The organism is Mycobacterium sp. NPDC050041 (assembly GCF_049541695.1).
Lineage (GTDB): Bacteria > Actinomycetota > Actinomycetes > Mycobacteriales > Mycobacteriaceae > Mycobacterium.
The window spans coordinates 1-112,359 of record NZ_JBMVDG010000013.1 but is presented as its reverse complement, the minus strand read 5'-3'; the positions used below and the strand labels follow the sequence as shown (position 1 = coordinate 112,359).

Sequence of the window (112,359 nt, the reverse complement as noted above, 5' to 3'; positions counted from 1 at the left end):
TCGCCACGCTGTACGGCCACCACATGGTGCGCTTGAACAGGTAGAGCGCCCGGATGTCGGGCGAGGTGTAAATGAGATACCGGTTGCGCCGCACGCCGCTCAGGATCCGGTCGGCGACGTGTTCCGGGGAGACCGCATGTCCGGCGAACCGGCCGGTCCAGCGGGCCACGTTCGGGTGGTCGCGGTCGACGCCGGCGATCTGCACCGTCTGCACCAGCGGCGTCTTCACCGCACCGGGCACCACCACCGACACCCCGATGCGGTGCCGGGCGAGGTCGAAGCGCAGCACCTCCGACAGGCCGCGCAGGCCGTACTTGCTGGCGCTGTAGGCGGCGTGCCACGGCAACGCGACCAGTCCGGCGGCCGAGGAGACGTTGACCAGGTGCCCGCCGCGGCGTGCCGCCACCATGGGCGGCACGAAGGTCTCGATGACGTGGATCGGGCCCATCAGGTTGATGTCGATCATCGATTTCCAGTGCTGGTGGGTGAGCCGGTCGACGGTGCCCCAGGCCGACACCCCGGCGATGTTCATCACCACGTCCATCGCCGGATGATCGGCGTGGATGTCGCGCGCGAACGCGGCGACGGCGTCGTGGTCGGAGATGTCGAGCGCCCGGTGCGCGGGCACGCGGGCGCCGAGCGCCCTGGCGTCGGCGACCGTGGTCTCCAGTCCGGCCTCGTCGCGGTCGGTGAGGAAGAGTTCGGCGCCGTCGGCCGCCAGCCGCAGTGCGGTGGCCCGGCCGATGCCGCTGGCGGCCCCGGTGATCAGACAACGCCTGCCGTCGAAACCACTGCTTCGCGCCATGGCGGTGACCCTACCGTCAGCCCAGATCGGCGGTTCCGCCCCAGAGCGCGTTGAGCCACAACCGGATCACGACGTCGACGCCGCGCGCCGGGTCGGTGCCGCGACCGACGAAGCCGCTGTCGTGCGACAGCGTCAGCGCCGTCGTGGCGGTCAGCGTGCGGACCAGCGCGGGCAGGTCGTCGGTGATGGGGCGGGCACCGCCGTCGGACTGGACGAGGCCGACGATCTTGTCGATCACGCCGTCCTCGAAGTCGTTCATGATCTCGCGGATCTGTGCGTCGGTGTTCCGCGCCAGCGTGCAGGCCCGCATGATCGGGTCGTTGCTGGAGAACACCGCGGCCGCGTAACCGACCATGCGCTTGGCGAATTCCGTGGGTGACTCCTCGGCCTCCCGGGGCGCGAAGTCGTGGGTGAGCTTGTCGAGTTCGGCCATCGCGTCGGCGACGATCACGGCCAGCACCGCGTACTTCGAGTCGAAGTAAAAGTAGAAGCCCGACCGGGCGACACCCGCCCGCTCACTGATGGTGCTGACGGACAGATCGGCGAAGGACCGCTCCTCGAGCAGTTCCCGGACGGCGACGACGATCGCGTCGCGCTGCCGGTCGCCACGGCTGCGCCGCGGCGCGGGTTCCGTTTCGGCGGTCATGTCTCTAGACCTTTGCACGCAGTAGGCCAGATCCAAACTTGACAGGCGTCAAGTGCGCCCAGCAGGATGATGATCAAGAGTGACAGCGGCCACAGTTTCTGTGCGTGAGGAGCATGACATGACGGCGACGATCAACACGACGGATTACCTGGTCGATCAGGCGAAGCGTCGATTGACACCGTCGATCAACAACTTCCCCGGCCTCGGAGCGCTCGAGCGCAGGTTGCTGAAGACCGAGTTCCCGCAGAAGCCGATGTCGACCCCGCCTCCGGGCAGCGACCTCAAGCCGGTGATCGGGGACGCCGGTCTGCCGGTGCTGGGCCACATGGTCGAGATGTTCCGCGGCGGCCCCGACTACCTGTTGCACATCTACCGCAAGTACGGCCCGCTGTACTACGCCGACTCCCCCGCTCTGCCCGCGGTCACCGCCCTGGGACCCGACGCCGCGCAGGCCGTCTACTCCAATCGCAACAAGGACTTCTCCCAGCAGGGCTGGGTGCCGGTGATCGGGCCGTTCTTCCACCGCGGCCTGATGCTGCTCGACTTCGAGGAGCACATGTTCCACCGCCGGATCATGCAGGAGGCGTTCGTGCGCACCCGCCTGGTCGGCTACACCGAACAGGTGGACCGGGTGGTGTCCCAGGTGATCGCCAAGGACTGGGTGGCCAACGACGCGCGCTTCCTGATGTATCCCGCCATGAAGGAACTCACCCTCGACATCGCCTCGATGGTGTTCATGGGTCACGAGCCGGGCACCGACCACGAACTGGTGACCAAGGTCAACAAGGCGTTCACCACCACCACGCGGGCCGGCAACGCCATCATCCGCAAGCCGGTCGCGCCGTTCACGTGGTGGCGCGGCATGCAGGCCCGCAAACTGCTGGAGAACTACTTCGAGGAGCGGGTCCGCGAGCGGCGCGGCAAGGAGGGCTCCGACCTGCTGACCGTGCTGTGTCAGACCGAGGACGAGGACGGCAACAAGTTCTCCGACGCCGACATCGTCAACCACATGATCTTCCTGATGATGGCGGCGCACGACACCTCCACCTCGACCGCCACCACGATGATCTACCACCTGGCCAAGAACCCGGAGTGGCAGCAGCGCTGCCGCGACGAGTCCGACCGGCTCGGCGACGGCCCCGTCGACATCGAGTCGCTGGACAAGCTCGAGTCGCTCGACCTGGTGATGAACGAGTCGATCCGCCTGGTCACGCCCGTCCAGTGGGCGATGCGCCAGACCGTGCGCGACACCGAGCTGCTCGGGTACTACCTGCCGAAGGGCACCAACGTCATCGCCTACCCCGGCATGAATCACCGGCTCGAGGAGCTCTATCCCGAACCGATGAAGTTCGACCCGCTGCGGTTCACCGAGCCGCGCAACGAGCACAAGAAGCACCGCTACGCGTTCAGCCCGTTCGGCGGCGGCGCGCACAAGTGCATCGGCATGACGTTCGGCCAGCTCGAGGTGAAGACGATCCTGCATCGGTTGCTGCGCAAGTACCGGCTGGAACTGCCGCACCCCGAGTACACGACGGAATGGGACTACGGCGGTATGCCGGTGCCCAAGGACGGCATGCGGATCGTCCTGCGGCCGCTGCACTAGGGCCCGTTCGGCGCGTGGGCGCTTGAACCGCCCTAAGCCCTCAGGCCGCCAGCAGCCGGTTCGCACACGCGATCACCGCGCGAAGCGCCGACTGGGTGGGGTCGTCGGAGAGTCCCATCGCCCACTCCGTGCGTGTGCCGTCGGAGCCGCGCAGGAATGTCGCGATGCCGTCGTCGGCCGGCATCTGGTGGAAGGCCACCAGTTCCACCGGGTAACCGCGGTCGTGCAGCATCGCGGTCAGCGCGGCCACCGGACCGGATGCGGCGGCGGACGACGTGTCGATCCGGTCACCGACGGCCAGGGTGGCCTGGTAGTTGCGGGCCTGCGGACCCAGCCTGGTGGCGGGCCGCTCGGCATCGGTGCAGGCCCAATGGCCCAGCCGCAACGGGCCGGAATGCGGGGCGTACTCGGCGAGGAATTCGTTCCAGGACATCGCGTCGGCCTCCTTGCGCAGGCCACGGGGAACCGGGGCGTGGACGCCGGCCGCGAACGGCGCAGCGGGGGCACCCGCCCGATTCTGCGGCGCGGCGCTGATTGCGGTGGGTATCGCAGATGAAATTGCCGAAGTGGTGATCATGAGTGCCGGTCATCTCTGATTCGAGGAAGTGACCGACGATGTAGCAACGACCCACAGCGAGGGGTCGGTCCGGATCAGACCCCGCTGCGGGTTGCTACTACGAGTCGCCTTGGCACGACCGCGACTGTAGACGTCCCCGCGCCGTCACGCAAACACTTTCGGCACAGCCACCGAAGGCCCCGGTCGGGGTGCCGAAGACCACACCGGCGATGGCGGTCCGTGGCCGCCGCGGACCCTAGTGTGGTGCCGGTGACCTGGCACGAGGGCGTCTTCCTGGTCGTGGCGGGTGTCGCAGGCGGGCTGACGGGCAGCATCGCCGGCCTTGCGTCGGTGGCGACCTACCCGGCGCTGCTCCTGGTGGGTCTGCCGCCGGTGACCGCCAACGTCACCAACACGGTCGCCGTGGTCTTCAACGGGGTCGGGTCGATCTGGGGCTCGCGCCCGGAGCTGAGGGGGCGCGGCGAGGCCATCAAGCGCATCGTGCCGGGCGCCGTCCTCGGCGGTGCGGTGGGTGCGGTGCTCCTGCTGTCCACACCGGCGGAGGGCTTCGAGAAGATCGTTCCGGCGTTGATCGGCTTCGCCGCCGTGGCGATCCTCATCCCGCGCCGCCGGGGCCGCATCACCGGCGAGGACGAGCCGCGCAGCCGCGCGGCGACGATCGCCCAGGCCGTGGCGATCTTCCTGATCTGTATCTACGGCGGATACTTCGGTGCGGCCGCCGGCGTGCTGTTGCTGGCGCTGATGCTCGCCGCCGGCGAGACGATGCCGCACGCCAGCGCGGACAAGAACGTCATCCTCGGCGCGTCCAACGCCACCGCGGCGGTGCTGTTCGTCTTCCTCGCGCCGGTGCACTGGCCCTCGGTGGTGACGCTGGGCTTCGGTTGCCTGGTGGGTTCGCGACTGGGGCCGATCGTCGTCCGCCACGCACCCGCCGGTCCGCTGCGGGTGGCCGTGGGGCTCGGCGGCATCGCCCTGGCCGTGAAGCTCGGCCTCGACGCCTACCGCTGAGACAGGTCGAACGGGTTGTCGCCGCGCGCGACCCGGCTGCCGAGGTCGACGAGATTCTGCGCCGACGCGTGCAGCCGCTCTCCCGCCTCTGAACTGGCCTGCCCCGCAAGGTAACGCGACCAGGTGCCCTCGATGACGATGCCGAGCTTGAAACACGCCATCGCCAGATACCAGTCCAGCCGCGAGGTCTGGCGGCCACCGGCGTCCAGATACGCCTCGAGCAGTTCGCGCCGGCTCGCGATCCCGCCGAGCGCGGCGAGCTGCGAACCGGCGTCGATCGGATTGGGATCCAGCGGCCAGCAGATGAGCATCCACCCGAGGTCGAGCAGCGGGTCACCGACGGTGCACATCTCCCAGTCGATGAACGCGGCGAGTTCGGGGCGGTCGCGCCGCAGCAGCACGTTGTTCAGATGGGCGTCGCCGTGCATGATCCCGGGCTCGCCGTCCGGGGGCCGGTTGTCGGTGAGCCACTGCGCCAGCGACGTGACGGCCGGGAACGACTCGGGTGCGTAGTTGTCGTGCCGATAGCTCTCGAGCAGTCGCAGGAACTGCGGAACCTGCCGCTCCAGAAACGATCCCGGGCGTTTGATGGCCGCCAGCGGACTGCCCTCCCACCCGACGTTGCCCAACCGGGCCAGGCTCGCCGCGTAGGACAGTCCCACCTGGTGGCGCATGCCCGCGTCGCGGACGTAGGCGTCGGTCATCTCGTTGCCCGGGTTGAACCCGTCGACCTCTTCCATCAGGTAGAACACCACGCCGAGGACGTCGAGATCCTCACACCCGGCGATGAATCCGGGATGCGGCACCGACGTTCCGGCCAGTGTGCGCAACACCGCGATCTCACGCAGCATCGTCTTGTCGCTCGTCGGTCGCGGATGCTGTGGTGGGCGGCGCAGCACCATGGCCCGTCCGTCGACCCGCAGGCGCACCACGATGTTCTGCGAACCACCGGTCAGCGGCTCGACGTCGGTGACGGTCGAGCCGAGACCCTCGCGAGCCAGCCACCGCGCCAGGGCGGCCTGCGCCTCGTCGCTCAGCGTGGGCATGGACAGCGCGTCGTCGGGCATGGGAGACATCGTCTCAGCCCCGTGCGACGGCGGCGCCGGCTCCCCCGACGATCAGGCCTCGTACTCCAGGCAGGGCGCGACACCGTTGATCACGCCCTCGCGGAACGCCCGCACGCGTGCGAAGCCCGCTCCCTGACGCTCGACGTCGGCGTCGCCGCGGAACACCAGCAGGGCCTTGATCGCCTCGTCGAGGTCGCCGGGTGAGATGCGGTAGGTGCTGGTGTCGGCGCGGTTGTAGAGGATGACACTCGCCGTGTACGCCCCGGCCAGGCAGTCGGCGCGCAGGGTCGAGGTCTTCTCGTCGGACTGGTCGCCCAACCGGGTCAGCGCCGCAAGGCCGTACTGGGTGGCCAGCAGCGAGGCCACCGCGTAGTCGCCGCCCTGCTGGTAGATCCGGGGCATGAAGACCTCGTTGTCCCAGCCCACGTAATCGCCTGGCACACAATAGAACAGCGCGAAACCCTCGGCTGACTGGTCGCCGCACATCGGCGGGCTGCCGGGGCTGAAGGGTTCCAGGCCGGCCAGCGGCGCCCACGCCTCGCCGGTGACCTCGGGGTAGGCCCGGCTCCAGAAGTCCTCCAGGTCGTAGGGCACGCCGTTGACGATCGAGTCGTACGGGGCGTCCCCGCCGGTCGCCTCGTCGAGGACGTCGTTGAAGGGCAGCTCCAGCACAAGGGGATCATCGTCGCGGTACACCTTGCAGCGGGACAGCCCGTTGTCGAAGCCGTCCTGGAACGCACCCACCCTGTCGAATCCGCTGCCGTGGGCGTTCGGGTCGATCTTCGACGTGCCCGGGGTGTCCCGCAATTCGAGGATGCCGGCGAGCGCGGAGTCGAGATCGGCGCTCGACACGTCGAACACGCCGTCGTCCTTGGCATGCCGGGCCCATGCGCCTGCCATGCAGTCGGCCTGCAGTTCCCGGGTCACCGTGCGCGCGGTGAAATTCGACCGCCCCTGGATCGCATGCCCCCACTCGTGCGCCATCACCACCGGGATGGCGAAGTCGCCGAACTTCTCCCGCAGTTCCGGCAGCAATCCCTCGGCGTCCCACGCCACCACATCCTCACTGGGGCAGTAGAACGCGTTGCCTGCCACCTCCTCGGGGCTGCTGGTGCACGGCGGCGCGTCGCCACCGGAGGGGTTGACCGCGTAGAACCCGCCCGCCACCGGTTCGTACTCCGCGCCGTAGAGGTCGGGGTACTGCTTGCCCCAGTACTCCTGAAGATCCGCGATGGCCTGCACGGCGATCTTGTTCGAGGGGTCGGACGGATCGCCGACGATCTCGACGTCGCTGACGTCGGGCGCCGCCGCCTTCGACGACCCGGGAACCTTCGGATCGGGACCGGCGCAGCCCGCGAGGAGCACCACCACGGCCGCCGCCGTCGACCACACTCTGATGCGCATGGGCAAACGGTAGCGGTGCCGATTGGAATTCAGTTGGAAAGCGCTAACCCGATGGTCCTCAGTCGAGGATGCGCCTCGCAACGTTCGTGGAGATCAGATCGAGCAACTCGTCAGAGCGCCCGGCGAGGATGGTGCGGATCGCATACAGGGAGAATCCTTTCGCCTGTTCGACTGTGATGGCAGGCGGAATCGACAGCTCCTGCCGGGCGGTGACGACGTCGATCACCGCCGGACCGTCGTAGGCGAAGGCGTCCGTCATGGCCTGCTCGAGATCACGCGCCGCCTCCACCCGCCTTCCGAAGACACCCATCGCCGTCGCGACCGCGGCGAAGTCGGGGTTGACCAGATCGGTGCCGAAGTTGACGATGCCCGCGGCCTTCATCTCCAGTTCGACGAAGTTCAGTGACGAGTTGTTGAAGACGATCACCTTGACGGGCAACCGATTCTGGATCAGGGTGACCAGTTCGCCGAACAGCATGGTCAGCCCGCCGTCGCCGGCCAGCGCCACCACCTGCCGGTCCCGGAACGTGGTCTGCGCGCCGATCGCGTGCGGCAGTGCACAGGCCATCGTGCCGTGGTTGAAGGAGCCGATGAGCCGCCGCCGGCCGTTCATCGTCAGGTAGCGCGCCGCCCACACCACCGGCGAGCCGACGTCGACGGTGAACACCGCATCCTCGTCGGCCAGTCGATTCGCCAGTCCGGCAACGTATTCCGGCCGGATCGGGCTGCGGTCGCGGTCGTTGACGGCCAATTCGTCGAGGTTCTTGCGGGTGCGGCGGTAGTGACGCAGCGAGCGGTCGAGGTGCTCGCGGTCCGGCCGGCGCTGCAGGTGCGGCGTCAGCGCCTCGACGGTGTCGCGCACGGTGCCCACCAGACCCAGTTCCACCGGGGTCCGCCTGCCGAGATGCCTGCCGCGGATGTCGACCTGGATCACCGTCGCGTGCTCGGGATAGAACTGCTGGTAAGGGAAGTCGGTGCCCAGCATCAGCAGCACGTCGGCTTCCTTGATCGCCTTGTAGCCCGACGCGAAGCCCAGCAGCCCGGTCATGCCGACGTCGAAGGGGTTGTCGTACTCGATGAACTCCTTGCCGCGCAGCGCATGCACGATCGGCGCGTTGAGCGTGCCGGCCAGCTCCACGACGGCGTCGTGGGCGTCCTGCACGCCGGCGCCGGCCAGGATCGTCACCCGCGGTGAGCCGTTGAGGATGGCGGCGGCGCGCAGCAGCGACTCGTCGTCGGGCCGCACCACCGATCGGGACGCCACCACCGGGCGGGCCGTCCAGGCCGATGCGTCGGCGCGCTGACTGAAGATCTCGCCGGGGACGACGACGACCGCCACGCCCTTCTCCTCCACCGCGGCGCGCATCGCCATCTCGAAGATGCGTGGCGCCATCTCCGGTGTGCTGACCAGCTCGCAGTAGACGCTGCACTCACGGAAGAGGTCCTGCGGGTGGGTCTCCTGGAAGTAGTCCGAGCCGATCTCGGTACGCGGGATGTGGGCGGCGATCGCCAGCACCGGCATCCGGCTCCGATGCGCGTCGAACAAGCCGTTGATCAGGTGCAGGTTGCCGGGCCCGCAGCTGCCGGCGCACACCGCGAGACCACCGGTGAGCGCCGCGTCTGCGGCCGCGGCGAATGCGGCGGTCTCCTCGTGCCGGACGTGCTCCCACGAGACGGCGCCAGAGCGACGGATCGCGTCGGTGAAGCCGTTGAGGCTGTCGCCGGGCAGGCCGTAGACGCGGCGCACGCCGCTCAGCGACAGGGCGGAGATGACGTGATCAGCAATGGTTGCCACTCGCGCAGCCTAGTGCGATTTCGGTGTCGCGGTTGCGGCGAGCGCAACCGACGACACCGAGATCACGAGATCACTTGGGGGCGAAGCGCTGACCGGCATCCAGTCGCAGGCACTGACCGTTGAGCATCGCGTTCTCCACGATCGCCGCGGCGAGCTTGGCGTACTCGTCGGGCCGGCCGAGGCGCTTGGGGAAGGCGGCGTCCTTGGTCAGCTGACTGGCGAACTCGTCGGGGATCCCCTCGGTCAGCCCGGTGGCGAACAGGCTCGGGGCGATGGCGAGCACCCGGATGCCGAGGCTGCCCAGGTCGCGGGCCATGGTCAGGCACATGCCGGCAATCGCGGCCTTCGACGCGGTGTAGGCGACCTGGCCGATCTGCCCCTCGAAGGCGGCGATCGAGGCGGTGTTGATGATGACGCCGCGCTCTTCCTTCTCGTCGTCGACGGGCTCGTTCTTGCTCATGTGCCACGCGGAGAGCCGGCTGATGTTGAAGGTGCCGATGAGGTTGAGGTCGACGCTGGCACGGAAGGAGTCCAGGCTGTGCGGGCCGTCCTTCTTGATGGTGCGCTCGCCGATGCCGCCGCCCGCGGTGGTCACCGCGATGTGCAGTCCGCCGAGATCGGCGACCACCTGCTCGAGCACCTTCTCGGTGCCGTCGAAGTCGGTGACGTCCACCTCGTGGAACGAACCGCCGATCGAGTCGGCCACTTCCTTGCCCTTGGACTGCGGACGGTCCAGCACGGCAACGGTCGCGCCGCGCTTGGCCAACAGCTCGGCGGTCGCCCGGCCGAAGCCGGAGGCCCCGCCGACCACGATGGCCTTCTTGCCCTCGATCTCCATCTAGCTTCCTTTCCACATCGGGGTTGGACTGTAAAGCAACCTAGCCGACGTCACGCTTCGGTAAGCGTTTCGGGTCGGACCTGGGGTTCCCCGGCAGTACCTTGGCGGACATGGCCGTACCGCCGCGAGGCCCATGGGCGCTGTGCGGGATCGCCGCCGCCGCCGTCGCGCTCGGAGTCGCCGAGCTCGTCGCCGTGCCGTTCGGTCCGGCCGCCGACGCACGCAACGCGGTCGGGTCGGCCGTCATCGACCGGACGCCGGGCCCCGTGAAGGAATGGGCCATCACCACGTTCGGCACCGCGGACAAACTCGTGCTCACCGTGCTCGTGGTGGCGGTCATCCTCGTGATCGCCGCGATCAGCGCGCGATTCGAGTCACGCCGCAGGCCGGTCGGCAGCCTCGCGATCGCCGCGGCCGGTGTGCTCGGCGCTGCGGCGGTGCTCTCGCGGCCGGGGGCGTCGGCGCTCGACGTGCTCCCGACGGTGATCGGCGCGGTGTGCGGAATCGCGGTGCTGCGGCTGCTGACGTCGGGGCGCATCAAGGACGCACCCGACGAGCGTGCCGAACTCGAGGGCACCGAACTCGACGGCACTGACGGCGACCACACCGACCGGGGCCGCAGGCTCACCCTCGTGGGCGTCGGCTTCCTGGCGGTGGGCGCGGCCAGCGGAGTGGCGGGCGCGGTGCTGTCCCGGCTGACCTCGTCGGTGTCCGGCGACCGGCTGAACTTCGCGCTGCCCCGGGTCGGGCGGACCGCACCCGAGGTGCCTGCGGCGGTGCAGCCGGCGAACGTCGACCTGCCGCCGTTCGTCACCTCGAACGCCGACTTCTACCGCATCGACACCGCCCTGTCGGTGCCGCAGCTGAGCCGGGCCGACTGGAAGTTGCGGATCCACGGCATGGTCGACCGCGAGATCACCTACACCTTCCAGGATCTGGACCGGTTCGAGGCCGTCGAGGACATCGTCACGCTGGCGTGTGTGTCCAATCCGGTGGGCGGGGACCTGATCTCCACCGCCAAGTGGACCGGCTATCGGGTGCGCGACCTGCTGGCCGAGGCGGGCGTGCATTCCGACGCCGACATGGTGCTGTCCACCTCGGTCGACGGGTTCACCGCGGGCACTCCCGTCGAGGCGCTCACCGATGACCGCGACGCGCTGCTGGCGGTCGGGATGAACGGCGAGCCGCTGCCCACCGAGCACGGCTATCCGGCGCGCCTCGTGGTGCCGGGACTGTATGGCTATGTGTCCGCGACGAAGTGGGTGGTCGACCTCGAGCTCACCCGCTTCGATCGCGCCGAGGCCTACTGGACGAAGCTGGGCTGGTCGGCGCGCGGGCCGATCAAGACGCAGTCGCGCATCGACGTGCCGCGCAGCGGCCAGGACGTCGCGATGGGGCCGGTGACCTTTGGCGGTGTCGCGTGGGCGCAGAACCGCGGGGTCCGCGGTGTCGAGGTGCGCATCGACCCGCCCGGCGGCCAGGGTGACTGGCGCCCCGCGACGCTGGGTGCGAGCTACTCCAACGAGACGTGGCGGCTCTGGAGCATCGACTGGCGGGCCGAGCAGACCGGCCTGCACACGATCGCCGTGCGCGCCACCGACAACACCGGCGCGGTGCAGACCGAGCAGCGCGCCGATCCGGTTCCCGACGGCGCATCGGGCTGGCAGTCGATCATCTTCGCGGTCAGATAACCGTCCCCGCCGGTGTCCGACCCTCGTGCCACGCTGGACACCGTGCATCTGGTCGACGTCGCCACCGCCTCCGCCGATGTGGGCGCCACGTCCGCCCGCCTGGCCAAGACCGCCCGGATCGCCGACCTGCTCGCCCGCGCCGCCGAGGAGCGCGACGCCCGACTCGTCGCGGTGGTGGTGTCGTGGCTGTCCGGTGAGCTGCCGCAACGCCAGATCGGGGTGGGCTGGGCGGCGTTGCGCTCGCTGCCCGCGCCTGCAGGGGAACCGTCGCTGACGGTCGGTGGCGTCGACGCGACGCTCTCGGAGATCGGCGCGGTGGCCGGCAAGGGATCGCAGCAGCGCCGGGCCCGGCTGCTCGCCGCCCTGTTCACCGCCGCCACCGACGTGGAACAGACCTTCCTCCGCCGGCTGCTGTCTGGCGAGCTGCGCCAGGGCGCCCTGGCCGGCGTGATGGCCGACGCCGTCGCGAAGGCGGCGAGCATGCCTGCGCCCGCGGTGCGGCGCGCCGCCATGCTGGCCGGCGACCTGCCCGCAGTGGCGGCCGCGGTGCTCACCGGCGACGAGGCGGCGCTCGACCAGTTCACGCTCACGGTCGGCCGGCCGGTGGGGCCGATGCTGGCTCAGACCGCGACCGGCGTCGTCGATGCCCTCGACCGGCTCGGCGGTGAGGCGGTGCTGGAAGCCAAGCTCGACGGCGCCCGTGTGCAGATCCACCGCGACGGCGACGACGTGTCGATCTACACCCGCAGCCTCGACGACGTCACCGACCGGCTGCCCGAGGTGGTGGCGGCCGCCCGCGCACTGCCGGTGGGCACGCTGATCGCCGACGGCGAGGCGATCGCGCTGCGTCCCGACGGACGGCCGGACCGCTTCCAGGTGACGGCGTCGCGGTTCGGCCGCCGGGGCGGTCGCGACGCCGAGGGCCAGCCCCTGTCGGTGTTCTTCTTCGACCTGCTGCACGTCGACGGTGAGGATCTGCTCGACCTGCCCACCTCGGAGCGACTCGCCCGGCTCGACGTGCTCGTGCCCGCCGCACAGCGGGTCGACCGCCTGCACACCGCCGACCCCGCGGCGGCACAGCGATTCCTCGTCGCGACGCTGGCCGCGGGCCACGAGGGCGTGATGGCGAAAGCGCCGACGGCGCCGTACGAGGCCGGCAGGCGCGGTGCGGGCTGGCTCAAGGTCAAGCCGGTGCACACCCTCGATCTGGTGGTGCTCGCCGTGGAATGGGGTTCGGGGCGGCGCACCGGCAAGCTGTCCAACATCCACCTCGGCGCCCGTGACCCGGTCACCGGCGGATTCGTGATGCTGGGCAAGACATTCAAGGGCATGACCGACGCCATGCTCGACTGGCAGACCGCGCGCTTCCTCGACCTCGCCGACGGACCGACCGACGGCTATGTGGTCAGGGTGCGGCCCGAACAGGTGGTCGAGATCGCGTTCGACGGGGTGCAGGGGTCGAGCCGCTACCCCGGCGGGATGGCACTGCGCTTCGCCCGCGTCCTGCGCTACCGCGACGACAAGGCTCCCGCCGAGGCCGACACCGTCGACACGGTGCGCACCTTCTACGAGCGCTGACGCGCACTGACGACTCGACCGGACGAATCCACCCAATAGGCCGCGCACCGGTGAAAGGATCGGCCCATGGCTTCAACCCCCGCGCCCGCGGCTCCTTCGTCGGAGCAGACGACCGACGGCCACATCACCTACGTCCGGACGGACAAGGACCTACCGCCGGTGGCCGTGATCGACCGCTCCCCCATCACCGCCAAGCACCGCATCATCTTCGGCGTCATCGCCGTGATCGGCGCCGTCGCCTGGGCGGTGATCGCGTTCCTGCGCGGTGAGACGGTCAACGCGGTCTGGTTCGTCATCGCCGCGATCTGCACCTACGTCATCGGTTTCCGGTTCTACGCCCGGCTGATCGAGACGAAGATCGTCAAGCCCAAGGACGAGATCGCCACGCCTGCCGAGGTTTTCGAGAACGGCACGGATTACATGCCGACCGACCGGCGGGTGCTGTTCGGGCACCACTTCGCCGCGATCGCCGGCGCAGGCCCGCTGGTGGGGCCGGTGCTGGCGATGCAGATGGGCTATCTGCCGGGCACCATCTGGATCATCATCGGCGCCGTCTTCGCCGGCTGTGTGCAGGACTACCTGGTGCTGTCGATCTCGGTGCGTCGCCGGGGCCGCTCGCTGGGCCAGATGGCCCGTGACGAACTCGGCACCGTGGGCGGCGTCGCCGCGATCGTCGGCGTGCTGGTCATCATGGTCATCCTGCTGGCGGTGCTCGCGCTGGTGGTGGTCGGCGCGCTGGCGGAGAGCCCGTGGGGCGTGTTCTCCATCGCGATGACCATCCCGATCGCGCTGTTCATGGGTGTCTATCTGCAGTACCTGCGTCCCGGCCGGGTGTCGGAGGTGTCGCTGATCGGCGTCGCACTGCTGCTGCTCGCCGTGGTGGCGGGCGGCTGGGTGGCCGAGACCTCTTGGGGCACGGACTGGTTCACGCTGTCGAAGGTGACGCTGTCGTGGTGCATCATCATCTACGGGCTGGCCGCCTCGGTACTGCCGGTCTGGTTGCTGCTGGCGCCGCGCGACTATCTCTCGACGTTCATGAAGGTCGGCACCATCGTCCTGCTGGCGATCGGCATCCTGCTGGCGCGCCCGATCATGGAGGCCCCGGCGATCTCGTCGTTCGCCGCCAGCGGGACCGGGCCGGTGTTCGCCGGGTCGCTGTTCCCGTTCCTGTTCATCACGATCGCCTGCGGCGCGCTGTCCGGCTTCCACTCGCTGATCTCCTCCGGCACCACACCGAAGCTGCTGGAGAAGGAAAGCCAGATGCGGCTGATCGGCTACGGCGGCATGCTGACCGAGTCGTTCGTCGCGATCATGGCGCTGATCACCGCGGCGATCCTGAACCAGCATCTGTACTTCGCGATGAACGCGCCCGCGGCGTCCACCGGTGGCACCGCCCAGACTGCGGCGGACTACGTCAACGGCCTCGGATTGTCGGGCGCTCCGATCACCGGCGCCGAACTCGACGCCGCCGCCCAGGGCGTCGGCGAGGAGTCGATCGTGTCGCGCACGGGTGGCGCGCCCACACTGGCGTTCGGTATGTCCGAAGTGCTGCACCAGGTCTTCGGCGGCGAGAGCCTCAAGGCGTTCTGGTACCACTTCGCGATCATGTTCGAGGCGCTGTTCATCCTCACCACGGTCGACGCGGGCACCCGGGTGGCGCGGTTCATGCTGTCCGACGCGCTGGGCAACCTCGGCGGGCCGCTGAAGAAGCTGCAGAATCCGAGTTGGCGCGTCGGGGCCTGGATGTGCAGCATCATCGTCGTCGCCGCGTGGGGCAGCATCCTGCTGATGGGCGTCACCGATCCGCTCGGCGGCATCAACACGCTGTTCCCGCTGTTCGGAATCGCGAACCAGTTGCTCGCGGCCATCGCGCTGACTGTCGTCACCGTGGTGATCATCAAACGTGGACTGCTGAAATGGGCGTGGATACCCGGGATCCCGCTGCTGTGGGACCTGGTGGTGACCATGACGGCGTCCTGGCAGAAGATCTTCTCCGGTGATCCGAAGGTGGGGTACTGGACACAGCACTTCCAGTACCGCGAGGCCAAGGAGGCGGGCAAGACGGCGTTCAATGCGGCCAAGGACGCCGGCCAGCTCGACGCCGTCATCCGCAACACGTTCATCCAGGGCACCCTGTCGATCGTGTTCGCGGTGCTGGTGGTCATCGTGTTCGCCGCCGGCGTGGTGGTGGCGCTGCGCGCCGTCAGGGGCACCGGCAGCCCACTGTCGGAGGACGACCCGGTGCCGTCGCGGCTGTTCGCCCCGTCGGGGATGGTCGCGACCAAGGCCGAGAAGGAGGTGGCCAAGCAATGGGACGAGCTGCCCGCCGATCTGCAGAACTCGCGCGTCAGATCCGTTGGTACTGCGCCACACTGATGGGTGACAACCACTACCGGCGGTACGTCGAACACCGCAGGCGGCTGCACCCGGGCGAGCCGGTGCCCTCGGAACGGGAGTACTGGCGCCTGCGGCACGCCGCGGCCGATGCGAATCCGGGCGCCCGCTGCTGCTGACACTCTGCACGCAGCGGCGCGCGGCAATTCCGGCGAACAGGGCCGGGCGCTCAGCGCAGCGTGTACCGGATCGGCAGGTGCTTGAGGCCGCCGACGAACACGGTCGCGACGTGCTGGGGCGGTCCGGCCGGTTCGATCGATTCGAGCCGCGGGATCAGCTGGGAGAAGAAGCTGTTGACCTCCATTCGGGCCAGCGCGGCGCCCAGGCAGAAGTGCACGCCGTAGCCGAAGGCGACGTGCTTGTTCGGGTCGCGCCCGACGTCGAAGCGGAACGGGTCGGCGAAGGCGTCCTCGTCGCGGTTGGCCGACGGGTAGGACAGCAGCAGTGACTCCCCCGCCGCGATCGGCACGCCGCGCACCTCGGTGTCCTCCTGCGCGGTACGCATGAACGCCTTCACCGGCGTCACCCACCGGATCATCTCCTCGGTGGCCGTCGGCATCAGGGCGGGATCGGCCCGCAACCGGTCGCGCTGCTCGGGATGCTTCAGCAGCGCCAGCATGCCGCCCGAGATGGTGGCGCTGGTGGTGTCGTGGCCGGCGGCGGCGATGATCGCGTAGTAGGACACGGTGTCGATGTCGGACAGCGGTTCACCGTCGATGTGCGCGTTGGCGATCGCCGAGGCGAGGTCGTCGGTCGGGTGCTCGCGGCGGGCGGCGGTGAGTGCGGTGAAGTACTGGAACATCTCCAGCAGTGCCGACATCTGCTCCTGCTGGTCGGCGCCGCGCTTGAACTCGTCGTCGTCGCTGCCGAACAGTTCCTGGGTGAGCTTGAGCATCAGCGGGAAGTCGGACTCCGGCACCCCGAGCAGCGACATGATCACGTACAGCGGGTAGTTCACCGCCACCTGCTGCACGAAGTCGCACTCCGGGCCGATGGCGGCCATCTTGTCGACGTAGGTCTTCGCCAGTTCGTCGACGCGGATCTTCAGCGCCCGCATCGCTTTCGGCCGGAACCAGTCGGCGCCGATCGCCCGCACCACCCGGTGTCGCGGATCGTCCATGTGGATCAGGGTGGAGACTCCGACACCGGCCTGCAGTTCGTCGGACTCCGCGGTCATCAGCACCGGCCGCGGCGCGTTGGTGAAGACGGTGTTGGCGCGCTCGACGGCCATCACGTCGGCGTGCTTCGTGATCGCCCAGAACGGCCGGTAGCCCGGCACGTCGACCCAGGACACCGGGGCGTTCGCCCGCAGATGCGCAAGCGCGGCATGCAGTGTCGACTCGTCGGTGTAGGACTTCGGGTCGGCGAAGAGCCTGGCGGCGTCGTCCATGATCGGTGTGCTCATCGGGCTCCTTCGTGACGCAGTTCCTCGAGGACGGCGGCGACGGTGTCGTCCGGCACGGTCGACGGGAAGCCCGGCAGCACGCGGTCGATCGCCCCCGAACACCGGAGCCGGAGCGCCGCGGCCACCTCGTCGATTGGCGCCACCACGGCGAACGCGCCGAGCACCTCGTCGTCGATCAGCCCGGCCATCGCGTCCCATTGCCCCTGTTTGGACAGCCCGTGCAGGTCGGTCTGCAGCTCACCCCAGCCGTGCAGGTCGAGCACGTTGCGATACGCCGGCGTGGAGGCGTAGAACGCGATCTGCTTGCGGGTGGCGGCGGCCGCGGCGGCGAAGTCCTCCTCGGTCTCGCCGGTCACGACGAACACCGGGCACGAGACGGCGACGTCGGCGCGGGTGCGCCCGGCCGTGGCGAGGCCGCGCCCGAGGGCGGGCAGCGTGACGTCGTCGAGGTAGCGCTTGGTGGTGAACGCGTGCGCCAGCAGGCCGTCTGCCACTTCACCGCACATCTCGGTCATCGCCTCGCCGACCGCGGCGACGAACACCGGTGGCGTGCCGTGCGGATGGGACTGCGGGGTGAACATCGGCGTCATCAGCCGGTGGGTGTAGAACTCGCCGTCGAATGCCAGCCGGGTGCCGTCGTGCCAGCAGGCCCAGATCGCCCGCAGCGCCTGGACGAATTCCCGCATGCGGGCCACCGGCCGGCTCCACGGCATGCTGAACCGCTTCTCGATGTGCGGCTTGATCTGAGTGCCGAGGCCGAGGATGAACCGGCCTTGCGAGTACGCCTGCAGATCCCACGCCACATTGGCGACGGTCATCGGGCTGCGTGCGAAGGCCACCGCGATGCTGGTGCCGATCTGCAGCCGAGTGGTGTGTTCGGCGGCGAGCAGCAGCGGCAGGAACGGGTCGTGGGAGATCTCGCCGGTCCAGCACCCGTCGAAGCCCTGCCGCTCCAACCCCTCGGCGACTCCCCGGACCCGCGTCAGGTCGCTGGGGATGCCCCGGTCGATCGCGAGACGGCCGATCGGGGGGCCGGCAGCACCGCCTCCACCCATACCCGCAGAAGCTACAGTAAGCAATTCAGTATGGTCAACGTGACCACGCCGGTGCGACGATGCCCTTTCGACGTCAGGAGCTTCTCGAATGGACCACGCGCAGGACTGGAAGGAAACGCTCGCCGACCTCGACCGTCGCCGCGAGCACGCGTTCGGCATGGGCGGTCCCGAGCGGGTGGCCAGGCATCGCGCGAAGGGCAAGCTCGACGCCAGGGCCCGGCTCGACCACCTGCTGGATGACGGCTCGTTCCAGGAGTTCGGCACGCTGGTCGGCGGTGACGTCGCCGCGGACGGGCTGATCGCGGGCGCGGGCCGGATCGACGGCGTCCCGGTGATGGTCGGCGCCGAGGACTTCACCACGCTCGCAGGCAGCATCGGACCGGGCGGCAACTCCAAGCGCTACCGCCTCGCGGAACTGGCGCTGCGCAACAAGATCCCACTGGTCATGCTGCTCGAGGGCGCCGGCTTCCGGCCCAGCGGTGAGCACTACGGCCGCACCCCCACCGACCTCATCGCCCAGGCGAAATGCTCGGGCAAGGTGCCGACCGTGTCGGCGGTGCTGGGCCCCTCCGCGGGGCACGGCGCACTGGTGGCCCCGGTGTGTGACTTCACCATCATGAGCAGCCACGGCGCCATCTTCACTGCCGGTCCGCCGGTGGTGAAAGAGTCGACGGGCGAGGACATCTCGAAGGAGGACCTCGGCGGGCCGGGCGTCGCACTGGCCAGCGGGGTGATCCACAACCACGCCGAGGACGACCAGACGGTGCTCGACGACATCCGCCGCTACCTGTCCTACTTCCCCTCCAGCGCATGGTCGTATCCGCCGACCCGGCTCGCCGACGACACCGCGGACCCGCGGCCGACGCCGGAGATCTGCGACATCGTGTCCCGGGACAACCGGCACATCTACGACATGCGGGCGGTGCTCGACGTGGTCTTCGACCGGCCGGACTGGTTCGAGGTGCAACCGACGTTCGGCCGTGCCATCATCTGCGCGCTGGCGCATCTCGGCGGGTATCCGGTCGCTGTCGTCGCGAATCAGCCGGAGGTGCTGGCCGGCTCGATCGACGCCGACGCCGCGGACAAGGCGGCGCACTTCATCGCGGTCGCCGACGCGTTCCACCTGCCGATCGTGTTCCTCGCCGACAACCCGGGGATGCTGCCGGGCAGCCGGTCCGAGCGCAGCGGCGTACTGCGCAGCGGCGCCCGGATGTTCGCCGCGCAGACCTCCGCCACCACGCTCAAACTCCATGTCACGCTGCGCAAGGCGTTCGGCTTCGGCTCGATGGTGATGTCGCTGCTCGGTTTCGACGACCAGGTGGCGACGTTCGCCTACCCGGGCGCCACGATGGGCGCGATGGGCGCCGCCGCGTTGAGCAAGGCGACGAACGCCGGCGAGGACTACACCGAGGTGCTCAAGCAGATGGAGCTCGAGGCGTCCTACCGGTCGGCGGGCCACCTGGGCTTCGACGAGCTCATCTCACCGGAGGAGACCCGCAACGCACTGCTGACGACGTTGCAGCACGGCGTCTTCAGCAGGCAGGCCGTCGCGGAGCCGGTCAGCCGCACCGTCATCACCCCCTAGCCCTCTCGCGATTTCGGCGCGCTTCCGTTCGGTCAGCGAACGTCACCGCGCCGAAATCACCGGGAGGCGCGGTACTCGGTGACGATCGGTTCGAGTTCGTCGGGCGTGGCGCCGTGCAGGATCACCGCGTCGGCGCCGTAGTCGAACTCCTTGCGCACCCGGGCGACGCACTGTTGCGCCGACCCGGTGGCCGACGGTTCGAGCCACTCGTCGGGGATCAGGCCGGCGATGTGCTCGATCTGCTCGGCGGTGGCCTTGTGGTCGATGCCGCCGGGGATCGACTGCACCACCGCGTCGTCTCGGAAGCGTTGCAGCACTGCGGGATCCCAGTTGTTCGTCTTCACCAGCAGGTCGCCGTACCCCTGCAGGTAGGTGGCCAGCCGGGCGACCGTCTTCTTCAGCCGCAGTTCCTCGGGCAGGTGATCGCCGACGGTGGCGAAGCACGACCACACCCGGACACTGTCCGGGTCGCGGCCCGCCTGCTCGGCCGCGTCCTTGACCGTCCTGACGGCCCGCTTCAGCGTCTCGGGGGTGAAGTAGGTGTGCAGGATGACGTCGTCGAACTCGCGGCCGCCGAGTGCGAGGGTCTGCGGGCCGAACGCCACGATCGCCAGCCGGATGTCCTCGCGGAAATCGGGATCGAGGAACAGCACCTGGTACTTGCCGATCGGCCCGTCGTGGTTGAACACCACCTCGCCGTGCCACAACTTGCGCATCACCTGCGCGAAGTCCTCCATCTGCGCGGTGGTCACCGCGGGTACCCCGAACGCGTTGTACATCGCCGCGATGCCCCGGCCGAGGCCGAGTGTGAACCGCCCGCCGGAGAGCCGGTGCATGGTCGTCGCCCATGATCCGGTGATCAGCGGGTGGCGGGTGTTGTGATTGGTGGCCGCGGTGGCGATCTGCATCCGGCTGGTGACCGCGAGCGCCGCGCCGGTCAGCGACGACGCCTCCTTGACGTTCCACCGCTCGGAGATGAAGCCCGTGCCGAAGCCCAATTCCTCGCCGCGTCGGGCCTCGTCCATCAGGGTGGCCGGTCCCTCACCTCCCGCACCGGCCAGCAGGTAGTAACCCAGTTCATCCAACACCCGGTCAGTCACGCCCAAACCCCTTGCTTGTAGCCGCAATTCCACACCTCGGTGATCCGGCCGTCGATCACCCGGAAGATCTCCATGCTGCCGACGGTGGTCTCGGTGCCGTCCTTCAACCTCATCGGCGACTGGTACACGATCGCCACGTGCTCGCCGTCGTCGCCGGCGACCACCAGCTCGAGCTCGAATCGGATGGTCTCGAACATCGCCCAGTGGTCGACGATGCGCGCGACGGCCTGCTCGTGGGTGAGCACCGTCGCCTCACCCACCTCGTGCCGCGTCACCGTCTCACCCATCAGTTCCTCGGCGAGGGCGAAGTCGCGCTCGTTCCACACCACCAGGTTGTAGAGCTCGACGACCTCGCGTGCGGTGCGGGTCACGCGAACACGTCCAGAGCGTCGATGGCGCCGATCGCCGCGACCGCCCGGTCGGTGAGCGTGAGGCACAGTCGGCGGGACCGCTCGGGCAACGCCTCCCAGCCGTTGAGCGTGATGACCGGCAGCAGCATCAGGTAGACAGCGGCCATCCGGTAGTGCCGCCACGCGTCGTCGAACCCGTAGTCGTCGAGACCCTGGAGGTACTCACGCAGCAGCGCCTCGTCGCGGCCCTCCCGCACACCGGCGGGCAGACCCTGGGTGACGAGGTAGGCGATGTCGGCCGCGCCGCAGCCCCGCGACGCGAACTGGAAGTCGACCACCTTCATCCGGTCGCCGTCGAAGAACAGGTTGTCGGCCCGGATGTCGCCGTGCAGCAGCGTGTCGCGTTCGGTCAGCGCAGGCAGCGCGGCGACCGCCCGCTCGGCGAACCGCTCGGCGAACGCCGCCACCGCCGCGGGCACCGTCGCCTCCGTGTGCTCACGGTAGATCCGCCAGCCCGGCGCGAAGGCAGGCAGCAGCAGATCGCGCGCGATCGGGGTGTCCAAGCTCGGGAACGGCTGCAGGACGGCGGCGTTGGCGGGTTCGGCCGACCAGGCGTGCAGGCCGGCGAGCTGGGAGATGCACAGTCGCGCCCGGTCCATCGACAGCCCGGCCAGGTGGTCGGCGTTGTCCCAGTCGGCGAGATCCTCGAGCAGCAGCACGAAGTCGACGCCGTTGTCGGCTATCCGGGCGGCGTACACGTGGGGCGTCGCCATCGGCGCGCGGCCGGCCACCGAGCGGTAGAACGCCAGCTCGCGTCGGTATCCGCCGAGCAGCTCCATCGCGCCGCGGGCCTCGGACTGTGCGGGCAGCTTGGCGATCACCGTGGCAGGCACCGCCTCGCCCGAGAGGTGCAGCCGGTAGAGCAGTGAGGAGAAGCCGCTGTCCAGAGCGATCTGTTCGACGCGGACGCTGTCGACCGGCGTGCCGAGCGCCTCACTCAGCCAGCCGGGCTGCACGCCGTCGATGCCCGACGGGATGGCCGGGGCCGCTGATGTCACGCGGGCCTCCCCGGCGAGGTAGTTGACGATGAACAACTAAGTTAGTTGTCGAGCGTCTAATATGCAAGGGTGCCCACCCCCGCCCGCGGGCTGACCCAGCCGCAGCGCGTCGAGCTGTCGAACCGTCGCCTGGTCACGGCGGCGGTCGAACTGATCACCGAAAAAGGCTGGGAGGCAACGTCGGCGGCCGAAATCGGCCGACGCGCCGGTTACAGCAGAGCGATGGTGCACGCCCGCTACGGCAGTAAGGACGCCATCCTCGAGGCGATCCTGGCCCATGCGCAGGCACAGAACATCATGCCCGCGGCCGAACCGGACTCCACCGGACTGCAGAACGCCGTCGCCCATTTCGGCCGGATCCGGCGGCTGTTCGAAGAGGACCGGGACTTCGTGCGGGCGACGTTCGTGATGACGTTCGAGGCGGTCAAGGGCACCTCACCGGTGCGCGGCCGGCTCGACGACTGGTTTCGGCGCGGCGTCGACGAGGTGGCGGCCGGCCTGCGCAACGGGGTCCGCGACGGGTCCGTGCGGCCCGACATCGACATGGACCGGGCCGTCAACGCCATCAGCGCCGCCGCATTCGGCGCGGCGTTCCAGTGGATCGTGCTCGGCGACGACTACGACCTGCCCCGCGAGCTCGACTATCTGGAGTCGCGGATCGTCGCCGAATACGGCGCGGGCGGCTGATCCGCCGAATCCCGCACTGTGCGCAGGAAGTCCTCCGTCACCCGCTGGACGCGACCGGAGAAGAGGTGCCCGACGTGGCCGCCGTCATGCCAGTGCACCTGGCCGCCCCACCGCTCGTGCAGCGCCAGCGCGGGACCCCGCATCGCCATCCGATCCTGCCAGGCCGCCACTATCAGCCGGCGGTTCGGCGGCGCGGCGGGCAGCACGGACAGCGGGTCGATCACCTTGGTCAGTTCGGCGACGACGTCGGATCCCAGTGCGGCCGCCAACTCGTCACCGCTGCGGCCCCACCGCGAGATGTGCTGTCCAATCATCGCATTGAGGCCGAGTATCGGAGTGTAGAGCGCGACCGCCGCCACCGCGTCCTCCAGATGCGACACCAGGGCGGCCACTGCGCTGCCCAGTGACAGACCGGACAGCGCGATCACGGTCGACTGCGGCTCCAGCCACCGCACCACCGCACGCACCTCGGAGACCGCGCGCATCATGCCGGCCACATTGGTCAGCGGGTCCATGTCGGGATACGGCGGCCACACGTCGCGGCGCACACCGTGGCCCGGCTGCACCGGCATCGCGAGATTGAACCCGAGCCGCTGGTGCAGCCGCCGGGCCCGCGCGAAGAGGAAGTCCGACGCCCCGCCCTGCCCGGCGCCGTGCACCCACACCAGCCACGGCCGCGGTCCGTCGCGGTGCCGGCACACGTGCGCCACCGCCGTCGCCGGGCCCCCGAGGCCGTCGGCCGTCAGTGCGGACGGCAGCATCGGGTCGTGGTCGTAGGTGATCCGTTCGTAGGCCAGGCCCGCTAACCACTGCCGCTGTATGCGCTTGATCTGCAACGGGTTCGGCGCGGCGTGCAACTGTGCGGGTGTGCGCCCGGCGAATTCCTCGGCCGCAGCGGCGCAGCTGCTGACCGGCCGGCGCAGCCCTGGCCCAGGCCCGCTCAGCGTCATCGCCGTCAACACCAATTCGTCGAGGGCGACCTCGCCGAACTGACGCAGGCCGGCGGCGGACAGGCCGTCCCACGTGGCCGAGCCCGCCAGCGCATCCGCGCTGCGCGGCAACACACCGGCGAGTTGGCGGACGACCTGTCCGGTGTGTCTCATCGTGTCAGGCTACGAGAGCTTGAATCCGGTGTAGCCGCCGGCGGCGATCTCCTCACACCGGCGGCGGTATTCCGGGAGTCCCGCGGTGTAGCCCATGTACATCCGCTTCTTCCCCGGCACGTTGCCGCCGTTGTACCAGGAGTTGCACGTCGGGTGGACCAGCACCGTCGGCGCCACCAGCGACGTGGTGTGCTCGATCCACTCGTCCTGTGCCGACGGCAGCGCCTCGATGCTCCGATACCCCTGTGCGCGCAGCGAACTGACGCAGTCACCGATCCACTCGACGTGATGCTCGAGGGCGGCGATGAAGTTGGTCGCCGCCGCCGGACTGCCCGGTCCCTGCACGGTGAACAGGTTGGGGAAGCCGGCCACCTGCAGACCCAGGTAGGACACCGGCCCCTCCTGCGCCCAGACGTCGCGCAGTGCCACCCCGTCGCGGCCGCGGATGTCGATGCGGCTCAAAGCGCCGGTCATCGCGTCGAAACCGGTGGCGTAGACGATCACGTCGACGTCGAATGCGCCCTGGTCGGTGTCGATACCCGTCGGCGTCACCGCCTTGATGCCGCCCCGGCGCAGGTCCACCAGGGTGACGTTGTCGCGGTTGAACGTCTCGTAGTAGCCCTGGTCGATGATCGGTCGCTTGCACGCGAACGGGTGACTGGGCACCAGCGCCGCGGCGGTGTCCGGATCGTCGACGATACGGGCGATCGCCTGGCCGTACAGTTCGGTCGCGATCCGGTTGGCCTCGATGTCGAAGAAGACGTCACCCCAGTTCAGTGCGCCGAGCACGCCGTGCTCTTCGACGGCGCGGCTGCGCTCCTGCGGGGTGGCCGACTTGAGCGGCGGCCGCGCGAGCATCTCGAGCAGCACCGAGAAGGCGCTCAGCCGCGCCGCGCCGACCGGGTGGGCGCGCTGGGCGGCCCGGATCTCGGCGTACCCGGCCTTGAGGCCGTCGAGCTCACCGGGCTCGAACGGCCGCACCCGCCACGGCAGTGTGAAGGCCGGTGACCGCTGGAACACCACGAGTTCGGCCGCGTCCCGTGCCACCACCGGGATGAGTTGCACGCCGGTGGATCCCGTACCGATCACCGCGACCCGCCGCCCGCGCAGGTCGACACCGTCGCGGGGCCATCGGCCGGTGAACAGCGACGTGCCGCCGAAGCTGTCCATCCCCGCGATGTCGGGTTCCAGCGGCACCGAGAGGATGCCCGACGCGGCGACGACGAACGGCGCGACGAACGTCTGCCCGCTGCGGGTCTGCACCCGCCACTGCGTGGCGGGCTCGTCGAACGTCATCGCCACCACCTCGGTGTGCAGGGCGATGTCGCCGCGCAGGTCGAGGCGGTCGGCGACGAAGTTCGCGTACGCCTCGATCTCGGGCTGTGCCGGCATCGTCTCGGTCCACACCCACTCCTGCTGGATCTCCTCGGAGAAGCTGTAGGAGTACTCGACGCTCTCGATGTCGCAGCGGGCACCGGGATACCGGTTCACCGCCCAGGTGCCACCCACTTCCCCGGCCTTCTCCAGCACCAGGGTGCGCAGGCCGAGGCCGCGCAACCGGTGCAGCGCGTAGAGGCCGGAGAACCCGGCGCCGATCACGAGCACGTCGTAGTGCGCCGGGCCGTCGGCGGTCACAGCTTCACCACGTCCTCGTCGCGGTCGCGGCGCTCGACATAGAAGCGCGCCGCCCGGCGGATGGCGTCCTCGGTCGGGCCCGGTCGCCAGTCCAGCTCTCGGGTGGCCTTGGCGTGGCTGGCAGGCGATGTCTGGACCATCAACCGGACACTCGGCAGGTTGAGCGGATAGTCGCGGCCGAGCCACCGGTTGGCGGCGCCCGCCAGCACCCCGGCGACGTACACCGGCGCCCGGGGGGCACCGAACCGGGGCGGCCGCACGCCGACCGCGTCGGCGGCGATGCGCAGCATCTCGCGCTGCGTGATGAACCGTTCGGAGATGATGTAGCGCTCGCCGTTGCGGCCCCGGTCGGCGGCGAGCAGCAGTGCCGCGGCGGCGTCGTCGATGTCGACCACCTCCGCACCGACGCCCCGCACGTAACACGGCATCTTTCCGAAGGCCGCGAGTGCGACCAGTGATCCCTGCCGGGGTTGCCAGTCGGGCGGGCCGTACGGATTGGACACGCACATCGCAACGGCGGGCAGGCCGCGCTCACGCGCATACCGCAGCACCAGTTCCTCGGCACGGCAGCGGGACTCGATGTAGGGGCCACCGCGGCCGGCCATGTTGAAGGGGGTGTCCTCGTCGACCGTGGAACCGTCACGGCCGACGGCGACCGTACCGATCGTGCTCAGGAAGACGAAGCGCTGCAGACCGGCGTGCACGGCGACGTCGAGGACGCCACGCAGGCCCTCGACGTTCGTCCGGAACAACGGCGCCGGGTCGGCGAGGTGGGCACGGGTGTCGACGACGCAGTAGTACACGACGTCCCGGTCGGCCATCGCCGCGGTGACCGCCGCGATGTCGAAGATGTCGCCGTAGTGCCGTTCGACGCGGAGGCCGTCGATCCCCCTCGTCGAACTGCTCCGGCGCAGCAGCACCCGTACGTCGTCGCCGCGAGCCACGAGGTGGCGGGTGACCGCGGCGCCCACGTTGCCGCTCGCGCCCATGACCAGCGCCCTGCGCGGCGCCGGAGGTGATTCCTGCATCGATGTCCCATCAGCCGGGGCAGCTCGGCCCGCCGGTCGGTATCCTAGAAGATACTGTAACCATTACAGTATTTCGGCCGAATCGATGGCGGATCGGCGCGCGCTGGGGACACCGGGGAAGAGACTGACATGGAGCCCGAGGCGTCGAAGGGCGGTGAGGGAGCCGCCGAGGCGGCGCCGCAGGCCCGCACCGCGTGGTCCGAAAAGCGCTTCCAGACCGTGCTGGACCTCCTGCAGGAGGGCGTCGTCATCATGGACAGCGACGGGCACTTCGAGTTCACCAACGCCGCGGCCAGGCGCATCCTCGGCGCCGATGCGCGCGATCTCGTCGGCGTGCACCACAGCGACCAGGGTGTCGACCTCCCCCTGTACGACGCGCACGGCCAGGAGATGACCTCCGAGCAGCACCCCATCCACTGGATCCAGCGCACCGGGATGACGCTCAGCGGCGAGGTGGTGGGCGTCGACCGCATCGACGGCACCCGGATCTGGGTGACCGGCCACGGCTGCCTGCTCGAGCCGGACGACCCACAGCACTCGTCGGTGCTGTTCTCCTTCACCGACATCACGGAGCACTACGACACCCGGGAACGGTTGCGCCACGACGCCACCCACGACTGGCTGACCGGCCTGCCGAACCGCGGATTCGTGTTGGAGCGCGCCGAAGCCGCGCTGTCGGCGCCGGACGACGGCCGCCTGGTGGCCGCGCTGTTCATCGACCTCGACAAGCTCAAGTCGGTCAACGACCGGCACGGCCATTCGACCGGTGACGAGGTGCTGCGCATCGCGGCCCAGCGGATGCGGTCGGTCGCCCGGCCGCAGGATCTTCTGGCCAGGCTGGGAGGCGACGAGTTCGTCGCGCTGCTGCTCGATCCCGTCGGCCCCGGCGAGGTCGACGAGGTGGCCGGGCGATTGCACCGGGCGCTGCTCGACGAGATCGCCGTCGGGTCCGTCCGGGTGCGCATCGGCGCCAGCATCGGCATCGCCACCGTGGCGCCCGGCGACGCCCGCACCCCTGCCGAGCTGCTGCGCGACGCCGACGTGGCGATGTATCAGGCCAAGGCGAAGGGCCCGGGCAACACCAGCCACTTCGGGGCCGCGGCTCGGTGAGCCGGCGCGCTACCTCGCCCGGCGGGCCAGTCGCTCGGTGTCGGTGATCCACACCGTCTTGCCCCGCATGCGCAGCCAACCGCGCTCGGTGAAATCGGTCAACGCCTTGTTCACCGACTCCCGTGAGGAACCCACCAGCCGCGCGATCTCCTCCTGAGTCAGGTCGTGGGTGACCCGCAGCTCGCCGTTGTCCGACACCCCGAATCGCTGCGCCAGCATCAGCAGTTGCTTGGCCACCCGGCCGGGGACGTCGGTGAAGATGAGGTCGGACAGGTTGTCGTTGGTCCGCCGCAGCCGCCGGGCCAGCACGCGCAACAGCTGTTCGGCGACTTCCGGCCGCTCGGTCAGCCAGGCGCGCAGCAGGTCGCGATCCATGCAGACGGTGCGCACCTCGGTCAGCGTCGTGACGCTCGACGTGCGCGGACCCGGGTCGAAGATGGCCAGCTCGCCGAACATGTCCGCCGGACCGAGCACGGCGAGCAGGTTCTCCCGGCCGTCCGGTGCGCGGCTGCCGATCTTGACCTTGCCCGCCACGATCACGTACAGCCGGTCACCCAGTTCGCCCTGGACGAACACGGTGTGCCCGCGGGGAAAGTCGATGGTCGGCAACCGCTCGCCGAGCGCCGCGACAGCGTCGGGCTCGACTCCCTGGAAGATTCCAGCCTTGGCCAAAATCTCGTACACCGTGTTTTCCAGTCCTCTCGGCCGCCGCTCATGCCCACTCTGGCAATGAACCTACCTGCTCGCGGGTTCGCGACCACCTGCCGTAAACGATACTGTAATCTCCTCCATAGTCAGTGGACGGACCCGTATCAGGAGGTCGCTTCGGCGTGAAAGTCCCATTCACCTGGAAAGTCACCGGCTGGTTCATGATCGGTTGGTCGCCGGAGTTCCCCGTTGGCGAGGTCCGTCCGATCGAGTATTTCGGCGAGGAACTGGTCGCCTACCGCGACGATTCCGGCGACCTGCACGTGCTCGAGGGCCATTGCAAACACCTCGGCGCCCACATCGGACACGGCGGGAAGGTGGTGGGCGACTGTGTCGAGTGCCCCTTCCACGGCTGGCGCTGGGGGCCCGACGGCACCAACCGCCACATCCCCTACCAGCCGGACCGGCCGAACCGCGGACTGACGCTGCGGACGTACCCGGTGCGCGAACAGTACGACTGCGTGTTCATGTGGCACCATCCCGACGGCAAGGAGCCGCAGTGGCCACTTCCCGACATCTTTCACAAGTTCCCTCAGTTCGAGACCGACGCCGGCGCGTACTACCGGCCCTATCCCGAGTTCTCCCGGCGAGCCGACGGAGAACCGGTGCATCCGCAGATCGTTGCCGAGAACGGTCCTGACAGTTCACATTTCCACTACGTGCACGGCGCCACCGTCACGCCGGTGTGCCTGGAGTGGGAAGCCGTCGCCGAAGAATGGCGGTTCCTCACCGGCTGGCCGGACGCACGCAGCGACGACCCGAGCTCGATGGCGCTGCGGATCCACAGTCACTTCTCCGGACTCGGCTTCGCGATGAGCGCCTTCGAGGGCTCGTCGAACCACCGCCTGATCTTCGCCTGCACGCCGGTCGACGACGAGGTGTCGAACCTCTTCTACTCGATCTGGTGGCCGAAGCTGCCCGGTGAGACGTCGGACGTGCCGCCCGAACAGGTGCGCACCCACGTGGAGAAGCGGTTCCTCCGCACGGTGTGGGAGGACCTCGACATCTGGCGCTACCAGCGTTACGTCGAGCACCCGCCGCTGGCCAGGATCGACGCCGAGCCGTACATGGCCATGCGCAAGTGGGCCAAGCAGTTCTACGACGTCGCCGCCCCGGTATGAGGACGCCGCTGCCCGAGCTCGTCGCCCCCGCGCACACCGCCGTCGTCACCCAGGAACTGCAGGGCGCGGTCGTCGGGCCGCACGCCGGGCTGGCGGTGCTCGCCCAGGAGGCCGCCCGGGTGGCGCTGCCCAACATCGCCCGGCTGCTGCCCGCGGCCCGCACCGCGGGCACCCAGGTGGTGCACTGCCTGGTGCACCGCCGGGCGGACGGCCGCGGGTCGAACCACAACGCACGTCTGTTCACGGGCGGCGCCCGCCAGGTCGACATCACGCCCGGTGGCGACGGTGCCACGCTGCTGCCCGAATTCGGTCCCGAGGACGCCGATCTGACACTGACCCGATGGCACGGCGTCGGTCCGATGGGCGGCACCGACCTCGACGCGGTGCTGCGCAATCTCGGGGTGACGACGATCGTGGCGGTCGGCGTCTCGCTGAACATCGCGATCCCGAATCTGGTGATGGATGCAGTGAACGCGGGCTACCGGGTGGTGCTGCCGCGCGATGCGGTCGCCGGGGTGCCTGCCGAGTACGGGGCCGCCGTCATCGACAACAGCCTCTCGCTGCTGGCGACGATCACCAGCACCGACGACCTCATCGCCGCCTGGGCGCCGTGACCGGCCCCGAGACGACCGGCCCCGAGACCCGCGGCTTCCCGGAGATCACGCCGGTCGACGCGCCGCCTGAACTGGAGCGGTTCGCCGCGGCCGTGCGGCGGTTACAGGATCTGGCGGTGTCGACCAGTCCGCCCGGCGCGACATGGACGGCCGCCTCCGAGCAGATCGAGCGCGTGTGTGCCGACTTGGAACCGCACGCGGTGCCCGACGGGCAGGCACCGGCCGGGCGCGCCACGACGCTGCCCGGTCTCGGCCATCCGCTGATGCCGCCGTGGACGTTCACCGCCGCCGACCGCGACGGCAACGTGACGATGGCGGGCCACTTCACCAGGTTTCACGTCGGCGGCAACATGGCCGTGCACGGCGGTGTCATCCCGCTGTTCTACGACTGGCATTTCGGCATGATCGTGTCGGCCGCGGGCCGGCCCATCAGCCGCACTGCCTACCTGCACGTCGACTACCGTGCCGTCACGCCGATCGATGCACCGCTGGTCAGCCGGGGCCGCATCGAGCGACTCGACGGCCGGAAGGCCTTCCTGACAGCCACCATGACCGACGCCGACGGCACGGTGCTGTCCGAGGCCAACGGCCTGATGATCAAGCTTCTCCCGCACCAGCCCTGACGAGGAGTCAGCCCCCATGGAGTTCACCGTGCCCGCCGTGCTCGACGCGATCGCCGCCGCGCTGCCCGACCGGGTCCTGCTGTGCCAGGGCGGGCGCAGGCACACCTACACCGACGTCGCTGAGCGGTCCAACCGGCTGGCGTCCTATCTGCACGCACGCGGCCTGGGTTGTCACACAGCGCGATCCGAGCTGGCAGGCCACGAGGTCGGTCAGGACCTGCTCGGCATCTACGCCCACAACGGCCACGAGTACGTCGAGGCGCTGCTCGGCTCGTTCCGGGCCCGCGTCGCGCCGTTCAACGTCAACTACCGCTACGTCGCCGACGAACTGCAGTACCTGCTCGCCGACGCCGGCGCCTCGGCCCTGGTGTTCCACGCCGCATTCGCGCCCCGGGTGGCCGAGATCCTGCCCGGCCTGCCGGGTTTGAAGGTGCTCATCCAGATCGCCGACGATTCGGGCAACGAGCTGCTCGACGGCGCCGTCGACTACGAGGCTGCGCTGGCCGCGGGCAGCCCCGAGCCCCCGGACGTTCACCCCTCACCCGACGACCTCTATGTGCTCTACACCGGCGGCACCACCGGAATGCCGAAGGGTGTGCTGTGGCGCCAGCACGACATCTTCGTCACGTCGTTCGGCGGTCGCGACCTGTTCGCCGGCACGGTGTTCGACTCCTACGCGGCCCTCGTGGAGCGCGCCGCGGCGAATCCCGGCACGAAACTGATGGTGCTCCCGCCGCTGATGCACGGCGCTGCGCAATGGGCGGTGATGACGGCGCTGACCACGGGCCAGACCGTGGTGTTCTCGACGGTCGTCGACCGGTTCGACGCCGACGAGATCGTCGCCACGGTCGAGCGTGAGCAGGTGATGGTGGCGACGGTGGTGGGCGACGCGATGGCGCGCCCGTTGGCCGCGGCCATCGAGAAGGCGGGCGACACACCGCTGGCGGTGGTGGCCAACGGCGGTGCGCTGCTGACGCCGACCACCAAACAGCGGCTGATCGACGCCAAACCCGGGATGGTGGTCGTCGACGGTGTCGGCTCATCAGAGACGGGCGCCCAACTCACCCACATGTCCGCACCGGGCGCCGTGTCGACCGGCCGGTTCAAGCCCGGACCCGACACCGTCGTGGTGTCCGAGGACCTGACCGACGTGCTGGCGCCCGGCCACGACGGCATCGGCTGGCTCGCCCAGCGCGGCTACGTGCCACTGGGTTACAAGGGCGACGCCGCCAAGACGGCGGCCACGTTCCCGGTCGTGGCGGGGGTGCGCTACGCCGTGCCCGGTGACCGCGCCCGCCATCTGGACGCCGACGTCGTCGAACTGCTCGGCCGCGATTCGGTGACCATCAACTCCGGCGGCGAGAAGATCTTCGCCGAAGAGGTGGAGACGGCCATCGCATCACATCCCGCGGTCGCCGACGTGGTGGTCGCGGCCCGGCCCAGCGAGCGGTGGGGCCAGGAGGTGGTGGCCGTGGTGGCCCTCGCCGACGGTGCCGCCGCCGACGCCGACGAGTTGATCACCCATGCCGCAACGTCGTTGGCGCGCTACAAGCTGCCGAAGGCCGTGGTGTTCCGGCCCGTTCTCGTGCGTTCGCCCGCGGGCAAGGCCGACTACCGGTGGGCGCGCGAGCAGGCGGTCAGCGGCTCGCCCTGAGCCGACGGCGGGTCCTGCTGCGGGCCCGGTGCAGCGCGAGGTCCGAGATGAGCCTCATCGACCCGGTGAACGGCAGCGCCGCTCGTCCGGTGATGCTGAACGGGAGGTCGCTGCCGACCACGGTCCGGTGATGGCTGAACGTGTCGAAGCCGGCCTTCCCGTGGTACGCCCCACTGCCGCTGCGGCCCACCCCGCCGAACGGCGCGGCCGACGGGATCATGTGGGCGGCGAAGTCGTTACGGGCCACCCCACCGCTGCGGGTGTGGCGCACGAAGTGCCGGAAGTCGTCGCCGTCGGGCCCGAACCAGTACGTCACCAGCGGCGCGGGCCGCCGATTGAGGTAGTCGACGGTCTCGGCCAGGTCGCCGTAGCCGCGCACCTCGAGCACCGGCCCGAAGACCTCCTCCTCGGCGATGAGCATGGTGTCGTCGACGTCGCGGACGATCGTCGGCGCGATCTTGCGCGATGCGGCGTCGGGCAGCGCCTCCCCGGGCGGGACGACGGAGTCGATCCGCGCGCCGCGTTCCCGCGCATCCTCGATCAACCGCACCACCCGGTCGAAGTTCGCCTGGTTGACCGACGAGCAGTAGTCGGCGTTGGCGATCACCGCCGGATACGTGCCACGCAGTGTCCGGCAGGCGGTGTCGACGAACCGCTGCACCCGGTCCTCGGGAACGAAGACGTAGTCCGGGCAGACGCACACCTGACCGCCGTTGACCATGCGGGCGTGTGCGATGCGCGTCGCGGCCCGGTCGATGTCGGCGTCGCGCGCCACCACGACGGGGTTCTTGCCGCCCAGCTCGAGGGTGACCGGCACGAGGTGGCGGGCGGCCGCCTGCTGCACCAGAGCGCCGACCGCGGGCGAGCCGGTGAAGAACAGGTGGTCGAACGGCAGCCCGGCGAACGCCGCCGCGACATCGACTCCGCCGGTGACGATCTCGAGTTCGCACGCGTCGAAGTAGCGCGGGGCGAGGGTGCACATGAGATCGGCCGTGTGCGGGGTGATCTCGGACATCTTGATCATCACGCGGTTGCCCGCGGCGAAGGCCGCGGACGCGGGCAGCACGGTGAGGTTGACCGGGAAGTTCCACGGCCCGATGACGCCGACGACTCCCAGCGGCGACGGCTGCACCTCGGCGCGAAGGCCGAACGCCCCTGCCGCGCGCATCAACCGGTTCGGGCGCATCCAGGCGCCGAGATGGGCCCTGGTGTGTTCGATGACCGAGATCATCCCGAGGATCTCGGCGAACAGCGCGGCCGAACGGGACCGCGACCCGTAGTCCGTGGCGGTCGCGTCGACGAAGTCGTCGGTGTTGTCCAGCACCATCGCCAGCAGCCGGTCGATGCGGTTGCGCCGCAGCGCGGCGTCGGCAGGCCCGTCGGCGAGGAACGACTGCCGCTGCGCGTTCAACGCCGACGTCAGGTCCGATGCCACCACCGCGGGACTCCCTTCCCACCGACCGTGCCATCGGCACTGCGGTAAGCATCACGGTAACACCGGGGCAGTCCAGCCCACCCGCATTGCCTCCCCCTACTGTAAGAATTACCGTAAGGTCGCGTAGTGAAGGCGCCGCCCCCCAACCCCTGCTGGAGTCAGCCGTGAGTCACGTCCCCGACACCGACCACCCGGTCGACCTGTTGCGCGACCCGTACCCGCTGTTCGCCCGGCATCGCCGGGAGGCCGGGGTGTTCGAGGGTTCGGTGATGGACTGGTCGAAGACGCCCGAGGGACTGCGGCCGGACAAGCTCTACGCGGCAGTGTCATTCGACGCCGTCAACACGGTGTTCCGCGACGGCAGGCTGTTCAACTCGTCGATCTACGACCACACCATCGGCCTGTTCATCGGTCCCACGATCCTGGCGATGGAGGGCAAGCCGCACCGCGAGCATCGCAATCTCGTATCGGCGGCCTTCAAGTCGAGGTCGCTGGCGCGGTGGGAACCCGAGATCGTCCGGCCCATCTGCGACGCGCTGATCGACGAGTTCGCCGAGCGCGGCACCGCCGACCTGGTGCGCGACTTCACCTTCGAGTTCCCCACCAGGGTGATCTCGACGCTGCTCGGGCTGCCCGAGGAGGACCTGCCGTGGTTCCGCGCCCGCGCCGTCGAACTGATCAGCTACACGATCAAGTACAAGCGCGCCTTCGAGGCTTCCGCCGCACTGAAAGATTACTTCCTCACCCAGATCGACCGGCGTCGCTCCCAGCCGACCGAGGACATCATCGGCGACCTGGTCACCGCTGAGATCGACGGCGAGAAGCTCAGCGACGAGGCCATCTACTCGTTCCTGCGGCTGCTGCTGCCCGCCGGCCTCGAGACCACCTACCGGTCTTCCGGGAATCTGCTGTACCTGCTGCTGAGCCACCCCGACCAGTTCGCGGCGGTACGCGCCGACAGTGACCTGATCGCGGCCGCGATGGAGGAGGGGCTGCGGTACGAAACGCCGTTGACCACCGTGCAGCGATTCTCCACCGAGGACACCGAACTCGCAGGTGTGCCGATACCCGCCGGATCGGTGATCGACGTCTGCATCGGCTCGGCCAACCGGGACGAATCCCGCTGGGAGCGGCCGGAGGAGTTCGACATCTTCCGCAAGCGGATCCCGCACATCACCTTCGCGGCCGGCGAACACACCTGCATGGGACTGCATCTCGCGCGGATGGAGACCCGGGTGGCACTGGAGTGCCTGCTGACGCGCCTCGACGACATCGCGCTGGTCACCGACGACGATCCGCACATCTGGGGTCAGCCGTTCCGGTCGCCCAGGCAGCTGCCGGTGACGTTCACCTCGAAGGGCTGAGCTACGCCCGCCGGGGAGTCCGGTGGGCGATGGTCTTGGTCTCCAGGTACTGCTCGAAACCCTCGAGCCCGCACTGGCGGCCGACACCGGAGTTCTTGTATCCGCCGAACGGGGCGTCGGCGCCGTAGTACATCCCGCCGTTGACGCCGAGGGCTCCGCTGCGGATCCGCCGCGCGATGGCCAGACCACGGTCCATGGATCCGGACATCACCGCCCCGGCCAGACCGAACGGGCTGTCGTTGGCGATCCGCACGGCGTGGTCGTCGTCGTCGAACGGCAGCACCACCAGCACCGGGCCGAAGATCTCGTCGCGGGCGATGGCCGCCGAGTTCTCGACCCCCACCACGACGGTCGGCGCCACGAAGTGCCCGCCGCGGAGGTCGTCGGACAGGTCGTCGAACGATGTTCCGCCGGTGGTGATCTCGGCACCTTCGCGACGCGCCTGCTCGCACGCTTCGAGCACCCGTCGCTTCTGCCTTGCGCTGATCAATGGACCGACCAGCGTCTGCGGCAACGCCGGATCCCCCACCGGCAGCATGGCGAACGCCGCGGTGACACCGGCGACGACGTCGTCGTAGCGCGACCGGTGCACCAGCAGCCGTGTCGTGGAGGCGCAGGCCTGGCCCGCGTGCACGCACACACCCGCCGCGGCGGGGATCACCCTCGCCGGGTCGACGTCCTCGGTGACGACGAGCGCCGACTTGCCGCCCAGCTCCAGGAACGTCCGCTTCATCGACTCCGCGCCGAGCCGGGTCAGTAGCTTGCCGACGGCGGTCGACCCGGTGAACGAGATCATGTCGACCCGCGGGTCGGTCGCCAGCAGTTCGGCCACCTCGTTCGACGGTGTCGGCACGACGTTGAGCACACCGGCGGGGATGTCGGTGCGCTCGGCGACGAGCCTGCCGAGCCGGGTGGCGTTCCACGGCGTGTGCGGGTCGGGCTTGAGCACCACCGTGTTGCCGGCCGCCAGCGCCGGACCGAGCTTGTTGAGGATCACCTCGACCGGGAAGTTCGACGGCGTGATCGCCGCGACGACGCCCACCGGTTCCTTGACCACCGTGCGCACGTTGCGGTCGCCGAACAGGCCGCCGCCGTCGAGCACCCGCTGCCACCCGAAGTCGTCGATCAGCCCGGCGGGATAGCGCAGCGCCTCGGCGAGGGGCCAGTCGAGTTGTGCTGTGGCCACGGTCATCTCCGGGCAGCCCACCTCGGCGATCAATTCCTCGCGCAACTCGTCGCGCTCGGCCGCCAGCGCCTCCTGCAACTGGGTGAGGCAGCGCTTGCGCAGCGCGCGGTTGGTCGACCAGTCGGAGTCGTCGAACGCCCGGCGGGCCGCGGCGACGGCGCGCAGCATGTCCGGCGCACCGGCGGCGGCGACGGTGCCCAACACTGCCCCCGTCGAGGGACTCTCGTTGCCGAACTCGTCACCGGATTGCGCGCCCACCAGTTCGCCGTCGATGAGCATGCGGGACTCGGCACGCTGCGCGGCACGCCTGCCGATGCCGACACTGGGGGCGGACTCCCGCGCTGCGACCTCGCTCATGCCCGTCTCCGTCTCCATTTCGACTAAGATACTGTAAGAGTTACAGTTGCGATACGCTCGGCTTCTGATCACGGAGGTGCGCATGAACGACGTCGCGATCATCGGGGTCGGCCTGCACCCCTTCGGCCGCTTCGAGGGCAAGTCCGCGATGCAGATGGGTGTCGAGGCGATCTTCGCGGCCGTCGCCGACGCGGGCGTCGAATGGCGTGACATCGGCGCCGCATCCGGCGGCAGCTGGACGGTCGCCAACCCCGACGCGATCGTCGGCATGGTCGGACTGTCGGGCATCCCGTTCACCAACGTGTTCAACGCCTGCGCCACGGCGGCGAGCGCCGCGAAGGTGTGCGCCGACGGAATCCGGCTCGGCGACCACGACATCGGTATCGCCGTCGGCCTGGACAAGCATCCCCGCGGCGCGTTCACCGAGGATCCCGCCCTGGTGGGTATGCCGGCCTGGTACGCCGAGAACGGGCAGTACCTCACGACGCAGTTCTTCGGCATGAAGGCCAATCGCTACCTGCACGACCACGACATCTCTCAGCAGAGCCTGGCGAAGGTGGCGGCCAAGAACTTCCGCAACGGCGCGCTGAACCCGAACGCGTTCCGGCGTAGACCGATGTCGGAGGAGCAGATCCTGGGCTCCGCCATGCTCAACTACCCGCTGACGCAGTACATGTTCTGCGCGCCCGACGAAGGCGCCGCCGCGGTGGTGATGTGCCGCGCCGACATCGCGCACCGCTACACGTCCAAGCCGGTGTACCTGCGCGCGGTCGAGGTGCGTACCCGAAGCTACGGCGCCTACGAGGTGAACACCACCTTTGCGCCGGTCGAGGAAGACGTCTCCCCCACCGTCTACGCGGCGCGGGCGGCGTTCGAGAAGGCCGGGGTGGCGCCCGCGGACGTCGACGTCGTCCAACTGCAGGACACCGATGCCGGCGCGGAGATCATCCACATGGCCGAATGCGGGTTCTGCGCCGACGGCGAGCAGGAGAAGCTGCTGGCCGACGGGGCCACCGAGATCACCGGCACTCTCCCGGTCAACACCGACGGCGGGCTGATCGCCAACGGCGAGCCGATCGGCGCCTCGGGTCTGCGCCAGATCCACGAGCTGGTGCGCCAACTCCGCGGCGAGGCCGGCGACCGTCAGGTGCCGGGCGAGCCGAAGGTCGGCTTCGCCCAGCTCTACGGCGCCCCCGGCACGGCAGGCGCCACTGTCCTGACCACCTGACGTTCCGCGAGCCGACGCGAGCGTGCGTGTCTGCTGCCCGACACGCCGTCGCAGGGCAGCAATCGTGCACCTTCGCGGCGTGGTGAGCGTGCGCCGTGTCGCCATGACAGCATCGGGAACCATGCGCCGACTCGACGACACCGAAGTCGCGGAGCTGCTCGACAGTGACGCCGTCGCGCGTCTGGCGACCGTCGACGCGGACGGATATCCGCACGTCACGCCGATCTGGTTCCTGTGGGCCGACGGGCTGATCCGCCTGACCAGTTACGCGGACCGGCCGCACCTCGACCGCATCCGGGCCGATCCGCGCGGCGGCCTGGTGGTCGACACCGAAGCCGCGCAGCGCTCCGACGGCGAACGGCCGAACCGTCAGGTGCGGATCATCGGTGACGCGACCGTCGCCGTCGACATCGGCGGCGAATGGACGCGACGTATCCGGCGCAAGTACCTCGGCGCGGCCGCCGAAGCGCCGCCGTCGACCGGTGAACGAGCGGTGATCACGCTCCGGCCGAGACACTTTCACGCCGTCGCCAGCGTGTGAGCGTGCGCGTTTGTTGCCTCGACACGGCTTGTCGGGCCGCAGACACGCACTCTCGCGGAGCCCAGCTACAACGAGACCAGGCCGCGGGGCAGCGGGAGGATGTCGGCGTAGGTGACGATGCCGGGCGCCGCCGCGACGACCTTCGGGATGGCGTTGATCGCCGGCATCGCCGTGAGGATCATCGGCAGCCGCATGAAGTCGCTCATGGTGGTGCCCGCGAAGTCCGGCGGTGGTGAGATGTCCACGCGCAGATCGATGTTCGGGCAGCCCTCGACTTTGATGCGGTGCCCGGTGTCGATCGGCCAGTCGGGTTCGAGCGTCTGACCCTTGCGCCACACGAACTTCAGCTCGACGATGCTGCGGCCCGCCACCTTGCCGTGCCAGCTGAACGCGATTCCCGCGACGCACCCGGCGGCGATGGTCCACGAGCCGAGGTCGACGTCGGCGGTGGTCTCGGCGTACTCGGCCTCGCAGACCACCTCGTCGAACTCCACGCCAAGGACGTCACCGAGCAGGTGCACGGCGTCGATGAACACGTCGGTGGCCTTGGCCGTCATCGCCTGCAGGCCCGGGTGGTCGATGGGATGGGAGAAGCCGACCGGGATCTCCGTCGCCGGGGAGTTGTAGCCGCTGATGTCGGCCTCCTCGATGACGGTGACCTTGTCGATCCGTTCACTGCCACCCGCGGCCACCACCGCCAGCAGATCCACGAAACCGGGGTTGATGCCCGACCCGAAGATCGATGACCCGCCGTGGGCGCAGGCCTCGACGATGCGGTCGCGGCGGTCGCCCAGTGAGTGGCCGGTGATGAACGCCGCGGTGGTGACGACGTTGCAGCCGGACTCCAGGATCCGCGCCAGCTCGTCGACGTCGATCCACATCGGGTTGTAGACCACGCAGTCCGGCTTCAGCGACAGCAGCGCGTCGACGTCGTCGGTGGCGGTGACACCGACGTCGGCCAGCCCGCAGAGCTCACCGGCGTCACGGCCGACCTTGTCCTTCGACCAGGCGAAGCAGCCGACGAGGTCGAGATCGGGGTGTGCGGCGATCGCCGCGACGGACTGCCTGCCGACGTTGCCGGTGGTCCACTGGACGACGCGGTGCTTCACGACGCCTTCTTCACCGGCGCCGAGTAGTTCGGCTTGCCCAGCCCGAGCACGTACTGGCCGATCATGTTGCGGAACACCTCGAGTGTCCCGCCGTAGATCCCGACCAGCGGTGCGAACCGGTAGACGTATTCGGCAGCACCGTCATCCGGCGCGGCGTCGGTGCCTGCGGGCAGCGCCGACGCGGTGCCGAGGATGTCCATCAGGTCGGGCGACACGTCGCGCATGCTCTGCGCCAGGGCGACCCGGCCGAAGATGTTCGGCGTGCTGATCGCCACCTCCATGCGGGCGATGCTGCGGCCGAGGCGGTAGGCGACCGAGTCGTCGTCGATGGCCCGGCGCCCGTCGGGTCCCGGCGTGCCGACCACTGCGGCGGCCCGGTCGCAGGCGGTGACCATGAAACCGCCCTGATGCATCATGATCGAAACATCTTGCAGGCCATCGGCGCTCGCCTCCACCGCACCGTGCTCGGCGTTGAGCGGCTCGCGCAACACCGTCCAGCCGCCGTTCACCTCGCCCAGGCGGTACCTGTCGTCCACCCGGACGTCGCTGTAGTACACGATGTTCGTGCGGTCGCCGTCGACGGTGCGGATGCCCTGGATCTCGATACCCGGCGTGTCCAGCGGCACCAGGAACATGGTGAGGCTCTGGTGTTTCGGGGCGGCGGGGTCGGTGTTGGTGATCAGGAAGACGTACTGGCAGTTGTGTGCGCCGGTGGTGAACATCTTGGACCCGTTGATCACCCACTGGTCGCCGTCGCGCACCGCGCGGGTCTTGCAGGTGGCGATGTCGGAGCCGCCTTCGGGCTCGGTATAGCCCAGGCACAGCCGCACGTGCCCGCTGAACACCCGCGGCAGCACCTCGGCCACTAGTTCGGCGGAGCCGAATCTGGCCACCGAGCGCGCGACCATCGACGTCGTCCCCCACGTCACCCATGGAACGTGCGACCTGCGCTTCTCGAGTTCCCAGATCCTGCGACGCACCCGGCTGAAGCCGCCTTCGTGTGCGGGCTTCCATTCGCCCTCCAGGTAGCCGGCGGCACCCAGCGCCAGATGCACGCCCTCGTCGAAGTTGTCGCCGGTCTCCCGGTCGCGGCGCAGCACCTCCTCGGTGACGTGCTCGGCGAGGAAGGCGCGGGCCTCGTCGCGGAAAAGCCGGTCGTCGTCGGACAGTTCGACGCGTGAGAAGTCCATCTCCGTTGCTCCTACCCTCGCCGTCCGGATGCGGTCTCCCGGGCGGCGACGATGCGGGCGATGCGCTTGGCGCTCGCGCCCGGATCGCCGCCTGCCAGCGCCCAGCCGCGCGCCCGCACCAGATACGCCGTGGCGGCCGCCTCCGCCGACACCCCCAGTCCGCCCTGCACGTGCACCGCCATGGTGGCGGCGCGCGGCGCTTCCTCGGCCATGAACACGAACGCCGACGGCGCCAGCTCGGGTCGTTCGTCGGGTTCGTTGTCGCCGAACCAGGCCGCCCGCCGTGCCAGACCGCGGCCGCCCTGCACGGTGATGGCCATGTTGGCCAACGGATGCGAGATCCCCTGCAGTGTCGAGATCGGGACGCCGAGGGTGTAGCGGGTCTTGGCGAACTCCGCGGCGATCGTCATGGTCTCCTCGACCAGACCCACCAGTGCGGCGGCCGTCAGCACCCGCCACTCGTCGAGCGCACGCTGATACGCCGCGAGTGCGTCCGGGCCCTCGGCGAGCACCGTGCGGCTGTCGGCGGCCGCGGGATCCACCCACGCCATCGGCAGCTTGCCGATGTTGTCGACCCGGGCGGGCCGGGTGTCGAACGTGAGCCGCACGACCGCGTCGCCGTCGCGCAGCACGATGTGGTCGGCGATCGAACCCGACGGAATCAGCCGGACACCCGGTCCGTCCTCTTCCCGCGCGTCGAGTCCGACGATGCGGGTGCCGCTGACGATCTCGGCGGAGTCGGAGCCGAGCGCGCCCAGCCGGGCGAGCAGCCGGGTGGCGCAGACGTGGTCGATCCACGGCACCGGCGCGAGCGACCGGCCGATCTCCTCGGCGACCAGCGTCAGGTCGACCAGCGTCGCGCCGTCACCGCCGGCGTCCTCGGGCACGGCCATGGTGGTGGCGCCCATCGCGCACAGCCGCTCCCACAGGCTCTTGTCGAAACCCGACGCCTCGGCCGCCCGGACGGTGTCGATCGAGCAGTGCGTCGTGAAGAAATGTCGATACGCCTCCTGGACCGCCTCGTGGTCCTCGGACAGGCTGTAGTCCTGTCTGCGCAGTTCGTACCGGTCCATCGGTCAGATCTCCTCGCGTCGGCTGCCGAAGAAGAACTCCGCGGCGTTGTGGTGGAGGTAGTTGTCGAGCACGTCGGGCGGCAGGTCCAGCGCCAGCGCCTCGGGCACCACGCGGCTCTGCCGCAACACCGGCCAGTCGGACGCGAAGATGACCTTGTCGCGCCCGCGGGTGCGCATGTAGTGCAACAGGCTGTCCGGCAACCGCTTCGGCGACCAGGCCGACGTCATCAACCGGAGGTTTCGGTACTTGATGAGCAGCCGGATGGCGACGTCCCACCACGGGTCGGCGCCGTGGATCATGCACAGCTTCAGCTCGGGGAACCGCACGCACACCCGGTCGAGGTGGATCGGGTGCTGCGCCTCCCCGGGGATGGGCGGGCCGGGTATGCCGGTGTTGACACACAGCGGCAGTTCCAGCTCCGCGCACTTCGCGTAGAGCGGGTAGTACACGGCATCGCTGGGCGGGTACATTCCGTCGCCCCAGAAGCTCGGTCCGACAACGGCGTACGCCACCGGTAGGTCGCGCTGCACGGCGGACAGCTCACGCAGAGCGGGCACCGGACGCAGCAGGTCGATTCCCCCGATCGCCAGGGCGAACCGATCCGGCCGCTCGGCCACGAACTTGCGGGCCGTCACCGAAGGCGTGCGCAGGTTGTCCATCAGGATCGCCTTGACGACGCCGTGGGCGTCCATCTCGTCGAGCAGCTGCGGCAGTTCAACCGGGTCGTAGAGCGAATCCGGCCCTTTGAAGTAGTCGTCGCGGACCTTGAGCATGAAGTCGGGCTGCTTGGCCGTCTCACCGAAGTGCACGTTGACCAGGCAGTCGATGACCTGGGGTGTGGCGGCCGAGGTCATGACGGGCTCGCCACGGCGGCGCGCTGCGCCACTTCGGTCCTGGCCCAGCGGTAGTCGGCCTTGCCGTTGCCGAGCCGGCGCACCCGCTCGACGGCGAGGAACTCCTTGGGGGCTTTGAACCGGGCCAGCTGCTCGACGCAGGCGGCGTGCAACGCCGCCGCGTCGAGGGTGCCTCCGGGCTGGGATTGGACGAGGGCGACGATCTCCTGGCCCCAGCGCTCGCTGTTCCGGCCGACCACGACCGCGTCGGCGACACCGGGCTGGATCCGCAGCACCGCCTCCACCTCCTCGACGAACACCTTCTCCCCTCCGGTGTTCACCACCAGCGAGTCGCGGCCGAACAGCCGCATCGTGCCGTCGGGTTCGAGCGCGGCGCGATCCCCCGACACCACCACCCGCTGCCCCTCGACCACCGGGAACGTCCGCCGGGTCGCCTCGGGGTCGTCGAAGTAGCCCAGCGGGATCCGGCCGGTGCGCACCACCCAGCCGACGGTGTCCTCGCCGGGTGACACGAACCGGGTGAGGTCGTCGGAGGCGATCGTGCCACCGACGCGCAGGTCGAACGTGTCCCGGCTGCTGCCCTGGCTGCTGTGGCCGAACGCCACGTTGCCCGTCTCCGAGGAGCCGTAGCCGTTGATCAGGGTGAGCTGCGGCAACAGGTCCAGCAGCGCAGCACGGTGTTTCGGGTTGGTCGCGGCGCCGCCGGTGCCGATCGCGTACAGCGCGGACAGGTCGTAGTGACGCCGCTTCAGCTCCTCGATCAGCGGTGCGGCGTAGGCGTCGCCGACCATCGTCATCAGGCCGACCTTCTCCCGCTCGGCGGTCTCCCAGACCGTCTTCGGATCGAACCTCGTCCGGTCGTCGTAGACGACGACGGTCTGACCGGCCAGCGCCCCCGAGAAGACGGTCCACAGCCCGGCGGCGTGCATCAGCGGGGATACGGCGAACCAGGGTGCCCCAGGGGTGCCGCTCACCCGCTCGTGGATCTCGGCGACCGATTCGTGGTCGGCCCCCACCATCGACGACACGTAGGAGTCGCTCTGCCGCCACAGCACGCCCTTCGGCCTGCCCGTCGTCCCACCCGTGCAGTACATGATCAGGTCGTCCGGCGACCCGCTGATGCGGCGTTCCGGATCACCCTGTGCCAGAGCCGCTTCGAGCGGTACCGCGCCTGCGAGGTCGGCCACGTCGCTGCCGTCGTCCACTGCGACGAGCAGGTCCGCGCCGACCGGGGGCAGCACGTCGGCGAACTTGGCGCCCAGTGAACGGTGGTAGACGACGGCCCTGGGCTTGACGTAGTCGAGCAGCTCCGCCACTTCGCGCGGCGTGTAGTTGTGGTTGACATTGACGGGCACTGTCCGGGACTTCAGACAACCCACCACCATCTCGGGATAGCGGTCGTTGTACATGATCAGCGCGACACGATCCTGGCCGCACTCCCAGTTGTCCAGTGCATCCCGCTCGCAGTGGGCGCCGAATCCCCTGTCGGCGAGGAAGTTCGCGAACCGCCTGCTGTTGTCCGCCAGGTCGCGGTAGGTGGTGCGGCGGTCACCGCAGACGGTCATCGTGCGCTCACCGACGGCGTCGGCGACGGCGTCGACGACGTCGCCTATCGTCCACTCGGCCATGACCGCGGTCAGGCGTTCGCTGTGACGTCGGCGCCGAGGAGGGTGAGCGCGTTGTCGCGCATCACCTTCCGGGTGTCCTCGGCGCTGAACTCGGGGAACTGCGGGATGTCGGCGGTGAAGGTCATCGGATCGGCCAGGCCCTCACCGTGCGGCCAGTCCGATCCGAACAGGATCTTGTCCACACCGATGGTCTCGGCGAGCAGCTTCACGTCGTCCTCGTAGTAGGGGGCGATCCAGACGTTGTTGCGCAGCTGCTCCACCGGGTCCTCCCTGAAATGGTGGGGCGCGGTGTTGGCGGCCTTCTTCAGTCGCTTGATCAGCCGGTGGACGAAGTACGAGCCGTTCTCGATGCTGGCGACCCGCAGGGTGGGATGCCGGGTGAAGACCTGGTGGACGACCATCGAGGCCATCGAGTCGTGGATGGCGCGGTCGTCGAGCAGCACCTGGTCGAGCGGGTCCTTCTTGCCGAAGCCCTCGAACGTCGCCTTGCCGCCCCAGAGTGCCGCGATGGCCAGGTAGCCGCTGTCGGACAGGTGGAACACCACGGGCACACCGGCTTCGGCCAGCCGCGCCCACACCGGATCGTGCGCCGGGTCGCCGAGCGAGCGCGGCTTGACCACACCGGGCACCGGGGCGGGCCGCACGCAGACGATCTTCGCGCCGCGGTGCAGGACGAACTCCACCTCCTCGACGGCCTTCTGCGGGTCGGCCAGCGAGATGATCGGCGCCGACAGGAAGCGGTGATCCGGACGGTCGAAGCCCCAGTCCTCGTCGAGCCACAGGTTGAACGCGTGCACCGAGGCCATGGTGGCGTCGATGTCGTGCTTGAGCGCCTCTTCGACGCCGCACGCGAATGTCGGCAGCATGAACACCGTCTCGAGGTTCTGCCGGTCGAGCACCGCGAGCCGCGCGTCGCGATTCTGGTACTCGGGATGGTCGGCCAGTCGGTCCACCTTCATCAGCGAGGCCGGGTCGACACCTTCGGGGATCTCGCCGCGGAAGAGCAGATCCAGACACCCCGGCTCGATGATCGGGTCGAAGGTGGGGTTCGGGATGAAGTGGTTGACGACGCCACCCATGACGGCGAAGGTGCGCTTGCCCTCGGTGAGCATCTGGACGCCACGGCGCCTGAACTCCTTGGGCAGGTGCCGGGTGAAGGAGTCGATCGGCTCGTAGTAGTGGTTGTCCACGTCGATGGCGCGGTAGTCCAACGTCATTCGGCTGAGTCCTTTCCGGTGGCTGTCGCCTCGCCCATCGGCGGGAAGTTCGGGGGCCGCTTCTCGAAGAACGCCGTGATGCCCTCGATGAAATCGGGCCGCAGCATCGACTCGTGCATGAGCCGCTCGGCCCTCGCGCTGGTGTCCACCACTGTGCTCATGGCATCCCCGTAGAGCTGCTGCTTGATCACCGCCAGCGCGCTCGGCGCACAGTTCGCCGCGATGTCCTCGGCGTAGGCCATCGCGGTCGGCATCAGCTCGTCGGCAGGCACGACGGCCTTGACCAGTCCCAGTTCGGCGGCCTCTTCGGCGTAGAACACCCGGCCGCTCAGCAGCAGGTCCATGGCCGCACCCCAGCCCACCACGCGCGGCAGGATCCACGAGATCCCGTACTCCGCAATGAGTCCGCGGCGGGCGAACGATGTGGTGAACTTCGCGCCCGCGGCGGCGAACCGCACGTCGCACATCAGTGCCTGGGTGAGTCCGATCCCGGCGCAGGCACCGTTGACCGCAGCGATGATCGGCGTGCGCAGCGACGTGACGAAGTGCGGGTGCCGCTCACCGACCAGCTTGGTGACGTCGGTGTCGCCGCCGGTGGAGGCGCCCTCGATCGACGACAGGTCGCCCATGTCGGCGCCGGCGCAGAAGGCGCGGCCACTGCCGGTCAGCACCACCACCCGGACCGCGGGATCGGCTTCGGCAGCGTCGAGCGCCGAGTAGAAGCCAGCCGCGAGGCCGCCGCCCCAGGCGTTCATCCGCTCCGGCCGGTTGAACGTCACCACCGCCACGCCGGTGTCGTGGACCTCGTAGCGGACGACGTCGTCACCGCCGCGCGGACGATCGGCCACGGCTTCCGCGATGCCCTCGGACGCACCGGCCAAGTCGACCTCCTCGGACGTGTCACCAGCTGGACGAATGGACATACTGTACACCTATCGGTAGTGCCTTCCGCAACAGCCTGGCGAGGCGCTGAGTGGCCCATTCGACCCCGTCCGCGCGACGTCGCCTGCGTTCGTCACCTCGACCTCCTTCGTCGATGTAATCCGTCTACGTGAAGTCGCTGCCACCGTCGACGTTGACGTTCGCGCCGGTCATGTAGGAGTTGCGCCGCGACGCCAGAAACGCTGCCACCGGCCCGACTTCGTCCGGCAGCCCCGCACGCGGCAGGTGGGCGGGGTGGCCGAAATGCTCGTCGATCGCGGTCATCAGGGCGTACGGGTCGGCGCCGTCGACGCCGACCGTCGACGCCCAGCCGCGCAGCGCCTCGGTCGCGATGCTGCCCGGCGAGACCACGTTGACCATGATCTCGTCCTTGGCCAGCAGCAGGGACAGATTCTTCGAAATGCTCGTCACCATCGCCTTGGCGGCGGTGTAGGCGGGCAGGATGACGGTCTGTCGTTGCGTGGAGTGCGCGGAGAAGTTGACGATCCTGGCCCACTCCGCGCGCCGCAGCAATGGCAGCGCCGACCGGACGCAGTGCACCATTCCCATCGCGCCCTGGTCGACGGCCTCCCGCCACTGCGCGTCGGTCAGTTCCTCGAACGTGCCCCGCACGGTCGGGCCGACCGCGTTGATCAGCACGTTGAGGCCGCCGCCCCACCGCTGCGCCACGGCGTCGAAGATGCGGCCGACGGCGTCGGTGTCGCAGACGTCGCCGGCCAGGGCGACCGCATCGGGGCTGCCCAGTTCGATCAGCTGCGCCACCGCGCGGTCCAGTGCGGCGGCCGTGCGGCCCACCACCGCGACTCTCGCGCCGTCGGCGGCCATGCACCGGGCGGTCGCCAGGCCCATGCCGCTGCCGCCACCGACCACCACCGCCGTCGCACCGGCGAAGCCGAGATCCACCGCCGTTCACCGCCTCCGGTCGTGCGCCGCCGGCAACGCAGGTCGCGGCGGCGGGTCCCGGCGCACGCACCGGGCACTGTGTCAAAAACCTTACTAGGGCACTTACGGTAGCGAGATTGGAACACGTTCACCCGGGTCGTGCACGAGCCGTCCGCGGGCGGCGCCTCGGCGGGCCGGCGCGCGACGGGAAGGCGACCGGTAAGGTCGACGGTTACGCTCGGACGGCGACACGCAGGCGTACTCGCAGCTCAGGCGGTGGGGGCGGGTAGATTCACGTCGACCGACCCGGTGCCGAGGGCTGCATGCGCAGCGTCGATGTGTGATGGAGGTGCCCCTCGTGGCAAAACAGGCGACGGCCGAGAAGCGTCAGCGACGTGAACGGGGTTCGATCAATCCCGAGGACATCATCAGCGGTGCTTTCGAACTCGCCGAACAGGTGTCGATCGACAACCTCAGCATGCCGCTGCTCGGCAAGCATCTGGGTGTCGGTGTCACGAGCATCTACTGGTACTTCCGGAAGAAGGACGACCTGCTCAACGCGATGACCGACCGCGCGCTGCGCCAGATCGTGTTCGAGGCGCCCTATGTCGAGGCGACCAACTGGCGTGAGTCGCTGCACAGTCACGCCCACAACATGCGCACGACGTTCCTGGCCAGTCCCATCCTCTGCGACCTGGTGCTGATCCGCGGCGCGCTGAGTCCCAAGGTGCGCAGGCTCGGCGTCCAGCAGATGGAGAAGGCCATCGCCGAACTCGTCGAGGTCGGACTGTCCGCGCAGGACGCGTTCGACACCTACTCGGCGGTGTCGGTGCACGTCCGGGGCTCGGTGGTGCTCGAACGGCTGTCGCAGAAGACCCGCGAGCTGCACGAGGGCAGCGGCGGCTTCGACGAACCGTCGGCCATCGACCCGGACACCACTCCGCTGATCGCCGAGCTGACGGCCAAGGGCCACCGGATCGGGGTGGCCGACGAGACGAACTTCGAGTACGGCCTGAACTGCATCCTCGACAACGCCGGCCGCCTGATCGAGGAGGGCCGCCGGCCCGCGCGCAAGGCGGCCAAGTCGACCGCCAAGGCCGCGACCCCGCGCCGCAAGGCACCGGCGCGGCGCGCCTGAGGGACGGCGCGGCGCGGCCTCAGACCTCGATGACGACCGCGCCACCCTGACCGCCGCCCGCGCACATCGCCGCCACGCCGATCCCGCCGCCGCGCCGCTGCAGCTCGTAGACGAGGGTGGTGACCATGCGCGCGCCCGACGCAGCGATGGGATGGCCGAGGCTGCAACCGCTTCCGGAGAAGTTCACCCTCTCCTCGTCCAGCCCGTACTCGCGGCACGCCGCGATCGGCACCGACGCGAACGCCTCGTTGATCTCCCACAGCGTCACGTCACCCGGTGACAATCCGGCCCGCTGCAACACCTTTCCGATCACCTTCACGGCGCCGAGGCCGGTGTCGCGCGGCGCGACGCCCGCAGCGGCCCATGCCCGCACCGTCGCCAGCACGGCGAGGTTCTCCGCGGCGGCGTAGTCCGCGTCGACGAGGGCCACCGCGGCGGCCGCGTCGTTGGTGCCGCTGCTGTTGCCCGCGGTGATCGAGAAGCCCTCGATCTCCGGGTGCAACACCTTGAGGCCGGCGAGCTTCTCGACCGTGGTGTCACGACGCGGGTGCTCGTCGACGTGGAAGTCGACGAACGAGCCGTCGGCCTGCGTCACCTTCAGCGAGACGATCTCGTCGAGGAACTTCCCGGCGTCCATCGCGGCGATGGCGCGCTGATGCGACCGGGCGGCCCAGGCGTCCATCTCCTCGCGGGTGATGCCGACCGCCTGTGCGGTGTTCCAGCCGACCGTGATCGACATGTCCTTGGCCGGCGCGTCGGGGGTCTCGACGTGCGTCGGCGGCATCCACCGCTCCTCGAACTTCAGCTCCGGGCCGGGGATGCGCCAGTTGGTCAGCGGCGTCATCGAGAGCGACTGCACGCCGCCGGCGACCAGCGCCCGCTCCATTCCGGATCCGATCTGGGCCGATGCATTGCCGATCGCGGTGAGGCTGCCCGCACAGTGCCGGTTCACCGACTGGCCCGGCACCTGCTCCATCCCAGTGGCGGTGGCGGCGTACCGGGCGAGATCGCCTCCGCCGTAGTGCGACTCGGCGAAGATGATGTCGTCGAACGCCGCCGGATCGACGCCGGACCGCCGCACCACCTCGGGCAGCACGGTGGTGATGAGGGTCTCGGGCGGCGTGTTGACCAGCGTGCCCTTGAACGATCGGCCGATGGCCGTGCGGGTCGCGCCGACGATGACGGGTGTGCCCATGGTGTCGAACCTCGGTGTGTCGGGCCGCCGCAGCGGCGATACTTGACACAAAAGGTATCAGGTGTAACGGGGACCGTTCTAGTCCGTGTCCGGTTCCGGGACGTGGAAGTGCTCGTCACGCAGCCGGAACGCCTCCTTCGTGCCGTGCTCGGCGCGGGTCTTCACGAAGTTGAACTCGCCGGGCGCGAACTGCAGGTTCGTGCCGTACGCGTGGAAGAGGTAGCTCGCCACCTCCTCGCCCTGATAGGCCTGGCTCTGCTCGACCAGCCGGAACGCCTCCTTGGCGATGACCACGCCGTCGGCGGGCATCTTGGCCGCCTTCTCCGCCCAGTACCGCGCCCGCGCGGTGACGGCGGTCGCCGCGCAGGTCTCGGTGAACACGCCGAGGTGCTCGACCGCACCCGCCTCGATGATGTCGCCGGTGAGCAACATCCGGCGGGCCAGCACCGGTCCGAGGCGGTGGAAGAACATGTGCAGGCTGCCCAGCGCCGGTCCCAGGAAGCGGGTGGCGGGCATCCCGATCCTGGTGTCGCGGGCGATCACCGAGATGTCGGTCATCAACGCCATCTCGAACCCGCCGCCGAGCGCGTACCCGCTGATCTCGCCGACGGTGACCTTCGGGAAGCCCATCAGGTTGTGGTAGAAGCCGAAGGATTTGCGGTCCACGGTCAGCCGCCGGCGCTGACTCGGCCTGCGTTTGGCGCGCTCGTCCGCCGGTGAGCTCGCGCCGTACCACCCGTAGGCGTTGTTCATGTCCGCGCCGGTGGAGAAGACTCCCTCCGCTCCGCGCAGCAGCACCACCGTGAGGTCGTCGTCCTCGGCCACCCGGTCCAGGCAGCGGGCGAGCGCGTCGCGCATCGTCGCGTCGTAGGAGTTCCGCTGCGCGGGATTGTTCAGCGTGATGGTGGCGATCCGCTTCTCCGGGTCGGCCTCGAAGCGCACCCGGTCGTCTCCTGCATCCGACGTCGTCATCGACCGGACTCCTCTCGTTGGCGTGTGGTCGGTCGGCGGCGGCCTGCGCCGCCGGCGTGGACGCCGAAGTGGTCGTCGGCGATCAATCTCGCCTCGATGGTCCTGTCCCTGCCGTACTCCAGCGTGGTCCGCCGGGCGGCGGCCAGGTGATTGCCTGCGAGGCGCTCCGCCCGCACGGCATCGCCGTCGACGATGGCGTCGAGCAGCCGTTGGTGATCGCGCAGCGCGGCGCGCATGGTCCGCCGCGCCACCGGTCCTTCACCGTCGTCGCTCCACACCGCCGATTCGTGCGCCGACCAGATGAGTTCAAGCGATCCGATCAGCAGGATCATCGGCTCGTTGCCGCACCGTGCGACGAGGGCTTCGTGGAACCGCCGCGCGTTGGGAACGTAGCGCGACACGTCGTCGAACTGCGCGCTCTGCCTGTCGATCTCGGCTTGCAGGTAGGGAACGACCTCGGTCAGCCGGTCGTCACGGGTGGCGCACATCCCGGCACAGATCGGCTCGAGGTGCGTGAGCGCCCCGCTGACGTCGGCGGGCGTCGCGGCTCGCGACTGCAGCACCATGCTGATCATGTGCGCGGTCCGCTCGGCGGACGGCAGATGCACCACCGCGCCGCCGACGTTGCCGCGGCGAACCGATATCAGACCGTCGGCCTCCAGCATGTGGATCGCCTCGCGCAACGCGGGCGGGCTCACCCCGAACTCACCGAAGAGCTGCTCCTGGCTCGGCAGCACGTCGCCCTCCCGCAGCCGTCCGGACAGGATGTCGTCGCGCAGCCGGGACGCCACGATTTCGGCCACCCGCGGTTGGCGTATGCGTGGCACGACCACCTGCCCACATCCCGTCCGTCGTCGGTTCCGTCGAAGCGCTTTCCTTGCTAACTTGTACAAGATACTAATGGTATTGGCTACTGTAGGGCTAACCGTAAGTTTTCGGAGAGGCGGGACGCGGTGAGTCCAGAAGGTGGCAACCCGGCCGAGGGCGCGGTCCGGGTGGAACACTGCGACGCCGTCCTGCGCATCACCATCGAGCGGCCGTCCCGGCGGAATTCGCTCAGCCACTCGATGGTGGACACCCTGGTCGACACCCTGACCCGTGCGGCGACCGACGACGCCCTGCGCGCGATACACCTCACCGGCGCAGGCGCGGACTTCTGCGCGGGCGCGGACTGGGTCGCGACGAACGAGTCCTCGACGCGACCGCGGACCGGCGACCTGGTCCGGCGTATCCCGCACACCGCGAACCGGGTGGTCGAACTCCTGCACGGCATTCATCTGCCGGTCGTGTGCGGCGTGCGGGGGTGGGCCGTCGGCCTCGGGTGCAATCTCTGCCTGGCGGCCGATTTCACCGTCGCCGCCGAGGACGCCACGTTCTGGGAACCCTTCGTCACCCGCGGCTTCTCGCCCGACTCCGGTGCCACGTGGCTGCTCCCCCGCCTCGTCGGACTGGCCAGGGCCAGGCGCATGCTGCTGCTCGGCGAGAAGGTCGGCGGCGCCGACGCGGAGCAGTGGGGCATGATCCACCAGGCCGTTCCGCCCGCGGATCTGGACGACGCCGTCGAGGACCTCCTTGCCAGGCTCACCGCGGGGCCGACGGTGGCGATCGGGCTGGCCAAGCAGGCACTGGGCGCCGCCGGATCCAGCGGGCTCGGCGACGCCATGACCCGGGAGCTCCACCACCTCGAACTCGCCTGCCGCACAGCGGACTTCAAGGAGGGGCTGGCGGCGTTCCGGGAACGACGTGACCCGGAGTTCCGCGGCCGATGACCACCACCCAGGAAGGGACACCCATGTCCGGCAGGTCCTACGACGACATCGGATACGAGGTCGACGGACACACGGCGACGATCACCCTCGACCGCCCCAAGGCACTGAACGCGTTGAGTCCGCACATGATCGCCGAACTCCGCTCGGCATACCAGGAGGCGGAGAACGACGACGAGGTGTGGCTGCTCATCGTGACGGGCACCGGACGAGGGTTTTGCACCGGCGCCGACGTCACCGAGATCCCGGAGGACGGCCGGGCGATCTACGAGCGGCCCTATCTGTCCACCTACGACCAGTGGGAGGCGCCGCAGGAGGGCACGCCGCCGTTTCGCACCATGGCCAAACCGGTGCTCGCCGCCATCAACGGATTGTGTTGCGGCGCAGGACTCGACTGGGTCACCACCGGCGACATCGTGATCGCCTCCGACCAGGCCACCTTCTTCGACCCCCACGTCAGCATCGGCCTGGTCGCCGGGCGCGAGATGGTGCGGTTGGCCCGGGTGCTGCCGCGGAACATCGCGCTGCGCGTCGCGCTGATGGGCAAGCACGAGCGGATGAGCGCCCAGCGCGCCTACGAACTCGGCATGATCAGCGAGGTCGTCGAGCACGACCGGCTCCTCGAACGCGCCCACGAGATCGCCGACATCGTGAACTCCAACGCGCCGCTGGCGGTGCGCGGCACCCGGCTGGCGATCCACAAGACGCTCGACCTGCCGCTGCACGAGGCGGAGATCCTCGCCGAGACGTTCCGTGAACGCGTGGTGCGCACCGAGGACGCCGTCGAGGGGCCGAAGGCGTTCACGGAGAAGCGGAAACCGAATTGGCAGTGCCGATGACGGGGTCGCCGGACTTCGAGACCATCCTGCTCGACGTCGATGCGGGCGACCACGTCGCCACCATCACGCTGAACCGGCCCGAGCGGCTCAACGCCTTCGACCGGACGATGTGTGAGGAGATGGCGCGCGCTTGGCGCATGGTCAAGCTCGACGATTCCGTGCACGCGGTCGTGCTGCGCGCCGCGGGCGAGCGCGCGTTCTCCGCAGGCCTGGACATCAAGAGCTCCTACGGACAACCCGACAACGTCTGGAACCACGAGGATCCCGGCGAACTGCTCAGCCCCAAGTGGCAGAAGATGTGGAAGCCGGTGGTCTGCGCGGTGCAGGGAATGTGCACCGCGGGCGCGTTCTACTTCGTCAACGAGGCCGACGTGGTGATCTGCTCGACCGAGGCCACCTTCTTCGACTCACACGTCACCGCGGGCCTGGTGTGCGCACTCGAGCCGATCGGCCTGATGCGCAAGGTGGGCCTCGGCGAGACGCTGCGCATCGCGCTGATGGGCAACGACGAACGGGTCGCCGCCCAGACCGCCCTGCGGATCGGACTGGTGACCGAGGTCGTCGACGCCGCCGACCTCTGGTCGCGCGCCCACGACATCGCCGCCACCATCGCCGCCAAGCCGCCGTCGGCGACCCAGGGCACCGTCAAGGCCATCTGGGAATCGCTCGACCGGCCCTACCGGGCGGCGATGGAACAGGGCCTGATCTACACCCGCCTCGGCAATCCGCTCGGCACCGCCGAATTGGCCGCCCGCGGCACCGTACCCACCCGTCCGCCCCGAGTTCGCTAGATGCCCCACCCGCTCAGCAGACGGATCGACGACGTGCTCGCCCTGCAGGCCGAGTCCGGCGCCGTGGAGTTCGACCGGCAGTGGGTCAGCCGGGGGCAGCTGCGCGACCTCGCCCAGGGCATCGGTGCCCTCGTCGCCGCGCACACCGCGGAGCGGCCCGCACAGGTCGGCGTGCTGTTGCGCAACCGCCCCGTGCATGTCGCCGCGCTGCTCGGCGTCCTGATGGGCGAGGCGACGGTCGTGGTGATCAACCCGTCCCGCGGCGACGAACGCACCCGCTCCGACATTGCCGCGCTCGCCCTGCCCGTCGTCATCGGCGAGGCCGCCGACCTCTCGGCACTGGTGGCGCCCGCGCCGCACACCACGCTCGTCGAGCTGACCGGCGTGGACACCGCGCCGAGGGTCACCGCGGCGGAAAGCGCCGGCGCCACCTGCGGAACGCGGCCGGGCGTCGCGGTGCGGATGCTCACCAGCGGCACCACCGGCCCGCCGAAGCGCGTCGACCTCGGCTACGACATGCTGGCGCACAGCGTGATCGGCGCGGACTTCGAGACGGCGGATGCGCCCACCGCACCGCGCAGCGGCGTCGCGATCGTCAACTCCCCCCTGGTGCACATCGGCGGCGTCTTCCGGGTGTTGTCGTGTATCGCCGAGGCCCGCCCGTTCGTACTGCTCGAGCGCTTCGAGCTGGACCGCTGGGCCGACGCCGTGCGGCGCCACCGGCCAAGGGCCGCCTCCCTGGTGCCCGCCGCGCTGCGCATGGTGCTGCACTCCGATCTGCACCGCGACGACCTGAGCAGCCTGCAGGTGGTCACCTCGGGCACCGCGCCGCTGTCGGCCGACGACGCCGACGCCTTCACCGAGCGATTCGGTGTCCCGGTGCTGACGTCCTACGCCGCCACCGAATTCGGTGGCGGAGTCGCCGGCTGGACCCTGGCCGACCACCGGCGATTCTGGGCCGCCAAGCGCGGCAGCGTCGGCCGCGCGAATCCCGGCGCGCACCTGCGAGTCGTCGGTGACGACGGCACCACCCTTGCCTCCGGTCAGCCCGGGGTCCTCGAGGTCAGACCGGCACAGCTCGGACCCCGTGCCGAGTGGGTCCGCACCACAGACCTCGCCCGGATCGACGCCGACGGGTTCCTGTGGATACTCGGGCGGGCCGACCAGGCGATCATCCGTGGCGGCTTCAAGGTGATGCCCGAGGATGTGCGCACTGCGCTGGAGAGCCATCCGGACGTCGCAGGCGCAGCCGTCGTCGGCAGGCCCGACGACCGGCTCGGCGAGATCCCGGTGGCGATGGTGGAGCTGCGCGACCGCCGCGGCACCGACGCCGCCGCGCTCACGCCGTATTTGTCGGACAGGTTGGCGCGCTACGAGATTCCCGCCGAGATCGCGGTGGTGGACTCGATCCCGCGCACACCGTCGGGCAAGGCCGACCTCGGCGCCGTCCGCCGCTTCTTCGACTCGCCCGCCGGCACCACCGGGGTCGACGATGGCGGTTGACCCGCAGACGCTGCCCGCGCTGCTGCGGCGCCAGAGCCGGGTGCGCGGGACACACCCGATGGTGGTCTGCGACGACGACCGGCTGACCTACGCCGAGGCCGCTCACCGGTCGGCCCGGCTGAGCCGCGGCCTGATCGCGCTCGGGGCAGGCAAGGGCACCCACGTCGGCGTCCTGTACCCGAACGGGCCCTCCTTCGTCGTCGCCGCGCTGGCCGCCGCCCGCATCGGTGCGACCGTGGTGCCGTTCTCCACCTTCGTCACCGCCCGCGAACTCGGCGATCAACTGCGCCACAGCGACGTCCAGATCCTGCTGTCCGCCGAGGCGTACCGGTCGCACGACTACCGCGAACGGCTGACCGCGGTGTTGACCGCCGAACCCGCCGGCTCGACTACCGATGTGTTCGACCCCGCGGTCCCCAACCTCCGGCACGCGGTCTTCGGCCTGCAGTCGCTGGACGCCTCCGCCGAGGAGGTGGACGACACGCTGCTGACGGCGATGGAGGACGACGTCGACGGAAGCGATCCGCTGGCGATCGTGTACACCTCGGGGTCGACCGGTGCCCCCAAGGGCGCCGTACACACCCACGCCGCGCTGCTCGGCCACCAGCGCAACCTCAACGCGATCCGCCGCTACACCGCCGACGACACGCTGTTCTGCAACTCGCCGTTCTTCTGGATCGGCGGCTTCGCCTTCGCCCTGCTGGCCACCATGGCGGCCGGGGCCACCCTGCTGTGCTCCAACGCCGAGGACGCCGGTGCCACCCTCGATCTCCTCGAACGCGAATCACCCACGCTGACCAACGGTTTCGCCGCCGGAGTAGCCCACCTGACCCGGCATCCGAGCTTCGGCGGCCGCGACCTCTCGGCCGTGCGCCGGGGCAACCTCTACCCGATCATGGCCCCCGAGGCCCGGCCCGCCGACCCCGAACTGCGCCACAACATGCTCGGCATGACCGAGGCCGGCGGCGTCGTGCTGCTCAGCGGCGACGACACCGACCAACCCGAACACCGCCGCGGTTCCTTCGGCAGGCCGGCGCCCGGATTCGACATCCGGGTGGTCGATGCCGACGCCGCCGCCGCCGTCGGCACCGGCCAACCCGGCGAGCTGTGGATCCGCGGGCCCTACCTGATGCAGCACTACCACCGCCGCAGCCGGGAGGACAGCTTCGAGCCCGACGGCTGGTTCCGCACCGGCGACCTGGTGCGCACAGACACCGAGAGATTCGTCTACTACCTCGGCCGTCTCGGGGCGATGATCAAGACCGCGGGTGCGAACGTCGCACCCGCGGAGGTCGAACGGGCGATCGCCAGGGTCACCGGCGTGCCCGCGCACGTGTTCGGCATTCCCGATGCCGACCGCGGCCAGCTCGTCGCCGCCGTGCTCACCCCCGATCCCGGTGTCGAGGTCGACGAGACCGGCCTCGCGCGCCGACTGACCGCCGAATTGTCCAGCTACAAGATCCCGCGTCGAATCGTGGTGCTGCCCCGCGGCGAGGTGCCGCTGCTGCCGAGCGGCAAGGTCGACATCAGCGGTCTGGCGGAACTCTTCCGATGACACAGACGATCGACCGCGTGCTGCGCCGCCACGCAGGCGAGCACCCCGACAGGCCCGCGGTGATCGACCCGACCACCCGCATCACCTACGCCGAACTCGACCATGACGCAGCCGAACTCGCACGAGTGTTCGTCCTGGCCGGTGTCACCAAGGGCACCCGCGTCGGGGTGATCATCCCCAACAGCGCGCGCTGGGTCACCCTCGCCGCGGCACTGACCCGGGTCGGAGCGGTCCTCGTACCGTTGAGCACGCTGCTGAGCGCGCCCGAACTGGTCGCCCAGCTGCGCACCGCGGCCGTACAGCTCCTCGTCGCGGTCGAGGAGTTCCGCGGCCACCGCTACCTGGACGGGCTCCGGTCGGAAGTCGGCCTGCGGGGCGACCTGCGCCGCCCGCTGCGATTGACGGAACTGCCTGCGCTGCGCAGCATCTGGACCATCGGCCGGCTCGACGAGGTCGACGCCACGGGGCGCGCGACGAGCATGGTGGCGGCCATGGCCGGTGCCGTCGAGCCGAGCGACCCGCTGGTGATCCTGTTCACCTCGGGCAGCAGCGGCGCCCCCAAGGCGGTCATTCACTCGCACGGCAACGCCATCGCCGCCGCGAGTTCCGGGCTGACCGCCAGGTGCATCGGCGCCGACACCCGGCTCTACCTGCCGATGCCGTTCTTCTGGGTGGGCGGATTCGGCAGCGGCGTCGTCTCGGCGCTGGTCGCCGGCGCCACGCTGGTGACCGAGCAGCTTCCCTCCCCCGAAACGACACTCGCCCTGCTGGAGCGCGAGCGCGTCACGCTCTTCCGCGGTTGGCCCGAGCAGGCGGAGGTGCTAGCGCGGGCCGCGGCGGTGGGACAGGCGGACCTCTCGGCATTGCAGCCAGGAAGCCTCGAGGCATTGCTGCCGCCGGAGCGGCGCGCCGAGCCGGGTGCCCGTGCCCGGCTGTTCGGCATGACCGAATCCTTCGGCCCCTTTAGCGGATACCCGGCCGACACCGACATGCCGCGGCCGCAATGGGGCAGCTGCGGGCGCCCGTTCGACGGGATGACCGTGCGCATCACCGACCCGTCGACCGGTGCGGCCGTCCCGGACGGGGTGACGGGCGTGATCCAGCTCCGTGGCCCGCATACCCTGCGGGGCATGTGCGGGCGCAGCCGCGAAGAGCTCTTCACCCCCGACGGCTACTACCCCACCGGTGATCTCGGCCACCTCGACGACGCCGGCTTCCTCTTCTACCACGGCCGCGCCGACGACATGTTCAAGGTCAGCGGCGCCACCGTCTACCCATCGGAGGTCGAACGGGCCCTGCGCGCCGTCGACGGCGTGCGGCATGCGGTGGTCACCAACGTGCTCGACCACCGGGTCGGCGCCGCCGTGGTGTGCGACCCCGCCACGACCACCGTCGCGCAACTCATCGCAGCGGTCCGGAAGTCGTTGAGCGCGTTCAAAGTACCGACCGTGTGGGTGTTACTGGACTCCGACGACGCGATACCCCGCCTGGCGTCGGGCAAGGTCGACGTGCGGGGACTACGAACGCTCCTGGAGAGTGAGGCGGCCACATGAGGACCAAGGGCGCACTGCTGTGGGATTTCCACCAGCCGTGGTCGGTCGAGCAGATCGACATCGGCGACCCCCGGGTGGGGGAGGTGAAGGTCCGGTTGGAGACCGCCGGCTTGTGCCACTCCGATCACCACCTCGTCACCGGCGACATCCCGGCGGCGGGCTTTCCGATCCTCGGCGGACACGAGGGCGCCGGCGTGGTCATCGAAACCGGCCCCGGGGTGCACGATCTCGCGGTCGGCGACCACGTGGTGATGTCGTTCATCCCGTCGTGCGGCACGTGCCCGCCGTGCCGGAGCGGACTGCGCAACCTGTGCGATCTCGGGGCCGGCCTGCTGTCGGGGGCATCGGTGTCCGACGGCACCTTCCGGATCCAGACGGGCGGGACCAACGTGACCGCGATGTCGCTGCTCGGCACGTTCGCGCCCTACGTCGTGGTGCACCGCAGCTCGGTGGTGCCGATCGACCCCGCGATCCCGTTCGAGGTGGCCTGCCTGGTCGGCTGCGGTGTGACGACGGGATACGGCTCGGCGGTCCACACCGCCGAGGTGCGGCCGGGTGAGGACGTGGCGATCATCGGCGTCGGCGGAGTGGGAACGGCGGCGCTGCAGGCCACGGTGCTGTCGGGTGCGCGCAGGATCTTCGCGGTGGACCCGGTGGAGTGGAAGCGGGATCAGGCGCGACGCTTCGGCGCCACACACACCTATCCGGATCTGGTGTCCGCGGCGGCAGGCATCGCGGAGGCGACCGAGGGGGTGATGTGCCGCAAGGTGATCGTCACGGTCGGACGCGCCGACGGCGCGGACGTCGACTCGTGGCTCGCGCTCACGGCCAAGGCCGGCACGTGCGTGGTCACCGCGATGGGCAATGTGCTGGCGAACGACGTCACGATGAACGTCGCGGGCCTGACCCTGCTGCAGAAGAGTCTGCGGGGCAGTATCTTCGGCGGAGCCAACCCCCAGCACGACATCCCTGAGGTGCTCGCCCTCTACCGCGCGGGCCGCCTGGACCTCGACGCGATGGTCACCCGCGAGTACCCGCTCGAACAGATCAACGACGGCTACCGCGACATGCTCGAGGGCCGCAACATCCGCGGCGTCATCCGGTTCACCGACGCGGACTGGTGACGCTCTACGGTGCGGCGTGCGGCACCGGCCCCAGCACACCCGGAGGGCACGGCGAGGGAAGGAACAGGCCGTAGCACCAGCCCGGCGGAATGGGCGGCGGCGGTTTGAACCCCTGGCCCGGCGGCGGTCCTGGCGGGTTCGGCCCGTCCCAGATGTTCTGCGCGACATTGCCCTGCCCGTGGTAGACGAACCAGTACTCGTGGCAGATGCTCTCGTCCCAGCGGACCGGGTTGACCCTCTTGTTCCCGGTCTCCACCGGCGGATCGCCCGGGCACCACGTATTGGGGCCGCTGGGAGGCGTCTGGGCTGCGGCGACACCGGCGGACATACCGAGGCCGGTGAGGGCAAGGGAGGCGGACATCAGTGCTCCGGCGATGAGCCGCTTCCGGTGGTGAGTGGTCATGTCCCGTTCTTTCTCGTCGTGCGCCGGTCGGTCGCGTTGAGCCGAGTCGACACGGCGCCGTGCGCTACCGATCCCAACCCACCGCTGATCTTGAGAGTGTGACACCGCTCGCACGCGTACGTCAGCGGTTTCCAAGGCTGCGCTCACCGGTGCGAGGCGGTCACACGATTTCCTGGCGCCGCAGGTCGGCGATGTCCGCAGCGCCGTAGCCGATCTCGCCGAGGATCTCGTCGGTGTGCTCGCCGAGCAGCGGTGCCCGCCGGCGGATCGTGCCGGGCGTCTCGGACATCCGGAACGGTGTGTCGAGGATCGGCACGTCACGCGGTGCGCCGGGGAACGGCACGCGCTGCAGATAACCCATCGCCCGGACGTGCGGGTCATCGAGCACGTCCTGTGTCGAGTGCAGGGGGGCCGCAGGCAGTTTCGCGGACTCGAGCAGGGCGAGCACTTCGGCCTTCGTCTTGTCCGCGCACCATGCCGACATCAGATCGTTCAGTACGTCGCCGTGTTTCCACCGCTTGTCGTCGTCGGCGAACCGCGGATCGTCGAAGAGGTCCTCCCGGCCCATCAGCCGGCACCACCGCTTGAACATCGGCTGCCCCGCCACCTGCAACAGCACCCAGCCGTCGTCGGCGGTGCGGTACAGGTCGCAGGGCGCCACCGACGCCCCCTGGTTCCCCATCCGGGGTTTGTCGGTGCCGAGCAGTTCACGCTCGATCAGGAAGGCGTTGGAGAGCATCATCGCGGTGGGCAGCAGCGCGCCCTCGACGTGTTGGCCCTGACCCGTGCGCTCGCGGTGGTACATCGCCATCATCACGCCGATGGTCAGGGTCAGCGCCGTGCCGAAGTCGGCGTAGGGCACGACGGTCCGGATGGGCAGGTCGGGCAGTCCCTGCCGGAACACCGCGCCCGACATGACCTGTCCCGCACCGTCGAATCCGATGCGATCGCTGTAGGGACCGCCCTCGCCGTAGGCGGTGGCACTGGCCAGGATGATGTCGGGCCGGACGGCGCGCAGCGTCTCGTAGTCCAGCCCGTTGGCCCGCATGCCCGCAGCGGGCATGTTCGCCACGACGATGTCGGCGCCCGCCACCAGCGTGCGGGTGATCTGTGCGCCGGCGTCGGTGGTGGTGTCCAGCGTCAGCGAGCGCTTGTTGCGGTTGCACTGCAGGAACGTGCCGCCCTCGCCGCCCTCGGTGACCGCCTGCACCCAACGGTCCTCGCCGCCTTCGCGTTTCTCGACGCGGACGACGTCGGCGCCCATGTCGGCCAGCAGTGCGCTGCACCACGGAGCGGCGATGAATCGGCCGAAGTCGAGCACCCGCACACCGTCGAGGACACCCATCACGCGGCCCTCTTCACCGGACCACTCCGCGGGTCAGCAGGTGGGCGATCAACGGTTCCGCGCCTGCCGCGAGATGCTCCGACATCACCTCGCGGGCCAGTGATTCGTCGTGCGCCGCCAGCGCGGCGAGCAGCCTGCGGTGATGGTCGGTGGACTGGGCGGGCCAACCGGCGATCGTCGGGAACACCGCCTCCGGCGCATATCTGGTGATCAGCGACATCAGCTGCGCCAGCTTCGGCGAGTCCGCGGCGACGTTGATGGCGCGGTGGAAGTCGTGGTTGAGCCGCGTCGCTGCCTCGTCGTCGTCGCGGGCATACGCAAGCTCCAGCGCCTCCTGGATGGCGGTCAGCTCGCGGACCTGCTCGTCGGTGACCGCGCCGGCCGCTCGTGCGGCGAGCTCACCGCCGACGTGGGCCTGCAGGTTCGCCACGTCGGCGATGTCACGGCTGGTGACCGGCAGCACCACGAATCCCCGGCGCGGCTGCTGGTCGAGCAGGCCTTCGGCGCGCAGCGCGAACAGTGCCTCACGCACCGGCGTGACACTGATCCCGAGCTCGACGGCGAGCTGGTCGAGGCGGATGTACTCCCCCGCCGGGTAGCTGCCGTCGAAGATGCGCCTGCGCACCAGCCGGGCGACGTCCTCCGAGAGCTGAGGGCGGACAACGAATTCCGGGACGGTCATCGGTCAGACCCGGTAGTCGGCCAGCAGGCGCTTGCTGATGATGTTCTTCTGGATCTCGCTGGTGCCCTCGCCGATGAGCAGGAACGGCGCATCGCGCATCAGCCGTTCGATCTCGTACTCCTTGGAGTAGCCGTAGCCGCCGTGTATCCGGAAACTCTGCTGGGTGACCTCCGAGCACACCTCGCTGGCGAAGTACTTGGCCATCCCCGCCGCGACGTCGTTGCGCTCCCCGGAGTCCTTGAGCCGGGCGGCGTTGACCATCATCAGATGCGCGGCTTCGACCTTCGTGGCCATCTCGGCCAGCTGAAACGCGATCGCCTGGTGCTCGGCGATCGGCTTGCCGAACGTCTGACGCTGCTGCGCGTACCGGACGGCCAGCTCGAAGGCCCGAACACCGACGCCGCACGCCCTGGCGGACACGTTGACCCGGCCCACCTCGACGCCGTCCATCATCTGGAAGAAGCCCTGCCCGGGCGCCTCCCCGAGCACGGTGTCCGCGGCGGCCCGGTAACCGTCGAAGATCAGTTCGGTGGTGTCGATTCCCTTGTACCCCAACTTGTCGAGCTTGCCGGGGATCAGCAGGCCCGGCGCGACCTCGCCGAAGCCTGCCGGCTTCTCGACGAGGAACGCGGTCAGGTTGCGGTGTGGCTTGTCGGCGCCCTCGTCGGTGCGTACCAGCGCAGCCACCAGGGTGGAACTGCCGCCGTTGGTGAGCCACATCTTCTGGCCGTCGATCGTGTAGCCGCCGTCGCCGTTGCGCCGGGCGCGGGTGCGGATGGCGGCGACGTCGGAGCCGAGTTCGGGTTCTGACATCGAGAACGCGCCGCGGGTCTCGCCGGTGGCCATCCGCGGCAGGAAGTGGCGCTTCTGTTCGTCGGTGCCGTGCTGGCGGATCATGTAGGCGACGATGAAATGGGTGTTGATGACGCCCGACACGCTCATCCACCCGCGCGCCAGCTCCTCCACACACAACGCATAGGTGAGCAGCGACTCACCGAGGCCGCCGTACTCCTCCGGGATCATCAGCCCGAACAGGCCCATCTCCCGCATCGCGTCCACGATCGCCTGCGGGTAGGTGTCGGCGTGTTCGAGTTCCTGGGCGGTCGGGATCACCTCTTTGTCGACGAACTGCCGCACGGTGGACAGGATCTCGGTCTGGACCTCGCTGAGTCCCAGTGTCTGCGCGAGTCTGGTCATGCGTCCGCCCTCTCGAACACGGCCGCCAGCCCCTGCCCGCCGCCGATGCACATCGTCTCCAGCCCGTACCGCCCGCCGCGGCGGTGCAGTTCACGCGCCAGCGTCGCCAGCATGCGACCCCCGGTCGCCCCGACCGGGTGGCCGAGCGAGATCCCCGAACCGTGCACGTTGGTGCGCTCCAGATCTCCTGCCGTGAAACCCCACTCGCGGGTGCAGGCCAGCGCCTGCGCGGCGAACGCCTCGTTCAGTTCGATGAGGTCCATGTCGGCGAGGGTGAGTCCGGCCTTCGCCAGCGCTGAGGCGGTGGCCGGGACCGGGCCGATGCCCATCTCCTCCGGCGGCACGCCGGCGACGGCCCACGACACCATCCGGACCAGCGGCGTGAGACCGAGGTCGGCGGCCCGTTCCGCGGTGGTCACCAGGCACATCGCGGCAGCGTCGTTCTGTCCGCTCGAATTCCCCGCCGTCACAGTGGCTTCCGGGTCGGTCCTACCGAGCACGGGTTTGAGTTTCGCCAGCGACTCCAGCGAGGTGTCGGCGCGGGGGTGCTCGTCGGTGTCGACCACCTCCGTCCCGCTGCGCGTGGACACCGTGACCGGGACGATCGTCTCGGCCAGCAGCCCGTCGGTCTGCGCCCCGACGGCACGCCGGTGGGACAACACGGCCAGTTCGTCCTGCTCCTCGCGCGGGATCGAGTACCTGCGGCGCAGGTTCTCGGCGGTCTCCAACATTCCGCCGGGCACCGGGTGGTGCCTTCCGCCCGCGGTCGTCCTGCCGCGCGCGAGCGCGTCGTGCACCGTGATGCCGCCGCGGGCGCCGCCCCATCGCATGTCGGTGGAGTGGAACACCACGTTGCTCATGGACTCGGCGCCACCGGCGACGACGACGTCGTTGTGGCCGCCGGCCACCTGCATGCACGCCTGGATCACCGCCTGAAGTCCGGACCCGCAGCGGCGGTCGATCTGCATGCCCGGCACCGTCACCGGCAGCCCCGCGTCCAGCGCGATCACCCGGCCGATCGCCGGCGCCTCCATGCTCGGGTAGCAGTGCCCGACGATCACGTCCTCGACCGCGTCGGGGGCGACACCGGTCCGTTCGAGCAGTCCCTGCAGTGCGGCGACGCCGAGGTCGACGGCGGTGAGCGCGGTGAGCGATCCGTGGTAACGCCCGATCGGGGTCCGCACGGGTTCGCAGATGACCGCCTCACGCATCACAGATGCCGTCCCCCGGTGACTTCGAGGACCGTGCCTGTCATGTAGGAGGACAGGTCGGAAGCCAGGAACAGGGCCACCTTGGCGACCTCCTCGGGCTCGCCGGCCCGGCCCATCGGGACCTCGGCCACTTTGGAGTCCCAGATGCGTTGCGGCATAGCCTCGGTCATCGCGGACCGGATCAGTCCCGGCTGAATCGCGTTGACCCGCACACCGAGATGGGCGAGTTCCTTCGAGGCGGCCTTCGTCATCCCGACGATGCCCGCCTTGGCCGCCGAGTAGTTGGTCTGCCCGACCATGCCGACCTTGCCCGAGATGGACGACATGTTGACGATGGCGCCGCGCTTGTTCTCGCGCATCACCGCGGCGGCTGCCCGCAGGCCGTTCCAGGTGCCCTTCAGGTGGACGGCGATGACCTGATCGAACTGGTCCTCGGTCATCTTGCGCAGGGTCGCGTCGCGGGTGATCCCGGCGTTGTTGACCATGATGTCGAACCGACCGAACCGTTCGGTCGCCGCGGCCACCAGCGCGTCGACGTCGGCGCCCGACGTCACGTCGCACCGCACCGCGACCGCGGTGGTGTCCCCGCCCAGCCGCTCGGCGGCGGCCTGGGTGGCCTCCAGGTTGAGGTCGCCGAGCACGACGCGTGCCCCCTCGGCGACGAACTGTTCGGCGATGGCCAGGCCAAGACCCTGCGCACCGCCGGTGACGACCGCCGTCTGACCACTGAGCAACGACACTGACTGCCCCTCTCCTCGACTCCGGAACCGCCCCGGTTCGGGCGATCATATTTCATATACGATGCACGAGAACCGTGGCCCGCGGAAGGAGATGCTCCATGAGTGAAGTCGGCGACGAGGATTTCCGCGAGATCCTCGACCAGACGCGGCACTTCGTGCGCACCGCCGTCGTACCGCGCGAACAGGAGATCCTGGCCGACGACCGCGTCCCCGACGATCTGCGGGACCAGGCCAAGAAGATGGGACTGTTCGGCTACGCGATCCCCCAGGAATGGGGCGGACTCGGCCTCGACCTCTCCCAGGACGTCGAGCTCGCGATGGAATTCGGTTACACCTCGCTGGCGCTGCGGTCGATGTTCGGCACCAACAACGGCATCGCCGGGCAGGTGCTCGTCGGCTTCGGCACCGATGAGCAGAAGGCGCGCTGGCTCGAGGGCATCGCTTCCGGCGCGGTCGTCGCGTCGTTCGCGCTGACCGAGCCCGGCGCCGGTTCGAACCCAGCGGGCCTGCTTACCAAGGCGGTTCGCGACGGCGAAGACTGGGTGATCACCGGGAGCAAGCAGTACATCACCAATGCGCCGACGGCGAACCTGTTCGTCACCTTCGCGCGCACCCGGCCGGCGGACTCGGACGGGCCGGGCATCGCGGTGTTCCTGGTACCCGCCGACGCCGACGGTGTCGGGGTCGGCGCCAAGGACGCGAAGATGGGCCAGGAGGGCGCCTGGACCGCGGACGTCAACTTCGACGATGTCCGGGTCGGGGCCTCGGCGCTGATCGGCGGGGCCGAGGACATCGGCTACCGCGCCGCGATGACCTCACTCGCCCGCGGACGCATCCACATCGCCGCGCTGTCGGTCGGGGCGGCCCAGCGTGCGCTCGACGAGTCGGTCGCCTACGCCGCCTCCGCCACCCAGGGCGGCACGCCTATCGGCAGCTTCCAGCTCGTCCAGGCGATGCTCGCCGACATGCAGGCGGGGGTGATGGCGGGCCGTGCGCTGGTGCGCGACGCCGCCAGGATGTGGGTGACCGGTGAGGACCGCCGGATCGCCCCGTCGACCGCGAAGCTGTTCTGCACGGAGATGGTCGGCAAGGTCGCCGACCTGGCGGTGCAGGTGCACGGCGGCAGCGGCTACATGCGTGACGTGCCCGTCGAGCGGATCTACCGCGACGTCCGGTTGCTGCGTCTCTACGAGGGCACCAGCGAGATCCAGCGGTTGATCATCGGCGGCGGACTGGTACGGGCGGCACAGCGCCGAAGCTGATCCACCTTCGATCGGCACCACACAGACGACTGAGGAGTACGAACTTGAGCGAGAGACTCACCGGCAGGGTCGCTTTCGTGACCGGCGCAGCACGCGGACAGGGGCGTGCACACGCCGTCCGGCTGGCCTCCGAGGGCGCCGACATCATCGCGGTGGACGTCGCGGGCAAGTTGCCGTCGTGCGTTCCCTACGATTCCGCCACGCCGGAGGATCTCGCCGAGACCGTCGATCTGGTGGAGGCGACCGGACGGCGGATCCTGTCCACCGTGGTCGACACCCGCGATCACGACGGGCTCCGCGAGGCGGTCGATGCGGGGGTCGCCGAGCTGGGCCGGCTCGACGTCGTCGTCGCCAACGCGGGAATCACCGCACCGCAGGCGTGGAACACCATCACGCCCGAGGACTTCCGCGACGTGACCGACGTCAACATCACCGGCACCTGGAACACGGTGATGGCAGCCGCGCAGCATCTCATCGACGGTGGCCGCGGCGGGTCGGTGATCCTGATCAGTTCGGCCGCAGGGTTGAAGATGCAGCCGTTCATGGTGCACTACACCGCCAGCAAGCACGCCGTGACGGGCATGGCGCGGGCGTTCGCCGCCGAACTGGGCAAGCACCGGATCCGGGTCAACAGCGTGCATCCCGGAGCGGTCAACACGCCGATGGGCACCGGCGACATGGTGGAGGGACTGGTGCGCGCCGACGCGACGAACCCGGGCCTGATGAACATGGTCACCCCGTTCATCCCCGACATCGCCCAGCCCGAGGACATCGCCGACGCGGTGGCCTGGCTGGCCAGTGACGAGTCACGTTTCGTCACCGCCGCCGCGATCGCCGTCGACTGCGGCTCTACCCAGTTCTGACCGGCGGGGCCTGCTGCGCGAGCGCGCGCCGCAGGAAGCCGATCTGGTGTCCGGCGGCGGTCATGAACCAGTCGTGCCCCGGCCACACGTCGAAGTGGTCGCACGGATAGTGGTGCACCTGCGCGCGGGCCTGCGCGGCGGTCCTGGCCACCGAGTCCGCAGGCACGAACCGATCGAAGTCGGCGATCTGAACCAGGACGCGGGCACGAATCTGCTTCGCCGCCTTACCGGTCCGGATCTTCATCAGTTCGAACCCGATCCCGGCGTCGATCTCGTTGCGCCACGTCGGTCCGGCGATACGGCGGTAACTCTCGTAGGCGCCGTCGAGGGCGAGCGCACCCGACTCCCCGGGCGGCGCCGCCAACGGCATCAGGGACGGACGCCGCCCCCGCGCCACCTGCACCCGGCTCTTCACACCCACCAGGGTCCATCGCAGCGCTGCGAGGAGATCCCGGTGCGCCACCGCCGCACGGCTCGCGGCCAGTCCACTGGTCAACGGGGTCATGGCGATCACCGCGGCGACCTCTGGGCACTCGGCGGCCACCCGTAGCACGTGACTGCCCGAGAACGACGAGCCCCACAGCACGACGCGGCGGCGGTCCACGCCGGGTAGGCGCTGCGCGGCGGCCACAGCGGCCCGGTAGTCCGCCAGCTGTCGGGCGACGGAAACACTCTGGCGCGGTGCACCTTCCGATGAGCCGAAGCCGCGATAGTCGAAGGCCATCACCTGCAGGCCGGCGGCGCTGAACTGATCGGCGAACGGCGCCAGTCCCGAATCCTTGGTACCGCCGAACCCGTGCGCCATCACCACCACCGGACGCCCGCCCGGTGAGTCGAAGTCCGCGCCGCGCGCCGGGAAATGCCAGGCGCTGCAGGTGACGCCCTCCGATTCGAAGGAGATCTCGTTGTAGGTCATGGCTGCTCCTGCGATCGGTCGGGGGCGGTGTTGATGCCGTAGATGGCGCCCAGCCAGACGGCGGCGGCGCCGTCCAGGAGCTGTGCCGGAGTCAGCGTCCCGCCGAGTGTCAGCCGTTCCAGCAGCCGGTCGTTGAACTCCAACAGCACGGTCGCCAGCACCTCCGCGTCGGCACCGGCCGGCGCGACACCCGCGGCGCGGTCGGCACGGATCATCGCCGCGATCGAGTCGACGAAGGCCTCCCGCGCGCTGTCCCAGATCTCGCGCACCGAGGCGCTGGACCCCCGCGCCTCGAGCATCGCCGAGAACAGGTGCCGGTGACGCTCCCAGGTGTCGAAGAGTCCGTCGAGCATCGCCCGCACCCGCGCCGGCGGTGGCTGTCGCATCGCGGTGAAAGTGTCGTTGACGACGAAGGTCTCGTCGACGATGCGCTCCATCAGCGCCGCCACCGCCGCCGCCTTGTTCTCGAAGTAGAAGTAGAACGCCGACCGCGTGACGCCCGCCTGCTGCGCGATGTGGGCGATGTTGACGTCGTCGAGGGTCGTCTCGCGCAGCCATTCGTCGAGGGCGGACAGGATCGCGTCGCGCCGCGCGTCGCTGCGGTTCGGTGGCCGGCGGTCGGTCGTCGACCTCATGACACCACCGGTATCCGCGGTGCGGCTGCGGCTCTCGTTGCGCCCGCGGGTAGCTCGCGGGTCCGGATGTCGTGTTCGTAGTAGAAGTAGTCGACCTGCTGGGTGTGTCGCGGCCGGTCCGTGCAGTGCCCGACGTATCGCTGCTGATCGGCGTCGATCACCCGTTCCATCTCGGCGACCGGCGGCAGCGCGTAATGCCCGATCGCATACGCCGCCAGCAGCCGGGACTGGCACTCGACGAAGGGGAAGAGCGTCGGGACGGCCTGGGCGAAGCCGATGAACGCCAGGTCGGTGATGCCGGGCAGGAACATCCGCTTGTAGAGCCGAATGGTGTTGTCGGGTGCGCTGATGACGTCAGGGTCGAAGAAGGGGAACGTGATGTTGTAGCCGGTGGCGTAGACGATCACGTCGAACTCGTCGCTGGTGCCGTCCTCGAAGTGGACCGTCCCGCCGTCCAGTCGGGCGACGTTCGGTTTGGGGATCACGTCGCCCGAGCCGAGACGCAGCGGCAGCTCCACCGACTGCGTCGGATGGGCCTCGAAGAGTTTGTGGTTCGCCGGTGGCAGGCCGTACCGGGTCGGGTCGGTGCCCATCGCCGGCGCCAGCATCTGCAGCGCCTTGCGCTGCCACGACAGCGGGAGGTAGGGGGTGGTGCGCCACATGGTGTCGCCGGGGCGGCCCGCGATGTACTTCGGCACGATCCAGGCGGATGACCGTGTGGACAGGGTGACGCGGTTCTGCAGCGCCTTGGACGACAGTTCGACGGTGATGTCTGCGGCGCTGTTCCCCAAACCGACGACGAGGATGCGCTTCCCGGTGAGCTCGAGCGGGGCCGTCGGGTCGATGTAATGGTGCGAGTGGATCGACTCTCCGGTGAAGGTGCCCGCGAAAGCCGGGAGCCGGGGGTCCCAGTGGTGGCCGTTGGCGACCACCAGCAGGTCGAAACGGCGCCGCTCCCCACCCTCGTCGAGGATCTCCCAGCCGCCCTCGTCGAGGCGATCCGCGCGGACCACGCCGTTGCCGAACTCGATGTGGTCGAGCAATCCGAAGGTGTCGGCGTAGGCGTCCAGGTAGTCCTTGACGTCCGAGTGGTGCGGGAAGGTGGGGAAGTGTTCCGGCATCGGGAAGTCCTTGAACGACAACCGCTGCCGGGAGGTGTCGATGTGCAGCGAGCGGTAAGCGCTGCTGTGCCCGTTCGGGTTTCCGAATGCCCAGTTGCCGCCGATGCGGTCCGAACTCTCGAACGTGGTGTAGCGCACCCCGTAGTCGTTGAGCATCTTGCCGGCCGTCAGGCCACTGATGCCCGCACCGATCACGGCGACGTGCCGATGCTGCGTGGCCATGCCCACCTCCTGCTGTGATGCAGGACACTAACAGCGCGTTTGACACACGTCAATGAACATTGACGTGTGTCAGATACTGGGCGGCGGCCTGCTCCGCGGAGTCGGCCTCGGCGACCAGTTCGAGCGTCTGCAGGTCGCGGACGGCCACACAGGCGCGGTGCAGCATCGCGAGCACCGGATCCGCGGACCGTCCTCCGGGTTCCGTCGCGGCGAGTGCCGACCCGCAGCTCAGGACAGCCTGCAACATGGCGTACCGGTAATCCTGCCAACAGGTTTCGAGGTCATATCCGGTGACTCCGCGCTCGACCAGCGCGGTGTGATACACCGTGACGAGCTCGTGGTCGACAGCCGACCTGAGCCCGGGCTCCAGCCCGGCTCCGGCCAGACAGGCGACGTCCCGCGCGGGCAGTCCGACCGTGAGTGTCCGCCAGCCGGTCACCCGGACCGCTGCACCGTCGGGAGAGAACAACAGGTGCTCGAGGCGGAAGTCACCGTGTAACAGGCTGTATCGTCCCTGGACCGCCGACACCCACGATCCGACCGCGGTCATCGCCCCGAGAAGGGTGTCGGTGTCCTCGGCGGAGATGCGCGCTCCGAACCGCTCGACGATCCGCTGCCCACTCGCCCGCGCGGCGGCCCCGAGCGCCCTGGCCGCGGCGCTGTCCGGCATCGACGCGACGAGACCAGGGAGACGCAACCATTCGGGCGCGCACCAGGTCGGCGCGTGCAATCCGGCGATGGCCGCGACGGCCACCCGTGCCCGCTCCTCGTCGCAGCCGTCCGAATGGTCCAGCGCGACCGCCGGCGCCGGATCAGCCAGCAGCAACCCGAAATCGTCTGTCTCGGCATCGGTCTCACAGAGGTAACAGTCGGGCACCGGGACCTCCACGCGATCGCGGACCGATGCGTAGAACGCACACTCGCTGCGATGTCCAGAGCCTCCGGGCATCTTCAGAACGAAAGTGTCCGGCAAGTCCGGCTGCGCAGCCGCATACGTCGGTCTCAGCCGGAACGCTCGGTCGTCGGCGGGACCGATCGGCGAAACGTCGACGGCGTCCACACCCACGTCACGGCCTCCCGCACCGAGCACCGCCGCCAGCCAGGAACCGGTGACCTCGGGAAGACGCGGGTGCGGCGGGCTCACGTCGCTGCTTTCTCCGCTCCTGCGGCGGCCCGTTGACGAGCGACGAACCGGATGGCCATTCGCTGCATCAGGCCCGGCGCGAAGCGGGCGAACAACCATCCGGCGTACGCCTGACGGGGTGTCACCAGTAGGGCGCGGTTGCGCTGCACGGCGCGCAACGTGTCGCGCGCCAGCCGGTCTGGGTCGTGGAAGTGCTTGCTGCCCTGGCCGCTTCGGTAGAACTCCCGTCCGTCGAAGCGGCCCACCGCGCCTTTGTCGAGGATGGGTGTCTCCACTGCGGTCGGGCACACGGCAAGTACCCCGATACCGTGCGCCACCGCCTCGCTGCGCAGCGCCAGCGACAGCCCGACCACCGCGTGCTTGGTCATCACGTAACTCGTGATCTGGCCGGCGGCAGCCAGACCGGCCATCGACGCGGTGTTGACGATGTGGCCGCCACCCTGGCGGATCATCTGTGGGTAGGCCGCCGCCACGCCGTGCACGACGCCTCGGATGTTCACGTCGATGATCGCATTCCAATGCGCCAGGGTCAGGAGCTCGGTGTCCCCGGCCCACGTGATGCCCGCGTTGTTGAACATCAGATCGAGCCGGCCGGCGCGTGCGACGACGCCGTCCACCGCGCCTTGCACCGCGGCGGCGTCGGTGACGTCCAGGCGGGCAGACCGTGCGGGCGCGCCCAGCCCGTCGGCCGTGCGTGCGGCGGCATCCGCGTCGATGTCGGTGCAGAGCACCTCGGCCCCGGCGGCTACGAGCGCACGGCACAGCGCGGCCCCGATACCGGAACCGGCACCCGTGACGATGGCCTGTTTCCCGGAGAAATAGGACAACGTGCCTCCCAGTCGCGCCATGCCCAGCCGCCGTGACGATACGTCCACTGTAAGCAATACGGTAGCGACGTGGGGCCGGCCCCGCCTGGGTCAGCCGATGAAACGGACGATCGACTCCGCGACCGCGGCCGGCTTGTCCGATCCGTCGACCTCGACGGTCACGGTCATGGTCGCCTGCACGGCGCCGTCGAGCTGCTTGACGTCGGCGATCTCGGCGCGTGCGCGCAGCTTCGCGCCGACCGGGACGGGCGTGATGAACCGAACCTTGTTGTAGCCGTAGTTGATGGCCATCGCGACGTTGTCGACGCGGTACAGCTGGTGGGTGAAGTGCGGCAGCAGCGAGAGGGTCAGCAGGCCGTGCGCGATCGTGCCGCCGAAGGGGCCCTCGGCCGCGCGCGCCGGGTCGATGTGGATCCATTGGTGGTCGTCGGTGGCGTCGGCGAACAGGTTGACCCGCTCCTGACTGACCTCCAGCCATTCGGTCGGACCCAGCTGGACACCCGATGCGGCGACGAGCTCGTCGAGACCGGCGAACACCTTCATGATTTCTCCTCTCGACGCCGACCTCGGCGGCAACCTGGACCACAAGATAGCCCTTCGTCGCCCGCGTGGGACCACCCGGCACGGCCGATCCGCAGTACCGTGCACACAGCTGCGGTTCTCCGCTCGCGGGCACAAATCGCCTTCAGGCCGCGCCGGTGCGGGCCCACCCCTTCTCCCGCTCGACCGTCGAGTCGTGTGCTGCGACCTGTCCCAGCGTCCTCTTCTGACGGCCCCGGGTCTCGAGGATCACCGCCGAGGGGCAGACCGGCTGGTCGAATCGAATAACCGGCCCGCGATTTACGTCGCCGCCATTTTTTTGGTCGCGTTAATTGGCGATGCTGTCACACAACCGATAGATGTGGGCGTTGACGCAGCGGACAATTGGACGGCAGTAACAGTTATCAGCCGGGTGTGAGCGGAGACACGTTGATTGGTCACCGCGCCGAGTGCCTGATCTGCGCTTTGGCGTCGATGGCGAACGATATTGCCGTAGCGGCGACGGCAAAACGCAAAGACTGTCAACCTATCGTGCTGCCATCGTTTACCGGCGCACCCGGCAGTTTTGATCATGAATGGCACCCCGGCCCGAAGCGTCCCGCGACACCGTCCCGGGAGCGAACGCGGTCACGGCTCGTGCGTCGTCGGCCGCGCCGGTGGAGCACGCGTCGCGGTGGACGCCCCGGGTGACCCTGCATCGTTCGGTACCCGACCGTATCGGCGAAACCTGTGCGTACGCCGAGAATCCGCGCGCAGTGGCGGGATCGGCACCGCCGCCGGTGAACCTTGTGAACGTTCAAGCATCGACGGCGACCGGGCAAACACCACCAGACCGGTCGTACGGCGCCGCCAAGGACCCGCCGGAGGGGCCCGCGGGGTCATGACGCGGTGATGTCCCCCCGGGGCGTTCGACAGTCTGCTCGCATTTCGGGCCGCCCGCCCGGGCCGGCGAATAGGCCCGGGCACTCTTGCAGACGAATCTCACCGCACCCGCCCGGACGCTGTGCGCCACTCTCCAATGGCGGTGAAATCGGCATCCTGGCTCGACTCCAGGGCAAACACGAAAAATTGTGATGTGGCCACTCGGCGGCACCTATCGGCCCGCCGAAACTATTGCAAAGTTCGCCAGCCGGCGCTGATGAGGCAATACGACCAGCGGTGACGAAGATTAGCCGAGATTGCCATCTTTCGCGGGCCGGGTGCGAACTCCGATGCACACTCGTCACCATTAAGCGCAATGCTGGACAAGTCTCTCTTGCTAGCTGGAATTGAAGTCGCCGCGGACGGGATACTCACTAACGCGTATTCGTAACCCCGCGTGATGCGCGCCAGAATCAGCCGCTTCGACCCCGGTGGTCGGCTGCCCGAAGGATGGACTCACATGACCGCTCCCCAGCTAGACACCTTCGGCGCCGTCGGCCTGGGCCTGGAGACGAGCCCCAGCTGGTGGGACCCTGACAGCGAATGCACCATTGTGGTGGCACAGCCGACGGCCGAACCGGAGCTGTGGGGCGAGTATGTTCGCGGCGCCGAACTCAGCTATCGGAAGCACGGTGTGGAGGCGGCCCTGGACGTACCGGCATTGCGTCGTGGAAAAGACACGGCATTGTTTTGCGTGGGAATCAATACCGAGGGGCGCGTGGTCGGCGGCGTGCGGGCAAAGGGTCCCTATCGTAATGTCGACGAATGCCATGCCGTTGTCGAATGGAGCGGTCAACCGGGATTGGACGCGGTACGAAAAATGGTCAGCGATCGATTGCCGTTCGGCGTCGTGGAGATCAAATCGGCGTGGGTGTCCGATGACCCCGAACAGAGCCGTACGTTGACGAATGTGTTGGCGCGTATGCCGCTGCATTCGATGGTAATGCTCGATATTCAATTCGCGGTCGCCACCGCAGCGGCTTACGTGCTCAACCGCTGGCTATCATCGGGAGGTGTGCTGGCGGCCAGGATCCCGGCGACGCCGTATCCCGACGAGCGGTACCAGACCAAGATGATGTGGTGGGACCGTCGCACCTTCGCCAACCGCGCGGACGCCCATCAGGTGTCCACGTTCTTCACCGAGTTGCAGAAGATCGCGGCGTCGACCGGAGTCGCACAGCCGGCGGCAGCCGCCGCGAGCACGTGATGGCCGAAGGAGCCGACCCGGGCAGCCTCGACGATCTCGTCGCGGCCGTCGCCACCCACCTGATGGCGGTCGATGCGGCGACATCGGTGCCGGCCAGTGAACGGGTACTGGCCATCCTCACCGCGTACTTCGGCGTCGAGGCCGGTTTCCTGCGACACAACGACGACCGTGGCCGGGTGTCCCGCCTCATCGCGCAGTGGCCGCCTCGCGACACCGCCGACGCCGGCCTGTCCACCGCCGTGCCGTTGGAGACCGACGCGGACCTCGGCCGTGGCCGGCTGCTCGGCGAGCCCCTCGTCCTCGAGCAGCGGCCCGACGCCCTGTCCCCCTCACCCGCACGGGGATCGATCGAGACGGCCCTGGTGCCCCTGCTGTCCGGTGACGTGACCACGGGCGTCCTCGGCTTCGCCACGACGGGTCACCGCGACTGGAAGCCGACGGAGCTCAACGCCCTCAAAGCAATCGCATCGCTGTTCGCACAGGTGCAGGCGCGCATCGGCGCCGAGGACAGGTTGCGCTACCTCGCCGACCACGACGACCTCACGGGCCTCTACAACCGCCGGGCGCTCTGGTCGCATCTCGACGCCAGGCTGGCCGCGGGCCGGCCGGGGCCGGTGTCGGTGCTCTTCATCGACCTCGACCGGCTCAAGGCCATCAACGACTACCTCGGCCACACCGCCGGTGACTGGTTCATCCGGATCCTGGCCGAGCGCCTCCGCCAGGACGACGCGGACGACAATCTGATCGCGCGACTCGGCGGCGACGAGTTCGTGGTCGTGCCCGCCTCGCCGCTGGCGGCCGAGGAGGCCGAACGACTGGCCTATCGGCTGCAGGAGGTGCTCAGGGAGCGGGTCTCCATCGACGGCGAGATGCTGACCCGGACCGTCAGCATCGGCGTCGCCGTCGGGGTGCCGGGGCGCGACACCACGTCGAACCTCCTCAGTCGCGCCGATCAGGCGGTGCTGACCGCGAAGTCGCACGGCGGCAACCAGGTCGCGGTCTACTCGGCGGAGATGTCTCTCGACAGCGAGTTCCGCAACGACATCGAACTGCACCTGCAGAACGTGATCGAGAGCGGATCGCTGGTGCTGCACTACCTGCCGGAGGTGGACATGCGCACCGGCGAGATCCTCGCGGCCGAGGCACTCGTGCGGTGGCAGCACCCCACCCGGGGACTGTTGTCGCCTGACGCGTTCATCGGCGTGGCCGAGTCCATCAACCTCGCCGGCGAGCTGGGCCGGTGGGTGATGCGCAACGCATGCGCGGAGTTCGCGCGCTGGCGAGCGGCCGGCGTAGGACACGGAATCGTGCTGCGCATCAACGTTTCCCCGGTTCAGCTGGTCACCGACGGCTTCATCGATTCGGTCGCCGACATCGTCGGAGAGTTCGGTCTCGAGCGTGGTTCGGTCTGCCTGGAGATCACCGAGAGCGTCGTCGTGCAGGACATCGAGACCACGCGGATCACGATCGGCGGCCTGAAGGACGTCGGTGTGCAGGTGGCGATCGACGACTTCGGGACGGGTTACAGCGTGCTGTCGCTGCTGAAGTCACTTCCCGTGGACGCGCTCAAGATCGACAAGGGCTTCGTGCAGGACCTCGGCTCCAATCCCGGTGACCTCGCCATCGTGCGCGCGATCATCGCCCTCGCCGAGGCGTTCGATCTGCAGCTGGTCGCCGAGGGGGTGGAGACCGAGGCCGCAGCCCTCGCGCTGTTGCGGCACGGCTGTCACCGAGCGCAGGGATTCCTGCTGTCCCGGCCGTTGCCCGGCGATGCGATGAAGTCGCTACTGGCCGGCGGGCGGGTACCGGTGCATTTCGCGCCCACGCCCAGCGTCTGACCGCAACGCCCTGCCGTCGCGGGGCGTGTGACGCAGCTGCCGGTTCACGGACTGACAGATCAGCGCGCGCTCCGGGAGCGCCGTCCCGGTGTTCAGCAGTTCGAGCCGGGCGAACCGGCTGGCCGACTGACTCACGAGGCACAACTGCGCATATCCGTCGTAGCCGTGCAGTGGCCGCTCACCGGCGGCCAACGCGTGACCGTCGGCCGGAGCGATCGTCACCCCGTGCCGGGCACGGACCGCAAACGGGCCGTCGATGCTGTCGACGACCACACCGGCGACTTCACCGTCCTCGAAGACGACGCGCTCCAACGCGACACCGTCACGAACCCTGATACGCCGGTCACGCGCCTGCCCGGCGAGCCAGTCGGCCAGCGAGGGCGCCGCGGTCGCAGCCGTGGCCACCGCGCCGAGCGGCTTGACCTCGATCGCCCGCCCGCTGAGTGTGCGCATCGTGGTCGTCTGCCAGTCCGACACCCGTGAGTGCAGCAGCCCGTACGGCGATCGGAGGCACTCCGAGGCCCAATTCCTGAGCCGTCCGCCATAGAAGGGCTCCACCCATCGGCCGTCCCGCTCGTCAGGGGTCTGGGCCCGCACCACCCGCGTCGGCAGCTCCAAGTCGCCCGCGACGGGGTCGAGCCTCGCCAGGTCGTCCGACAGGGCCGTGAAGTAGTCGCGCGTCTCGTCCTCGTCGGGTGCGTGGGTCAGCCATCCCCGCTCGAGATGAGAGGGAGGCGGCGCCATGACTTCGTCGGCGATCGGACGCGGCGCCGTGGCGATGAACACCTCGGCGCCGGCGTCGACGGCGACGAGGGCGCTCGCGAGGGCTCCAACGGCCCCCCCGACACAGACGACATCAACTTCTTCGTCCCACATTGTTAACTACCTCGACGTTGCTGATGGACCCGGACTCGAGAACGGCGATCGAAGCGGCCGCGGGAAGCGGCCGTCGATCGCGGCCGAATCATGGTTGATGCGACGGTATTCGACGCTACGGAGGGCTGCCGCCGGACATCGGCGCGACAGCCGGGTAATTCAGTGATTTGAGTCACCACAGCCCGCACTGACCTACGAGGGGTTTTGCCAGGACGGGCCGTGGCAACAGCGCCACGGTATCACTCGAGCGACCTGCGCAAACGCTGCGGTTACCGGTTCGCCGACGCGCCGCCATGCTCGGGCCCATGCCGGGCCCGTTCAGGAGCCTCGAACCGAAAGTCATCACGATCGGGCACTTTACATACCTATGGCATGTTTTGCACCCCCTCAGATGACTTAGAGTATTGACGTGTCGTTAAATCACCAGCGACCGGCCACCCCTCTGGGATTCGGCGGGCGATCAATCCACCAGCAGGTCCACTGCCCGTCCGCCGCACTGCAGAGCGAATCGACCGTACGTCCCGCCGCCGAGGTGGCGCCGTGAGCGATCAGGCCGACCGGAAGGCCGACGCCACCCGCCTGCTGATCGTGCAGGCCGCGGCGCGGCAGTTCTCCCGGCGCGCGTACGGCATGGTCAGCCTCGACGACATCCTGGCCGACGCGGCGGTGACCAAGGGAGCGATGTACTTCCACTTCCGGTCGAAGTACGCGCTCGCGGTGGCGATCGTCGACCATCGGGCCGAACAGAGCCGCGCCGTGGTGGAAGAGGTGCTGGCCCGGCGCCTGCCTGCGACGGAGACGCTCATCGACGTGATGTTCGTGATCGCCGTGGAGGACCTCGGCGACCACCTCGCCAGGGCCGGCCTGAACCTCCTCGAATCCATAGGCCGCACAGACGGACTGGCCACCCGCGTGCACGGTTCGTGGATCACCGGCTTCTCGGGCATCGCGCAACGCGCCATCGACGAGGGTGACCTGCTGGACGGTCGCGACGCCGATGGCGTCGCACGGCTCCTGGTCGCGATGTACCTGGGGATCCGGCAGACGAGCGACCTCGACGACCCCCAGCCGTTCCTCGAGCGGCTCGTCGACGCCTGGGACGTCGTACTGCCCGGCATCGCGCGGCCCGACCGGCTGAACTACCTCTCCCAGTTCGCCCGGCGGCGCGGTGCGCAGGCGCTCAAGCGGGCCTCCCCGCTGCCCGCCGATGACTTATGATCGCCATCCGGGCTGCAGTCCGGAGAACACGAGGCCATCGCCGGAGGTGAGCGCGTATGCCGCGGCAGGCCCGCTCTGAGGCGACGCGGCGCCGAATCGTCGACGCAGCGGTCGACCTCATCGGCGAGATCGGTTATCCCGCAGTCGGTCTGGGGGACATCATCGAACGGGCCGCGCTGACCAAAGGCGCGCTCTACTACCACTTCGACTCCAAGGAGTCACTGGCCGTCGCCATCATCGCCGAAGGCGGGGCCAATTTGCTGGCCACGTTCCACAGCATCAGCGAATCGAACTCGCCGGCGCTGGAGAACATCATCCACGGCCTGTTCATGGTGGTCGATCGCGTCTCCACCGACCCGCTCACGCGCACCGCCGCACAGCTGCTGCGGGTGTTCGGCGGCTTCAGCGAGGTGTCCCGCCAGGTCTACGCGGGCTGGCTCGCCGAGATGGTGGGCGAGGTGCGCCGCGCCTCCACCGAGGGAGACCTGCGGGAAGGCCTCGATCCGGGCGCAGTGGCCGAAACCATCGTCTGCGCGATGCTCGGCGCCGAACTGTTGTCGGGTGTCGACGACGATCTGCGGAACCGGTTGACCCGGATGTGGCAGGTGCTTCTTCCTGCGGTCGTCGCCGACGAGTCACTCGACTACTTCCGCGAGTTCCTCGCCCGCGAGGCTCTCCGCGCGCCGTCGCCACCGGCCGACTAGGCGCTCGACCTCAGAGTTCTTCCACCCACAGCCGCTCGGTGAGGTCCTGGAAGGTGGCAAGCGCAACCGGGTCGTCGCCGCGCAACAGCGCGGACCGGCTCATCTGCGCGCGGACCACCGACCCTTCCCGGTCCACGAGCTCGACGATCATGTCCGCGTGCTCGTGCACGACCGACAACACGGACCCGTCGGCGGGAATCGTGGTGCAGATGTCCGCGAACCGCATCTGCTGGACATCGTCGGCGCTGCGACCCAGCATCGCGGCGAATGCGCCGTTGGCGAACAGGATGGCGCCGCCTTCGGCAACCGCCAGCACGGGCACGGGGAACCGCTCGAGCAGCACCAGCGCCGGCATCTGCTCGAGCAGCTCCCTGGGTGATCGATTGTCCTGACTGCTGCGGCGCCGATCCACGATGCGGGTCCTGTCCATGAGTGAGGTGGAGCCAGTGTGGCCTCCGGCCCGGCGTCACGCCGCGCACAGCAAAGCCTAGTCGGCCGTCATCATCACCGATCGCCGCCGCTGCGGCGGGTGATTGACCAACAATCGCCGCCCTGGGTGTCCGAGGCCCGTTCACCTCACCTGACTAACTAGGTTTACTCTGTGCGTACCCACAACGACGCACAGGAGGTCCGATGGACCTGGACTGGTCACCGGACGACCTGGCCTTCCGCGACGAGGTACGCGCCTTCCTCGACGACCGGCTCACCCCCGAGCTGCGGCAGGCGGGCAGGTTGATGACGAGCGTGTACGCCGACCACGACGCCAGCATGGAGTGGCAGCGCATCCTCCACGAGCAGGGCTGGGCGGCGCCCGCGTGGCCCGTCGAACACGGCGGCTGCGACTGGACCCTGACCCAGCACTACATCTTCAGCCGTGAGACCACCCTGGCGGGCGCCCCGTCGCTGTCGCCGATGGGTATTCGGATGGTCGCGCACGCGATCGTCGAGTTCGGCACCGACGCGCAGAAGGAGTACTTCCTGCCGCGGATCCTGACCGGCGAGGTGTTCTTCTGCCAGGGCTACTCCGAGCCCGAGGCCGGCTCCGACCTGGCCGCGCTGTCGATGGCGGCCGTCGACGACGGCGAGCATCTGCTGTGCACCGGGAGCAAGATCTGGACCACCCACGCACAGGAGGCGAACTGGATGTTCGCCCTGGTGCGGACCACCCGCGCGGCGAAGAAACAGCAGGGCATCACGTTCGTGTTGATCGACATGACCAGCCCGGGCATCGAGATCCGGCCGCTGGTGATGACCTCCGGCGAAGAAGTCCAGAACCAGGTGTTCTTCGACGACGTCCGGGTGCCCAAGACCAACGTGATCGGCCGGATCGACGACGGCTGGACGGTGGCGAAGTACCTGCTGGAGTTCGAACGCGGCGGCGGCGCCTCGTCGCCTGCGCTCCAGGTGCTCGCCGAGGAGATCGCGACCGTCGCCGCCGGCCAGCCCGGTCCGGACGGCGGCAGGCTGATCGACGACGCCGCATTCGCGCTGCGGCTCGCCGATGCGAGGATCCGGACCGAGGTGCTCGAGATCCTGGAGTACCGGGTGCTAGCGGCCGTCGCCGCGGGGAAGAACCCGGGATCGGCGTCGTCGATGCTGAAGGTCCTCGGCACCGAGCTGAGTCAGTCGCTCACCGAACTCTCGATGGTGGCGGCGGGACCACGAGCGCGGGTCTACCAGCCCCACGCGACCAAGCCGGGCGGGCCGATCGCCGAATACGAGCCGCCCGCGGACGGCTACGTCAGCGGCGAGCCATGGCAGGCCGTGGCGCCACTGCGCTACTTCAACGACCGGGCCGGCTCGATCTACGCCGGCAGCAACGAAATTCAGCGAAACATTCTCGCCAAAGCCGCATTGGGGCTCTAGATGGACTTCACGTTGACCAAGGAACAGGAACTCCTGCGCGACGGGCTGTCGAAGTACCTGTCGACGCGCTACGACCTGGAGAAGAGCCGGGCGGCGGCCAAGACCGGCGCCGGCTGGCAGCCCGAGATCTGGCGCGGGTTCGCTGAAGAACTGGGGATCCTCGGGGCGGGGCTGCCCGAGGACGTCGGCGGCATCGGCGGCGGACCGGTCGAGACCATGGTGATCGCCGAGGCGCTCGGCCGTGCCCTGGTGATCGAACCCTACGTCGACACCGCGGTGGTCGCCGCGGGACTTCTGCGGCGGGCCGGCGGACCGGCGGCCGCGGCGCTGCTGGAGAAGATCGTGGACGGCTCGGCGATCGTCGCTCTCGCCGCCACCGAGGCGGCGTCGGGCGATGACTGGCAGCGGGTGGCGACCGAAGCGCGACGCGGCGAGACCGGATGGGAGCTGCACGGCGAGAAGGTCGTGGTGATGAACGCGCCGCTGGCCACCCACCTCCTGGTCACCGCACGCACGTCGGACGACGGCGTGTCACTGTTCCTGCTCGAGCAGGATCGGCCGGGCCTGCGCACGCACGGCTACCGCACGATCGACGACCGTCGCGCGGCCGACCTGGTCCTCGACGGCGTGCAGGTATCGGCGGACGCGCTGATCGGGGCGCAGGGACAGGCGGGGCTGTCACTGGCCCAGGCACGCGACGAGGGCGCGGCCGCGGTCTGCTCGGAGGCGGTGGGCGCGATGCGACGGGTGGTGGCCGACACGGTCGAGTACTGCAGGCAACGCCAGCAGTTCGGTCAACCCATCGGCTCGTTCCAGGCGCTGCAGCACCGCATGGTCGACATGCACATGGAGCTCGAGCAGTCGGTCGCCGCCACATATCTCGCGGTGCTCAGGCTCGGCGCCGAACCGGCTGAGCGGGCCCGCGCGGTGTCGGCGGCCAAGGTGACGGTCGGCCGCGCGGCGCGGTTCGTCGGTCAGAACGCCGTCCAGCTGCACGGCGGGATGGGCATGACCGAGGAACTCGCGATCGGGCACTACTTCAAGCGGTTGACGGCGCTGCAGTACGAATTCGGCTCGACCGACCACCACCTGAAGCGGTACGCGCAGCTGACCCGACCCTGAGGCACGCCGGCTGGACATGTGTCCGGTTGAACCCGTCCATACCGGCGCGCGATCTCCGTCGGCAGTGTCGACCCCCTGAGCAGTGAGCGAATCTTCCATCCGGCGCGAGTGATCCGGCCTTCATTGCGCTGCCATGGCCAACCGACTAACCTGGACACATGTCCAGTGCAGATGTGGTGCACGTCACTTCACTGCGAGACTCACATCTTCGACGCAGGCGCACCTGTCAGCGGGTGTTCACCGCCGCCGCCCAATTGCTCGACGAGTCGGGCGATGCACCCGGTGTCGTCGACGTGTCGCTCCCCGCGCTGGCCGCGCGGGCGCGCGTCGCACCGACCGCACTGCGGGCGCACTTCGACTCCCTCGACGCCATGTTCGCCGAGCTGTACCTGCACCGGATCTGCGCGCTACCGCTCGACGTCGATCCCGCGCTCGGTGCCGCGGCGCGGGTCAGCACCCAGCTCCGTGCCGTGACGATGGTGCTGGCCGACGAGCCTCGGCTCTCCGAGGCGTGCAGCCGCGCCCTGTTGCGCAACGACGATGACGTCGTGGCCGATGTCCGGGTCCGGATCGGCGCCGAGGTACAGCGTCGTATCGCCTCCGCACTCGGCCCGGGAGCCTGGCCGGAGGTGCAGGCCACCCTGGAAACCGTGTTCTGGGGAGCGCTGCTGCAGGTCCGTTCTCGGTCCGTGAGCTGTCAGCGGATGGCCGATCGACTCGACACGATGCTCGCGCTGATCCTGTCCGACGCCGACCACTGACCGCTCCGGCGATCGGCCGTCACGCCGAACCGTCCCGGATCAGCAGCACCGTGTCGCACGACGGCCGTGTCGCGGCGATCAGCCGGGCGTTGGGCTCGTCGACGGTGTCGACCCACCGCTGCGCCTCCATAGCGGCGAGGCCACTTCTCGTGTGCCGGTCCAGCAACCGCCTGCGCCGGACATCCGGCAGGGCGTCGACGTAGTACAGCCGCTCGAGCAGCGGTCGTACCGCGGCCCAGCCATCGGTGGCCAGCGCCAGGTAGTTGCCCTCGGTGACGACGACTCGCGCCCGCGCGGGCACCACCCGCGCAGCCGCGACCGGATCGTCGAGTCTGCGGTCGAAGTCCGGGACGAAGACATCGGCCACCGCGTAGCTGTGCGTGAGGCGCGTGAGAATGGCCCGGTAGCCGTCGACGTCGAAGGTGTCAGGAGCCCCTCTGCGCTGCCGCGCACCCAGACGATCGAGCTGAACCTTCGCCAGGTGGAAACCATCCATCGGCAGGTACGCCGCCGTTGAAGGCGACCGCGCGTTGAGCTCGTCGACGAGGCCGGAGGCGAACGTCGACTTCCCGGCGCCCGGCGGCCCGGTCACCCCCGCGATCAGGCGCCGGACCGGGCGTCCGTCCGCACCGGTCAGTTCGGCGGCCACGGCGCGCCGGGCTTCCTCGCTGGTCAGGGTCGCGGGGGCCATCGGCCTCACGGTACGTCGCCGTATGCCCAGGTGAGAGGCCGGTCGGCGAAGTTTCTCCGTGACGAGTTCGCCAGGGCGGTTTACCTGCGCCCTGGACGGGGGAACCTCAACCGCATGACGGGTCGACATCGACTGCAAGAAGCTCCGGTCCGAATACCTGCGGCGACCGGTCGTAATGCCCCGCGGACCTCGTCTCGGTCCAACGTGGTGATCGGCGCCATCTCCGCATCAGTCGCCGGTGCCGGCGTGGTGGCCGCCGCGGCCGTCCAGTTGCTGGCGCCCGCCGAAGCCCCCGCCCCTCCCGCGGCGTCCACGGCCCCCGCCGCCGCCCATGCGCCGGCTCTCAACCACGAGGGTCGCCTGGTCGCCGTCACCGCCGATTCGGTGACCGCGCGCAGCGCCGACGGCGTCACGCAGACCTATCGCATCACTCCCGACACCACGGCGCTGACGGTGGAGGGCAACCACACCGTGAGCCCCGCAGCGACTTTCGACGTCGATGACGAGGTGGCCATCGTCGCGATCGTGCAGAACGGCACCCCGGTCGCGACCACCGTCGCCGACCGCCAGGTGGCCGGCCTCAACGGGCCGCCGATGGATGCCGTCGACGTCCAGCCCGCGAGCCACACCAGCGCCACCGCCGCGACCAGCTGATCTCCCGTCGGCTCCCTTCGCGTGATCCCATCCGGGCCACCCGCGGTCCCATAGACTCGGCCCGCATGAGGCCGTTACTCGCGATCGTGCTGCTGGCCGGACTGCTCACCGGGTGCAGCACCGCGATCCAGGGCCGTCCCGTCGCCGGTGCGGAACTCACCGCTCCCGTACCCGTCACCGAAGCCTGGAAGCGGGACGTCACCTCGGCGGTCGCCGCCATCGGCAGGGCGCTGGGCACCGCCGGTGAAGCGATGATCAACAGCGAGTACTCCACGGTCCGTGAGGGGTGCAGGGATCTCAGGGATGCCACCGATCTGCTCGAGGCCCAACTGCCCAGCGAGGACGAAGACGTCAACGACGCCCTGCAGAACGCCGTGGACGAATACCGGTCGTTCGCCGACATCTGTGGCAGCCTGACGCCGAACAGCAGTGGCGCCGAGATCGACCGCCTCGAGGCGACACTCGACCGGGCGGACGCCAGCATCCGGGACGCCATGGCACTGCTCGACATCGACATGCCCCGGCGCTGAGCGTCCAGTGCCGGAACGGGTCGCGGTCATCGGAGCGGGCCCGGGCGGCCTGGTCGCCGCGCGCTGGCTGTCGTCGTGCGGCTTCGAACCGACGATCTACGAACGCAATCCGGTTCTCGGCGGACAGTGGTCCGGACTGCCGGGCTGCAGCGGCGTCTGGCCGTCGATGCACACCAACACCAGCCGCATCCTGACGGCCTTCAGCGACCTCCCGTTCGGTGGTCACCTCGTGCATCCGCCGAACGCGGATGTGCTCCGCTACCTGCACCGCTACGCGGGATCATTCGGACTGACCGCCCGGATCAGATTCGGCACGGCGGTCGACTCAGTGGATCGGCAGGGCACCCGCTGGGCCGTCCGGCACGCCGACGGCACCGAGGTCTTCGACCGGGTGGTGGTGGCGAGCGGCAGATTCCATGCCCCGGCCGTCCCGGCCGTTGCGGGTCTCGAGTCGTTCTCCGGTGACCCCGGCGTGAGCTCGACCTATGACTTCCGCGACCACGAGCGGTATCTGGGGAAGCGGGTGCTCGTGGCCGGCGGCGCCATCAGTGCACTCGAGATCGCCTCGGAACTGGCCCAACTCGGCGCGTCGCGCGTCGTCGTCGCCCAGCGGCGGCAACGCTACGTGCTGCCCAAGTTCGCCGCGGGTGTGCCGTCCGATCATCGGATCTTCACCCGCTACGGCACGCTGTCCAACGAGGTCCTACCGCCGGCGGAGATCGACCGCCAATTGAAGGAGATCGTCACAGAGGCCGGTGGCAGCCCGGACCAGTACGGCGCCCCGGCACCCGATCCGTCACTGTTCGCCGCGGGCGTCACCCTCGGCCAGAGTTACCTTCCCCTCGTGGCGGAGGGCCGGATCACGGTGTGCCCGTGGATCGATTCCGTCGCAGGCGCCACCGTTACGTTCGCCAACGGGCACGCCGAACCCTTCGACGCCATCCTGTTCGGCACCGGATTCCAGCTGAGCCTGCCGTTCCTCGGCGACGACGTGAGGGCGACACTCGACCTCGACGGTGCCCACCTCGACACCGACCGCCACACCTTCCATCCCGACCTCCCCGGCCTGGCCTTCGTCGGGATGTGGGACCAGTCCGGCGGGTACTTCGTGCCGCTGGAGTTACAGGCGAGGTGGATCGCCTACCTGTGGAGTGGAATCCTGCCCGCGGTGACCGAAGCAGAGCAGCGCGCATCGGTCGCGGCCCACCGGTCACGTCGCGGCGCGTCGCAGAAAACCCGGATGAACTTGGCGGCGTTGACCTTCGCACGCGCCGCCGGTGTGGAACCGGATCTGTCGCGATGGCCGGATCTCCGCCGGGCACTCCTGTTCGGTCCGTTGGCGCCGAGCTGTTTCCGACTCGAAGGCCCCGATGCGTTGCCCGGCGCGGCAACGAATTTCGCGCAGGACGCCGCGGCGTTCGGCGCGATCACCGGCAACGAACTCACCGGACGCGAACAGCGGTACTGGTCGATGGTCGAGGCGCTCGTCAGGCGCCGTGAGTCAGAGGCAGCGTTCCAGCGCCGCCAGTGACTCGGCGATGAAATCCTCGGGGAAGGGCGGCATCCCACCGACTTGATCCCGGAAACTCTGCGGTGTCCCCGTCCAGTCGTAGGTGAGCGTGACCGCCGTTCCCTCGCCGTGCGGGGCGAGGTCGTAACGCCAGGACCAGCCACCGGGAACATGGGCGCCCGACTCGTCGCGTTGTCCCGGCAGCCAGGCGATCACCCGGTCCGGCTCGAAATCGGTGACCAGGTTGTCCATCACGTAGTGCCCGCCTGCGGCGTCCAGGTACATGTTCACCGTGAAGATCTGTCCGGTGCCGGTGATCGGCGTCGGGTCCACCGCATCGCGCACCCAGTCCCCCGGCTCGGTGTCCTTGTGCCGCGCCGGGTCGGCGAGGACGGCGAACACCGCCGACGGCGGCGCCGCAATCGTCCGGCCTGCGGCGAATCGTTCCGCGCTCACCTGTCGCCCTTCCCGTAGAGCCGGGCGATATCCGGTGAGTCCAGCCAGCCCGAATAGGTCGGCCGGCTCGGCCAGCCGTCCGGCGAATCGAGCCACTCCTCCTGACGGCCGTACGGCAGGATGTCGATCAGCGGAAAACTGTGGCTGAGCTGTTCGGTGCCACGGCCGTTGGTGTGCCAGGTGCGGTAGACGGTGTCCCCGTCGCGCAGGAAGACGTTGACCGCGAAGCCGCCGCCGGGCGGTGCGTCGACGTCGGCGCCGAACGAACTCTCCGACGACGAGTACCAGGCCATCGCGTTCCCCACCTTCTCCCGGTACGCCAGTGCCTCCTCGATCGGGCCGTTGGTGACGACGACGAACCGGGCGTCGTAGCTGTCCAGGAAGTCGAGCCGGGTGAACTGGCTGGTGAAGCCGGTGCACCCGCCGCACTGCCACTGCGCGCCGTCGCTCCACATGTGGTGGTAGGTGATCAGCTGCGAGCGACCGCCGAACACCTCTGCCAGCCGGACCGGACCGTCGGCGCCGATGAGCGTGTACTCGGGCAGTTCGACCATCGGCAGCCGCCTGCGCGCAGCGGCGATCGCGTCGAGCTCGCGGGTCGCCGCCTTCTCCCTTCGCCGCAGGTCGTCGAGGGCGGCGCGCCACGAGCCCTCGTCGGCCACCGGCGGTTTCGCGGTCGATGTGGTGGTCTGGTTCCCTGTCATCACAGGCTCCCTTCCGAGCAGTCGGAATCCTCTTACGACTATCAGACTCGACGGCGAGCCGGGACTCATCGCACACGCCGGTACCGTCGGAGGAATGAAGCATCTCGATGTCGAAGGAATCGGACCGGTGAGCCGCATCGGCCTCGGCACGTGGCAGTTCGGTTCGCGGGAATGGGGGTACGGCGACCAGTACGCATCGGGGCCCGCTCGCGACATCGTGCAGCGCGCCCGTGCACTGGGGGTGACCTTGTTCGACACCGCGGAGATCTACGGGTTCGGCAAGAGCGAACGCATCCTCGGTGAAGCGCTCGGCGACGAGCGCGCCGACGTGGTGGTGGCCAGCAAGATCATGCCGATCGCGCCGTTTCCCGCCGTCGTCAGGCAGCGCGCGCGGGCCAGTGCGGAGCGGCTCGGCGTGGACCGCATCCCGCTCTACCAGATCCACCAGTCCAATCCGCTGGTGCCCGATTCGGTGATCATGCCCGGCATGCGGGACCTGCTGGAGCGCGGCGAGATCGGTGCCGTCGGGGTGTCGAACTATTCGCTCGAGCGGTGGCGCAAGGCCGACGCCGCACTGGGCCGGCCGGTGGTGAGCAACCAGGTGCATTTCTCGCTCGCCCATCCCCAGGCGCTCGACGACCTGGTGCCGTTCGCCGAGCGTGAGAACCGGATGGTGATGGCGTACAGCCCGCTGGCGCAGGGACTGCTCGGCGGCAAGTACGGGCCGGACAACCGGCCCGGCGGCGTCCGGGCGATGAACCCGTTGTTCGGCACCGAGAACCTGCGCCGCATCCAGCCGCTGCTGAACACGCTGCGTGACGTCGGCGCCGAGGTGGGCGCCAAGCCCGCACAGGTGGCGCTGGCGTGGCTGATCAGCCTGCCCGGTGTCGTGGCGATTCCCGGCGCGTCGAGCGTCGAGCAGCTGGAGTTCAACGTCGCCGCCGCCGACATCGAGCTGAGTACGGAGTCCCGCGATGCGCTCACCGCGGCGGCGCGGGCGTTCCGTCCGGCGTCGGGAGCCCGTTTCCTCACCGATCTGGTCCGCGAGAAGGTGGGCCGCTAGGCGTTTGTCAGCCGCCGACGTAGGCGGCGAGGTGCTCGCCGGTCAGGGTGGACCGCTCGGCGACCAGGTCGGCCGGGGTGCCCTCGAAGACGACCCGCCCGCCGTCGTGGCCGGCTCCCGGGCCGAGGTCGATGATCCAGTCGGCGTGCGCCATGACGGCCTGGTGGTGCTCGACGACGATCACCGACTTACCGGATTCCACCAGCCGGTCGAGCAGGGCCAGCAGCTGCTCGACATCGGCGAGGTGCAGGCCGGAGGTCGGTTCGTCGAGGACGTAGACCTCTCCGCTCTCGGCGCCCCGGTCACTCATCCTGGTGGCCAGCTTGAGCCGTTGCCGCTCACCGCCGGACAGCGTCGTCAGCGGCTGGCCGATGGTGAGATAGCCCAGGCCCACCGCCTCGAGATTGGTCAGGATGCGATGCGCTGCGGGCAGTTTGGCGTCGCCGTCGGCGAAGAACATCAGGGCGTCGGACACCGAGAGGCCCAGCACGTCGCTGATGTCCAAGCCGGCGAAGGCGTACCCGAGCACCGATGCGTCGAACCGCCTGCCCTCACAGACCTCGCAGGTGGCGGCGACGCCGGCCATCATCGCCAGATCGGTGTAGACCACGCCGGCGCCGTTGCAGTTCGGGCATGCGCCCTCGGAGTTGGCGCTGAACAGCGCCGGCTTGACGCCGTTGGCCTTCGCGAAGGCCTTTCGGATCGGATCGAGTAGTCCGGTGTAGGTGGCCGGGTTGCTGCGCCGTGAGCCGCGGATCGGGGTCTGGTCGACCACGACGACCCCGTCGCGGCGCACCACGGACCCGTGGACCAGCGAACTCTTCCCCGAGCCCGCGACGCCGGTGATCACCACCAGCACACCGAGTGGGATGTCGACGTCGACGTCGGCCAGATTGTGCGTGTCGGCGCCGCGGATCTCCAGGACACCGGAACGCTCGCGCACCGCGTCCTTCACCGAGGCCCGGTCGTCGAGGTGGCGGCCGGTGAGCGTGTCACTTCCCCGCAGCCCGGCCACCGTTCCCTCGAAGACGATCTCGCCGCCTGCGGCGCCCGCGCCGGGCCCGAGGTCGACCACGTGGTCCGCGATGGCGATCACCTCGGGCTTGTGCTCCACGACGAGCACGGTGTTCCCCTTGTCGCGCAACTGCAGCAACAGTGCATTCATGCGGGAGATGTCGTGGGGATGCAGCCCGACCGTCGGCTCGTCGAACACGTAGGTGACGTCGGTGAGCGCGGAGCCCAGGTGACGAATCATCTTGACGCGCTGCGCCTCTCCACCCGACAGCGTGCCCGACGACCGGTCCAGCGAGAGGTAGCCCAGGCCGATCTCCACGAACGCGTCGAGACCCTGACGCAGCGCCGCGATCAGCGGCCCCACCCGTCCGCCTGCGTCACCGAGGTCGTGCACCCATTCGGCGAGATCGCTGATCTGCATCGCGCACAGGTCGGCGATGTTGCGGCCGTTGATCTTCGACGACCGGGCGGCCTCGGACAGCCGCGTCCCGTCGCATTCAGGGCACGTGGTGAACGTGACGGCGCGCTCGACAAAGGCACGGATGTGCGGTTGCATCGCCTCGACGTCCTTGGCGAGGTAGGACTTCTGGATCTGCGGGATCAATCCGAGGTACGTCAGGTTGACGCCGTCGATCTTGAGCTTGGTGGCCTCTTTGTACAGCAGGGCGTCGAGTTCCTTGGCCGTGAAGTCCCGGATCGGCTTGTCCGGGTCGAAGAAGCCGCAGCCGTTGAAGATCCGGCCGTACCAGCCCTCCATGCTGAAACCCGGGATCGTGAGCGCTCCGCCGTTGAGCGACTTGCTGTTGTCGTACAGCGCGGTCAGGTCGATGTCGTTGACCGCTCCGCGGCCTTCGCATCGCGGACACATGCCGCCGACGATGGCGAAGTCACGGCGCTCCTTGACGGTTCGTCCGCCGCGTTCGATCGTGACCGCACCCGCTCCGCTGATGGAGGCGACGTTGAACGAGAACGCCTGCGGCGACCCGATGTGCGGTTCTCCCAGGCGGCTGAACAGGATGCGCAGCATCGCGCCCGTGTCGGTGGCGGTGCCGACCGTGGACCGCGGATCGCTGCCCATCCGCTGCTGGTCGACGATGATGGCGGTGGTCAGGCCCTCGAGCACATCCACCTCGGGCCTGCCCAGGCTGGGCATGAAGCCCTGGACGAAGGCGCTGTACGTCTCGTTGATCAGCCGCTGCGACTCGGCGGCGATGGTGCCGAACACCAGCGAGCTCTTGCCGGAGCCGGAGACGCCGGTGAACACGGTGAGACGACGTTTGGGCAATTCGACGTCGATGCCCTTGAGGTTGTTCTCGCGCGCCCCGTGCACGCGGATGACGTCATGGGTGTCGGCGGCGGGAACTGCTCTGCTCATCGAGTCAGATGGTGCCACGGCGCGCCGGTCGCGCCGGGAGGCGGGCGGGGTCCGCCGAATCAGTTCCGGGCGGCCACCGGTGCGTCGAACTCCACCGGCAGGCTGGTGGGGCCGCTCATGCCGAGCATCGGCTTCCACGGGGCCGGACCGGTCCGGCGAAGATTCGGCAGCCGTCCCGCCAGGATCCGCAGGGCTTCGCCGAGCTCGAGCCGGGCCAGATTCGCTCCGAGACAGTAGTGCACACCGCCGCCGAAGGTGAGGATCGCAGGCGGGTCGTCGCGCGTGATGTCGAATCGGTCGGGGTCGCGATAGACGGCCGGGTCGCAGTTGGCGGCGAACGTGTTGACGAGCAGGAACGTGCCGGCGGGGAAGGTGTGACCGGCGACGGCGACGTCGGCGTTCACCGTCCGCAGGGTGCTGCACACCGCGGGCGAGTGGCGCATGGTCTCCTCGACCGCGCGCATCGCCAGGCCGGGCTCAGCGCGCAGCATCGCCCACTGTTCGGGGTGGTCGCACAGCACCTGCAGGGAGGCGGACAGCTGGTTGCGGGTGGTGTCGGTGCCGGCCACCAACAGGCTGGCGACCGTCATGCGCAGTTCGTCGGCATTGAGCCGATCGCCGTCGTCCTCGGCACGGATGAGGTCGGAGAGCAGGTCGTCGGTGAGATTGCGGCGCCGCGCGGCGATCATCGTGTCGACGTATGCGTCCAACTCGCCCCAGGCGGCCATGACGGCGGGGATCTCGTCGATGAGATCGACGTCGAAGCTGACCATCTTGAAGATCTCCTCCGCCCAGCGCGAGAACATCTGCCAGTCCTCACGGGGCGCGCCGACCAGTGCGCAGATGATCGGGATCGGGTAGTGCCTGGCGATGTCGGTGACGACATCGCAACCCTTCGCATCGGCGACAGCGTCGGCCAACTCGTTGACCACCGCGACGATCGTGTCGTGCAGCCGGGCCGTCGCGCGCGGTGTGAAGGCCTTCGACACCAGGCTGCGCAGCCGATGGTGGTGCGCGCCTTCGGCGCACATGATGCTGCCGACCACCCGGTCCCAGAGCGGTCCCGAGGTCACCCCTTGGGCCGCGAGATGGATGCCGGGCGGAATGACGAACCGGCTGTCACGCAGGATCGTCCGGGCGAGTTCGTACGACAGCACCTCCGGGCCGAGCGGCCCGATGGCGACCGGTGCCTGCGCTTGGGCTTCCCGGATTCTCGGCAGCACCTCGCGCGGCGTCTCCGTCGCCTCGTAGTGCAGCGTCGGGAGATCGGATTCGAACACACTCGGCGCCGCGGTCTCGACGTTCATGGTGCCTCCTTGGCGAGGAATCTGACGGGTAACCGCGGCAGGGTGCAGGTGGCGGCGGGCCAGGTGATCTCGGGTGTGTGGTCGGTGGCGAGCTCGAACTCCGGTATGCGGCGAAGCCATTCGGTGACCACCAGGCTCAGCTCCATCCGTGCCAGGTGCGATCCCAGGCAGCGGTGGGCGCCCCCGCCGAATCCCCAGTGTCTGTGCAGCTTGCCGTCGAGGACCAGGTCGTCGCCGGAGGTCGCGTCGCTGCCGTCGCGGTTGATCGCGCCCAGACAGAGCCGGACCTCCGCGCCGGCGGGGATCGTGTGGCCCGCCACGGTCACCGGCCGCGTCGTCACCCGTCCGACGACCGGGGCCGGAGGTTCGAGTCGCAGGATCTCCTCCACGAATCCGGGTACCGCAGAGGGGTTGTCGCACAGCTCGACGCGCAGGCCGGGACGCCTGGCCAACTCGAGCATCGCCGCGCCGATCGCCGAGGTGACGGTGTCCAGTCCGGCCAGGACCAGGACGAAGGCCAGGCCGAGCGCCTCGTGATCGGTGAGTGCGTCGTCGCCGGTGAGCAGTCGCGACAAGATGTCGTCGCCCGGGTCATCCCGATGGGAGGTGACCGCCTCGCTGAGGTACTGGAACAACTCGGCGGCGGGCACCAGTGCGGCGGGGTCGGGATCACTGTCGAGGCTGATGCCGATGACGGCGTCCTTCCAGGCGATCAGCCGCTGCCGGTCGCTGAGCGGCAGACCGAGCAGGGTGAGGAACACCTGGGAGGGATACGGGGTGGCGAGGTCGGCCATCACCTCGCACTCGTCACCGCCGAGTGCGATGCGATCGATGATGTCGGCTGCCTGCGCCTGCATCGACGGGAGCATGCGCCCGAGGGTCTGCGGACTGAAGAACGAGTGCAGCAGGCGGCGGTACCGGGTGTGGTCAGGGGGATCGCAGGCGAGCGGAATGAGAGGAACGGGACTGACCATGGTGTCGAACGCCCGTGATGACGAGAAGGATTCGGAGTCGCGCAGTACGGCGAGCACGTCGTCGCGCCGGGTGAGGTAGTACCACCCATCGCCGGTCACCACGGGCCCGAGGTCGCGCAACACGGTCCACCCGGCGCCGCGGTCGCCTGCCATGGGCAGACCCTCGTAGAGGATGTGCGGCAGTGCGGACCGGTCAGGGCACATTTGTCGCGAGGAAGGTCAGCGGCAGATCGAGCACCGAGAGGTCGATCTCGTCGAGATACGTTCCGTCGCCGTCGAAGTGCTGCCGAAAGCGCACGGTCCCGCCGTAACGCGCGGCGACGGATTCGGCCGCCGCGGCCCCCGGGACCCGGATGACGACGGTGTACACACCGTCGCCGTGCTCCGCGAGGAACTCACGCACGGACCCGGCGACCGTGGCCGTTGACCCGGCAAGCGGACTGATCAGCTCGATCCCTCGGTCCCAGTCCAGGTGGACCTGCAGTCCGAGCTCGGTCAGCTGCAGCTCCTGCAGGGTGAAACCGATCTCGCTGAACATCTGCGCCATCGCCTCGTGGCGTTCCGGCGCGACGGCGAACACCACGTGGTGCAGCTGTGCGGCCGGGGCGTCGTCGGTCATGGCCGGACCAGACCGCGTGGCCGGATGAGACCGAGGTCCAGATGGGTGATCCAGCCGGGCGCGGCGTCGCACACGTCGGGGATCGCGTTGATCGCGCCCATGGCGGTCCACGCATAACCAGGGTGGGAGAAGGCGCCGCCCGGCTGTTCGACGCCCTGCAGCGTCAGCTCGGTCGGCGGGTCACCGTCGATCACGATGCGGTACCGCGTTCTGCCCCAGTCCCATGCGGGGTCGAGTCCGTCCGGCCCCGCGGTCAGGTAGATCGCGTGGAACACGATCATGGGCCTGCCGTCGACCCACGCCGTCCACTCGTGATGCTGGGCGGCGACCGTCCCGCGTGCGATCGTGCCCTCGTCGTGCGGGATGTCCTGCGTGGCGGTGGCCGCCCGCAGATCAGCGGTCACCTCGCTGATCTCGACGCCGAGCCCGTCGGCGATCATGTGCATCGACTGCGCGAAGAACGGCACTCCGAGGCCGAGAATCGTCGGCGTGGTGAGGAACTCCTCCTCCGGCTTGCCGAAGCCCAGCCAGTCGATGTGGTCCACCGGCGCATCGGTGAGCACGTTCACCACCTCGTATACCTCGATGCGCTCGATCCTGTCGACCACCCTGGCGAGGGTGAGGGGCAGGATGTCGCCTGCGTAGCCCGGATGTATCCCACCGCCGTGGAACGACACACCTCCCTCGACACACGCGGCCCGGATCTGCTCGCCGTACTCGGCGAAATCGGCACTCGGATAGAAGAATCCACTTGTGGTGACCACGTTCTTGCCCGATCTCAGCAGACGGCAGACGGTGTCGACGTCCATGATGACCGGCGTGTAGAAGACGCAGTCGGCGTCCAGCCCGACGATCGCGTCGATGTCGTCCGTCGCCAGGACGCCGTTCGGTGCGGTCCCGGCGATCTCCCCGGAGTCCTTCCCGACCTTGTCCGGCGTGTGCACCAGCACACCGACCAGGTCGAAGGTCGGGTTACCGGTGAAGTGCCTGACGCCGACCTGCCCGACGTCGCCCGTCATCCACTGGATGACCCGATATGTGCGTGAAGTCCTGTCAGACATCGAGCTTCGACCTTTCAGCGGGCGCTGAGAACGCCACGGGGCAGCATCAGCGGGAGAGTGGTGTACGTGGCGATGCCGGGCGGCGCCGCGACCACGGCGGGGATGGCGGTGATCGCCGGCATCGCCGTGATCGTCAGGCCGAGCATCACGAAGTCGTCGAGTGTCTCGGCTTGGAAGTCAGGCGGCGGCTCGAAACTCAGCGTGGTCCTGATCGTCGGGCGGCCCTGGACCTCGACGGTGTAGCCGAAGTCCATCGGCCAGTCCGGGTCCAGCGACTGGCCCTTGCGCCAGCGGCCGCGCACCTCGATCACCTCGCGTCCGCCGATGACTCCCTGCCAGCGAACATCGACCCCCGCGACGCAGCCCTTGCCGATGGTCCAGCCGCCCGGGAGTTCGAGATCCTCTGTGGTCTGGGCGTAGTCGACGTCGCAGCGCACCTCGTCGAGGCGGGCGCCGAGCGCGTCGGCGACCAGGAGCACGGCCTCGCGGAAGATCCACGACCCCTTCTCGGTGATCGCGGGCAGATCCGGCTGATCGACGGGATAGCCGAAGCCCATCGGCTTCTCGGTCGCAGGCGAGTTGTAGATGGTGGTGTCGAAGGACTCCAGGATCGAGATGCGGTCCACCCGGTCCGACAGCCCCGCCGTGACGATCGAGAGCATCTGCATGAAGCCGGGGTTGATGCCACTGCCGAAGATCGTCGCGTCCCCGCGCAGACAGGCCTCGACGATCCGCTCGCGGTCCGCGCCCAGTCCGTCTCCGGTGATGAACTCCGACGTCGTCACCACATTGGCTCCCGACGCGAGGATCCGGATGAGCTCCTCGACGTCGGCGAACATCGGGTTGTAGACCACGCAGTCGGGCCGCAGTGCGAGCAGGGCGTCGATGTCGTCGGTGGCCGTCACCCCCAGGGCGGGGATCCCGGCGAGCTCACCGGCGTCGCGGCCGACCTTGTCGGCTGACCAGGCGTAGCAGCCCACCAGGTCCAGCAGCGGGTTGGCCGCGATCGCCTGCACGGACTTGGTGCCGACGTTCCCGGTGGTCCACTGGACGACGCGGTGGGTCACCCGCCGGCGGACTTCCTCGACAGCACGCCGCGGCCCACGATCGTCGGCAGGTCGAGGAATGTGCGGATCCCCGGTTCCGCCGCGCAGACGGGGGCGATCGCGTGCACCGCGTGCATGGCGGTGCCCAGGCAGCCCTGATCGGTGTCGTCCTCACCGTGGGTGGCGATCCGGGATTCGAGGATCATCGACGGCAGACCCTCGACGGTGACCTTCCAGCCCCGGCCGTTCGGCCAGTCCGGCGCCTGTTCGGCTCCGAGGCGGGTGATGTGCTCGACGGTGAGCGCCCGGCGGCCCTCGATGATGGCGGTGTAGCTGAAGCGCTGCGCGGCCACGGTTCCGGCCTCGATCCGGCCGGCCTTGACCTCGATCGGCGTCTCGGTGACGGCGACCTGCCGTTCCCAGACGTAGTCGTCGATGGTCGCGCCGAGACCCTCGGCCAGCAACATCAGCGGGGCCTTGAACGACAACCCGCCGACGGCCTCCTCGTCCATCGGCACCTTCTCGTCGGGTGGCTTGCCGAAGCCCATGACGTCGAACAGCACGAACGGAACACCGTAGGTGCTGTAGTCCATCAATTCCTGGACCAGCAGCGAGTCGACGCGGCGGAAGAGGCCGGACATCGTCAGCGGCAGCACCTCGGCGGCCCACCCCGGCTGAATGCCGGTGCCGTGGAACGACGTTCCCCCTTCATCGCACGCCGACTGCAGCCGTGCGACCACTTCGTCACCGACGCTCCACGGGTAGATCCAGGCGGTCACCGCCGTCGAGACCACGTTCTTGCCCGATGCCAGCAGGCGGCAGACGTCATCGAGGGCGACCGGCGGGTTCCACTCCCCCTCGGCCATGTACAGCACGCAGTCGGCGTCGAGTGCGACGATCTCGTCGGTGTCGTCGGTGGCCGTGACGCCGACCCGGCCGATGCCGCAGATCTCGCCGACGTCGCGGCCGGCCTTGTCCGCGTTGTAGACCCGGGCGCCGACCAGTTCGAGGTCGGGATGTTCCCGCACAGCTGCGACCGCATGGCTGCCGACGTTGCCGGTGGCCCACTGGATCACCCGCAGCTTCTTCGTCACGGCTGTTGCCCGCCCTGCTGTCCGGCCGCCTCGCGGGCCTGGCGTGCCTCATAGCGGTCGACGAGTTCGCGGAAGCCCAGCCTGTCGTACTTCGGGACCGGCTGGATGCCCCAGTCGTCCTTCGCGGTGTCCTTGCCCTCTGCGCCTTCCGGCGGGCCCAGCGGCGGATAGGGGTACTTGCACTCGAGGGTGTCGTCGGAGTACCGGACCTTGAGCAGCTCACTGCAGATCTGGGTGAGGCTCAACGTCGGATATCCGTAGTAGACGGCCATGAACGGCAGGGTGAAGGCGCCCTCGATCACCAGGGCGACCAAGCACACCAGCACCGCACGTTTGATCCACTTGTGCATGTTTGCGTAGTAGGGCGTGGTGCCGGGCGGCAGATCCTCGGCGGTGGTCTGTTCCTCGGTGGGTGACGGTGTGGTCACAGTCGGTGCTCCTTGGGCTCAGTCTGAGAAGATCTCGCGGTTCACGGTGTGCAGGTACGGGATCGCGAGGAACGGGGTGATGTAGAAGATGTCGTAGAGCCACCAGCCGATGACGGGAAAGATGACGCCGGCGTACCTGACGTCGGCGAACATCGTCATGTTGAAGACATAGACGGTCCAGATGACGACGCCCATCCAGCAGGTGATGATCATCCACTGGTGACCCCACCGCTTCATCTGCAGGAATCCGATTGCCGCAGCGCACCGCATGGCGAAGACGGTGATGATCATGCCCATCACCATCGCCTTCTCGCCGGGGCCCGCCGCACCGCCGACCCACAGCTCGTTGTAGTGCCAGAAGTATCCGGCGTCGAACATGTGGCCCCAGCCGACCATCAGGACCCGGTTGATCAGGGTGTGATTGGCGACGAGATCCAGTGCCCAACCCAGGCTGTTGAGCATTCCGTCGATGAGCACCAGGTAGCCGATCAGTGTGACGATCATCGGCCGCACCGACAGTCCGGCCCGTAACGCCTGGCGCTGCAGCCAGACTCCGCGCATGAAGATCGGGAATCCGATCAGACCGGGCGCCCACATCCCCATCAGTGCGGCGCCGACGATCATCCACTTGTCGGCCCGGCGTTGTGCGGCACGGGATTCGTCGTGGTGGTCCTCGAACGACACCGACCCGCCCGCAGGCACCGCCGCGGCCGCCCCGGCAGCCGAACGCCGGCCGAGCAGCGGCAGGTTCACAGCTCCCACCACCCTCGGCTGAACGACATGTACAGCTGGATCAGGAACATCACCAACAGGTAGCCGTAGATGGCGATCTGGAAGACGATGAGTGCCCGCTTCCGCTTCTTCTCTTTCTGGTCGACCATCGGAGATCCTTCCTAGAGTGGTTGCGCGCTCGAGGTGTCGGCGAGCAGGCTGGCGGCCGCGACCTCGCGCAGGCCGTCGTTGATCGCGCCGTCGGTGCTCAGGGGTGCGAGGATGCTGGCTTCGGCCGCCTCGAGTTCCCCCGCGCCCGCCGCGATCAGCTGCGCCGCCGTGACCAGCACCCGGGTGGACGGCGGCTCGAAGTGGAAGGCCTGGTCGGCCGTGCGGATGGCGATCGCGCACTGCACCAGGCGCCGTGCCGCCGCCGGGTCGATGCCCGCCTCCGCGACGATCACCTCGGCTTCGCGATCCGGCGGCAGATAGCTCATCGGCAGGGTGACGAACCGTTGCCGGAACGACGGTTTGAGCTCCTTGAGCGAGCTGCGGTAGGCCGGGTTGTAGGAGCACACCAGCATGAACTCCTCGGGTGCGTGCACCACCTCACCGGCCCGGTCGAGGTACAGCGCGCGCCGATGGTCAGTCAGCGAGTGCAGGATCGCCAGCGAGTCGTGGCGGGCCTCCACCACCTCGTCGAGATAGCAGATGGCGCCGGTCTTCACGGCCCGGGTCAGGGGCCCGTCGGTCCAGACGACGTCGCCGCCGCTGACCATGAATCTCCCGACGAGATCCGAGCTCGTCAGGTCGTCGTGACAGCTGATGGTGACCACCGGCCGATTGAGCAGCGACCCCATGTGCTCGACGAACCGGGTCTTGCCGCACCCCGTCGGCCCGGTGAGCATCACCGGGATCCTGCGGCTGTAGGCCTGCTCGAAGAGCTGCACCTCATTGCCGTTCGCGTAGTAGGTGACTGGCGTCATTTCTCCCTCGGATCGTCTGCGGTCATGCGCTGACCAGTTCGCGGTGGACGTGTGCCAGCACCCTGGGCAACTCCTCCACCCGCCGGATACGTTGCGAGCGGCGCGGTCCGAAGACCTCGGGCAGCGGATCGACGCGGGTCGGTCCGACCCCGACGTAGTACACCGACACGCCGGCGTCGTTGGCCTCCTCCACCGCGTGCGCGGCGTCGGCCCAGGCGTAGCGCCCCTCGTAGCCCTCGTCGGAGACGAGCCCGTCGCCGATCACGATCAGCAGCCGCCGCTCCGACGGCTGCGCCAGCAGGCGGTTGGTGAGGTGGCGCAGCGGTGCGCCGAGCCTGGTGTACCCGCCGGCGGTCAGTCCGAGGCCGCCCGGCGCGACGAAGCGGGCTTCCTCGAACTCCTTGAGGCAGCGCACCTCCACCCGGTGGCGGGTGTTGCCGGTGAAGACGAAGATGCCGTGCCGCTCACGGGCGTTCGTCATGGCTCGCGACAGCGCGTCGGCACAGGTCAGTTCCAGCCGGAAGATCCGGCCCCCGTGCACACCCAGCGACGAACTGCCGTCCAGCAGCAGGGCGGTGCTGACGTCGCGGTGGCGCGGCAGCAGTTCGCGGAACACCCGCGGTTCTTCGGCTTCTCCGGTCCTGCGGTCCATGTAGTGCCGGACGTACTGGTCGACGTCGAGATCCGAACCGTCCTCCAGGCGACCGGTCATGGCGCGGTGGGTGTGCTCCTCGAACCACTTCCGCAGATCGGCCGACTCGATTCTCGACTCGCCGACCTGTGCGTCGCGCGCCCGCTCCAGCACGGCGACATGATCGGGCAGGAACCTCTTGGTCCACGCGTTCCACTCGGGGTACGGGATCCCCGGGCGGTGCTCCGGGGTGATGTCGAGGTCGCTCTCGTCAGGCCGGCTCGGCGGTGGCAGGTTCGGGTTGCGGACACCGCCGTCGCCTCCCACCGGCACCGAGTGTGGTTGCGGCATCCGCTTCTGAGTGGAAGTCCACGGCAGTCGGCCGAACTGCCGACGGAACTTGTCGACGAGTCCGGCGGGCGACGTGTACGCCGACGGCAGCCGCCCAAGCAGTGGATCGTCGACGAGTTCGGTGCGGCGCTGCGCCATCTCGACGGCCCGCTCGATCATGGAACGAGCGTCCATGTCGGCGTCGCCCGCTTCCAGCGCGGGCACGGCGCGGCGGAGCTCCGGCATCAGGCCAGGCCACCGGGCGGCCACCCAGCCGAGGGCGACGCCCGCCTCGACGAGCGTCAGCGCGTGCAGTTCCCGTCCGGTCAACTCGTTGAGCCGGTAGCCGGCCAGCCGATCCTTCGACGGGGCACACTGCAGTGCGATGCCGCAGGTCAGGGTTCGCCTCGACCAGTCGCGCACCGTCGGTGGATACGGAACGTGCACGAAGGTACGGCCCGCGTTCAGGCTGAAGGCGCGGTGCGTGCCCGTCACGAGCCGCACACCCTCGCGGCGTTCGTCACTCAGCGCCACCGCCGTCAGCGAGCAGCTGCGTTCCATCTCGATTGCAGGCATGTCGGCAAGTCCGGTCACGGTCGGCCACCTCCGGTGACCTGCGGAGGGCGGCGCCCGGTCAGAAGGTCCCGATGTTGGAGAACATCCAGTACCAGAACCAGATGATGAGTCCTGTTCCGCCCCATGCGGCGACGTAGCGCAGAATCTCCCAGATGTAACCCATTGTGCGGCTCCCTCGTTGTGGGTTCGGAGGTCGGTGGCGGGTCGCAGGGGCGGATCGGTGAAGGTTTCACCGGACCTCCAGACCCCGCACCGCGGAGGCGACCAGCTTGGCCAGCACGGCGTCCCTGTTCGCGGGATCGTCGGTCGCGGTGAGCACTCCGTAGATCCCGAGCAGATAGAACACGGCGCTGTAGAAGGCGTCGACCTGTGGGTGCAGCACACCCTCGCCTCGCGCCCGTTCGATCTCGCGGACCAGCAGCACGATCACCGGGTGGTCGGTCCAGCCGTCCGGTTGCGGACGTGACGGCGAGAAGTGCGACGCGAGAATGTCTTTGAAGAGACTCTCACCGAGTCGTTGCTGGAGACCGGTGACCAGCCGAGCGACTTCCGTCAGCGTCGCGGCCAGATCGTGAGGGCTGTCCAGGAACCGGGCGAGTTCGGCTGCGACCCGCGACTCCTCGCGGCGCTCCAGTTCGAGCAGCACATGCTCCTTGGTCGGGAAGTGGAAGTAGAACGTTCCGTGGGCGACGCCCGCCGCGGCCACGATGGTGGACACCTCGGCGCCGGCCATGCCCGACCGGGTGAACTCGGCGACCGCCGCGCCCAGGATGCGCTCCCGCGTCTGACGCCTGCGCGTCTCACGCGTGGTCGGCTTGAGTTGTGCCGTCATGATGCGATCAGTTGTAACGCTTTTACTGATTCAAGTCAATGACTAGCTTCGCTGTGACGATCTCGGAACACAGGAATCCGCTGCAAACGCCATGTCTCGCCTGCACAGCTACGACCAACCCGCCTCGATCACCGATACGTGTCAGTGACTCATATCGGCCACAAAGACCCGGACGCAGCCTGTGACGGCTGCTGTCAATCCGAGAAGATCTCGCGGTTCACCGTGTGCAGATAGGGGATGGCGAGGAACGGGGTGATGTAGAAGATGTCGTAGAGCCACCAGCCGATGACCGGGAAGACCACGCCCGCGAACCGGACGTCGGCGAACATCGTCATGTTGAACACGTAGGTGGTCCAGATGACCACGCCCATCCAGCAGGTGATGATCATCCACTGGTGGCCCCACCGCTTCATCTGCAGGAACCCGATCGCCGCGGCGATGCGCATCGTGAAGACGGTGAGGATCATCCCCACCTCCATCGCCTTCTCCCCCGGACCCGCCGCACCTCCGAGCAACAGTTCGTTGTAGTGCCAGAAGTAGCCGGCGTCGAACATGTTGCCCCACCCGTTGAGCAGGACGCGTGCCAGCAGAGTGTGATTCGCCACCAGGTCAAGTGCCCAGCCGACCGTGTTGATGGCGGCGTCGATGATGACCAGGTAGCCGATCAGGGTGACGATCATCGGGCGTACCGACAGCCCATCGCGGGCAGCCTTGCGCAGCAGCCACACCCCGCGCAGGAACAACGGCAGGCCGAAGACCCCAAGAGCCGCGGTGCCGATCAGCAGGGAACCCGAGATCAACCACTTGTCGGCCTGGCGTTGCGCCTGCTGCGACCGTTCGTGGTGGTCCTCGAACGACAGCCCCGCCTTCGGCGGCGCCGAACTCACCGAGGACTTGCCCCTGCGCCCGCCGCCCCGCAGATTCACCGTTGGCAGATTCACGACCCCTCCTACCGACCGCCGACGGGCTCGTCATTCCGGTGCACAGGCACCGGCCGCCAGACTACTGGCTGACTATAGTCATCAAGCCTGGCGCGATGGAAGGCCGGCGACTCCGTTCAGCGGGTCGGTCAGCGGGCGGACGCCGCCCGCAGGCTGCGCAGGGTCCGGATCATGTAGTCGTCGAGCAACGCCCGGCGTGTCGGCCAGTCGTTGGTGGTGACCAGGAGCGCGTACAGGCCGAGGAGGAAGAACACCGCGCTGTTCATCGAGTTCACGTCGGAATCGATGTCGCCCCGCTCGCGGGCCTTCTCGATCTGCTCGGCGACGAGCACGATGATGGGGTGGTCGTCACCGTCCTCGGCGGGAGGGCGGGTCTGCGAGAAGTGCAGCGCCAGGAAGTCTTTGAACAACGAGTCGCCCAGGCGGCGCTCGAGTCCGATGATCAGCCTGGCCGCTTCGTTCAACGCCGACGGCAGATCGGACTTGGACTTGAGGAACTGGCCGAGTTGTTTGGCGATGCGGTCCTCTTCACGGCGCTCGAGTTCGAGGAGGACGTGCTCCTTGGTCGGGAAGTGGAAGAAGAAGGTGCCGTGGGCGACGCCCGCGGCGGCCACGATCGCCCCGACGTCCGCGTCGGCCATCCCCGACCTCTTGAACTCGGCGATGGCGGCGCCCATCAGGCGTTCCCTCGTCTGCAACCGCTTTGCCTCGCGCGCGGATAGACCGTTCGCCACCGCCCTACCGTTCTGCCGTGTGCCGACCTGAGCAGCCGCATCCAGCACGGCTGAACCATCGACAGTAGCGTCTCCGCCTCCCGGTCCGGGTCGGCTGCGGGGCAAGTGGCTGGTCGTGCCGGTTCTTCGCACGTCCGCGACCGGCCGGCGCTCGGGATCGATGATCGTTCGCGCATTCCACTTACTGACTCAAGTCATCGAATGTAGGGTGGGTCGCAGTCCCGTCGAACGTCCTCAGGAGCAACATGGCACTCGAGCAATTCAACCTGGACGGCCAGGTCGCGATCGTCACCGGCGCCGGACGCGGCGTCGGCGCGGGCATCGCGAAGGTGCTCGCCGAAGCCGGGTGCACGGTGGTCGGTACGGCTCGCACGGAGTCGGAGATCGTCGGCACGATCGGCGAGATCGAGTCCGAGGGCGGTACCGGCCTCGCCCTGGTGGCCGATGCGATCAGCCGTGAGGACGGCGAACGCGTGGTGAATACCGCGATGGAGACCTTCGGCCGAGTGGACATCCTGGTCAACAATGTCGGCGGCTCCACCTACGGGCGATTCCTGGACATCACCGACGAGGACTTCCGGCACACCTTCGACTGGTGTGTCACCTCGGCGTTCATCATGAGCCAGCTGGTGGCTCCGCACATGCTCGACGCCGGTCACGGCTCCATCGTCAACATCTCCTCGGGCTCAGCGCGTTTCGGGATCCGTGCGCTCGCCGCCTACTGTGTGGCCAAGGGCGGCCTCGAGGCGCTCACCCGCGCGATGGCGCAGGAACTCGCACCGAAGATCCGGGTGAACGCCATCGCACTCGGATCGTTCGCCACGGCGGGACTGCAGGGCAGCCTCGACATGATGCCCGGCTCGCTGGAGCGGATGCAGGAACTCACCCCGCTGCACCGGCTGGGCGACGTCGCCGACCTCGGCAGGCTGACCGTCTATCTCTGCACCAAGGACTGCTACGCCACGAACGCGACATTCCACGTCGATGGCGGCATCGACTCGAACAACTCGCCGCTGCCGATCCCGGACTACTGACGCTCTGCTAGTCCCCGAGGTAAGCGTCGGCCCATGCGCCGATGATGCGGCCGGCACGGTGCGCCTGCCCGGGGCCGGTGAGCAGGTGCTCGGCGCCCTCGAGCGAGACGAAGCTGCGCGGGTGTCGCGCGGTGCGGAAGATCTCGCTGGCGTTCGCGATGCCGACGGTGTTGTCGGTCGGCGAGTGCAGGATCAGCAGCGGCATCCGCAGCTCGCGGATCTTGTCGCGCAGGTCGGCCGCCCGGACGTCTTCGACGAATGCCCGTTTCAGCGTCAACGAACGGCGTCCGGCCATCCACTCCGCGCTGCCCTCGGCCAGCACCCGCTCCACCACGGCGTCGTACTGCTTCTCAGCGTGCGCGGGGTCGAACGGGGCGCAGACGGTGACGACGGCCCGCACGCCGGGGCACTCCCTGGCGGCGGCGATCACGGCCGCTCCGCCGAAGGAGTGTCCGATCAGGATGTCGGCCGGGGTGCCGCTGTCGGCCATGAATTTGCAGGCCTGCACGATGTCGGCGACCTTGTGGGTGAACGACCCGTCGCCCCAGTCCCCCTCGGAGTCGCCGAGGCCCAATGCGTCGAACCGCAGCATGCCGATTCCGTCCTTCGCCAGCTGCTTGCAGATGCGCGCCGCCGCGGGCGAGTCCTTGCCGAGGGTGAATCCGTGGGAGAAGACGCCCCAGCCGCGGGGCTCGCCGGCGGGCCGCTCGATGATGCCCGCGAGTGTCGGCCCGGTGGAACTGGAGAAGGTGACGCGTTCGGCCATGCCGGTGGTCTATCACGACTGACGCGGTCGACACCTGTCAACCGTCACCGGACGTACCGCAGGAACACGAGGTTGCGACCGAGCGTGCGGTTGTCGACCAGTTGCAGGCGCGTCGCGAAGGCCGTCGCGCCGAAGAGGCGCGCACCCGTGCCGACCACGACGGGATACACGGTGAGCCTCAGTTCGTCGACGAGGTCGCTGTCGATGAGCGCGTGCACCAGTTGGGCACTGCCGTAGACGACGATGTCGCCGTCGACCGTGCGTGTCAGTTCGGCGACCGCGGTCGCCACCTCGCCGTGCAAGACCGTCGCGTTGTTCCACCGGGGCTGCGGTGATGTCACGGAGACGACGTACTTGGGCATGCTGTTCAGCCTGTCCGCCCAGTCGCCGCTGCGGGCCGGCCACCGCGCCGCGAACCACTCATCGCTTCGCCTGCCGAGTAGCAGCGCCTGCGCCGTGCGGGCCTCCTCGAGCATCAGCCTCGTCCACGCGGCGCGGTCGTCGTCGCCTGCGGCCGAGAACCAGCCGCCAAACGCGAAGCCCTCCTCTCCGGTGGGGTCTTGGATGACTCCGTCGAGCGTGATGTTCTCGCTGACGACGATTCGTCCCATGGATGCTCCTCGATCGGTGTTGGCTGTCCCGTGTACTGACACCGTGACGCCGGCGAAGGTGGCGTCAGTCCGGGCGCCCCCTGCGTCCGTCGGCCGGTGTCCATACAGATGTGTGGGAGAAAGAGACGCGATTGGTGGCCGACGACCCGGCGGCGCGGGCGCGTACCGGAGACGGTGACGCGTTCCGCGAGCTGACGGAGCCATATCAGCGCGAACTGCTGGTGCACTGCTACCGGATGCTCGGGTCGTTCCAGGACGCGGAGGACACGCTGCAGGAGACGCTGCTGGCGGCCTGGCGGGGGTTCGCGACCTTCGAGGGGCGGGCCTCGCTGCGCACATGGCTCTACCGGATCGCCACCAACCGATGCCTCAATGCGCGGCGGACGGCCGGTCGACGCCCCGCGTCGGCTTGGGACGTGCCGGGTGTGGTGCCGCGGGAGCCGAGCCGGCTCGGTGAGGTCGTCTGGCTCCAGCCGTTTCCCGACGCCCTGCTCGAGGGTGTCGTCGACGCGCAGCCGGGTCCGGAGGCCCGCTATGCGCAGACCGAGGCCATCTCGCTGGCGTTCGTGACGGCGCTCCAGCTCCTGCCGCCCCGCCAGGTGGCGGTGCTCGTCCTTCGCGACGTGCTCGGGTTTCGCGCCGACGAGGTGGCCGCCATGCTCGACTCGACCGTCGACTCGGTGAAGAGCGCACTCAAACGGGCGCGGGCCGGCGTTGAGCAGCGCCGGCCGGGGACCGCAGTCCCGCCGTCCACCTCCACCGGCACGGTGGTGGCTCGATTCGTCGACGCGTGGGAATCCGCCGACGTCGGCGCACTGGTGACCCTGCTGACCGACGACGTCTTCATGTCGATGCCGCCGATGCCGTTCGAGTACGTCGGGCGGGATCTGGTCGCGGAATTCTGCGCCGACATCTTCGGTGCGGGACGCCGCTTCGACCTGGTGCCGACGCGGGCGAACGGGCAGCCGGCGTTCGGCGCCTATCTGCGCGCACCCGGCGGCCTCCGGCACGGCACCGGCGTCTACGTCCTCACCCTCGCCGGCGACCGGATCAGCGCGATGACGCGGTTCGACAACTCCGTGCTCCCGTCGTTCGGCCTGCCGCGGTCGCTGCCATAGCCGTCGTCCCCCCCTTGTGCCGGGCCTGTCGCGGCGTGACGATAGGCCGATGCCGGACACCGCACGCATCCTCGTCCTCGGGTCGGGGTTCGCCGGGCTGTGGGCGGCACTGGGCGCCGCCCGGCGGCTCGACGAACTCGGCATGCCCCGGGACGCAGTCGACGTGACGGTGGTGAGTTCGCAGCCGTATCACGACATCCGAGTGCGCAACTACGAGGCCGACCTCGCGCCGTGCCGAATCCCGTTGCCGCAGTTGCTCGATCCGGTCGGCGTCACCCATGTCACCGGCCAGGTGGCGGATATCGATTCGTCAGCGCGACGCGTCGGCACCACCGACGGCGCCACGCTGGGGTACGACCGCCTGGTGCTCGCGGTGGGCAGCCGGGTGGTGCGGCCGGAGCTTCCCGGCCTGGCGGAGTTCGGATTCGACGTCGACACGTACGACGGGGCGATGCGGCTGCAGGATCACGTCCGCAAGCTGAACCCGGACGACCCGGCAGCGGCGACAGCGGTGGTCGTCGGGGCGGGCCTCACCGGCATCGAGATCGCCTGCGAGCTACCGCAGATGCTCGCCGCCGCGCTCGGCGTCACGCCGCGGGTGGTACTCGTCGACCACAATCCGCACGTCGGTTCGGACATGGGCGATTCGGCACGGCCCGTCATCGAGGAGGCGCTGGCCGCGAACGGCGTGGACACAGTCACCGGCGTCCGGGTGACCGCTGTCGGCGAGCGGGGCGTGACGTTGTCGACCGGCGAAGAGATCCCCGCCGCAACCGTCGTGTGGTGTGCGGGCATGCGGGCCAACCCGTTGACCGAGCAGTTCGGCGTGCCGTGCGACCGGCTGGGCCGGCTGCCCGTCGACGACTTCCTGAGGGTGCAGGGCGCGACCGGTGTGTTCGCCGCGGGCGATGTGGCCGCGGCCCGTATGGACGACGAACACCTCTCGGTGATGTCGTGTCAGCATGGTCGGCCGATGGGCCGCTATGCGGGATACAACGTGGTCGGCGACCTGCTCGGCGCCCCGATGCTGACGCTCCGAATCCCCTGGTATGTGACCGTTCTCGATCTCGGTCCGGCTGGAGCGGTGTACACCGAGGGTTGGGATCGCCGGGTCGTCAAGCGCGGCGCGGAGGCCAAAGCCACCAAGCAGGTGATCAACGGCGAGCGGATCTACCCGCCGCTCGACGGTGACCGTGCCGCGCTGCTGGCGGCGGCGGCGCCGGAGTTGCAGGCCGCACCGAAGTGACCAGCGGTCTCTCACTCGTCAACAAACGTTGACGCAGCCACATGTCGTCGTTGGACGCTCGCGTCGGTTCGACGGGGACCACGCCGGCAGCTGCCAAGCTGCAAATGCACAAGACGCGACGGTGTGCACCGGCGGGCCATCGCGGCGCGCCGGTGCCCGCCTCAGGCGGCTGCCGGTGGCGGTTGCGGTTCGAACGGCTCGTACCACCACCAGTCCGCCCGTTCGCCGGTGGGCCCGGGACAGGGCGGTACATCAGGTGGCAGTTTCGTCGGGGGTCGGGCGAGTGACGCCGAACTCAGCTGCCGCCCATCGCAATCGGTCACGACGAGGTGCTGCGCGGGCCCGGTGATGGTGATGCCGCCGCGATGGTGCATCCGGTGGTGATACGGACACACCAGGACCAGGTTGTCCAGCTCGGTGCGCCCGCCGTCCTCCCAGTGCTTGACGTGGTGGGCGTGCAGACCCCTGGTGGCCCCACAGCCCGGCACCACGCAGCACCGGTCACGGTGCTCCAACGCACGACGCAGCCGGCGGCTGATCTGGCGGGTGTCGCGCCCGGACCCGATCACCTGCCCGTGGCGTTCCAACCACACCTCGAACGTGGCGTCACACAACAGGAAGCGCCGCTCGGCGTCGGTCAACACCGGACCCAGATGCAAAGAAGCGACCTGTTCCTTGACGTCCACGTGGGCGATCACAGTGGTGCGGTGTCCGTGCGGGCGCCGCGCCACCTCGGCGTCCCAGCCGGCGTCGATCACGCTCAAGAACGCATCGACGGTGGTGGGCATCGGCGGAACCTGCTCCGACGCGCCAGCGCCCTCGCCGTCGGCGTGGTCGCGTTTCCAGTCAGCGACCATCCCGTCCAGATGTGACTGAACGGCGGCGTCGAGCTTCGCCGCCTCCAGATGGGGCAGCCAGATCCGGTAGCAGGTGCCCTTGTCGTCGGTGGACTTGCTGTATGACGGTGCGGGTTCAGGCCTGGGGTCGGGTTCCGGTTGGGGTGGGGGTTCGAGCTTGATCGCGGTGCGCAACTGGTTCACCGTCGCTGCGGTGACCAACTGGGCGTAGTGCGCATCCGAACCCGGCCCAGCCTTCTCGGCGATCACCCCGACCTGATCGAGTGACACCCGACCGTCACGCAAGAGTTGGGTGCAGCGCGGCAATTCCTCCCACCGCTGCGCGACGGCGGTCACGATTTCAGCGTTCCTCGGTGACGAGCCGGTCTTCCACGCCACCATCGCCGCCACCGACCGCGCGCCCGTCATGCCCCACAACCCGTCGCGATCGATCTCGGCGACGATCTCCACCAACCGCCCGTCGATCGCATTGCGTTGACCGCACAACTCCGCGATCTCGTCGAACAACTCCGCCAACCGGTCCTTCGGCCTCGCCGAAGGAGCGAAAGACGTTGCGCTCGAGGACATGAACCCATCATCGCAGAAGGGTCCTACAATTCTAATTCACGAGAAGCGGGGCGACATGCTCGGGCCGCCATGACTCATTTCGGCTTCTTGTTGCCGTTCCCGTTGCCTCGGCCGTTGCCATTGCCCTTGGGGCGCTTCTGTTCCTGGGTCGCCTGTTCGATCACGGGGGCGGGTGCCGGCTGAGGTTCGAACACCGGTGCCTGGTCGACCACCGGCCCCTGCTCAACCACAGGCGCCTGCTCGACCACGGGAATCTGCTCGGCCACCGGTGCCTGCTGGAGGACGGGCGACGGCACGGCCGTCGCGCTGATCGGGGCGATGTTCGGCGTGCTGACGCTGACGGACTCCGGTCGGGTCGGCGCCGGCGTGGACGGCGATTCCAGGGTGAAGACCACCACCGCGATGGCCAGCGTCCCCATCGCGGCCGCGGCGCCGACTGCCTGCCGGGATCGGTTGTGCGACCGGCGATGTCCCGTTGACGGCAGAACCACTGTGTCGAGCGATGAGTCGGCCCGGGCGACCGGCGCTTCGACAGGAGGCATCACCCATCGACGATGCGGGATGGTGGTGACGGGCGGCGGCACTGCCTTGCCGGTCAACGCTGCCAGCATCGCGTCCGCACTCGCGAAGCGTTGCCGTGGGTCCCGTGACATCGCCCGTTCGACGACCTGAGCCAGGCTCGGATCGAGGTCGGGACGAAGTTGGGTCAGGGGTGTTGGCTGCTCCTCGACGATGGCGCGCGCCAGGGGCGCGATGTCCTCTTGGTCGAAGGGTTTGCGACCGGCGAGCGCCTCGTAGCCGACCACGCCCGCGGCATAGAGGTCGTCGGCGACCGACGCCGGCTCTCCGGCGAGCCGTTCGGGGCTGAGGTAGGCCAGCGTCCCGACGATCTGACCCGTCGTGGTGTGGGCGGCGCCCGGCGTCTTCGCGATCCCGAAGTCTGCCACCTTCACCGCGCCGGATTCGGTCAGCAGGATGTTGCTCGGCTTGATGTCGCGGTGCAGCATGCCTTCGCCGTGTGCGGCCGCCAGCGCGGAGAGCACACTGCGCATCACGGTCGACACCTGAGCCTGGGGTAACGGGCCGCACTCGATCTGGTCGCCCAGGGTGTCCCCCGGCAATCGCTCCATCACGATGAACGGTGTCTTGTCTTCGTCGCCGAAGTCGTACACCCCGACGATATGAGGATGATTGAGCGCCGCGGCCGCGCAGGCCTCGATCTTGAAACGGTCGCGGATCTCGGGTTGCGCGCTCAGGTGGGAATGAAGAATCTTGACGGCGACCGGTCGGTTCAGGCGGATGTCCCAGCCGTCACGCACCTCGGCCATCCCGCCGAAGCCGAGGACTTCTCCCAGCTCATAGCGGTCGCCCAGAAGCCCACGACCCTCCATGGCGAGCAGATTTCCCGCGCTGACGCGTGTGTAAACCCTCAGAGAAAACTTAGGAGTCTGCCAGCTCTGCGTCAGCTGCATCGCCGCCCGGATCATGGTGCCCGCGTCGCAGCCGTTCAGCGAGCCAGATTCTCGAGTCGTGGGTCACGCAGAGCGTCCCCGCGCTAGTCTCTGCCGATGATTGCGGGCGAGAAGGCGCCTGACTTCACTCTCTACGACCACACCGGCCGTCCTCGGACACTGTCCGAGTTCCTGCACGACGGGCCGGTCGTGCTGTTCTTCTTCCCGATCGCGTCCTCCCCGATCTGCACGGCCCAGGCGTGCCATTTCCGGGATCTGAGCGACGAGTTCGCCGCGGTGGGCGCTCAGCGGGTCGGCATCAGCACCGACACCGTCGACAGGCAGGCCCACTTCGCGCAGCAGCGGTCGTTCGATTACCCGCTGCTGTCCGATTCGGACGGCGTGGTGTCCGAGCTCTTCGGGGTGCGCCGAGGCAGGCTCGCCAGGCTGCGTGGCTCCGTCGTGCCGCGTACGACGGTGTGGCGTGGCCGGCACACGCGGCGTCGAGGGTTGCTGGGCCGATTCATGCCGGTCAGACGCGCCACCTTCGTCATCGACACCGACCGCACCGTGCTCGAGGTCATCTCCAACGAGGTGCGCGCATCGGTGCACGCCGACCACACCTTGCGTTTCCTGCAGAACCGCGACGTACTCGAGCGGCGCGACGCCGCGCCGTCCACCGAGACGCCAGGCCGTGACGACACGAGTGTCGAACTGCCGCTGGAGGCTTTCGTCGAAGCGGCCGACACCGCGGAGCCGCCGTATTGGCCGAAACACGATGTGCGGGGCCAGGTCCTGACGTGTTGCGGGCAGAGCCGCTCGGTCGCGGAGATCGCGGCGCACCTGTCCCTACCGCTCGGCGCGACACGGTACCTGGTGGGCGAGCTGGTGACCCAGGGTTATCTGCGGGTGCAGGCCATCCCCGGTGACTCGATGACGATCGCCGAGCGACGTGAACTGATCAGACGGACGCTGCAGGGCCTGAGGGCGCTCTGACGAGCCTTGTCCGCCGTAAAGACGGTCGTACTCACTATTCGATCTGAGTGGAGCTAAGGGGATTCGAACCCCACCGCTGACCTGGACAAATGCTAACGACCAGCGGTTTGGGTCCGGCTCGATTCAGTTCGTTACGGATC

The 112,359-nt window shown here is 69.1% G+C and carries 106 protein-coding genes and 1 pseudogene (1 of these 107 only partly in view); 42 read left to right on the top strand and 65 right to left on the bottom strand.

Going from position 1 to position 112,359, the window contains the following annotated elements:
* Nucleotides 1-805, bottom strand: the 5' portion of a protein-coding gene (locus ACPCHZ_RS27595; RefSeq protein ID WP_423487662.1) for an SDR family oxidoreductase. 62 nt of this gene lie to the left of the window's left edge; the window shows 805 of its 867 coding nt (coding positions 1-805); its start codon is at nt 803-805; its stop codon lies off the left edge, out of view.
* A 16-nt stretch (nt 806-821) separates the two neighbouring features.
* Nucleotides 822-1,451, bottom strand: a complete 630-nt coding sequence (locus ACPCHZ_RS27590) for a TetR/AcrR family transcriptional regulator (RefSeq protein ID WP_423487661.1) — start codon at nt 1,449-1,451, stop codon at nt 822-824.
* Between the two features lie 118 nt (nt 1,452-1,569).
* Between ACPCHZ_RS27590 and ACPCHZ_RS27585 the strand changes: the two genes are divergently transcribed.
* Nucleotides 1,570-3,054: a cytochrome P450 gene (locus ACPCHZ_RS27585; RefSeq protein ID WP_423487660.1), complete on the top strand. Its 1,485-nt coding sequence runs from the start codon at nt 1,570-1,572 to the stop codon at nt 3,052-3,054.
* Nucleotides 3,055-3,094: 40 nt separating this feature from the next.
* On the opposite strand, the gene ACPCHZ_RS27580 is transcribed toward ACPCHZ_RS27585, so the two are convergent.
* Nucleotides 3,095-3,487, bottom strand: coding sequence for a homocitrate synthase (locus tag ACPCHZ_RS27580; RefSeq protein ID WP_364971474.1), 393 nt, complete (start codon nt 3,485-3,487; stop codon nt 3,095-3,097).
* A 393-nt stretch (nt 3,488-3,880) separates the two neighbouring features.
* Here ACPCHZ_RS27580 and ACPCHZ_RS27575 point away from each other — a divergent pair, with 393 nt between their 5' ends.
* Nucleotides 3,881-4,639, top strand: coding sequence for a sulfite exporter TauE/SafE family protein (locus ACPCHZ_RS27575; RefSeq protein ID WP_423487659.1), 759 nt, complete (start codon nt 3,881-3,883; stop codon nt 4,637-4,639).
* On the opposite strand, the gene ACPCHZ_RS27570 is transcribed toward ACPCHZ_RS27575, so the two are convergent.
* From ACPCHZ_RS27570 to ACPCHZ_RS27555, 4 genes are all read right to left on the bottom strand, one after another.
* Complete coding sequence (locus tag ACPCHZ_RS27570; protein WP_423487658.1) at nt 4,630-5,706, bottom strand: phosphotransferase family protein; 1,077 nt, start codon at nt 5,704-5,706, stop codon at nt 4,630-4,632. The two genes, ACPCHZ_RS27575 and ACPCHZ_RS27570, sit on opposite strands and share 10 nt — an antisense overlap.
* Before the next feature lie 51 nt (nt 5,707-5,757).
* Nucleotides 5,758-7,110: a neutral zinc metallopeptidase gene (locus ACPCHZ_RS27565; protein WP_423487657.1), complete on the bottom strand. Its 1,353-nt coding sequence runs from the start codon at nt 7,108-7,110 to the stop codon at nt 5,758-5,760.
* 58 nt (nt 7,111-7,168) lie between these two features.
* Nucleotides 7,169-8,905, bottom strand: a complete 1,737-nt coding sequence (gene poxB / locus ACPCHZ_RS27560) for a ubiquinone-dependent pyruvate dehydrogenase (protein WP_423487656.1) — start codon at nt 8,903-8,905, stop codon at nt 7,169-7,171.
* A 70-nt stretch (nt 8,906-8,975) separates the two neighbouring features.
* Nucleotides 8,976-9,743, bottom strand: a complete 768-nt coding sequence (locus ACPCHZ_RS27555) for an SDR family NAD(P)-dependent oxidoreductase (RefSeq protein ID WP_423487655.1) — start codon at nt 9,741-9,743, stop codon at nt 8,976-8,978.
* Between the two features lie 110 nt (nt 9,744-9,853).
* Here ACPCHZ_RS27555 and ACPCHZ_RS27550 point away from each other — a divergent pair, with 110 nt between their 5' ends.
* The 4 genes from ACPCHZ_RS27550 (at nt 9,854) to ACPCHZ_RS27535 (ending at nt 15,525) form a co-directional block, all read left to right on the top strand.
* Nucleotides 9,854-11,434 carry a molybdopterin-dependent oxidoreductase gene (locus ACPCHZ_RS27550; protein ID WP_423487654.1) on the top strand — a complete coding sequence of 527 codons (1,581 nt, stop codon included), beginning with the start codon at nt 9,854-9,856 and terminating at the stop codon, nt 11,432-11,434.
* Between the two features lie 42 nt (nt 11,435-11,476).
* Nucleotides 11,477-13,012 (top strand): ATP-dependent DNA ligase, encoded by a 1,536-nt coding sequence (locus tag ACPCHZ_RS27545; protein ID WP_423487702.1) that lies wholly within the window; start codon nt 11,477-11,479, stop codon nt 13,010-13,012.
* A 66-nt stretch (nt 13,013-13,078) separates the two neighbouring features.
* Nucleotides 13,079-15,388 carry a carbon starvation CstA family protein gene (locus ACPCHZ_RS27540; RefSeq protein WP_423487653.1) on the top strand — a complete coding sequence of 770 codons (2,310 nt, stop codon included), beginning with the start codon at nt 13,079-13,081 and terminating at the stop codon, nt 15,386-15,388.
* Complete coding sequence (locus tag ACPCHZ_RS27535) at nt 15,322-15,525, top strand: YbdD/YjiX family protein (RefSeq protein WP_269895132.1); 204 nt, start codon at nt 15,322-15,324, stop codon at nt 15,523-15,525. The genes ACPCHZ_RS27540 and ACPCHZ_RS27535 overlap by 67 nt, the downstream gene beginning before the upstream one ends.
* A 50-nt stretch (nt 15,526-15,575) precedes the next feature.
* Here the strand turns inward: ACPCHZ_RS27535 and ACPCHZ_RS27530 are convergent, their stop codons facing one another.
* Both ACPCHZ_RS27530 and ACPCHZ_RS27525 read right to left on the bottom strand, forming a co-directional pair.
* A complete protein-coding gene (locus ACPCHZ_RS27530; RefSeq protein WP_423487652.1) occupies nt 15,576-16,811 on the bottom strand; it encodes a cytochrome P450 in 1,236 nt (411 codons plus the stop codon).
* Complete coding sequence (locus tag ACPCHZ_RS27525; RefSeq protein ID WP_423487651.1) at nt 16,808-17,866, bottom strand: LLM class F420-dependent oxidoreductase; 1,059 nt, start codon at nt 17,864-17,866, stop codon at nt 16,808-16,810. Before ACPCHZ_RS27525 ends, ACPCHZ_RS27530 begins: the two co-directional genes overlap by 4 nt.
* An 88-nt stretch (nt 17,867-17,954) precedes the next feature.
* On the opposite strand from ACPCHZ_RS27525, the gene ACPCHZ_RS27520 reads away from it, so the two are divergent.
* Nucleotides 17,955-19,451: an acyl-CoA carboxylase subunit beta gene (locus ACPCHZ_RS27520; RefSeq protein ID WP_423487650.1), complete on the top strand. Its 1,497-nt coding sequence runs from the start codon at nt 17,955-17,957 to the stop codon at nt 19,449-19,451.
* A 56-nt stretch (nt 19,452-19,507) separates the two neighbouring features.
* Here the strand turns inward: ACPCHZ_RS27520 and ACPCHZ_RS27515 are convergent, their stop codons facing one another.
* Genes ACPCHZ_RS27515 through ACPCHZ_RS27505 form a run of 3 tightly spaced genes read right to left on the bottom strand, consistent with a single transcriptional unit; the run spans nt 19,508 to nt 21,959 of the window.
* On the bottom strand, nt 19,508-20,584 hold the full coding sequence (locus tag ACPCHZ_RS27515) for a TIGR03857 family LLM class F420-dependent oxidoreductase (RefSeq protein WP_423487649.1): 1,077 nt from the start codon (nt 20,582-20,584) through the stop codon (nt 19,508-19,510).
* Nucleotides 20,548-20,922, bottom strand: coding sequence for a nuclear transport factor 2 family protein (locus ACPCHZ_RS27510; protein ID WP_423487648.1), 375 nt, complete (start codon nt 20,920-20,922; stop codon nt 20,548-20,550). Before ACPCHZ_RS27510 ends, ACPCHZ_RS27515 begins: the two co-directional genes overlap by 37 nt.
* Entirely contained in the window at nt 20,919-21,959 is a 1,041-nt protein-coding gene (locus tag ACPCHZ_RS27505) for a phosphotransferase (protein WP_423487647.1), read from the bottom strand. Before ACPCHZ_RS27505 ends, ACPCHZ_RS27510 begins: the two co-directional genes overlap by 4 nt.
* 69 nt (nt 21,960-22,028) lie before the next feature.
* Between ACPCHZ_RS27505 and ACPCHZ_RS27500 the strand changes: the two genes are divergently transcribed.
* Nucleotides 22,029-22,646, top strand: a complete 618-nt coding sequence (locus ACPCHZ_RS27500; protein WP_423487646.1) for a TetR/AcrR family transcriptional regulator — start codon at nt 22,029-22,031, stop codon at nt 22,644-22,646.
* Here ACPCHZ_RS27500 and ACPCHZ_RS27495 read toward each other — a convergent pair.
* The 3 genes from ACPCHZ_RS27495 to ACPCHZ_RS27485 are packed head-to-tail and all read right to left on the bottom strand — an operon-like array spanning nt 22,601 to nt 26,412.
* Complete coding sequence (locus ACPCHZ_RS27495) at nt 22,601-23,749, bottom strand: alpha/beta hydrolase family protein (protein WP_423487645.1); 1,149 nt, start codon at nt 23,747-23,749, stop codon at nt 22,601-22,603. The two genes, ACPCHZ_RS27500 and ACPCHZ_RS27495, sit on opposite strands and share 46 nt — an antisense overlap.
* Before the next feature lie 9 nt (nt 23,750-23,758).
* Nucleotides 23,759-25,384 carry a flavin-containing monooxygenase gene (locus ACPCHZ_RS27490; RefSeq protein ID WP_423487644.1) on the bottom strand — a complete coding sequence of 542 codons (1,626 nt, stop codon included), beginning with the start codon at nt 25,382-25,384 and terminating at the stop codon, nt 23,759-23,761.
* Complete coding sequence (locus ACPCHZ_RS27485; RefSeq protein WP_423487643.1) at nt 25,381-26,412, bottom strand: NAD-dependent epimerase/dehydratase family protein; 1,032 nt, start codon at nt 26,410-26,412, stop codon at nt 25,381-25,383. The genes ACPCHZ_RS27490 and ACPCHZ_RS27485 overlap by 4 nt, the downstream gene beginning before the upstream one ends.
* Before the next feature lie 129 nt (nt 26,413-26,541).
* Here ACPCHZ_RS27485 and ACPCHZ_RS27480 point away from each other — a divergent pair, with 129 nt between their 5' ends.
* On the top strand, nt 26,542-27,522 hold the full coding sequence (locus ACPCHZ_RS27480) for a diguanylate cyclase domain-containing protein (protein ID WP_423487642.1): 981 nt from the start codon (nt 26,542-26,544) through the stop codon (nt 27,520-27,522).
* Between the two features lie 9 nt (nt 27,523-27,531).
* On the opposite strand, the gene ACPCHZ_RS27475 is transcribed toward ACPCHZ_RS27480, so the two are convergent.
* Nucleotides 27,532-28,206, bottom strand: coding sequence for a Crp/Fnr family transcriptional regulator (locus ACPCHZ_RS27475; RefSeq protein ID WP_423487641.1), 675 nt, complete (start codon nt 28,204-28,206; stop codon nt 27,532-27,534).
* A gap of 146 nt (nt 28,207-28,352) precedes the next feature.
* Between ACPCHZ_RS27475 and ACPCHZ_RS27470 the strand changes: the two genes are divergently transcribed.
* From ACPCHZ_RS27470 to ACPCHZ_RS27455, 4 genes are read left to right on the top strand one after another with little or no spacing between them, the layout of a single operon-like run.
* On the top strand, nt 28,353-29,351 hold the full coding sequence (locus ACPCHZ_RS27470; RefSeq protein WP_423487640.1) for an aromatic ring-hydroxylating oxygenase subunit alpha: 999 nt from the start codon (nt 28,353-28,355) through the stop codon (nt 29,349-29,351).
* Complete coding sequence (locus ACPCHZ_RS27465) at nt 29,348-29,965, top strand: cysteine hydrolase (RefSeq protein ID WP_423487639.1); 618 nt, start codon at nt 29,348-29,350, stop codon at nt 29,963-29,965. Before ACPCHZ_RS27470 ends, ACPCHZ_RS27465 begins: the two co-directional genes overlap by 4 nt.
* On the top strand, nt 29,962-30,588 hold the full coding sequence (locus tag ACPCHZ_RS27460) for a PaaI family thioesterase (protein ID WP_423487638.1): 627 nt from the start codon (nt 29,962-29,964) through the stop codon (nt 30,586-30,588). Before ACPCHZ_RS27465 ends, ACPCHZ_RS27460 begins: the two co-directional genes overlap by 4 nt.
* Nucleotides 30,589-30,604: 16 nt before the next feature.
* Nucleotides 30,605-32,242: an acyl-CoA synthetase gene (locus ACPCHZ_RS27455; RefSeq protein ID WP_423487637.1), complete on the top strand. Its 1,638-nt coding sequence runs from the start codon at nt 30,605-30,607 to the stop codon at nt 32,240-32,242.
* Here ACPCHZ_RS27455 and ACPCHZ_RS27450 read toward each other — a convergent pair.
* The gene (locus ACPCHZ_RS27450; RefSeq protein WP_423487636.1) at nt 32,226-33,680 is read right to left on the bottom strand and encodes an aldehyde dehydrogenase family protein; all 1,455 of its coding nucleotides are present in this window, start codon (nt 33,678-33,680) and stop codon (nt 32,226-32,228) included. The two genes, ACPCHZ_RS27455 and ACPCHZ_RS27450, sit on opposite strands and share 17 nt — an antisense overlap.
* Before the next feature lie 161 nt (nt 33,681-33,841).
* On the opposite strand from ACPCHZ_RS27450, the gene ACPCHZ_RS27445 reads away from it, so the two are divergent.
* The gene (locus ACPCHZ_RS27445; RefSeq protein WP_423487635.1) at nt 33,842-35,041 is read left to right on the top strand and encodes a cytochrome P450; all 1,200 of its coding nucleotides are present in this window, start codon (nt 33,842-33,844) and stop codon (nt 35,039-35,041) included.
* Between the two features lies 1 nt (nt 35,042).
* Here the strand turns inward: ACPCHZ_RS27445 and ACPCHZ_RS27440 are convergent, their stop codons facing one another.
* Nucleotides 35,043-36,584: an aldehyde dehydrogenase family protein gene (locus tag ACPCHZ_RS27440; protein ID WP_423487634.1), complete on the bottom strand. Its 1,542-nt coding sequence runs from the start codon at nt 36,582-36,584 to the stop codon at nt 35,043-35,045.
* A gap of 82 nt (nt 36,585-36,666) precedes the next feature.
* On the opposite strand from ACPCHZ_RS27440, the gene ACPCHZ_RS27435 reads away from it, so the two are divergent.
* Nucleotides 36,667-37,812, top strand: a complete 1,146-nt coding sequence (locus ACPCHZ_RS27435) for a thiolase family protein (protein WP_423487633.1) — start codon at nt 36,667-36,669, stop codon at nt 37,810-37,812.
* Between the two features lie 103 nt (nt 37,813-37,915).
* On the top strand, nt 37,916-38,353 hold the full coding sequence (locus ACPCHZ_RS27430) for a pyridoxamine 5'-phosphate oxidase family protein (protein ID WP_423487632.1): 438 nt from the start codon (nt 37,916-37,918) through the stop codon (nt 38,351-38,353).
* 65 nt (nt 38,354-38,418) lie between these two features.
* Here the strand turns inward: ACPCHZ_RS27430 and ACPCHZ_RS27425 are convergent, their stop codons facing one another.
* The 8 genes from ACPCHZ_RS27425 to ACPCHZ_RS27390 form a co-directional block, all read right to left on the bottom strand.
* Nucleotides 38,419-39,462, bottom strand: coding sequence for a dihydrodipicolinate reductase (locus tag ACPCHZ_RS27425; RefSeq protein ID WP_423487631.1), 1,044 nt, complete (start codon nt 39,460-39,462; stop codon nt 38,419-38,421).
* Nucleotides 39,459-40,652 (bottom strand): acyl-CoA dehydrogenase family protein, encoded by a 1,194-nt coding sequence (locus ACPCHZ_RS27420; protein ID WP_423487630.1) that lies wholly within the window; start codon nt 40,650-40,652, stop codon nt 39,459-39,461. The genes ACPCHZ_RS27425 and ACPCHZ_RS27420 overlap by 4 nt, the downstream gene beginning before the upstream one ends.
* Before the next feature lie 11 nt (nt 40,653-40,663).
* Nucleotides 40,664-41,725 carry an acyl-CoA dehydrogenase family protein gene (locus ACPCHZ_RS27415; RefSeq protein ID WP_423487629.1) on the bottom strand — a complete coding sequence of 354 codons (1,062 nt, stop codon included), beginning with the start codon at nt 41,723-41,725 and terminating at the stop codon, nt 40,664-40,666.
* A gap of 3 nt (nt 41,726-41,728) precedes the next feature.
* Nucleotides 41,729-42,580 (bottom strand): amidohydrolase family protein, encoded by an 852-nt coding sequence (locus ACPCHZ_RS27410; RefSeq protein WP_364971506.1) that lies wholly within the window; start codon nt 42,578-42,580, stop codon nt 41,729-41,731.
* Nucleotides 42,577-44,208, bottom strand: coding sequence for an acyl-CoA synthetase (locus ACPCHZ_RS27405; protein WP_423487628.1), 1,632 nt, complete (start codon nt 44,206-44,208; stop codon nt 42,577-42,579). Before ACPCHZ_RS27405 ends, ACPCHZ_RS27410 begins: the two co-directional genes overlap by 4 nt.
* Nucleotides 44,209-44,216: 8 nt before the next feature.
* Nucleotides 44,217-45,425 carry an amidohydrolase family protein gene (locus ACPCHZ_RS27400; RefSeq protein WP_423487627.1) on the bottom strand — a complete coding sequence of 403 codons (1,209 nt, stop codon included), beginning with the start codon at nt 45,423-45,425 and terminating at the stop codon, nt 44,217-44,219.
* Entirely contained in the window at nt 45,422-46,348 is a 927-nt protein-coding gene (locus ACPCHZ_RS27395; protein ID WP_423487626.1) for an enoyl-CoA hydratase, read from the bottom strand. Before ACPCHZ_RS27395 ends, ACPCHZ_RS27400 begins: the two co-directional genes overlap by 4 nt.
* A gap of 124 nt (nt 46,349-46,472) precedes the next feature.
* Nucleotides 46,473-47,270 carry an SDR family NAD(P)-dependent oxidoreductase gene (locus ACPCHZ_RS27390; protein WP_423487625.1) on the bottom strand — a complete coding sequence of 266 codons (798 nt, stop codon included), beginning with the start codon at nt 47,268-47,270 and terminating at the stop codon, nt 46,473-46,475.
* A 322-nt stretch (nt 47,271-47,592) separates the two neighbouring features.
* On the opposite strand from ACPCHZ_RS27390, the gene ACPCHZ_RS27385 reads away from it, so the two are divergent.
* Nucleotides 47,593-48,387 carry a TetR/AcrR family transcriptional regulator gene (locus ACPCHZ_RS27385; RefSeq protein WP_423487624.1) on the top strand — a complete coding sequence of 265 codons (795 nt, stop codon included), beginning with the start codon at nt 47,593-47,595 and terminating at the stop codon, nt 48,385-48,387.
* A 19-nt stretch (nt 48,388-48,406) separates the two neighbouring features.
* Here the strand turns inward: ACPCHZ_RS27385 and ACPCHZ_RS27380 are convergent, their stop codons facing one another.
* The 3 genes from ACPCHZ_RS27380 to ACPCHZ_RS27370 all read right to left on the bottom strand — a co-directional run bounded on the left by ACPCHZ_RS27380 (nt 48,407) and on the right by ACPCHZ_RS27370 (nt 51,387).
* The gene (locus ACPCHZ_RS27380; RefSeq protein WP_423487623.1) at nt 48,407-49,582 is read right to left on the bottom strand and encodes a thiolase family protein; all 1,176 of its coding nucleotides are present in this window, start codon (nt 49,580-49,582) and stop codon (nt 48,407-48,409) included.
* Nucleotides 49,583-49,660: 78 nt separating this feature from the next.
* Nucleotides 49,661-50,554 (bottom strand): enoyl-CoA hydratase/isomerase family protein, encoded by an 894-nt coding sequence (locus ACPCHZ_RS27375; protein WP_423487622.1) that lies wholly within the window; start codon nt 50,552-50,554, stop codon nt 49,661-49,663.
* Nucleotides 50,551-51,387, bottom strand: coding sequence for a FadR/GntR family transcriptional regulator (locus ACPCHZ_RS27370; protein WP_423487621.1), 837 nt, complete (start codon nt 51,385-51,387; stop codon nt 50,551-50,553). Before ACPCHZ_RS27370 ends, ACPCHZ_RS27375 begins: the two co-directional genes overlap by 4 nt.
* 120 nt (nt 51,388-51,507) lie before the next feature.
* Between ACPCHZ_RS27370 and ACPCHZ_RS27365 the strand changes: the two genes are divergently transcribed.
* From ACPCHZ_RS27365 to ACPCHZ_RS27335, 7 genes are read left to right on the top strand one after another with little or no spacing between them, the layout of a single operon-like run.
* The gene (locus ACPCHZ_RS27365) at nt 51,508-52,323 is read left to right on the top strand and encodes an enoyl-CoA hydratase-related protein (RefSeq protein WP_423487620.1); all 816 of its coding nucleotides are present in this window, start codon (nt 51,508-51,510) and stop codon (nt 52,321-52,323) included.
* 23 nt (nt 52,324-52,346) lie between these two features.
* Nucleotides 52,347-53,159, top strand: a complete 813-nt coding sequence (locus ACPCHZ_RS27360; RefSeq protein ID WP_423487701.1) for an enoyl-CoA hydratase/isomerase family protein — start codon at nt 52,347-52,349, stop codon at nt 53,157-53,159.
* Nucleotides 53,156-53,950 (top strand): enoyl-CoA hydratase/isomerase family protein, encoded by a 795-nt coding sequence (locus ACPCHZ_RS27355; protein ID WP_423487619.1) that lies wholly within the window; start codon nt 53,156-53,158, stop codon nt 53,948-53,950. The genes ACPCHZ_RS27360 and ACPCHZ_RS27355 overlap by 4 nt, the downstream gene beginning before the upstream one ends.
* Nucleotides 53,951-55,453 carry a class I adenylate-forming enzyme family protein gene (locus ACPCHZ_RS27350; protein WP_423487618.1) on the top strand — a complete coding sequence of 501 codons (1,503 nt, stop codon included), beginning with the start codon at nt 53,951-53,953 and terminating at the stop codon, nt 55,451-55,453.
* Complete coding sequence (locus ACPCHZ_RS27345) at nt 55,443-57,008, top strand: class I adenylate-forming enzyme family protein (protein WP_423487617.1); 1,566 nt, start codon at nt 55,443-55,445, stop codon at nt 57,006-57,008. Before ACPCHZ_RS27350 ends, ACPCHZ_RS27345 begins: the two co-directional genes overlap by 11 nt.
* Nucleotides 57,005-58,561 (top strand): class I adenylate-forming enzyme family protein, encoded by a 1,557-nt coding sequence (locus ACPCHZ_RS27340; protein WP_423487616.1) that lies wholly within the window; start codon nt 57,005-57,007, stop codon nt 58,559-58,561. Before ACPCHZ_RS27345 ends, ACPCHZ_RS27340 begins: the two co-directional genes overlap by 4 nt.
* Nucleotides 58,558-59,685 carry an NDMA-dependent alcohol dehydrogenase gene (locus ACPCHZ_RS27335; RefSeq protein ID WP_423487615.1) on the top strand — a complete coding sequence of 376 codons (1,128 nt, stop codon included), beginning with the start codon at nt 58,558-58,560 and terminating at the stop codon, nt 59,683-59,685. Before ACPCHZ_RS27340 ends, ACPCHZ_RS27335 begins: the two co-directional genes overlap by 4 nt.
* Before the next feature lie 4 nt (nt 59,686-59,689).
* On the opposite strand, the gene ACPCHZ_RS27330 is transcribed toward ACPCHZ_RS27335, so the two are convergent.
* The 6 genes from ACPCHZ_RS27330 to fabG all read right to left on the bottom strand — a co-directional run bounded on the left by ACPCHZ_RS27330 (nt 59,690) and on the right by fabG (nt 65,263).
* Nucleotides 59,690-60,088 carry a hypothetical protein gene (locus ACPCHZ_RS27330; protein WP_423487614.1) on the bottom strand — a complete coding sequence of 133 codons (399 nt, stop codon included), beginning with the start codon at nt 60,086-60,088 and terminating at the stop codon, nt 59,690-59,692.
* 160 nt (nt 60,089-60,248) lie between these two features.
* Nucleotides 60,249-61,433, bottom strand: coding sequence for a CaiB/BaiF CoA transferase family protein (locus ACPCHZ_RS27325; protein ID WP_423487613.1), 1,185 nt, complete (start codon nt 61,431-61,433; stop codon nt 60,249-60,251).
* Between the two features lie 13 nt (nt 61,434-61,446).
* On the bottom strand, nt 61,447-62,115 hold the full coding sequence (locus ACPCHZ_RS27320; RefSeq protein WP_423487612.1) for a GntR family transcriptional regulator: 669 nt from the start codon (nt 62,113-62,115) through the stop codon (nt 61,447-61,449).
* Nucleotides 62,116-62,118: 3 nt separating this feature from the next.
* Nucleotides 62,119-63,312 carry an acyl-CoA dehydrogenase family protein gene (locus ACPCHZ_RS27315; protein ID WP_423487611.1) on the bottom strand — a complete coding sequence of 398 codons (1,194 nt, stop codon included), beginning with the start codon at nt 63,310-63,312 and terminating at the stop codon, nt 62,119-62,121.
* Nucleotides 63,309-64,523: an acetyl-CoA C-acetyltransferase gene (locus tag ACPCHZ_RS27310; RefSeq protein WP_423487610.1), complete on the bottom strand. Its 1,215-nt coding sequence runs from the start codon at nt 64,521-64,523 to the stop codon at nt 63,309-63,311. The genes ACPCHZ_RS27315 and ACPCHZ_RS27310 overlap by 4 nt, the downstream gene beginning before the upstream one ends.
* Nucleotides 64,523-65,263 (bottom strand): 3-oxoacyl-ACP reductase FabG, encoded by a 741-nt coding sequence (gene fabG / locus ACPCHZ_RS27305; protein ID WP_364971531.1) that lies wholly within the window; start codon nt 65,261-65,263, stop codon nt 64,523-64,525. Before fabG ends, ACPCHZ_RS27310 begins: the two co-directional genes overlap by 1 nt.
* 98 nt (nt 65,264-65,361) lie before the next feature.
* On the opposite strand from fabG, the gene ACPCHZ_RS27300 reads away from it, so the two are divergent.
* Together ACPCHZ_RS27300 and ACPCHZ_RS27295 are read left to right on the top strand one after the other, a co-directional pair.
* On the top strand, nt 65,362-66,525 hold the full coding sequence (locus ACPCHZ_RS27300) for an acyl-CoA dehydrogenase family protein (protein ID WP_423487609.1): 1,164 nt from the start codon (nt 65,362-65,364) through the stop codon (nt 66,523-66,525).
* Between the two features lie 44 nt (nt 66,526-66,569).
* Nucleotides 66,570-67,388, top strand: coding sequence for a mycofactocin-coupled SDR family oxidoreductase (locus tag ACPCHZ_RS27295; RefSeq protein ID WP_364971535.1), 819 nt, complete (start codon nt 66,570-66,572; stop codon nt 67,386-67,388).
* Here ACPCHZ_RS27295 and ACPCHZ_RS27290 read toward each other — a convergent pair.
* The 6 genes from ACPCHZ_RS27290 to ACPCHZ_RS27265 form a co-directional block, all read right to left on the bottom strand.
* Nucleotides 67,375-68,304 carry an alpha/beta hydrolase gene (locus ACPCHZ_RS27290; RefSeq protein WP_423487608.1) on the bottom strand — a complete coding sequence of 310 codons (930 nt, stop codon included), beginning with the start codon at nt 68,302-68,304 and terminating at the stop codon, nt 67,375-67,377. The genes ACPCHZ_RS27295 and ACPCHZ_RS27290 overlap by 14 nt on opposite strands.
* The gene (locus ACPCHZ_RS27285; protein WP_423487607.1) at nt 68,301-68,939 is read right to left on the bottom strand and encodes a TetR/AcrR family transcriptional regulator; all 639 of its coding nucleotides are present in this window, start codon (nt 68,937-68,939) and stop codon (nt 68,301-68,303) included. Before ACPCHZ_RS27285 ends, ACPCHZ_RS27290 begins: the two co-directional genes overlap by 4 nt.
* Nucleotides 68,936-70,282, bottom strand: a complete 1,347-nt coding sequence (locus ACPCHZ_RS27280) for a flavin-containing monooxygenase (protein WP_423487606.1) — start codon at nt 70,280-70,282, stop codon at nt 68,936-68,938. Before ACPCHZ_RS27280 ends, ACPCHZ_RS27285 begins: the two co-directional genes overlap by 4 nt.
* Nucleotides 70,283-70,331: 49 nt before the next feature.
* Complete coding sequence (locus tag ACPCHZ_RS27275; protein ID WP_423487605.1) at nt 70,332-71,159, bottom strand: phosphotransferase; 828 nt, start codon at nt 71,157-71,159, stop codon at nt 70,332-70,334.
* Between the two features lie 263 nt (nt 71,160-71,422).
* Nucleotides 71,423-72,274, bottom strand: a complete 852-nt coding sequence (locus ACPCHZ_RS27270; protein WP_423487604.1) for an SDR family oxidoreductase — start codon at nt 72,272-72,274, stop codon at nt 71,423-71,425.
* Between the two features lie 69 nt (nt 72,275-72,343).
* Nucleotides 72,344-72,796, bottom strand: a complete 453-nt coding sequence (locus ACPCHZ_RS27265; protein WP_423487603.1) for a MaoC family dehydratase — start codon at nt 72,794-72,796, stop codon at nt 72,344-72,346.
* Between the two features lie 1,378 nt (nt 72,797-74,174).
* Here ACPCHZ_RS27265 and ACPCHZ_RS27260 point away from each other — a divergent pair.
* Nucleotides 74,175-74,921 carry a hypothetical protein gene (locus ACPCHZ_RS27260; protein ID WP_364971542.1) on the top strand — a complete coding sequence of 249 codons (747 nt, stop codon included), beginning with the start codon at nt 74,175-74,177 and terminating at the stop codon, nt 74,919-74,921.
* Nucleotides 74,921-76,759, top strand: coding sequence for a putative bifunctional diguanylate cyclase/phosphodiesterase (locus tag ACPCHZ_RS27255; protein ID WP_423487602.1), 1,839 nt, complete (start codon nt 74,921-74,923; stop codon nt 76,757-76,759). Before ACPCHZ_RS27260 ends, ACPCHZ_RS27255 begins: the two co-directional genes overlap by 1 nt.
* On the opposite strand, the gene ACPCHZ_RS27250 is transcribed toward ACPCHZ_RS27255, so the two are convergent.
* Nucleotides 76,706-77,635 (bottom strand): hypothetical protein, encoded by a 930-nt coding sequence (locus ACPCHZ_RS27250; RefSeq protein ID WP_423487601.1) that lies wholly within the window; start codon nt 77,633-77,635, stop codon nt 76,706-76,708. The two genes, ACPCHZ_RS27255 and ACPCHZ_RS27250, sit on opposite strands and share 54 nt — an antisense overlap.
* A 540-nt stretch (nt 77,636-78,175) precedes the next feature.
* Between ACPCHZ_RS27250 and ACPCHZ_RS27245 the strand changes: the two genes are divergently transcribed.
* Entirely contained in the window at nt 78,176-78,853 is a 678-nt protein-coding gene (locus ACPCHZ_RS27245; RefSeq protein WP_423487600.1) for a TetR family transcriptional regulator, read from the top strand.
* Between the two features lie 56 nt (nt 78,854-78,909).
* Nucleotides 78,910-79,557 carry a TetR family transcriptional regulator gene (locus ACPCHZ_RS27240; protein ID WP_423487599.1) on the top strand — a complete coding sequence of 216 codons (648 nt, stop codon included), beginning with the start codon at nt 78,910-78,912 and terminating at the stop codon, nt 79,555-79,557.
* A 10-nt stretch (nt 79,558-79,567) separates the two neighbouring features.
* Here the strand turns inward: ACPCHZ_RS27240 and ACPCHZ_RS27235 are convergent, their stop codons facing one another.
* On the bottom strand, nt 79,568-79,969 hold the full coding sequence (locus tag ACPCHZ_RS27235; RefSeq protein WP_364973600.1) for a PAS domain-containing protein: 402 nt from the start codon (nt 79,967-79,969) through the stop codon (nt 79,568-79,570).
* 221 nt (nt 79,970-80,190) lie between these two features.
* Between ACPCHZ_RS27235 and ACPCHZ_RS27230 the strand changes: the two genes are divergently transcribed.
* From ACPCHZ_RS27230 to ACPCHZ_RS27220, 3 genes are all read left to right on the top strand, one after another.
* Nucleotides 80,191-81,423 (top strand): acyl-CoA dehydrogenase family protein, encoded by a 1,233-nt coding sequence (locus tag ACPCHZ_RS27230; protein ID WP_423487598.1) that lies wholly within the window; start codon nt 80,191-80,193, stop codon nt 81,421-81,423.
* Entirely contained in the window at nt 81,424-82,545 is a 1,122-nt protein-coding gene (locus ACPCHZ_RS27225; RefSeq protein WP_423487597.1) for an acyl-CoA dehydrogenase family protein, read from the top strand. It begins immediately after the preceding gene.
* 158 nt (nt 82,546-82,703) lie between these two features.
* On the top strand, nt 82,704-83,306 hold the full coding sequence (locus ACPCHZ_RS27220) for a TetR family transcriptional regulator (RefSeq protein ID WP_423487596.1): 603 nt from the start codon (nt 82,704-82,706) through the stop codon (nt 83,304-83,306).
* 19 nt (nt 83,307-83,325) lie between these two features.
* On the opposite strand, the gene ACPCHZ_RS27215 is transcribed toward ACPCHZ_RS27220, so the two are convergent.
* Nucleotides 83,326-83,997 (bottom strand): nucleoside/nucleotide kinase family protein, encoded by a 672-nt coding sequence (locus ACPCHZ_RS27215; protein ID WP_423487595.1) that lies wholly within the window; start codon nt 83,995-83,997, stop codon nt 83,326-83,328.
* A 204-nt stretch (nt 83,998-84,201) separates the two neighbouring features.
* Here ACPCHZ_RS27215 and ACPCHZ_RS27210 point away from each other — a divergent pair, with 204 nt between their 5' ends.
* From ACPCHZ_RS27210 to ACPCHZ_RS27200, 3 genes are all read left to right on the top strand, one after another.
* Entirely contained in the window at nt 84,202-84,651 is a 450-nt protein-coding gene (locus ACPCHZ_RS27210) for a hypothetical protein (RefSeq protein WP_364971553.1), read from the top strand.
* 65 nt (nt 84,652-84,716) lie between these two features.
* Entirely contained in the window at nt 84,717-85,181 is a 465-nt protein-coding gene (locus ACPCHZ_RS27205; protein WP_423487594.1) for a hypothetical protein, read from the top strand.
* A 7-nt stretch (nt 85,182-85,188) separates the two neighbouring features.
* Nucleotides 85,189-86,712 (top strand): flavin-containing monooxygenase, encoded by a 1,524-nt coding sequence (locus ACPCHZ_RS27200; protein ID WP_423487593.1) that lies wholly within the window; start codon nt 85,189-85,191, stop codon nt 86,710-86,712.
* Here the strand turns inward: ACPCHZ_RS27200 and ACPCHZ_RS27195 are convergent.
* Together ACPCHZ_RS27195 and ACPCHZ_RS27190 are read right to left on the bottom strand one after the other, a co-directional pair.
* Complete coding sequence (locus tag ACPCHZ_RS27195; RefSeq protein ID WP_423487592.1) at nt 86,683-87,147, bottom strand: ATPase; 465 nt, start codon at nt 87,145-87,147, stop codon at nt 86,683-86,685. The genes ACPCHZ_RS27200 and ACPCHZ_RS27195 overlap by 30 nt on opposite strands.
* Entirely contained in the window at nt 87,144-87,851 is a 708-nt protein-coding gene (locus ACPCHZ_RS27190) for a DUF899 domain-containing protein (RefSeq protein WP_423487591.1), read from the bottom strand. Before ACPCHZ_RS27190 ends, ACPCHZ_RS27195 begins: the two co-directional genes overlap by 4 nt.
* Before the next feature lie 94 nt (nt 87,852-87,945).
* Here ACPCHZ_RS27190 and ACPCHZ_RS27185 point away from each other — a divergent pair, with 94 nt between their 5' ends.
* Nucleotides 87,946-88,914: an aldo/keto reductase gene (locus ACPCHZ_RS27185; RefSeq protein WP_423487590.1), complete on the top strand. Its 969-nt coding sequence runs from the start codon at nt 87,946-87,948 to the stop codon at nt 88,912-88,914.
* A 7-nt stretch (nt 88,915-88,921) separates the two neighbouring features.
* On the opposite strand, the gene ACPCHZ_RS27180 is transcribed toward ACPCHZ_RS27185, so the two are convergent.
* From ACPCHZ_RS27180 to ACPCHZ_RS27110, 15 genes are all read right to left on the bottom strand, one after another.
* Nucleotides 88,922-91,303 (bottom strand): ATP-binding cassette domain-containing protein, encoded by a 2,382-nt coding sequence (locus tag ACPCHZ_RS27180; RefSeq protein ID WP_423487589.1) that lies wholly within the window; start codon nt 91,301-91,303, stop codon nt 88,922-88,924.
* Between the two features lie 59 nt (nt 91,304-91,362).
* On the bottom strand, nt 91,363-92,610 hold the full coding sequence (locus ACPCHZ_RS27175) for a cytochrome P450 (RefSeq protein ID WP_423487588.1): 1,248 nt from the start codon (nt 92,608-92,610) through the stop codon (nt 91,363-91,365).
* Nucleotides 92,607-93,788: a cytochrome P450 gene (locus ACPCHZ_RS27170; protein WP_423487587.1), complete on the bottom strand. Its 1,182-nt coding sequence runs from the start codon at nt 93,786-93,788 to the stop codon at nt 92,607-92,609. Before ACPCHZ_RS27170 ends, ACPCHZ_RS27175 begins: the two co-directional genes overlap by 4 nt.
* Nucleotides 93,778-94,203, bottom strand: a complete 426-nt coding sequence (locus ACPCHZ_RS27165; RefSeq protein ID WP_423487586.1) for a hypothetical protein — start codon at nt 94,201-94,203, stop codon at nt 93,778-93,780. Before ACPCHZ_RS27165 ends, ACPCHZ_RS27170 begins: the two co-directional genes overlap by 11 nt.
* Nucleotides 94,200-95,264 (bottom strand): dihydrodipicolinate reductase, encoded by a 1,065-nt coding sequence (locus tag ACPCHZ_RS27160; RefSeq protein WP_423487585.1) that lies wholly within the window; start codon nt 95,262-95,264, stop codon nt 94,200-94,202. The genes ACPCHZ_RS27165 and ACPCHZ_RS27160 overlap by 4 nt, the downstream gene beginning before the upstream one ends.
* 14 nt (nt 95,265-95,278) lie before the next feature.
* Complete coding sequence (locus ACPCHZ_RS27155) at nt 95,279-96,331, bottom strand: dihydrodipicolinate reductase (RefSeq protein ID WP_423487584.1); 1,053 nt, start codon at nt 96,329-96,331, stop codon at nt 95,279-95,281.
* Nucleotides 96,328-97,404 carry a dihydrodipicolinate reductase gene (locus ACPCHZ_RS27150; RefSeq protein ID WP_423487583.1) on the bottom strand — a complete coding sequence of 359 codons (1,077 nt, stop codon included), beginning with the start codon at nt 97,402-97,404 and terminating at the stop codon, nt 96,328-96,330. The genes ACPCHZ_RS27155 and ACPCHZ_RS27150 overlap by 4 nt, the downstream gene beginning before the upstream one ends.
* Nucleotides 97,401-97,754: a hypothetical protein gene (locus tag ACPCHZ_RS27145; protein ID WP_423487700.1), complete on the bottom strand. Its 354-nt coding sequence runs from the start codon at nt 97,752-97,754 to the stop codon at nt 97,401-97,403. Before ACPCHZ_RS27145 ends, ACPCHZ_RS27150 begins: the two co-directional genes overlap by 4 nt.
* A gap of 96 nt (nt 97,755-97,850) precedes the next feature.
* A complete protein-coding gene (locus ACPCHZ_RS27140; protein ID WP_423487582.1) occupies nt 97,851-98,585 on the bottom strand; it encodes a hypothetical protein in 735 nt (244 codons plus the stop codon).
* Nucleotides 98,582-98,713, bottom strand: a complete 132-nt coding sequence (locus ACPCHZ_RS27135; RefSeq protein WP_364971572.1) for a hypothetical protein — start codon at nt 98,711-98,713, stop codon at nt 98,582-98,584. The genes ACPCHZ_RS27140 and ACPCHZ_RS27135 overlap by 4 nt, the downstream gene beginning before the upstream one ends.
* 12 nt (nt 98,714-98,725) lie before the next feature.
* Nucleotides 98,726-99,529 carry a CbbQ/NirQ/NorQ/GpvN family protein gene (locus tag ACPCHZ_RS27130; RefSeq protein WP_423487581.1) on the bottom strand — a complete coding sequence of 268 codons (804 nt, stop codon included), beginning with the start codon at nt 99,527-99,529 and terminating at the stop codon, nt 98,726-98,728.
* Between the two features lie 22 nt (nt 99,530-99,551).
* Nucleotides 99,552-101,084, bottom strand: coding sequence for a nitric oxide reductase activation protein NorD (locus ACPCHZ_RS27125; protein WP_423487580.1), 1,533 nt, complete (start codon nt 101,082-101,084; stop codon nt 99,552-99,554).
* Between the two features lie 211 nt (nt 101,085-101,295).
* A complete protein-coding gene (locus tag ACPCHZ_RS27120) occupies nt 101,296-101,898 on the bottom strand; it encodes a TetR/AcrR family transcriptional regulator (protein ID WP_423487579.1) in 603 nt (200 codons plus the stop codon).
* A gap of 194 nt (nt 101,899-102,092) precedes the next feature.
* Entirely contained in the window at nt 102,093-102,785 is a 693-nt protein-coding gene (locus ACPCHZ_RS27115) for a hypothetical protein (RefSeq protein ID WP_364973607.1), read from the bottom strand.
* Nucleotides 102,786-102,967: 182 nt separating this feature from the next.
* Nucleotides 102,968-103,516, bottom strand: a complete 549-nt coding sequence (locus ACPCHZ_RS27110; RefSeq protein ID WP_423487578.1) for a TetR family transcriptional regulator — start codon at nt 103,514-103,516, stop codon at nt 102,968-102,970.
* A gap of 302 nt (nt 103,517-103,818) precedes the next feature.
* Between ACPCHZ_RS27110 and ACPCHZ_RS27105 the strand changes: the two genes are divergently transcribed.
* The gene (locus tag ACPCHZ_RS27105) at nt 103,819-104,607 is read left to right on the top strand and encodes an SDR family NAD(P)-dependent oxidoreductase (RefSeq protein ID WP_423487577.1); all 789 of its coding nucleotides are present in this window, start codon (nt 103,819-103,821) and stop codon (nt 104,605-104,607) included.
* 7 nt (nt 104,608-104,614) lie between these two features.
* Here the strand turns inward: ACPCHZ_RS27105 and ACPCHZ_RS27100 are convergent, their stop codons facing one another.
* Both ACPCHZ_RS27100 and ACPCHZ_RS27095 read right to left on the bottom strand, forming a co-directional pair.
* Entirely contained in the window at nt 104,615-105,373 is a 759-nt protein-coding gene (locus ACPCHZ_RS27100) for an alpha/beta hydrolase family protein (protein ID WP_423487576.1), read from the bottom strand.
* A 44-nt stretch (nt 105,374-105,417) separates the two neighbouring features.
* Complete coding sequence (locus ACPCHZ_RS27095; protein WP_423487575.1) at nt 105,418-105,984, bottom strand: dihydrofolate reductase family protein; 567 nt, start codon at nt 105,982-105,984, stop codon at nt 105,418-105,420.
* Between the two features lie 131 nt (nt 105,985-106,115).
* Here ACPCHZ_RS27095 and ACPCHZ_RS27090 point away from each other — a divergent pair, with 131 nt between their 5' ends.
* Together ACPCHZ_RS27090 and ACPCHZ_RS27085 are read left to right on the top strand one after the other, a co-directional pair.
* Nucleotides 106,116-107,102, top strand: a complete 987-nt coding sequence (locus ACPCHZ_RS27090; RefSeq protein ID WP_423487574.1) for a sigma-70 family RNA polymerase sigma factor — start codon at nt 106,116-106,118, stop codon at nt 107,100-107,102.
* A 49-nt stretch (nt 107,103-107,151) separates the two neighbouring features.
* Nucleotides 107,152-108,348: an NAD(P)/FAD-dependent oxidoreductase gene (locus tag ACPCHZ_RS27085; RefSeq protein WP_423487573.1), complete on the top strand. Its 1,197-nt coding sequence runs from the start codon at nt 107,152-107,154 to the stop codon at nt 108,346-108,348.
* 161 nt (nt 108,349-108,509) lie between these two features.
* Here ACPCHZ_RS27085 and ACPCHZ_RS27080 read toward each other — a convergent pair whose 3' ends face one another.
* Entirely contained in the window at nt 108,510-109,772 is a 1,263-nt protein-coding gene (locus ACPCHZ_RS27080; protein ID WP_423487572.1) for a DUF222 domain-containing protein, read from the bottom strand.
* Nucleotides 109,773-109,846: 74 nt separating this feature from the next.
* Entirely contained in the window at nt 109,847-111,244 is a 1,398-nt protein-coding gene (locus ACPCHZ_RS27075) for a protein kinase domain-containing protein (RefSeq protein WP_423487571.1), read from the bottom strand.
* A 96-nt stretch (nt 111,245-111,340) separates the two neighbouring features.
* On the opposite strand from ACPCHZ_RS27075, the pseudogene ACPCHZ_RS27070 reads away from it, so the two are divergent.
* Together ACPCHZ_RS27070 and ACPCHZ_RS27065 are read left to right on the top strand one after the other, a co-directional pair.
* A pseudogene (locus tag ACPCHZ_RS27070) lies at nt 111,341-111,868 on the top strand (peroxiredoxin); the annotation flags it as partial.
* Nucleotides 111,848-112,219, top strand: coding sequence for a DUF742 domain-containing protein (locus ACPCHZ_RS27065; protein WP_423487699.1), 372 nt, complete (start codon nt 111,848-111,850; stop codon nt 112,217-112,219). The pseudogene ACPCHZ_RS27070 and the gene ACPCHZ_RS27065, both read left to right, overlap by 21 nt.
* The last annotated feature ends 140 nt before the right edge of the window (nt 112,220-112,359 follow it).

What these genes read in the sequence shown, in the direction of transcription:
- ACPCHZ_RS27590 (WP_423487661.1), bottom strand. Translation starts at nt 1,451, where the DNA reads ATGACCGCCGAAACGGAACCCGCGCCGCGGCGCAGCCGTGGCGACCGG.
- ACPCHZ_RS27585 (WP_423487660.1), top strand. Translation starts at nt 1,570, where the DNA reads ATGACGGCGACGATCAACACGACGGATTACCTGGTCGATCAGGCGAAG.
- ACPCHZ_RS27580 (WP_364971474.1), bottom strand. Translation starts at nt 3,487, where the DNA reads ATGTCCTGGAACGAATTCCTCGCCGAGTACGCCCCGCATTCCGGCCCG.
- ACPCHZ_RS27570 (WP_423487658.1), bottom strand. Translation starts at nt 5,706, where the DNA reads ATGCCCGACGACGCGCTGTCCATGCCCACGCTGAGCGACGAGGCGCAG.
- ACPCHZ_RS27565 (WP_423487657.1), bottom strand. Translation starts at nt 7,110, where the DNA reads ATGCGCATCAGAGTGTGGTCGACGGCGGCGGCCGTGGTGGTGCTCCTC.
- ACPCHZ_RS27555 (WP_423487655.1), bottom strand. Translation starts at nt 9,743, where the DNA reads ATGGAGATCGAGGGCAAGAAGGCCATCGTGGTCGGCGGGGCCTCCGGC.
- ACPCHZ_RS27550 (WP_423487654.1), top strand. Translation starts at nt 9,854, where the DNA reads ATGGCCGTACCGCCGCGAGGCCCATGGGCGCTGTGCGGGATCGCCGCC.
- ACPCHZ_RS27540 (WP_423487653.1), top strand. Translation starts at nt 13,079, where the DNA reads ATGGCTTCAACCCCCGCGCCCGCGGCTCCTTCGTCGGAGCAGACGACC.
- ACPCHZ_RS27535 (WP_269895132.1), top strand. Translation starts at nt 15,322, where the DNA reads ATGGGACGAGCTGCCCGCCGATCTGCAGAACTCGCGCGTCAGATCCGT.
- ACPCHZ_RS27530 (WP_423487652.1), bottom strand. Translation starts at nt 16,811, where the DNA reads ATGAGCACACCGATCATGGACGACGCCGCCAGGCTCTTCGCCGACCCG.
- ACPCHZ_RS27525 (WP_423487651.1), bottom strand. Translation starts at nt 17,866, where the DNA reads ATGGGTGGAGGCGGTGCTGCCGGCCCCCCGATCGGCCGTCTCGCGATC.
- ACPCHZ_RS27520 (WP_423487650.1), top strand. Translation starts at nt 17,955, where the DNA reads ATGGACCACGCGCAGGACTGGAAGGAAACGCTCGCCGACCTCGACCGT.
- ACPCHZ_RS27495 (WP_423487645.1), bottom strand. Translation starts at nt 23,749, where the DNA reads ATGAGACACACCGGACAGGTCGTCCGCCAACTCGCCGGTGTGTTGCCG.
- ACPCHZ_RS27485 (WP_423487643.1), bottom strand. Translation starts at nt 26,412, where the DNA reads ATGCAGGAATCACCTCCGGCGCCGCGCAGGGCGCTGGTCATGGGCGCG.
- ACPCHZ_RS27480 (WP_423487642.1), top strand. Translation starts at nt 26,542, where the DNA reads ATGGAGCCCGAGGCGTCGAAGGGCGGTGAGGGAGCCGCCGAGGCGGCG.
- ACPCHZ_RS27465 (WP_423487639.1), top strand. Translation starts at nt 29,348, where the DNA reads ATGAGGACGCCGCTGCCCGAGCTCGTCGCCCCCGCGCACACCGCCGTC.
- ACPCHZ_RS27455 (WP_423487637.1), top strand. Translation starts at nt 30,605, where the DNA reads ATGGAGTTCACCGTGCCCGCCGTGCTCGACGCGATCGCCGCCGCGCTG.
- ACPCHZ_RS27440 (WP_423487634.1), bottom strand. Translation starts at nt 36,584, where the DNA reads ATGAGCGAGGTCGCAGCGCGGGAGTCCGCCCCCAGTGTCGGCATCGGC.
- ACPCHZ_RS27435 (WP_423487633.1), top strand. Translation starts at nt 36,667, where the DNA reads ATGAACGACGTCGCGATCATCGGGGTCGGCCTGCACCCCTTCGGCCGC.
- ACPCHZ_RS27430 (WP_423487632.1), top strand. Translation starts at nt 37,916, where the DNA reads ATGACAGCATCGGGAACCATGCGCCGACTCGACGACACCGAAGTCGCG.
- ACPCHZ_RS27420 (WP_423487630.1), bottom strand. Translation starts at nt 40,652, where the DNA reads ATGGACTTCTCACGCGTCGAACTGTCCGACGACGACCGGCTTTTCCGC.
- ACPCHZ_RS27415 (WP_423487629.1), bottom strand. Translation starts at nt 41,725, where the DNA reads ATGGACCGGTACGAACTGCGCAGACAGGACTACAGCCTGTCCGAGGAC.
- ACPCHZ_RS27410 (WP_364971506.1), bottom strand. Translation starts at nt 42,580, where the DNA reads ATGACCTCGGCCGCCACACCCCAGGTCATCGACTGCCTGGTCAACGTG.
- ACPCHZ_RS27405 (WP_423487628.1), bottom strand. Translation starts at nt 44,208, where the DNA reads ATGGCCGAGTGGACGATAGGCGACGTCGTCGACGCCGTCGCCGACGCC.
- ACPCHZ_RS27400 (WP_423487627.1), bottom strand. Translation starts at nt 45,425, where the DNA reads ATGACGTTGGACTACCGCGCCATCGACGTGGACAACCACTACTACGAG.
- ACPCHZ_RS27395 (WP_423487626.1), bottom strand. Translation starts at nt 46,348, where the DNA reads ATGTCCATTCGTCCAGCTGGTGACACGTCCGAGGAGGTCGACTTGGCC.
- ACPCHZ_RS27385 (WP_423487624.1), top strand. Translation starts at nt 47,593, where the DNA reads ATGGAGGTGCCCCTCGTGGCAAAACAGGCGACGGCCGAGAAGCGTCAG.
- ACPCHZ_RS27380 (WP_423487623.1), bottom strand. Translation starts at nt 49,582, where the DNA reads ATGGGCACACCCGTCATCGTCGGCGCGACCCGCACGGCCATCGGCCGA.
- ACPCHZ_RS27375 (WP_423487622.1), bottom strand. Translation starts at nt 50,554, where the DNA reads ATGACGACGTCGGATGCAGGAGACGACCGGGTGCGCTTCGAGGCCGAC.
- ACPCHZ_RS27360 (WP_423487701.1), top strand. Translation starts at nt 52,347, where the DNA reads ATGTCCGGCAGGTCCTACGACGACATCGGATACGAGGTCGACGGACAC.
- ACPCHZ_RS27355 (WP_423487619.1), top strand. Translation starts at nt 53,156, where the DNA reads ATGACGGGGTCGCCGGACTTCGAGACCATCCTGCTCGACGTCGATGCG.
- ACPCHZ_RS27350 (WP_423487618.1), top strand. Translation starts at nt 53,951, where the DNA reads ATGCCCCACCCGCTCAGCAGACGGATCGACGACGTGCTCGCCCTGCAG.
- ACPCHZ_RS27345 (WP_423487617.1), top strand. Translation starts at nt 55,443, where the DNA reads ATGGCGGTTGACCCGCAGACGCTGCCCGCGCTGCTGCGGCGCCAGAGC.
- ACPCHZ_RS27340 (WP_423487616.1), top strand. Translation starts at nt 57,005, where the DNA reads ATGACACAGACGATCGACCGCGTGCTGCGCCGCCACGCAGGCGAGCAC.
- ACPCHZ_RS27335 (WP_423487615.1), top strand. Translation starts at nt 58,558, where the DNA reads ATGAGGACCAAGGGCGCACTGCTGTGGGATTTCCACCAGCCGTGGTCG.
- ACPCHZ_RS27330 (WP_423487614.1), bottom strand. Translation starts at nt 60,088, where the DNA reads ATGACCACTCACCACCGGAAGCGGCTCATCGCCGGAGCACTGATGTCC.
- ACPCHZ_RS27325 (WP_423487613.1), bottom strand. Translation starts at nt 61,433, where the DNA reads ATGGGTGTCCTCGACGGTGTGCGGGTGCTCGACTTCGGCCGATTCATC.
- ACPCHZ_RS27320 (WP_423487612.1), bottom strand. Translation starts at nt 62,115, where the DNA reads ATGACCGTCCCGGAATTCGTTGTCCGCCCTCAGCTCTCGGAGGACGTC.
- ACPCHZ_RS27315 (WP_423487611.1), bottom strand. Translation starts at nt 63,312, where the DNA reads ATGACCAGACTCGCGCAGACACTGGGACTCAGCGAGGTCCAGACCGAG.
- ACPCHZ_RS27310 (WP_423487610.1), bottom strand. Translation starts at nt 64,523, where the DNA reads ATGCGTGAGGCGGTCATCTGCGAACCCGTGCGGACCCCGATCGGGCGT.
- ACPCHZ_RS27300 (WP_423487609.1), top strand. Translation starts at nt 65,362, where the DNA reads ATGAGTGAAGTCGGCGACGAGGATTTCCGCGAGATCCTCGACCAGACG.
- ACPCHZ_RS27290 (WP_423487608.1), bottom strand. Translation starts at nt 68,304, where the DNA reads ATGACCTACAACGAGATCTCCTTCGAATCGGAGGGCGTCACCTGCAGC.
- ACPCHZ_RS27285 (WP_423487607.1), bottom strand. Translation starts at nt 68,939, where the DNA reads ATGAGGTCGACGACCGACCGCCGGCCACCGAACCGCAGCGACGCGCGG.
- ACPCHZ_RS27280 (WP_423487606.1), bottom strand. Translation starts at nt 70,282, where the DNA reads ATGGCCACGCAGCATCGGCACGTCGCCGTGATCGGTGCGGGCATCAGT.
- ACPCHZ_RS27270 (WP_423487604.1), bottom strand. Translation starts at nt 72,274, where the DNA reads ATGGCGCGACTGGGAGGCACGTTGTCCTATTTCTCCGGGAAACAGGCC.
- ACPCHZ_RS27265 (WP_423487603.1), bottom strand. Translation starts at nt 72,796, where the DNA reads ATGAAGGTGTTCGCCGGTCTCGACGAGCTCGTCGCCGCATCGGGTGTC.
- ACPCHZ_RS27260 (WP_364971542.1), top strand. Translation starts at nt 74,175, where the DNA reads ATGACCGCTCCCCAGCTAGACACCTTCGGCGCCGTCGGCCTGGGCCTG.
- ACPCHZ_RS27255 (WP_423487602.1), top strand. Translation starts at nt 74,921, where the DNA reads ATGGCCGAAGGAGCCGACCCGGGCAGCCTCGACGATCTCGTCGCGGCC.
- ACPCHZ_RS27250 (WP_423487601.1), bottom strand. Translation starts at nt 77,635, where the DNA reads ATGTGGGACGAAGAAGTTGATGTCGTCTGTGTCGGGGGGGCCGTTGGA.
- ACPCHZ_RS27240 (WP_423487599.1), top strand. Translation starts at nt 78,910, where the DNA reads ATGCCGCGGCAGGCCCGCTCTGAGGCGACGCGGCGCCGAATCGTCGAC.
- ACPCHZ_RS27230 (WP_423487598.1), top strand. Translation starts at nt 80,191, where the DNA reads ATGGACCTGGACTGGTCACCGGACGACCTGGCCTTCCGCGACGAGGTA.
- ACPCHZ_RS27225 (WP_423487597.1), top strand. Translation starts at nt 81,424, where the DNA reads ATGGACTTCACGTTGACCAAGGAACAGGAACTCCTGCGCGACGGGCTG.
- ACPCHZ_RS27220 (WP_423487596.1), top strand. Translation starts at nt 82,704, where the DNA reads ATGTCCAGTGCAGATGTGGTGCACGTCACTTCACTGCGAGACTCACAT.
- ACPCHZ_RS27215 (WP_423487595.1), bottom strand. Translation starts at nt 83,997, where the DNA reads ATGGCCCCCGCGACCCTGACCAGCGAGGAAGCCCGGCGCGCCGTGGCC.
- ACPCHZ_RS27205 (WP_423487594.1), top strand. Translation starts at nt 84,717, where the DNA reads ATGAGGCCGTTACTCGCGATCGTGCTGCTGGCCGGACTGCTCACCGGG.
- ACPCHZ_RS27190 (WP_423487591.1), bottom strand. Translation starts at nt 87,851, where the DNA reads ATGACAGGGAACCAGACCACCACATCGACCGCGAAACCGCCGGTGGCC.
- ACPCHZ_RS27185 (WP_423487590.1), top strand. Translation starts at nt 87,946, where the DNA reads ATGAAGCATCTCGATGTCGAAGGAATCGGACCGGTGAGCCGCATCGGC.
- ACPCHZ_RS27180 (WP_423487589.1), bottom strand. Translation starts at nt 91,303, where the DNA reads ATGAGCAGAGCAGTTCCCGCCGCCGACACCCATGACGTCATCCGCGTG.
- ACPCHZ_RS27175 (WP_423487588.1), bottom strand. Translation starts at nt 92,610, where the DNA reads ATGAACGTCGAGACCGCGGCGCCGAGTGTGTTCGAATCCGATCTCCCG.
- ACPCHZ_RS27170 (WP_423487587.1), bottom strand. Translation starts at nt 93,788, where the DNA reads ATGTGCCCTGACCGGTCCGCACTGCCGCACATCCTCTACGAGGGTCTG.
- ACPCHZ_RS27165 (WP_423487586.1), bottom strand. Translation starts at nt 94,203, where the DNA reads ATGACCGACGACGCCCCGGCCGCACAGCTGCACCACGTGGTGTTCGCC.
- ACPCHZ_RS27160 (WP_423487585.1), bottom strand. Translation starts at nt 95,264, where the DNA reads ATGTCTGACAGGACTTCACGCACATATCGGGTCATCCAGTGGATGACG.
- ACPCHZ_RS27145 (WP_423487700.1), bottom strand. Translation starts at nt 97,754, where the DNA reads ATGCACAAGTGGATCAAACGTGCGGTGCTGGTGTGCTTGGTCGCCCTG.
- ACPCHZ_RS27135 (WP_364971572.1), bottom strand. Translation starts at nt 98,713, where the DNA reads ATGGTCGACCAGAAAGAGAAGAAGCGGAAGCGGGCACTCATCGTCTTC.
- ACPCHZ_RS27130 (WP_423487581.1), bottom strand. Translation starts at nt 99,529, where the DNA reads ATGACGCCAGTCACCTACTACGCGAACGGCAATGAGGTGCAGCTCTTC.
- ACPCHZ_RS27120 (WP_423487579.1), bottom strand. Translation starts at nt 101,898, where the DNA reads ATGACGGCACAACTCAAGCCGACCACGCGTGAGACGCGCAGGCGTCAG.
- ACPCHZ_RS27110 (WP_423487578.1), bottom strand. Translation starts at nt 103,516, where the DNA reads ATGGGCGCCGCCATCGCCGAGTTCAAGAGGTCGGGGATGGCCGACGCG.
- ACPCHZ_RS27105 (WP_423487577.1), top strand. Translation starts at nt 103,819, where the DNA reads ATGGCACTCGAGCAATTCAACCTGGACGGCCAGGTCGCGATCGTCACC.
- ACPCHZ_RS27100 (WP_423487576.1), bottom strand. Translation starts at nt 105,373, where the DNA reads ATGGCCGAACGCGTCACCTTCTCCAGTTCCACCGGGCCGACACTCGCG.
- ACPCHZ_RS27095 (WP_423487575.1), bottom strand. Translation starts at nt 105,984, where the DNA reads ATGGGACGAATCGTCGTCAGCGAGAACATCACGCTCGACGGAGTCATC.
- ACPCHZ_RS27085 (WP_423487573.1), top strand. Translation starts at nt 107,152, where the DNA reads ATGCCGGACACCGCACGCATCCTCGTCCTCGGGTCGGGGTTCGCCGGG.
- ACPCHZ_RS27080 (WP_423487572.1), bottom strand. Translation starts at nt 109,772, where the DNA reads ATGTCCTCGAGCGCAACGTCTTTCGCTCCTTCGGCGAGGCCGAAGGAC.
- ACPCHZ_RS27075 (WP_423487571.1), bottom strand. Translation starts at nt 111,244, where the DNA reads ATGCAGCTGACGCAGAGCTGGCAGACTCCTAAGTTTTCTCTGAGGGTT.